This is a genomic window from Pelomonas aquatica, assembly GCF_026712205.1.
Taxonomy (GTDB): Bacteria; Pseudomonadota; Gammaproteobacteria; order Burkholderiales; family Burkholderiaceae_C; genus Pelomonas; species Pelomonas aquatica.
Genome location: NZ_JAPPUW010000005.1, coordinates 1 through 111,992, shown reverse-complemented (window position 1 = coordinate 111,992; position 111,992 = coordinate 1). Strand labels below are relative to the sequence as shown.

Below are 111,992 nucleotides of genomic sequence, written 5' to 3'. Positions count from 1 at the left end.
GTCCGACATGGAGCCGCCAGAGGTCAGCGTGGGCAGCGTGGCGTTGGCCACGAACGTGCTGCCGTTATAGACATAGCCGCTGCTCGTGGTGGTGGCCCACATCGGCACATAGCCGGTCTGGCTGAGGCCATACACGGTGATCTGGGCCGAGTTGGCCGCAAAGATGTACGGCAGGCCCTTCACCTCGGTATAGCCCACGTACAGGATGGGCGTCACCGCGGACGAGTTGTTGGCCGGGTTGATCGTGGACGCGGCCTTGGACATGGCGAGCGCATCGTTCTTCGCATTGCCGGTCAGCGTGCCCTTCCAGATGTCGCCTGCGGCGCTGCCGGCCCACAGCCTGTTGTACGCCGAGTCCACATAGACCGCGCTGCTGAGCACGAAGGGCAGCTGCCAGCTGCTCTGGTCGGACGCATTGGCCACGTTGACCTCGTACAGCGTGCTGATCGCCCCGCTGTTGACGATGAACACCGCATAGGTCTTGCCGTTGATGTAGACGAACTGCGGCGCCTGGTGCAACGGCACGGCGCCGGTGGCGCCGGCCTTGTCGCCGGGCGAACTGCCGGAACTCACATTGATGTCGTAGACTTGGCTGACCGGCACGCCGTTGCTGTTGAGCTTAAGGCTGTAGTGGACGGCGCCGGAGAGCGCGCTGCCCACCACATAGGAGCCCCAGTTGCCGCCGCCGTCGACCGCATCGACCACGCTGAAGTTGCCGTCCGCCTGGCCCAGCGTCTGGAAGGTGGAATAGTTCTGCAGTTGAGGTAGCACCTCGCGCGGCGTCCACCCCCACAGCAGCGCGCCGCTGCTCGCATTCAGCGCATACAGGAAGCCGTCATTGTTCGCGAACATCAGCAGCGGCGGTCGGGACGTGGCACTGGCCGCATAGGCGCCATAGCCCGGGGCGGTCGACAGCACGGCACTACCGACCGGACCGACGAACTTGCCGACGTTCTGCGTGCTGTAGGAGCCCAGGAACCAGTTGGACTTTCTGTCGCCCAGATAGCTGCAGCTCGGAAGGCTCGGGTTCGTGTACGACGGGTTGATCGTGTAGGCGACGATGGTGGCGACATCGGGCACGCAGGTATTGGTGCCGCTCCGGCTGAAGGCGGCCGTGTCGATATTGCCCAGCGTGGTGATGGTGTTGCTGGTGGTGGTCGACAGCAGCGCGGTGGTGCGGCCGGCCGCGGTCATCAGCGCCGCGCCGTCCCAGGAGGAGGTAGTCGCCGGGATGCCGTTCACGTCCACCGAGTAGGCCTTGGCATAGCCGGCGCGCGGGTAGGGGTCACTGGTCAGGCTGTACTCAAAGGCCGTGCCGCTCTTCACCGTGATGGGCGCGATCGGTGCCGCCACCGAGGACTGCTTGTAGATCAGGTCGACGATCGACAGGAAGGCGTTGTTCAGGCTGGTTGCGTCGGCGGCCGGATAGAAGTTGGTGGTGCCGCCGGCGATGGCCATCGCCGTCAGCGTCTGCGCCGCCACCGGATTGGCCGCGTTGTTGACGCCGGCACCCAGCCCGATGATGTAGGTCTTGATGCCGTTGTTGCGGAGTGCGTTGAGCGCGTTGATGGCGTCGGTCAGCGCCTGGTCGTTCGTGCTTGCCAAGCTGCCGTCAATGTTGAAGGTCGCGGAGACGCCGTAGCCATTGGGAGAAGGCGAGGCCGAGATGCTGCCCAAGGGCGGCCAGTTCTTGGCGGCCAGGTCTCGCGTGGGCAGGCCGTCGGTCAGCAGCACGACGGCCTGAGTGCATGACTTCGGGCTGAACCCGGTCAGATAGCTGTTGGCACCATTCAGCAGCCCGGCCATGGGCGACTGCACGGTCACTGCCTTCACTTCCGAGGATGCCGAATTGTTGGTTTCGGGAGCCAAGGCCGCATTGAAGCTTGTGACCGCGCTGTTCATCGGCACCGCGACCGCGCCAGTTGTCGAACTGTAGTTGCCAGCGTAGTAGCCGAAGCCACGCTGCGAGTACAGCACCTCGGCCGAATAGGGCACATAGCCGGCATTCGTCGGCCCGGTAGACGTGATGCCACCGGGATTGGGCAGCACCGAGCCATACGTCACCGTGATCGAACCGGAGTTGTAGTTGGCCAAGGTCTTGTTGGGCGGGAAAGGCGTGGCTGGATTGGTCCCACCGAAGTCCAGGAATAGCGCCGCCCGGGCGGCGTTATTTTCGTAGTACACATCATTGACCGTTGGCGCATCGCTTGATATCGCGATGTTCATGTATTGGTAGTTACCAATATTCACCGGGTTGTAGTGCCCGGCAATGGCGGTGCAATTGGTCTTCACGGTCGCACTGGCCGTGCTGTACTGGTAGCACGGGTTGGCCACCGTGCTGGACGATGCGGTATTCGTGAACGTGAAGCCCCCGTTGGGGCTCATCAAGTAAACCCAGGTCGTGTAGGCCGCAGCACCGGTGGCGCTGTAGGTGTAGAGCCCGAAGTTCAGGTAGTTGCCGTAGTTGTTCAGCGCTAGCTGGATCGCGGCCTTGGCCAGGTTCATGCGGCTGGGGCCGTTGTCGCACAGGTAGACACCGCAGACCACCGTATAGGGCGCCGAACCGCCCGACCCGGCATTCAGTGGCGGCGTGAAGCCTGCCGGGATGACGTAGTTCTGCGGCGAACTGGAGTTGTAGAGGCTGATGTTGCCGGCCGCCTGATTGCCGCTGCCGATCATGATGGCGCCGGAGGTGGTGCCGTCCATGGACTGCGAGTTCGTGATCGCCAGCAGCACCTGCGGGGCGTTGGTGGGGGCAGCGGCCCAGGCCACCGATAGCGGCAATGCCGACAACCCCGCCGCACACGACAGCGCGATGCCGCTGCGGCAGCGCAGGCTCAATGATTGGAGTTCTGATCGAATACGCATAGCTTGTACACCGTCTCGGTTGTCGCAGAGGTCACGCCCGAAGCCTCCACCGTGTGGATGTAGACGTCGTAGTAATACGCGGCGAAGCCCTGGTTGGGGCAGGCGTAGGGATCGGGCTGGCGGCCGGTGGTCTGCACCACCGCCAGCGCCGTGTAGGGCAGCGCGCTGCCATTGACCGTCACCGGCACCGAACCGCAACGGCTGGCCGCGACGGCCCCCAGGCAGCTGGCCCAGTAGCCATCGGGGATGCTGGTATTGGCAGGCACCACGCGGTACCAGGGCTGGCCGACACCCGACTGTTCCAGTTGCTGGTCGCCATAGACGTTGAAGATCATCTGCTCCAGGTTGCGCATCGCGACGTCGGCAACCTGCACGTTCTTCTGACGGGTGAGGTTGTTGCCGGCCATCACCGTGTCGTACAGGATGTTCCGGGACACATAGACGAAGCCCAGCAGCAGCACCACCAGGATGCACAGGGTCAGGATCAGGGTATCGCCGCGCTGGCGGCGCCGACTCACTTGGGCCATAGCGGACTCGCGCTCCTGACGGTCATCTCGGTCTCCTGAGCCAGGAAGCGGTTCGTGAGTTCCTGGGACGGGATGGTGTAGTTCGTATAACCGGCCTGGTTGAACTGGGTCGGCAGCGGAATGATGCCGGTCGAGTAGAGGGACCTGGCGTTGTTGAAATCCTTGTCCGGATACAGCGAGCGCTGCAGGATCAGCACGCGCACGGTCAGCACATTGCCCGCGTTGCCTGCCGCCAGCACCTGCGGCCAGGTCTGGTAGGCCGTCACGCCGGCAGTCGCCGAGCCCACGCCGAAGAGGACCTGGAACGACACCACGCCGGCTGCGATCTCCTGCCGGGTGTTCGGCACTTCCAGGTCGGTCAGTGCATTGATCTTGGCCCGCACCAGCGTGGGCCAGCGGTAGCTGTTGTCGACGAAATAGGCGTAGACGAATTGGTTGGTGGTCGCCGCCGCGCCCAGGTCAATCACCTTGGACGAGCGCAGCAGGGTGTCGCTGATCCCGCCGCTCAGGCCGATGCCGGCGTACTGGGTGGCAAAGCCGCTGTAGCCGGCCACCGGCATCAGGGCCCCAGTGCTGGTGATGAAGGCGCTGCCGTTGGCGACGACGGGCGCTGTCGTGATCGGAATGCGCAGACATGCCAACTGAGCATTGGGCGGTGTGCCCACGGAGACTTGCACCAAGCCGACATCGTTCGCGTTGAAGGGCGGCAGCGGGCTGGGCGAGAACGGCATCTGCGTCGTGGCGGTCGGCAGGAACGCGGTGTTGTCCATCGCGGGGGCGACTGGGTTGAGCACGGCGGAAAACTGCGTCGCATCGGCTGTGCCCCGCACGACCAGCACGTCGGACCGGTTGGTGCTGCCCGCGACCGGGTAGTTCAACGTGATGCCGGGTGTGGCGACGAAAGGCAGCGCCACGCCCGTGCCGCCGGCAACCGAGGACACCGGAAAGCTCGCGAAGTAGTTCGGCGCCGGCAGCGCGGTGTTGTAGTGCAGCACCGTGTAGCAGCTGCTGTTGCTGCCGCCGTGCAGGAAGCCGCCACCGCTGAGGTCGCGCGTGATCACGTCCATGGCCGCACGCGCCTCGTTGTCGCGCACGGCGGTGTCCGTGGTGCGGACGTTCTGCGAGGTCAGCTTCAGCTGCAGGTAAAGCACCGCCACGACCAGCACCAAGCCGATGGCCACCGAGACCATCAGCTCAACCAGCGTGAAGCCTCGTTCAGAGGCCGAACTGGTAGTAGAAAACCTGGCTGCGCGTGATCGCTGCGCCTGAAGTGTTGGGGTCGGCATTCTGGGCCCAGCTGATGGTCAACGTGACGGAGCAACCGGTTGTGGTGGAGCAGCTACTGCCGCTGGCGGCATCCGGCCCGGTCTGGATGGTGACGCTGCCATTGGGCAGCGCGAGGGGGGCCGTGACGAGGATCTGCGTCAGCCAGTTCTGCAGCGGCGCCGGCGCCGCGCTCACATTGGCCGAGGTGTAGGTGTTGGCCATCGTCGTCAGGACGGCCGGATTGGCCTGCACGACACCCCAGAAGCTGTTGCCCCAGGGCGCCATCCGCATCAGGTTCTGGCTCTGCGTCTGCGCCCCCACCAGCCGGCTGTAGACCGCGCTGAGGGCCAGCAGGCCCAGCGCAAAGACCAGCACGGTCACCATGATGTTGATCAGCGAAAAGCCACGTTGCGATGCCAAGGTCTTCATGCCGCACCCTCAGCTGCTGCCGGTCGTGATTGCCAGCGTGCCCGAGCCCAGCACCTGCATGGGCCACTGCTGGCCGGTCGAGGCGCTGAACGTGAAGTTGGCCGACGGTGCCACGAAGCCTTGGCTGTTGAACGTGAGGGTGACCGGCAGCGCCGTGCCGCTCTGCCCGGTGCATCCCATGCCCGGCGATGCCTGCTGCACCTGCGCCGTCGAATAGGACCGTGCGCTGTCGGCATTGCCGTCCACCGTGCCGGCCCAGCTGCAGTCCGCGTTCAGCGTCAGCGTGACCGTATGCGTACCGGTACCGGCCGTGTTGCGCAGCCAAGCGAAGTCCTGCGTGAACTTGGCAACGACGGTACGGGAACGCGAATTCGAGATCGTGCCGCCCAGATATGGCAACACCACCGCCGCCAGCAAGGCCACGACCGCAATCGTGACCGCCAGCTCGATGAGGGTGAAGCCGCGCGGCTGCTTCAATTGCAGCTCCCCGACTGGTTGCGTATCCAGCAGGTGGTGCTGCTCACCCATCCGGAAGGCACGTTGGGAGTGGCCCGACTGCCGTTCTGGTCCAGCGTGTAGACCAGGCCGGCCACGCTGGTGCCGGAGTTGCCCGAGGCCTGCACCAGGAAACTGGCCGCCGCGAGCGTGGGGCAGGTGTAGGTGAAATAGGTCGTGTTGGCTGGCGCCGCCGCCAGGCCGTTGCCGCAGGCACCCACATAACTGCGATTGTCCTGGTAGTACTGCTGCAGGCTGGTCCCCAACCCAGCCAACTGCCCCTGGGCCTCCACCATGCGCCCGCGCACCACGTACTGGCTGTATTGGGGGATGGCCACGGCAGCGATGATGGCCACGATGACCGCGGCCACCATGACCTCGATCAACGTGAAACCATGGTGCTGCCGACCCTGGGAACGCCGGGTGATTTGTCTCATTCGCCTGCCCCTTTGGGATGCCTTGCGCACATTTTGCGCACGATCCGTCAGCATCGCCGCGACAAATTGCCCAAATCGGCGCACCACGTCGATCAGCGGCGGACCGCGGCGGACGGAAGGCCGCCCGATGTAAGGCGATGAAACAAAACCGCCGCCAAATCGACGGCGGTTCTCGCGAGGCGCCGCCTGATTAGCGCGGCAAGCGACTCACCCCCATCAGGTACTCATCCACCGCCCGCGCGGCCTGGCGGCCCTCGCGGATGGCCCAGACCACGAGGCTCTGGCCGCGGCGCATGTCGCCGGCGGCGAAGACCTTGTCGACATTGGTCTTGTAGGCATGGGCGCCTTCGGTTGCGGCCTTGCCGTTGCCGCGGGCATCCTTGTCGACGCCGAAGGCTTCAAGAACGGTCGCGACCGGCGACACGAAGCCCATGGCCAGGAAAGCGATGTCGGCCTTCAGGACCTGCTCGCTACCTTCGACTTCGGTCATCTTGCCGCCCTGCCATTGCAGGCGCACGGTCTTGACGCCGGTGAGCTTGCCCTTCTCGCCGATGAATTCCTTGGTGGCGATGGCGAACTCGCGCTCGCAGCCCTCTTCGTGGCTGGACGAGGTGCGCAGCTTGATCGGCCAGTAGGGCCAGGTCAGCGGGCGGTCCTCCACTTCGGGCGGCTGGGGCAGCAGCTCGAACTGGGTCACGCTCTTGGCGCCGTGGCGGTTGCTGGTGCCGACGCAGTCGCTGCCGGTATCGCCGCCGCCGATGACGATGACGTGCTTGCCGGCGGCCGTGATCTGGCCCTTGAGCTTGTCGCCCGCGTTGACCTTGTTCTGCTGCGGCAGGAACTCCATCGCGAAGTGCACGCCGGCGAGGTCGCGGCCGGGCACGGGCAGGTCGCGCGACTGCTCGGCACCACCGGTCAGCACGATGGCGTCGAACTGGCTCTTCAGCTCGTCGGCGCTGATGGTTTCCTTGGCCCAGTTCGTGACCTTGCTGCCCTCGGGCAGCGCAGCGACCATGACGCCGGTGCGGAACTCGACGCCCTCGGCCTTCATCTGCTCGACGCGGCGGTCGATGTGGGACTTCTCCATCTTGAAGTCCGGGATGCCGTAGCGCAGCAGGCCGCCAACGCGGTCGTTCTTTTCGAAGACGGTGACGCTGTGGCCGGCGCGTGCCAGCTGTTGCGCTGCCGCCAGGCCGGCGGGGCCGGAGCCGACGACGGCCACCGTCTTGCCCGTCTTGACCTTGGCCGGCTGGGCCGCGACCCAGCCCTCGGCCCAGGCGCGGTCGATGATGGCGTGCTCGATGGACTTGATGCCCACCGCGTCGTCATTGACGTTCAGCGTGCAGGCCGCCTCGCAGGGGGCGGGGCAGATGCGGCCGGTGAACTCGGGGAAGTTGTTGGTGCTGTGCAGCACGTGAATAGCGTGCTTCCAGTCTTCCGGCCGGCCCTTGTAGACGAGGTCGTTGAAGTCCGGAATGACGTTGTTGACCGGGCAGCCGTTGTTGCAGAACGGCGTGCCGCAGTCCATGCAGCGGGCGCCCTGCTGCTTGGCCTGGTCGACGTTCAGGCCGATGACGAATTCCTTGTAGTTCTTGACGCGAGCGCCGACGGGCTCGTAGCCCTCTTCCAGACGCTCGTACTCCATGAAGCCGGTGACTTTTCCCACGTTGGCTCTCCTCAGACTTTCGCGGCTTCAGGCGACTTGGCCTGAGCGATGGTGGTGGCGGCTTCCTTGGCGGCGTTGAGCTCGCCCAGCGCGCGGCGGTATTCGTTCGGGAAGACCTTGACGAACTTGGCGCGCGACTCGGCCCAGTGGTCGAGGATGTCGCGGGCGCGCTGACTGCCGGTCCAGCGGTGGTGGTCTTCCAGCAGCTTCTTCAGGATGGCTTCGTCGGTCTGCGGCTCGCGATCCACGCCGTCGACGGCCTTGGTCTTGTGCCAGATGGCCTTGTCGACCGTGGCCTCCTGCTCGTGCGCGGGCAGCAGCTTCTCCAGCGAGACCATGCTGGTGTTGCAGCGCTTGGCGAAGTGGCCGTCCTCGTCGTAGACGTAGGCGATGCCGCCGCTCATGCCGGCCGCGAAGTTGCGGCCGGTCTTGCCCAGCACGGCGACGGTGCCGCCGGTCATGTACTCGCAGCCATGGTCGCCCGTACCCTCGACGACGGCCGTCGCACCCGATAGGCGCACCGCGAAGCGCTCGCCGGCCACGCCGCGGAAGAAGGCCTCGCCGCGCGTCGCGCCGTACAGCGCGGTGTTGCCGACGATGATGTTCTTCGTGGCGTCGCCGCGGAAGTCGATGCTGGGGCGCACGACGACGCGGCCGCCGGACAGGCCCTTGCCGGTGTAGTCGTTGGCGTCACCGATCAGGTAGAAGCTGATGCCCTGGGCCAGGAAGGCACCGAAGCTCTGGCCGCCCGTGCCTTCCATCTGGATGAAGATGGTGTGGTCAGGCAGGCCCTCGGGCCGCTGGCGGATCAGTTCGCCGGACAGGCGCGCACCGACCGAGCGGCGCACGTTCGTCACTTCCTGCATGAACTGCACCTTCTCGCCCTTCTCGAAGGCGGGCAGGCACTTCTCGATGAGCTTCACATCGAGCGCGCGCTCCAGGCCATGGTCCTGCACGTCGCTGTGGATGCGGGACACGTCGGCCGGCACATTGGGGCGGTGGAAGATGCGGGCGAAGTCCAGGCCCTTGGCCTTCCAGTGGCTGATGGCCTTCTTGGTGTCCAGCCAGTCAGAGCGACCGATCAGTTCGTCGAACTTGCGCACGCCGAGCTGGGCCATGATCTGGCGCGCTTCTTCCGCGACGAAGAAGAAGTAGTTGACGACGTGCTCGGGGCGGCCGGTGAACTTCTTGCGCAGCACCGGGTCCTGCGTGGCCACGCCCACCGGGCAGGTGTTCAGGTGGCACTTGCGCATCATGATGCAGCCCTCGGCCACCAGCGGCGCGGTGGCGAAGCCGAACTCGTCAGCGCCCAGCAGCGCGCCGATGACGACGTCGCGGCCGGTCTTCATCTGGCCGTCGGCCTGCACGCGCACGCGGCCGCGCAGTCGGTTCAGCACCAGGGTCTGCTGGGCTTCGGACAGGCCCAGCTCCCAGGGCGTACCGCAGTGCTTGATGGACGACCAGGGCGAGGCGCCCGTGCCGCCGTCGTGGCCGGCGATGACGATGTGGTCGGCCTTGCACTTGGCCACGCCGGTGGCCACCGTGCCCACGCCGACTTCGGACACCAGCTTGACCGACACGTCCGCCTTGGGGTTGACGTTCTTCAGGTCGTGAATGAGCTGGGCGAGGTCCTCGATGGAATAGATGTCGTGGTGGGGCGGCGGGCTGATGAGGCCGACGCCCGGCACCGAGTGGCGCAGGAAGCCGATGTACTCGGACACCTTGCCGCCCGGCAGCTGGCCGCCTTCGCCGGGCTTGGCGCCCTGGGCCATCTTGATCTGGATCTGGTCGGCGCTGACCAGGTATTCGGTCGTCACACCGAAGCGGCCCGAGGCCACCTGCTTGATCTTGGAACGCAGGCTGTCGCCGTCCTTCAACTCGTAGTCCGCCTCCATGATCTTGTGGCCGAGCACGTCGCCGACCTTGCTGCCGCCAACGATCTTGATGCCCTTGAGCTCGTTGCGGTAGCGGGCCGGGTCTTCGCCGCCCTCACCCGTGTTGCTCTTTCCGCCGATGCGGTTCATGGCCACGGCCAGCGTCGCGTGGGCCTCGGTGGAGATGGAGCCCAGCGACATCGCACCGGTGGCGAAGCGCTTCACGATTTCGGCCGCCGATTCGACCTCGTCCAGCGGCACGGCCTTGGACGGGTCGAACTTGAACTCGAACAGGCCGCGCAGCGTCATGTGGCGCTTGCTCTGGTCGTTGATGATCTGCGCGTAGTCCTTGTAGGTCTCGAACTTGCCACTGCGCGACGCGTGCTGCAGCTTGGCGATGGCGTCCGGCGTCCACATATGCTCTTCGCCGCGGCTGCGCCAGGCGTATTCGCCGCCGGCGTCCAACATGCTCTCCAGCAGCGGGTCGTCGCCGAAGGCGGCCTCGTGCATGCGGATGGCTTCTTCCGCCACCTCGAACACGCCGATGCCGCCGACCTGGGTGGCCGTGCCGCGGAAATACTTCTCGACGAAGTCCGCCTTCAGGCCGATGGCCTCGAAAATCTGCGCGCCGCAGTAGGACATATAGGTCGAGATGCCCATCTTGGACATGATCTTCGAGAGACCCTTGCCCACGGCCTTGATGTAGTTGTAGCGGGCCTGCTCGGCGCTCAGCTTGGCCGGCAGCTCGTCGCTCATCGCCTCCAGCGTTTCCAGCGCCAGATAGGGGTGGACGGCCTCGGCGCCATAACCGGCCAGCACGGCGAAGTGATGCACCTCGCGGGCCGTGCCGGTCTCGACGACCAGACCGGCCGTCGTACGCAGGCCCTCGCGCACCAGGTGGTGGTGGACGGCGGACAGGGCCAGCAGCGCCGGGATGGCGATGCGGTCGGCGCTGAGGTGGCGGTCCGTGATGATGAGGATGTTGTGGCCGGTCTTGATGGCGTCGACGGCCGAGGCGCACAGCGAGGCCAGCTGGGCCTCGACACCGGCGCGGCCCCAGTCGCGCGGATAGGTGATGTCCAGCTCGCTGGGCTTGAACTTGCCGTGGGTGGGCGCCTCGATGCCGCGCAGCCGGGCCATGTCGTCGAAGTCCAGGATGGGCTGGCTGACCTCGAGGCGCATCGGCGGGTTGATCGCGTTGATGTCCAGCAGGTTCGGCTTGGGGCCGATGAAGCTGTTCAGCGACATCACGATGTTTTCGCGGATCGGGTCGATCGGCGGGTTCGTGACCTGGGCGAAGAGCTGCTTGAAGTAGTTGTAGAGCGGCTTGTTCTTGCTCGACAGCACCGCCAGCGGCGAGTCGTTGCCCATGGAGCCGATGCCTTCTTCGCCGTTGGCGGCCATCGGCGCCAGCAGGAACTTGATGTCCTCCTGCGTCGTGCCGAAGGCCTGCTGGCGGTCCAGCAGCGTGGTCGCGAAGCCGGGGCGGCCGGCCTCAGGCACGGCGATGTCGTCCAGCTTGACGCGGACGTTCTCGATCCACTGGCGGTAGGGGCGCGCGTTGGCGAACTGGTTCTTCAGTTCCTCGTCGTCGACGATGCGCCCCTGCTCCAGGTCGATCAGGAACATCTTGCCGGGCTGCAGGCGCCACTTCTTGACGATCCTGGCTTCGGGAATCGGCAGCACGCCCGACTCGGAGGCCATGACGACGAGGTCGTCGTCGGTGATGCAGTAGCGGGCCGGGCGCAGGCCGTTGCGGTCGAGCGCGGCGCAGACCTGGCGGCCGTCCGTGAAGGCCATGGCGGCGGGGCCGTCCCAGGGCTCCATCATCGCGGCGTGGTATTCGTAGAAGGCGCGGCGGCGCTCGTCCATGCCTTCGTGCTGCTCCCAGGCCTCCGGGATCATCATCATGGCGGCGTGCGCCAGCGGATAGCCGGCCATCGTCAGCAGCTCGATGGCGTTGTCGAAGGTGGCCGTGTCGGACTGGTGCTCGAAGCTGATCGGGTAGAGCTTCTTCAGGTCGTCGCCCAGCACGGGCGACTTCATGACGCCTTCGCGGGCGCGCATCCAGTTGAAGTTGCCCTTGACCGTGTTGATCTCGCCGTTGTGGCAGACCATGCGGTAGGGGTGGGCCAGCGGCCACTCGGGGAAGGTGTTGGTGGAGAAGCGCTGGTGCACCAGCGCAATGGCCGAGGTGACGCGCGGGTCGGCCAGGTCCAGGTAGTACTTGCCGACCTGGTCGGCCAGCAGCAGGCCCTTGTAGATGACCGTGCGGCAGCTCATGCTAGGCACGTAGTATTCGCGGCTGTGCGTGAGCTTCAAGGCCTGGATGGCGCTGGAGGCCGTCTTGCGGATGACGTAGAGCTTCCGCTCCAGCGCGTCGGGCACGATGATGTCCGGGCCGCGGCCGATGAAGATCTGGCGGATCACCGGCTCCTTCTCGCGCACCGTGGGCGACATCGGCATGTCGCGGTCCACCGGCACGTCGCGCCAGCCGATCAGCACCTGGCCTTCGGCCTTGATCGCGCGGGCCAGCTCCTGCTCGCAGGCCAGGCGGGAGGCGGCTTCCTTGGGCAGGAAGATCATGCCGACCCCGTATTCGCCGGGCGGCGGCAGGCTGATGCCCTGCTTGGCCATCTCCTCGCGGTAATACTCATCCGGGATCTGGATCAGGATGCCGGCACCGTCGCCCATCAGTTTGTCGGCACCGACGGCGCCGCGGTGATCCAGGTTCTCGAGAATCTTCAGGCCCTGCTGCACGATGTGGTGCGCCTTGTGACCCTTGATATGGGCCACGAAGCCCAGGCCGCAGGCGTCCTTCTCTTGGCTTGGCCGGTAGAGCCCATGCTCGGCCAGGTCTTGGATCTCGGACTGAATCTGCACGGCGTGGCTCATGGCGCCCTCCTGGAACACAACAGGGCGCGAGCGTACTGCAGCGCAACAAATGCGGCAACGTTAATAAAATGGGGTCAGAGACAATTTTATTTCAATCACTTATTCATGAGTTTTTAAATGGGGCCATAATCAAGGCTTGGCCGATGGGACGGATTGGACCGCCTCAACCTTGCGCGGCCGCCCGCGGGGCCGTCTGACGACGACGGCCTTATGGCCCGCGGTCAGCGGCTTCAGGAACGCTTCGCTGGCGATCGGACGCCCGCGCAAGGCAGCATCGGTAAAGCTGGCTCTTTCCGACTCGGGCACCCCTTGTCCGATGAACTCCCGATAGGCATGCTCGCGCTCGAAGGGGGTATTGCCCAGGGACCAATACATCTCGTGCTCGGTGATCAGCCCGCTGCGGGCCAGGCCGAGGTGATGCGCAGCGCTCGACCAAGGCCATTGCGCGGGCTCCACGCACAGCCCGGCGCGCACCGGATTCAATTCGATGTAGCGCATGCAGGCCAGCAGATGGCGCTCGCCCTCGATCAACCCTGCCCTGAAACGCCCCTCCCAGAGCGTGCCGCTGCGCCGATGGCGGGCGTTGAACCAGCCGACGTAGCGCCGGCCGAGCGACTGCATCATGCGGCTGAGATCGTCTGCGGCGGCCGGCGTCAGCAGCAGGTGCAGATGGTTGTCCATCAGCACATAGGCGTGGATGGCGACGCGATACTGGGCCGCGGCCTCGGCCAGCACCGCCAGCAATTGCTGGCGGTCAAGGTCGCTGAAGAAGATGGCCTGGCGGTTGTTGCCGCGGAGGATGACATGATGCGGCTGACCCGGCAGGATCAGGCGGGGAAGGCGGGCCATGGCGGGATCCTTGCGGGCGAGGCGCCCGAAACGGAGTCGTCAGCATAATCGACTCCGACCCCATTTTTAAAAAACTCAGAACAAGCTCTTGCCCGTCAGCCGGCGATGCTCGCGGATGGCGAACCGGTCGGTCATGCCGGCGATGTAGTCGGCGCAGGCGCGTTCGCGGTCCGGGCGGTCGGCGAAGTCCGCCGGCAGCTGCGTCGCATCGGCCGAGTAGGCGGCAAACAGATCGCGCAGCACTTCCTCGGCTCGCGCCCGTGTGGCCTGGACCTGGGGATGGCGATAGAGGTTGGCAAACAGGAATCGCTTCAAGGCCGCACTCGCCGTGCGCATGGCCGCGCTGAAGTGCACCAGCGGCTTTTCGCAACGGCGCACCGCATCGGCGTCGGCGGGCGAGGCCTCGGCCAACGCCGCGCGCGTGGCGTCGATGATGTCGTAGACCTGGGCCGACAGCATGCGGCGGATGGTCTCGAACAGCAGGCGCTTGCCGCCCAACGTTGGGTGATCCACCAGTGCCGAGCGCCAGTGTTCGCGCACCAGCTCCACCTCCAGCAGTTGCTCCAGCTCGATGAGCCCCGAGCGCACGCCATCGTCCACGTCGTGCGCGTTGTAGGCCACCTCGTCGGCAAGATTGCAGAGCTGCGCCTCCAGGCTGGGCTGTCCACCGTACAGGAAGCGCGCCGCGATGCCGCCCGGTTCGCCCGCTTCGATCAGCTCGGCATGCCGCTTCGAGCAATGCTTGAGGATGCCCTCGCGCGTCTCGAAGCAGAGGTTGAGGCCATCGAAGTCTGGGTAACGCTGTTCCAGGCTATCCACGACGCGCAGGGACTGCAGGTTATGTTCGAAGCCGCCGTGCCCGCGCATGCAGTCGTCCAGCACGTCCTGGCCCGCGTGGCCGAATGGCGTGTGGCCCAGGTCGTGAGCCAGCGCCACGGCTTCGACGAGGTCTTCGTCCAGCCCCAAGCTGCGTGCGATGGAGCGGCCCAGTTGCGCGACCTCCAGCGAGTGCGTCAGCCGGGTCCGGAACAGGTCGCCTTCGTGGTTCAGGAAGACCTGGGTCTTGTAGACCAGCCGACGGAAGGCCGTGCTGTGGATGATGCGGTCGCGGTCGCGCTGGAACTCGCTGCGCGTGGGCGCCGCCGGCTCGGACAGGCGCCGCCCGCGGCTGCGTGCCGGGTCGGCCGCACATGCCAGGCGCGTGCCGGCCATGTCAGGCCGCCCCGTGCGCGGCCAGCGTCTCGGCAATGAGGGCGTCGGGCACCGCATGCAAGCCTGCGCGCCCGAGTTCCTCGATGAGCACGAAACGGATCTCGCCCGCCTCCGCCTTCTTGTCGACGCGCATCAGCTGCAGATAGCGCTCGGCGCCCAGCTTGGGTGGCTGCACCGGCAGGTCGGCACGTTCGATCAGCGCACGCAACCGTGCCACAAAACCGGCCGGCATCAGCCCCAGTCGCTGGGACAGGTCAGCCGCCAGCACCATGCCGCAGGCCACGGCCTCTCCGTGCAGCCAGGCGCCATAGCCCAGGCCGGCCTCGATGGCGTGGCCAATGGTGTGGCCGAAATTCAGGATCGCCCGCAGGCCCTGCTCGCGCTCGTCCTGGCCGACGACTTCCGCCTTGATCTCGCAACTGCGCCGCACGGCATAGCCCAGCACGGCCTTGTCGCGCGCCAGCAGAGCGTCGAGGTTGTCCTCGATCCAGCAAAGAAAACCGGCGTCGGCAATCGGCCCGTACTTGATGACCTCGGCCAGGCCGGCTCGCAACTCGCGGTCCGGCAGGCTGTCCAGCGTGTCGAGGTCGGCAATGACGCGTTCCGGCTGATAGAAGGCGCCGAGCATGTTCTTGCCCAGCGGGTGGTTGATCGCCGTCTTGCCGCCGACTGAGGAATCGACCTGGGCCAGCAGCGTCGTCGGTACCTGAACGAAAGGCACGCCGCGCATATAGATGGCCGCTGCGAACCCCGTCATGTCGCCGATGACGCCGCCACCGAGCGCGAACAGCACGGTACGGCGGTCCATCGCCTCGCCCAGCAAGTGGTCGCAGATCCGGTTCAGGCTGGCCCAGTCCTTGTGCTGCTCGCCATCGGGCAGCACGACCAGGTCCACACGCGGATAGACCGAAAGCAGTTGGCTCCGCAGACGCTCGGCAAACAGCGGCGCAACGGTTTCGTTGCTGACGACGACGGCAGCGCCCGCCTTGGGCAGACCTTGCCAGCTCGATCGCTCATCCATCAGGCCGGAGCCGATGCGGATCTCGTAGTCGCGGTTGCCGGGGAGGAGGATGCGTACGGTGTCAGTGGCGGCCATGCGGTCAAGTGTAAGAGCCGCCCCCTTCGTCTGCCGTCAAGCCGCCATCGGCGCAGCCGCCTCAGAGCGGCTCGGCGCCGACGGTGGCCGCGACCCGCGAAGGGTCCAGCAGGCCCGCCAATTCCAGTTGCATCAGGGCCATGTTGACCAGCGCATGGACCGACGGCCTCGCGCTCTCGAGCACGTAGTGGGCACAGCGGCGGTACAGCGGGTCGCGCTGGTGGTACAGCTCTCGCAACCGCGCCAACGGGTCACGCACCTGCAGCAGCGGCCGGGTCGTGTCGTGACGCAACCTGCGGAACAGATCCTCGGGCGTCGTGCGCAGATAGAGCACGATCGAGCCGGCATGCAGCAACTCTCGGTTGCGCTCCCTCAACACGGCGCCGCCGCCGGTGGCCAGCACGCAGTCGCCGGGGCGCTTCAGCAACGCCTCGATGACCTCGGACTCGATGTCGCGGAAGGCCTCCTCGCCGTGCTGGTCGAAGAACTGCCGGATGCTGCCGCCGATACGCTGCTCGATCTCGTGGTCCGAATCGACAAAAGGCACGCCGATCTGGCGTGCCAATTGTTTGCCGACGGTGGACTTGCCACCGCCGGGCATGCCGACGAGGGCAATCACATTACTTGGTGCTCGTGCAATCTGCGGCGACACCATACGGACTAAGTGCAAATGCAGGAGCAACGGTTGCCGAACCCAGATCGGAAGCACGGACCGGCAACCAGTCGTAGGTGTAAAGATAGTTCTCGACCGGCGACGGCGTACCGCTACCCAGCAGCGCCCCAAGAGACTGCGACGGCAGGCTCACCGGCTGTCCCAGCGGGAAGTAGGCAGGTGGGCTCAGTACGCCCGCGGCCGTCACCGTGATCTTGTACTTGACCCAGCTCGCGACGTTCTGCGGGTACTCGAGCTGAAGCACGGCAACGCCATTCGCATCGGTTGTCGTGGAGCCGACCAAGGTGACCGACACATCGGATTTGCGAGGATCAAGCTGCTGATTGCCATTGACGTCTTCGCCCGAGTCGATGACGCCATTTCGATTCAGGTCTTCGTTGGGGCAGGTGGCCGTCAGCAAACCCATCGAGCCGTAGCCCGGCGACCGCTCCCAGACCTGGGTGACGAGATTGTACTTCCAGTACCCCTTGCCATAGCCACCAAGGTCAACGGATGGCGTGACCTGGACGCCGGCTTTCGGATTACCGGCGGAATCCACGACGAGCACCACGTACTTCTTCACATAGGTCAACGTCGAAGCACCCAACGCGATGGTGTTGTCGGTGCCAATGGAGATAGAAACCGGATTGGAGACGATGGTCAGCGTCGTCTTCAGCAACTGCCCTCCCGCCGTCGTGCAATTGGCGACAGTGTCCGTGGATGCGAAATCGGTCGTCTTCCAGCAAGCAAGGATGGTGACACCGTTGGTAGGGCTGCTGACCCCGCCCGACTTGTAGTTGGTCGACGCAGAACCCGAGGCGTCCGACAACACTGCGTTCGTACCGGAACCGATGGTGCCGGTCTGGTTGTCGCCCGTCACGCCGAAAAGCACACGCACGTTCGAGATGGGAGCATTGCTGCCGTCCCGGAAGAACGCGCTGACGGCAATCTGGTTGTTGGTTCGATCGGTGTTGACCGCGATGACGTTGGCGGACAAGTTCAACGTCGTGGAGACCGGCGTCGTCGCAGTCGGTACCGTCGTCGTGCCGCCGGGGATGGTGACCGACACAGAAGAAGGCACGCCTCCCGCCAGCGCGTTGATGGTCAGGGTCGCACCCGGTGTATTGGGCGCCGTGTAATTGAATGTGTAGTTGCCGTTCAAATCGGTTGTACCCGACTGCGCAGTGATACCGCTGCCCGACACTGCGATGGATACGCCGGCGAGCGCGTTCCCGTTGTTATCGGCCACCGTGTACTGCACCGTGCCCGCGCCGCCCGCGTTCACCACGGCAGGCACAGGGCTCGCCTGACTGAATTTGGTACCCGTCACCTCGAAGGCCGCGGTGCGAACGAGCGTACCGCTCGTCGCGGTCACCGTGATGGTCCGGTTCGTACGGTCCTGGCCAATGTTGACGGTGCCCGTCACCTGACCACTAGCATTGGTCTGGTTGGACGGCACGATGATCGATGCGCTGCTGTCCGACACGGCCAACTGCACAGGGATCCCCGAGAGCGCGTTCCGACTGGCATCCACCGCGGTCGCTGTGGCCACGACCGCGTTGCTGCCCGCGTTGAGGATGCTGGTGGCACTCAACGAGAGGTTCAGGTCGTTGGCTTGCGGGTTCGTCGGAGACGAGTTCTGGACGACGTTGAAAGTCACCACGCGCGAAACCGATCCCGACGTCACCGTGAGATTCACGGGCCGCACCGTACTGTCGGACCCCTGGGTGATGGTCGCCGTCAACGCGCCGGTCTTGGCATCGGTGGCGGTTCCGCTGGGCGTCACCACCGCATTCGCGTTGACACTGAAACTGACCGGGACGCTGCCGATCGCCGCGCGGTTGGCGTCGATCGACGTCACGGTAGCCGTGATCGAGTCGGTGCCCGAATTGGTCATCGTGGTCTTGTTCAACACGACGACGAGGTCGGCTGCAACAGCGCTGGCGGCCGTCGAGGGGCTGGATGCGCCACTGCCCGGCCCGACGACCGGGGTACCTGCCCCGCCGCCGCCGCCGCCACAGGCCGCCAGCGCGACCGTCAACGCACCGCTCAGCAGCACGCGCACCGTACGCCAGCTCCAAACATCAAACTTCGTCATTTCCATCGCTCCCATGCGTCGCCAACCCAGGGCGTCGGCACATCGTCAATTTACAGGCTTGCTTCAACGCACTGCCGTGCGCTCGCTGACGACCTTGGGCGTCAGGAAGATCAACAACTCGGTCTTGCTGGACGTGCGAACCGTGTTCTTGAACAGGTTGCCCAGCAAGGGCACGTCGCCAAGCAGCGGCACCTTGTTGACCGTCTCGCCCTCGTCCTGGGTGTAGATGCCACCGATGACGACGGTGCCGCCGTTCTCGACCAGCACCTGCGTCTGCGCATGCTTGGTGTTGATGGCGTAGCCCTGGGGCGTCAGCGTGCCGCGGCTGTCCTTGTTGACATCGACGTTCAGGATGACGCTGCCTTCGGGCGTGATCTGCGGCGTCACCTCAAGCTTGAGGTTGGCCTTGCGGAAGGCAATCGAGGTCGCGCCACTGGCGGTGGCCACCTGGTAGGGCAGTTCCTCGCCCTGCTCGATGACGGCCTTGACCTGGTCCGCCGTGATGATGCGCGGGCTGGACACGACCTTGCCCTTGCCATCGGACTCCAACGCCGACAGTTCCAGGTTCAGGAAGCGGTTGGCCGTTGCACTGAACAGCGACAACGCCACCTGCGCCGCCGTGCCGCCGCTGAAACTGTCGGACGAGACGTTGGCAGGCATATTGATGAACTGCGTGTTGTTGTAGTTCGCCGTGACGCCCTGGTTGGTCTGCGAGCCGACGCCGTTGTAGTTGCCGCCGATGGTCACGTAGTTGCCGCCACCGACGCTGTAGCCCGGGATGCCCCCCTGCTGGCCGCGCAGGTCGTTGGCTCCGAGCTTGACACCCAGCGCTCGACCGAACTTGTCGTTGGCCTCGACGATGCGGGCCTCGATCAGCACCTGGCGCACCGGCACGTCGATCTTCGCGATCATGGCCTGGATCTCTTCGAGCTTGCTCGGGATGTCCGACACGAAGAGCTGGTTGGTGCGCGACTCGGAAATCACGCTGCCGCGCGGCGACAAGATGCGCGTACCGGTACCCGAGCTGCTGCTGTTGCCGCCGCTGTTGCTGCTGCCATTGCTGCCGCTCCCGGCACCAATGCTCTGGCCGGCCAGGCCCTTGGCGATCTCCTCGGCCTTCACATAGTTGAGCTGGAAAGACTGGCTGCGCAGAGGTTCCAGTTGCGCGATGGCCGCCTTGGATTCGAGGTCCAGCTTTTCCTTGGCCGCCAGTTCGTCCTTGGGCGCGATCCACAGCACATTGCCGGATTTCTTCAGGCCCAGCCCCTTGGCCTGCATGATGATGTCCAGGGCCTGGTCCCAGGGGACATCCTTCAGGCGCAACGTGACGTTGCCCGTCACCGTGTCGCTGGTGACGACGTTGAAGTTGGTGAAGTCGGCAATGACCTGCAACAACGCCCGCACTTCGATGTTCTGGAAGTTCAGCGACAGCTTATCGCCGGCAAAGCCCGGCCCCTGCGTCAGCTTGTTGGGGTCGACCTTCTGCGGCCGCACTTCGAGCACGAACTGGTTGTCGCTCTGGTAGGCGCTGTGCTCCCAGTTGCCCTTGGGCTCGACGACCATGCGCACGCGGTCACCCGCCTGGGTCGTCGTGATCATCTGCACCGGCGTGCCGAAGTCGGTCACGTCGATCTTGCGGCGCAGGTTCTCCGGCAGGCTGGACCGCAGGAACTCCACGATCAGGCTGTGCCCCTGCTGCTGGATGTCGACGCCGACCTGATTGCTCGGCAGGTTGACGATGACGCGACCGGTGCCTTCGGCGCCACGACGGAAGTCGATGTCGCGCAGCGCCTGGGGCGCGCTATTCAGGCTCTGCGCGAAGTGCACGGGCTCGCCAGGGGCCTGGGCCTGCTGCACCCCGCTCGAACCCAGCGAGATCACCAGCGCATTGCCTTCCAGCTTGGCCTGGTAGTTCGAGGCCTGGCGCAGGTTCAGCACGACGCGGGCGCGGTCCCCGGCCTGGGCGATGTTGGCTGAGCGCAGATTGCCCTGGTTGAGCTCGATGGCGTTGCGCCCCAGGGCATTGCCCACGCCCGGGAGGTCGATCGCGACGCGCGGCGGCGATTGGATCGTGAACCCCGTGGGCACGGCGGCCAGCGGTTCGCTCAATTCGATGCGGACGATGTCCACACCCGCCTGCTGGCTCATGTTGATCGCCTGGATCTGGGGCTCGGCCCAGGCCGCAGACGCGCCCAACAGAGAGCAGGCGATTCCCAGCAACCAGCCACGGCCCATCGACTTGTTCTCCTGCAATGTCTTCATCGTCCCTTCTCCTGTAGCTGGAGGGTACTGGTGCGCTCGATCCACTCGCCCGCAGCGTCCTGGACGACTTCTCGCAACGTGATTTCGGTCTCGCTGATCTTGGTGATGCGGCCGAAGTTCTGGCCAAGGTAGTCCCCGGCCTTGACTTGGTAGAGCAGGCTGTCGACGCGCAGCAGCGCATAGCGCTGCTTGTCGCGCGTCAGGCTGCCGACCATGCTCATGTTGTCCAGCGGATAGGCCTCAAGCGGTTCCTTGCGACGGTTGATTTCGGCCGTCAACAGCGAGTTCGGCTGCGCCGCTTCCTGCTTGATCGCGACGCTGAGCTTCTGCGCACTGAAGGGATCCACGCTCGAACCGGCCTCATAGGGCTGGGGCAGGAACTTCTTGGGCGGCAGCAGCGGCGTGACGCTCGGCTTGGTTTCCTTGCGCTGCTGCTCCATCCATTGGCGCAGTTCTTCGATGTCGCTGCCGCAGCCGACCAGCATCAGCGCCACGAGGGGAATCAGCAGGCGCTTCATTTCTTGCCTCCGGCCTTGGCGGCGGCGGCAGCCTTCCTCTGGTCCGCCACCTCCGACGCGTCGAGATAGCGATAGGTGCGGGCCGTCGCTTCCATGCTGAGCGTGCCATTGGGGTCACGGGTGGCAGGCGCCACGACGACAAGGTTGTTCAGCGTCACGATGCGCGACAGGTTGGACACGTCAGCCGCGAAGGCGCCGATGTCGTGATAGCGACCCGACACCTTCACCGCGATCGGCAGCTCCGCGTAGTAATCCTTGACGAGCACCTGGCCCGGGCGGAAGAGCTCGAACTGCAGGCCGCGGCCGACGCCGGCGCTGCTGATGTCGGACAGCAGCGAGTCGATCTCGGCCTTGCCCGGCAGCTGCTTCTCGAGCTGGGTCACGTATTCCTCGACCTGGCTCTTCTGCTTGCGCAGTTCCGGCAGGTTGACTGCCTGGGCCAGCTTGGTCTTGTAGTCCTGGCGCAGCTGGGGCTCGCGGGCGACTTCCGCGTCCAGGCCGGCCTGGACGTCGGACAGCACGAACACATAGCCGGCAACGACGACGGCGATCATGACGACCAGCGAGGCCGCGAGCTTGGGGGCCAGGGGCCACTGGCCCGGCTCCTTGGGATTGAGTCCCTGGAACTGGCTGGTGACTCCGGCGAACCAGGCGTTCAGGTCGATCTTGGGCGTGGTGATGGCCATGGTCGATCAGGTCTTCTTCGGGCCGGAAGCTGCCGGCATGCCTGGCGTCGCCTCGCTCGGCGGCGCCTTGATCGAAACCTTCATCGAGAAATCCAGCAGACGACGCTGGTCCCGCGTGTTGGTGGTGACGTTGGCGAGCTTGACCTCGATGAGATCGGGCTTCTCCAGCCATTCGGAGCTGCGCGACACATTGCGCAGGAACTCGGACACGCGCTCGTTGGTCTGCGCAATGCCGCTGACGGTGACCAGCTTGTTGTCCTGGCGGATGGCGGTCAGGTAGATGCCCTCGGGCGCCAGCCGGGCCAGGTCGTTGAGCAGTTGCACCGGCGTGTTGCGGTCGGTCTGCAGGTCTTCGACGGCCTTCTGGCGCGACTTCAGCGACTCGATCTCGGCCTTCAGGTTGGCGATGTCCTTGATCTGCGACTCCAACTGCGTGACGGCGGACTGGATGTACTGGTTGTGCTCTCTCTGCTCCTGGGTCAGGAACTCCAGCAGCAGATAGGCCGCCACGACCAAGCCGGCACCAACCAACGCAGCCAGGCCGAGGCCGGCGAAGAAGGCCGCCTTGCGCCGCTTGCGCCGCTCCTCGCGGTAAGGCAGCAGGTTGATCAGGATCACTGGAAGAACCTCCGCATCGCGAGGCCACAGGCCGTCAGATAGGACGGCGCCTCACGCCGCAGCTTGGACTCGCGCACGGCGGCCCCGATGGTCATGTTCTCGAAGGGATTGACCACCATGCAGGCAAAGCCGGTCAGGTCGGTGACGCGCTCCTTGAGCCCCGGCAGCGTGGCCGTGCCGCCGGCCAGCATCACGTAATGCACCTTGTGATGCGGCGTGCTGGTGAAGAAGTACTGCAACGCCCGGCCGATCTCCTGCGACAGGCTGTCAACGAAGGGACCGAGCACGCTGGTGTCGTAGTCCTCCGGCAGGTCGCCGGCCAGCTTCTTCTGCTCGGCCTCCTCGAAGGAAAAGCCGTATTGGCGCGAGATCAGGCTGGTCAGCTGCGAGCCGCCGAAAGACTGGTCGCGGTCGTAAAGCAGTTCCTCGTCGCGCAGCACCTTGAGGCTGGTCGTGTCGGCACCGATCTCGAACAGCGCCACCAGCGCATCCTTGCCTTCGTTGGGCAGGGCCGCGACGAGCCGGCCCATTGCCATGCGCGACGCATGCGACTCGATGTCCAGCACAACGGGGCGCAGGCCGGCCGCCTCGGCCAGGCCCTGGCGGTCCTGCACGCGGTCCTTGCGCGACGCGGCGATCAGCACCTCCACGTCCCCCACCGACGTCGGGCTCGGGCCGATGACGCAGAAATCCAGGCTCACCTCGTCGAGCGAGAACGGGATGTATTGATTGGCCTCGGCCTCGACCTGTAGTTCGAGCTCTTCCTCGCGCAGGCCGGCGGGCAGCATGATCTTCTTCGTGATGACGGCCGACTGGGGCATGGCCAGCGCGGCGTCGCGGGTCTTGGAGCCGCTACGCGCGACAACGCGGCGCACGGCATCGGCCACCTCGTCGAACTTCTCGATTTGGCCGTCGGCGATCCAGCCCTTCTCGAAGGGCTCGCTGGCGAAACGCTCCAGCACGAATTCGCCACCATTGGTCTGGCTCAGTTCCACCAGCTTGACACTGGAGGAACTGATATCCAGGCCAATCAGGGGAGGGTGCTTGCGACCCAAAAGTGCGTCAAGTATTCCCATGCCCTTTGTCCCCGATACGCGAGCAACGTATCAGACTATTAATAAGTTACTTGAATGCTAGCAGCAAAGCCGTTGACGCCGAACGGAAATCCGGCGCGAGCTGGTAACGCCACGTTGCTAAACATACACGAATCAACTGACTTGCAAGCTCATGAAAAACACAGGGGAAGCGGTCGTTTGGCACACCGTTTACTCCCGCTCTTCGTATAGCCGCCGCGGCGATGGCGCTTCCTATAATCCGCCGCCTCCTCCCCACGCGCCTGCGGGCGCGCCTCGCCGGCACATGAACGACAAGCCCCGATCCGCTGCGCACAGCCCCTCCACCGCAGCCGCCGCCGGCAAGCCCTCCCCCACCTTCGGCAAGCGCCTGGCACGCTGGGCCCTGTGGGGCCTGGGGTTGCTGGCCGGTGGCGCCGCCGCCGTGGCCCTGCTGCTCGGTCTGGCACTGTCCCTGGCCTACCCCAATCTGCCGGACATCAGCGGCCTGACCGACTACCGCCCCAAGCTGCCCATGCGCGTGCTGTCCAGCGACGGCGTGCTGCTGGGCGAATTTGGCGAGGAGAGACGCAGCTACCTGCCGATCCAGCAGATCCCCAAGGTCATGCAGGAAGCCGTGCTGGCCATCGAGGACGCGCGCTTCTACCAGCACGGCGGCGTGGACTATCTGGGCGTCATCCGCGCCGGCCTGGCCAACGTCGGCGAGTCGCGCAGCCAGGGCGCGTCGACGATCACGATGCAGGTGGCGCGCAACTTCTACCTGTCCACCGAGAAGACCTTCACGCGCAAGATCTACGAAATCCTGCTGGCGCTGAAGATCGAGTCGGCGCTGTCCAAGGAGAAGATCCTCGAGATCTACATGAACCAGATCTTCCTGGGCCACCGGGCGCACGGCTTCGCGGCCGCCAGCGAGGTCTATTTCGGCAAGCCGCTGGACAAGCTCAGCGTCGCCGAGGCCGCGATGCTGGCCGGCCTGCCCAAGGCGCCGTCGGCCTACAACCCGATCAACAACCCCAAGCGCGCGACCATCCGCCAGCAATACATCATCGAGCGGATGTACGAGACCGGCTACATCACCGAGGAACAGCGCGACGAGGCCAAAGCCGAGAAGCTGCGCATCCGGCCGGTGAGCGAGTCCGTCTCGCATGCCGAGTTCGTCGCCGAGGCGGCGCGCCAGCTGATCTTCAGCCAGTACGGCGACGAGGCCTATTCGCGCGGCCTCAACGTCTATCTGACGCTGAACAGCGCCGAGCAGAACAGCGCCTACCGCGCGCTGCGCCGCGGCATCCTGGACTACGAGAAGCGCCAGGTCTACCGCGGCCCCGAGGCCTACGCCGACCTGCCCGGCGATGCCAAGGAACTGGACCCCCGCATCGCCGAGGCCCTGGCCGACCACCCCGCCAACGACGAGCTGCTGGCGGCCGTCGTGCTCGACGCCGACCCGAAGAAGGTCACCGCCGTGCTGCAGAGCGGCGAGAACATCACCATCACCGGCGACGGCCTCAAGCCCGCCACCTCGGGCCTGTCGGACAAGGGCAACCCCAAGACCCGCATCCGCCGCGGCGCCGTCATCCGCGTCGTCAAGGGCTCAAAGCAAAAGGACGGCGGCGAGTGGACCATCACGCAGTTGCCCGAGGTCGAGGGCGCCTTCGTGTCCCTGGACCCGCGCAGCGGCCAGGTGCATGCGATGGTGGGCGGCTTCGACTACAACAAGAACAAGTTCAACCACGTGACCCAGGCCTGGCGCCAGCCGGGCTCCAGCTTCAAGCCCTTCATCTACTCGGCCGCGCTGGAGAAGGGCTTCACGCCGGCCACCGTCGTCAACGACGCGCCGCTGTTCTTCGATGCCGGCGTGACCGGCAGCCAGCCCTGGGAGCCCAAGAACTACGACGGCAAGTTCGAGGGCCCGATGCCGCTGCGCACCGCGCTGGCCAAGTCCAAGAACATGGTGTCCATCCGCATCCTGCACTCCATCGGCGTGCGCTATGCGCAGGACTGGATCACGCGCTTCGGCTTCGAGGCCGAGAAGCATCCGGCCTATCTGACGATGGCGCTCGGCGCCGGCTCGGTGACGCCGATGCAGATGGCCCAGGCCTATTCGGTGTTCGCCAACGGCGGCTATCGCGTGAGCCCGCAGCTGATCGCGAAGATCACGGACAACAAGGGCAAGCTGCTCTACGAGGCCCTGCCGACGACGCTGGCCGACGGCGCCCGCGCCATCGAGCCGCGCAATGCCTTCATGATGAGCAGCCTGCTGCAGGAGGTCACGCGCAGCGGCACGGCGGCACGCGCCCAGGCCATGCTGAAGCGCCCCGACATCTACGGCAAGACCGGCACGACCAACGACTCCATGGACGCCTGGTTCGCCGGCTACCAGAAGGAGCTCGCCGCCGTCGTCTGGATCGGCTACGACCAGCCGCGCAAGCTCGGCGACCGAGAGACCGGCGGCGGCCTGAGCCTGCCGGTCTGGATCGAGTACATGCAGTACGCGCTGAAGAACAAGGCCGTCGACGAGGTGACGCCGCCCGAAGGCGTCGTCAACGTGAATGGCGAATGGTTCTACGAGGAGTATTCGGGCACGAGCGGCGTGCGCGAACTGTCCAACGAACCCAACGTGCCGGGCGCGGCCACGGAGGAAGAGAAGAAGTCGATCCTCGACCTCTTCAAACGCTGAAGCTCAGCGCCTGGCCGGCCTGCTCGCTGGCGCAGCGCGACAGCCGCGCGCAGAACTCCTGGCCCTCGCGGTCCACCCACTGCGCGCCATCCCACTTGAAGTGGTAGCCGCCGGCGCGCGCGGCCAGCCAGATCTCCTGCAGCGGCGGCTGGGTGTTCAGCACGATCTTGCTGCCGCCGGGCATGCTGAGCTCCAGCAGACCGCCCGTGCGGTGGGTGTCGATGTCGACCACGTCGTCTTCGAGCCAGGCATCGATCTGCGCCTCGATGCGGGCGAGCAGGGCATGGGCCTTAGCGTGGTAGTCGGCGTCGGACAGGGACATAAACTGGGCGGATGAAGAAGACTACCGTCAGTGTAGGGGGGCGCCTGATCGCCCTGGCGATCACCCTTACCGCCCTTGCGGGTTGTGGCCAGAAAGGCCCGCTGACCCTGCCCAAGCCGGCCGCCGCGGCCTCCGCGCCCGCCTCGGCGCCGCGCTGATCAGCCCGCCCTGCCCTCTTGCACCGCGTGGCAGGCCACGCGGACGCCCCGGATCTCCAGCAGCTCGGGGCGCTCGCGCCTACAGCGCTCGTCGGCCAAGGGGCAGCGCGGGTGGAAGCTGCAGCCGCTCGGCGGCTGCAGCGGGTTGGGCACCTCGCCCTGCACCGGCGTCCGGGCGCGGCCGGTCATGTGGATGTCGGGGATCGCATCCAGCAGCATGCGGGTGTAGGGGTGGCTGGGCCGGGCGAACAGCTCGGCCTTGCCGGCCATCTCGACGAGGCGGCCCAGGTACATGACGCCGACCCGGTCGGCCACATGGCGCACGACGGCGAGGTTGTGCGAGATGAAGAGATAGGTCAGCCCATGCTCGCGCTGCAGGTCCTTCATCAGGTTGAGAACCTGGGCCTGCACCGACACGTCCAACGCCGATGTGGGCTCGTCGCAGACCAGGAACTCGGGCCGGCTGGCCAGCGCCCGCGCGATGGAGATGCGCTGGCGCTGGCCGCCCGAGAACTGGTGCGGAAATTTCTCAGCATCCGCCGGGTTCAGGCCCACGGAAGCAAGCAATTCGCCGACGCGCTGCCTCGCCTCGGCGTCGCCCTTCACGAGGCCATGCTCGCGCAGCGGCTCGGCAACGATATCCAGCACCTTCCAGCGCGGGTTCAGCGACGCATAGGGGTCCTGGAAAATCATCTGCATGCGGCGGCGCAACTGCTGCTGCGTGCCGGCCGAGGCCCGCGCGACGTCCTCGCCATCGAAGCGCACCACGCCACGCGTCGCGCCATGCAGGCCGACGAGCAGGCGCGCGACGGTGCTCTTGCCGCAGCCGCTCTCGCCGACCAGGGCCAGCGTCTTGCCACGCTCGATCGCGAAGGACACGCCGTCCACCGCATGCACGAAGGCCCTGGGCTTGCGCTCGACCAGCCGGTTCAGCCAGGGCGGCGACACGTCGAACACCTTGGCGAGGTCCTGCACCTCGACGAGAGGGGCGCTCATCGCGCGGCCTCCAGCGTGATGGGCTTCCAGCAGGCCGCCTGGGTCGCCCCCGCCGCCGCCAGTTCGGGGCGCTGCGTGCGGCAGCGGTCGTCCGCATGCGGGCAGCGCGGGTTGAAGGCGCAGCCGCCCGGAATGGCCGTTAGCCGCGGCATCGCACCGTCGATCTGCAGCAGGCGCTCGCGATCCTCGTCCATGGCCGGGATGGCCCCCATCAGCCCCACCGTGTAGGGGTGGGCCGGCCGGTGGATCACGTCGGCCACCGGGCCGGTCTCGGCGATGCGGCCGGCATACATGACGACGACGCGGTCACAGGTCTCGGCGATGACGCCCATGTCGTGCGTGACCAGCATGACGGCGGCGCCCTGCTCCCGGCAGACCTGCTTCAGCAGCGCAATGATCTGCGCCTGGATGGAGACGTCGAGTGCCGTCGTCGGCTCGTCGGCCACGATGAGCTTGGGCTTGGCCGCCAGCGCCAGCGCGATGACGACCCGCTGGCGCATGCCACCGGAGAACTGGTGCGGGTAGTGGTCGACGCGCGCCTCGGGCGCCGGGATGCCGGTGGAGGCCAGCAACTCGATGGCCCGCACGCGCGCCTGGGCTGTTGTCAGGTCGAGGTGGGTCGTGATGGTTTCGACGAGCTGGCGGCCCACGGTGTAGAGCGGGTTCAGCGAGGTCAGCGGGTCCTGGAAGATGGCGCCGATCTCGCGGCCGCGCACGCGGCGCATCTGCTGGTAGGGCAGGTTGTCGATGCGCCGCCCCGCCAGCCGGATCTCGCCGGCAGCGATGCGGCCCGGCGGGTCGAGCAAGCCGATGATGGCCGCCCCGGTGAGCGACTTGCCGGCGCCGGACTCGCCGACGACACCGAGGATCTCGCCCGGCCCGATGGCCAACGAGATGTCGTCCAGCGCCAGCAGCCTGCCGTGGCGGGTCGGGAATTCCACCCGCAGGTGGCTGACTTCGAGCAGCGGCGCCGTCATCGCAGCCTCGGGTTCAGCGCGTCGCGCAGCCAGTCGCCGAGCAGGTTCACGCTGAGCGTGATCAGCACCAGCGTCAGGCTGGGCCAGGCGGTGATCCACCATTCGCCGGAGAACAGCGTGTCGTTGCCGTTGCGGATCAGCGTGCCCAGCGACGGGCTCGTGACCGGCACGCCGACGCCGAGGAAGGACAGCGTGGCCTCGGTGATGATGGCCGAGGCGATCTGGATCGTGGCCAGCACGAGGACCGGCCCGAGCACATTGGGCAGTACATGCCGGCCCATGATGCGCAGCGGCCCGACGCCGATGACGCGCGCCGCCTGCACATATTCCTTGTTGCGCTCGACCAGCGTCGAGCCGCGCACGGTGCGCGCGTACTGCACCCAGCCCGTCAGCGCGATGGCCAGCACCAGCACGACGAAGGCCAGCGCATCGGGCGCCTGCGGGAACAGGCTGCGGCCGACGCCGCTGATCATCAGCGCGACGAGGATGGACGGGAAGGACAGCATCACGTCGCAGACGCGCATGACGAAGGCGTCCACACGCCCGCCGACAAAGCCCGCCAGCAGGCCGAGGCCGACACCGATCAGCATGGACAGCAGTACCGACGCGATGCCCACCAGCAGCGAGATGCGCGTGCCATACATCAGCGCGGACAGGATGTCGCGGCCCTGGCCATCGGTGCCGAGCAGGTATTTGGCCTCGCCGCCTTCCACCCATGCCGGCGGCTTCAGCGAATCCATCAGTTCCAGCGTCGCGAGGTCGAAGGGCTTGTGCGGCGCGACGACATCGGCGAACAGCGCGCAGCACAGGCAGACCAGCGCGATGACGGCCGCCGCCATCGCCACCGGCGACGAGCGGAAGGAATGCCAGACATCGCCGTCGAAGAAACCGCGCAGCGCGGCGGCCGACGGCGTCGGATTGGGATTGGCGTCGGCTGCCATCGTCAATGAGCCCCGCCGTCGACGCGCAGGCGCGGGTCGACGACGAAATAGAGCAGATCCACGCCGAGGTTGATGACGACGAAGATCAGCGAGATCAGGCAGAGATAGGCCGCCATCACGGGGATGTCGGCGAACTGCACCGCCTGGATGAAGAGCAGGCCCATGCCGGGCCACTGGAAGACCTGCTCGGTGATGATGGCGAAGGCGATCAGCGAGCCGAGCTGCAGGCCCGTGATCGTGATGACCGGCACCAGCGTGTTCTTCAGCGCATGGCCGAAGTAGACGCTGCGGTCGCTCAGCCCGCGGGCCCGCGCGAAGCGGATGTAGTCCGTGCGCAGCACCTCCAGCATCTCCGCGCGCACGAGGCGCATGATCAGCGTCAGCTGGAAGGCCGACAGCGTGAAGGCCGGCAGGATCAGATGCAGCAGGCCGTCGCGCGTCAGCAGTCCCGAGGTCCACGCGCCGAAGGCGACAACCTCGCCGCGGCCGAAGCTCGGCAGCCACTTCAGCTCGACCGCGAAAACCCAGATCAGCACGATGCCGATGACGAAGTTGGGCAGGCTGACGCCGAAGAGGGTGCCCGTCATCAACAGCTGCGCACTGGCCTTGCCGCGCCGCAGCGCCGCATAGACCCCCAGCGGAATGCCCAGCCCGAGGGCGATCGCGCCGGCGACGACGGCAAGCTCCAGCGTCGCCGGGAAACGCTCGCCGATCAGCGTCGACACCTTGCGCCCCTGGCGCAGGCTGATGCCGAACTCGCCCTGCACCGCATTCACGACAAAGCGCGCGAACTGCACCGGGAAGGGTTGGTCCAGCCCCAGATCCCTGCGCAGCGCGGCGCGCTGCGCCTCGGTCGCGTCCTGGCCCAGCAGGTTGGTGACCGGATCGCCGACGTACTGGAACAGCATGAAGGCGATGAAGGCCACCGACAGCATGACGACAAGGGCCTGGGCCAGGCGGCGGAGGAGGAAAACCAGCATGTGAGGACTCGTCCGCGGCCGTGACCAGCCCCAACCGGCGAAGCGCGCATCATGGCTTCGCCCAACCTACAGGGCAAAAGGGAAAGCCCTAGACGGCCATCACTCCGCAGCCCCAATAAAAACGGGCCGCTCGCGCGGCCCGTCGGCAAGAGGCGAACAGCCCAGGATCAGAAGCGGTGACGCAGGCCGACCGTCACGCCGTCGCGGCTGGTCATGCCGTTACCGAAGGTGACATTCCCGCTCACATTGGTGTGATCGAACTCGAAATAAGCGTCCGTGCGCTTGGAGAAGGCGTAGTCGGCCACGAAGGCGAAGAAACTGGCCTTGTCCGTCGTCGAGGCGCTGGTCGACAGCCCCTTGGCCGCCAGCGCAGCAGCGAACGGCGCAGCCAGATTGTCCTGGCTGCCGTAATGCGTCTGCCGGGTCAGCCAGACGTTCGCACCGAGGTTCAGCTGGGGCGTCAGCTGGTAGGTGGCGCCGAACATCAGCATGTTGCGCGTCTTGATGTCGACCGAGGCCAGGTTGAAGACGTTGGCACCCAGCAAGCCTGAGGTATAGGCGCCACGGGTCTTCACGCCAATGTCGAAGGCTCCGTTGGTCGCGGCGGACGCCGCAAACGCTGGACCGCTGGACTGGTCGAGCAGATCGTAGAAGTTGTCGAACTTATTCTGCCCCCAGGACGCATTGACGTACAGCGGGCCGTCCGTGTAGGAAGCGCCGAAGACGGTGCCCTTGACCTTCTTGCCCGTCTGCTCGGTGGCCTGCAGATAGGCGCCGCCCACGGCCCAGGTACCGTCGTTGTAGCGCAGCATGGCGCCGATGGTCTTGTTCGGAGCGATGGCGGCGGCACCCGACTGGCCTTCCCCGGCGCTGACCTGGATCTCGCCGTAGACGTTGCCGACCTGGGCCAGGTACTTCACCATATTGTCCTGGCGGGCCGCCATGGACAGGCCCATCTCGGGCTTGTAGGCCTCGATATAGGGCGAGTAGCGGAACGACGCGAAGCTCGACGTGTAGAGATCGAACAGGATGTTGTACTGGCGGCCGAGGCGGATCTGGCCAAAGTCACTGGACTGCAGACCGACCCAGGACTGGCGCCAGAACTCGGCGGCAGCCACGGTGCCGGTGTCGGAATTGAAGCGGTGCTCCAGGTTGACCAGTGCCTTGAATCCCCCGCCCATGTCCTCGGTGACATTCACCCCCAGGCGGCTTTGCGACATGCCGCCAGGGATCAGTTGCTTGGTCGAGACGCCAGGATTGGCATTGCTCGTGTAGCGCACGGCCGAATCGACGATGCCGTACAGGGTCACGCTGGATTGGGCCCAGGCGGCCGAAGTGCTGGCGGCCAGGACAGCAACGGCCAGGGAAGCTTTTTTCATCAAGGTTGTCTCCTGCTAAGAATAATCAGCTGATTCATTCTCAGCGAAGCGCCTTGCCACACCGCGGCGCCTGTTGCTGAATTTCCACAGCAATTCCCCTGTCTCCTGCGGGACAAATGGAAAAGCCGCTCGAAGGCGGCTTGGCTGATGCGCAACGGCCCGAGGGCCGCGCGGGATCAGAAGCTGTGGCGGATACCGACGTCGAAGCCGCTGGACTTCTGGCCACCAGCCGTCGCAGCAGGAGCGCCGCCCAGCGTGTACTTGGCGCCGTCCTTGTTGTCGATCTGGGCGAAGGTCGTGTACAGCGAGGTGCGCTTCGACAGGCTGTAGATGTAGCCGATCGCGAACAGCTTCGCATCGCCGCCGACGATTGCCTGGGCAGCCGTGTTGGCGCTGGAGTTCGTGAACGAGGTCTGCAGCTGACCCTGGCCGAGGCTCCAGGTCAGGGCGGCGGTCACGGCCTTGATCTTGGCGTCACCGGCTTCGGTGGTCGTGTACATCAGAGCGGGCTTGATGCCGCTGAAGTCATACGAACCGGCGATGCTGGACACCTTGTACTTCGTGCCGGTGCCGTTGCTGGAGAAGGCCGCGGACACATGGACCGGACCCTCCTTGTAGCCCAGGCGGATGTCCTGCATCTTGTTGCTGCCGTCGCCTTCGCCGGCGGCGACATCGGCGGCGCCGTAGAAGCCACCCAGATCCTTGGGCGTCTCGTAGCTGACCATGTTGCTGGCGCGCGTGAACGTGCCACTCTGCGTACCGCTCAGCGTGCCGAGGGCGGTCTTGTCGGCGATGACCTTGGTCACGTCGCCGAGGCCGGTACCCGAGTACGGGTCGAAGTCTTCGATGTGCAGGCGGGTCGCCGTCTTGTAGCGGCCCAGGCGGATTTCACCGAATTCGCCCATCAGGCTGACGGTCGAACGGCGGCCCCAGAAGGCGTTGCTGCCGTTGACGGTGCTGCCACCAGCGCCGGTATCCGTGGCGACTTCAGACTCCAGCCAGAAGCCGGCCTTCAGGCCGCCGCCGAGGTCTTCAACGCCCTTGACGCCGAAACGGCTGGTGCTCAGGCCGCTGGAGTCCAGCTTCTTCAGCTTGAGGTCGCCAGTCTTGACGTACTTCATGTCAGCGTCGATGACGCCGAACAGGGTGACCGAGGATTGCGCGACGGCGGCACCGCCGGTCAGGCCGAGGACGGCCAGGGCAATCAGAGCTTTCTTCATTCGATACTCCTAGGTATTCATCCGAGTCGCCGGCCGCACAGGGCACAGCGACTTACCTCCTGTGAGGAAGTGGGCATATTCCACTACAGGTTTCGCCCCCTGGGGAATTTACGGATATGAAATTGTGTGTTGCCGTTGTTCAACCACAACGCCGCTCTGATGTCACGATTTCTTCATTGAAACATTGGCCAACTGAATGCAATCGCTCGCAAGCCCACCCCATCTCCACAGCCTGAGCCTGGGCGACCGTTGCCTGTGCGCGCTGGACGCCGGCCTGCGCACGGTCTTCACGACGGCGCGGGCCACCCGCCCGTCGCCTGCCGCGGGCCTGCCGGCGACGCAGTTGCCGCCAGCCGACACCCGCGAGGCCGGCGCACTGATGCGGGTCAACCACGTCGGCGAGATCTGCGCCCAGGCGCTCTACCAGTCGCAGGCGCTGTTCAGCCGCAGCGATGAGTTGCGGCAGCACTTCGAGAAGGCCGCGCAGGAAGAACTCGACCACCTGGCCTGGACCGCCGAACGCGTCGCCGAACTGGACACCCACACCAGCCATCTCGCACCGCTCTGGTGGGCCGGCGCCTTTGCCTGGGGCAGCCTGGCCGGGCTGGCCGGCGACAAATGGAGCCTGGGCTTCGTCGTCGAGACCGAGCGTCAGGTCGAGGCGCATCTGGCCTCCCACCTGGACCGCCTGCCCGCCGACGATGCGCCGTCACGCGCCATAGTCGACCAGATGAAACGCGAGGAAGCCGAACATGCCGACGCGGCACTGGCGGCCGGCGCGCTGCCTCTGCCCGCCCCGATCCGGGGCCTGATGCGCGCTGCGGCCAGGGTCATGACGACCGTGGCCCACCACGTTTGACCCGTCAGAGGTTGAGAGTTTTTCGGCCGCGCCCGAAAGGCGCGTCAAAACGCCCTCGAACTAGGCGCAAAGCACAGCCATAGCTCGGGCTATGGCGAGCATTTGCAACGACGAGCGGGGGTGTTTTGGCGTGCAAGGCGGGCATGGGTGAAAGACTCTCAACCTCTCAGGCCTCGGCGATCTCGAAGGAGGTGCTGATGGCCGAGGTCTTGGCCAGCATCGCCGTGGCCGAGCAATACTTTTCGTGCGACAGCGCGATGGCACGCTCGACGATCTCGGGCTTCAGCCCCTTGCCGCTGACGACGAAGTGGAAATGGATGGCCGTGAAGACCTTGGGGTCGCTGGTGGCGCGCTCGGCCTTCAGCACCACCTTGCAGCCGCGCACGTCGTGGCGGCCCCGCTTCAGGATCAGCACGACGTCATAGGCCGTGCAGCCGCCGGTGCCGGCCAGCACGGTTTCCATCGGGCGCGGCGCCAGGTTGCGCCCGCCACCGTCCGGCGCGCCGTCCATGGACAGCACGTGGCCGCTCCCCGTCTCGGCGACGAAGCTCATGCCGCTCGGCCCCTCGGCCCCCAACCAACTGACAGTGCATTCCATAGAGGTCTAGAGTCAAAGCTCCAATTCGTTCACAGAAAAAATATTGCGGCGCAGCATAACTCGGCGCTAAACTGCCAACCAAGCGAAAACGCTTTCGCACCGATTGTCTCCTCCACCGCCTCCATGGTGGATTCAACCCGAGCTTGCAAGAGCTCGGGTTTTTTTTGCTGGTCAGTTGGCAAGCGACCCGCTGCGCGAATCGCCTGGCGCTGACGCGCCCCGGGCCTGCAGCCCGTTGCCAACAGGCCCATCCGCGCCGCAAGCGACGCGACGCCGGTTGCGAAGGGTGCGTCTCTTATCATGCGGCGCCGCAACAAGACTGCATGGAGACCCGATGAGCGCCCCCTCGCGCCGCCGCCCGCCCGTGACCAAGGCCGCCGCCCAGGTGCCCGCGATGCTGCCGCCCGGCAGCAGCTATCTGCAGCGCATCCTGAACGCCCGGGTCTACGAAGTGGCCCGCGAAACCGAGCTCGCGGCCGCGCCCAAGCTGTCCAGGCGCCTCGCCAACAAGGTCTGGCTCAAGCGCGAGGACGAGCAGGCCGTCTTCAGTTTCAAGCTGCGTGGCGCCTACAACAAGATGGCCCATCTGACGGCTGAGCAGCGCGCCGCCGGCGTCATCTGCGCATCCGCCGGCAACCATGCCCAGGGCGTCGCGCTGTCGGCCAAAAAGCTCGGCTGCCGGGCCGTCATCGTGATGCCGGTGACGACGCCCCAGGTCAAGGTCGACGCGGTCAAGGGCCATGGCGGCGAGGTCGTGCTGTTCGGCGAGAGCTTCACCGACGCCTACGGCCATGCGCTGGAGCTGGAGCGCGAGCAGAGCCTGACCTTCGTCCACCCCTTCGACGACCCCGACGTCATCGCCGGCCAGGGCACGATCGCGATGGAGCTGCTGCGCCAGCACCCCGGCCCCATCGACGCGATCTTCGTCGCCATCGGCGGCGGCGGCCTGATCTCCGGCGTGGCCGCCTACGTGAAGGCGCTGCGCCCCGAGATCAAGATCATCGGCGTGCAGACCACCGACTCCGACGCCATGCTGCGTTCGGTCAGGGCCGGCAAGCGCGTGCAGCTCAACGACGTCGGCCTGTTCGCCGACGGCACCGCCGTCAAGCTGGTCGGCGAGGAGACCTTCCGCATCGCCCGCGAGCTGGTGGACGACTACATCGTCGTCGACACCGACGCCGTCTGCGCGGCCATCAAGGACGTCTTCGAGGACACGCGCTCCATCCTGGAGCCCTCGGGCGCGATGAGCGTCGCCGCCGTCAAGCAGTACGCGGCGACGACCGGCGCCAAGGGCCAGACGCTGATCGCCATCACCTGCGGCGCCAACATGAACTTCGACCGCCTGCGCTTCGTCGCCGAGCGGGCCGAGGTCGGCGAGCATCGCGAGGCCCTGTTCGCCGTCACCATCCCCGAGGCACGCGGCAGCTTCAAGCGCTTCTGCGAGCTGCTGGGCCCGCGCAGCGTGACCGAGTTCAACTACCGCATCGCGGACGCCAACGTCGCCCACATCTTCGTCGGCGTCGCGACCGCCAAGCCCGACGACGCCGCCAAGCTCGCGCGCAACTTCACGAAGGCCGGCTTCGAGACGCTGGACCTGACCACCGACGAACTCGCCAAGCAGCATGTGCGCCACATGGTCGGCGGCCGCAGCGAGCTGGCCCGCGACGAGCGCCTCTACCGCTTCGTCTTCCCCGAGCGGCCCGGCGCGCTGATGAAGTTCCTGTCCAGCATGCACCCGGACTGGAACATCAGCCTCTTCCACTACCGCAACCAGGGCGCGGACTACGGCCGCATCCTCGTCGGCATCCAGGTGCCGCGTGGCGACGCCGCCGCGCTGCGCGACTTCCTCGCCGGCCTGAACTACCCCTTCGAGGACGAAACCGCCAACCCGGCCTACCGCTTGTTCCTGGCTTGAGTTGAAATCCGGGGGTTTGCATCCGCCTGCGCCATGACCGTTGCCCAACAGTCGCTGATCTCCCCCACCGCCAGCCCCGAGCTTGAGAAGGCCCTGCGCGACCGCGTCGACCGCCGCTCGGCCATCGCTGGCGGCCTGGGCGAGCTGGAGCCGCTGGCCGTGCGCCTGGGCCTGGTGCAGAACAGCCTGACGCCGCGCTTCCGCGACCCCGTCCTGGCGCTGTTCGCGTCCGACCACGGCATCGTCGTCGACGGCGTCGGCACCCAGTGGGGCCGCGCGACCCGCGACCAGGTGCAGATGGCCCTGCACGCCCAGCTGCCGGTGTCGGTGTTCGCGCGCCTGCAGGGCCTGCACCTGACCGTCGTCGACTGCGGCGTGGCCGAGAACCTGCCTCCGCACGCGCGCCTGCTGGCCCGCAAGGTCGCCCACGGCACGCGCAACGCGCGCACCGCCCACGCGATGAGCCCGGAGCAGGCCCATGCCGGTGTGCGCGTCGGCATGGAGATCGCCGACAACCTGCCCGGCAATGTGCTGGCCTGCGCCGGCATGGGCCAGGGCTCGGCCGAATGCGCAGCCCTGATCCTGTCGCGGCTGGCCGACCAGCCGGTGCGCGACTTCGTCGTCTCCGGCCCGGCCATGCGCCAGGACGACCTCGTCCACCTGCTCGACGTGCTGCACGGCGCGCTGGCCCGCCACCGCGACGCCAGGGAACCGATGGACCTGCTGGCGGCCTTCGGCGGCCACGAGCTCGCCGTCATGGTCGGCGCCATGCTCGTCGCGGCCAGCAAGCGCAGCCTCATCATCGTCGACGGCATCGCCGCCTGCGCCGCGCTCAAGCTGGCCTCGCTGATCTGCACGCCGGTGACCGACTACGCAGTGTTCTGCCGCAGCCATGTGCACCGCGGCCTGGACGAGGCCCTGGCGCTGTTCCGCGCCTCGGCCCTGCTGGAGCTGGGCATGGACAGCGCCGACGGCACCGGTGCCGCGCTGGCCTGGCCCATGATCCGCTCGGCGGCGGCCCTGCTGACCGACCTGCACGAGGTCGCCGAGGCCCGCCTCACCGCACGGCACGAACACGGCGCCAACGTGCCGACGCCCGGCGCCTGAGGCGCCCCTGGATTACTGCTGCTCGGCGTGGTTGGCCGACGCGGCCAGCGGCATGCCGTAGACCGAAGGCGCCACGCCCGGCACCGGCGCCGGCGTGCGCCCCGGCGGCGGGCCCACGTTCATGCTGCCCGGCGGGTTGCCGCCCAGCACCACGGGCGAAGGCGCGGCCAGTGGCAGCGAACCCGTGGCCGGCGCGGCCGGCGGGCTGATCTGCAGCACCTGGCTGGGCGCCTGGCCGGCGCGGCCGAGGCTGGCGCTGCGCGCATCGACGCGCGCCAGCCGCAGCTCGCCGTCGACCACGGCGCCGACGCGCACCGTGCGCGCCACGCCGTCCACCTCGATCAGCGCGACGCCCTCGCCGGCCTCGGCCGCACGGGCATTCTTCGGCGCGACGACGCCCAGCAGGCGCAGCCGCGTCGACGGCGCCTCGGGCTCGGCAGCGGCCTCGGCCGCCGTCACGCCCAGCAGCCGCCCCAGGTCCACCTGGGCCGCACGCACCTCGCCGGCCGGCAGCACCGATTCCGGCATCGGCAGCGGCCGCGCGAACAGCTGCAGGCCCCAATAGGCCACCGAGCTGCCCAGCAGCAGCCACACCGTCAACGCCATCATTCGAGCAAGCATGGCCCATTATGATGGCCCGCTCACCGCAGCCCTGTGCTCCTCATGCCCGTCATGCGTCGTTCCTCCCTCGCCCGCGGCTTCACGCTGATCGAACTGCTGGTCGTGCTCGTCATCATCGGCATCCTGGCCGCCCTGGTGGTGCCCAGCGTGCTGGACCGCGCCGAGGACGCCCGCGTCACCGCGGCGCGCACCGACGTGAACAACCTGATGCAGGCCCTCAAGCTCTACAAGCTCGACAACCAGCGCTACCCCAGCGCCGAGCAGGGCCTGGACGCCCTGGTGCACAAGCCCACCGCCGGCACGCCGCCGCCGAACTGGAAGCCCTATCTCGACAAGCTGCCCAACGACCCCTGGGGCCATCCCTACCAGTACGCCAACCCCGGCGTGAAGGGCGAGGTCGATGTCTACAGCTTCGGCGCCGACGGCCGCGCCGGCGGCGAAGGCCGTGACGCCGACATCGGCTCCTGGCAGTGAGCCGCGCCGCGCCCGTCGGGCGTCCGGCGGCTTCACCCTGATCGAACTGCTCGTCGTGGTCGCGCTGATCGCCATCGTCAGCGCGACGGTCACGCTGTCGCTGCGCGACCCCGCCGAGCTGCAGCTGCAGCGCGAGGCCCAGCGCCTCGCGGCCCTGCTGGAGACGGCGCGCGCCGAAAGCCGCGCCTCCGGCCTGGCCGTGCGCTGGGTACCCAAAGGCCTGAAGAGCGGCGACGACTTCCGCTTCGAGGGCCTGCCGCGCACGCTGCGGCTGCCCACGCGCTGGCTGGGCGAACCGGTGGCCGTGCAGGTCGAGAACGCGACGGCCGCCAACCCCGGCGTCAGCCTTGGCCCCGAGCCCATCATCCCGGCCCAGCGGCTGCGGCTGCGGCTGGGCGAGCAGCTGCTCGTGCTCGGCACCGACGGCCTGTCGGCCTTCGACATCGTCGCGCCGCAATGAGCCCGCACGCCACCCGCGGCTTCACGCTGATCGAGGTGCTGGTGGCCCTCGTCATCGTCGCCATCGCGCTGGGCGCCGGCATCAAGGCCGCCGGCGCGCTGACCCACAACGCCGAGCGCCTGGCCGAGGTCAGCGCCGCGCAGTGGTGCGCCGAGAACCTGCTGACCGAGCTGCGCCTGACCCATCAGTTCCCCGACATCGGCGAATCGCCCTTCAGCTGCGAGCAGCTCGGCCGCAGCTACGACGGCAAACTCAAGGTCAGCCCGACGCCCAACCCCAACTTCCGCCGCGTCGACGCCGCCGTCGCCAACGACCAGGGCCAGCCCGTGCTGAGCCTGTCCACCATCATGGGCAAGCTCTGATGTGCCCCTCGCCCAGTCTTGCCCCGCTGAACGCGGGCAAGCCCAGTCGGTCTTGCAGACCGCGCAGCGGCTCGCGCCGCAGCTCTTCGGCAGGCACAGGCCGCCCACAGGGCGCCCTGTGTCCGGCCTCAGCCCCCGAGGGGACGGCGATGCTTGCGACATCGAGCCGCAAGCACATCGCCAGCGCGGGCCGGCTTGGGAGCGGCCCGGCGCTCGGCCCGCAAGACCGCGGCTTCACGCTCGTCGAGGTGCTGGTCGCCCTCGTCGTCATGGCGACGATGGCGGCCATGGCCTGGCGCGGCATCGACGCCCTCGTGAAGAGCCGCGAGATCGCCCAGCGGCGGCTGGCCCAGACCGCGCGGCTGCAGACCGTGCTGGCGCAGTGGGAGGCCGACCTGCGCGCGCTGCAGGACAGCCACAGCCCGGTGCGGCCGCTGGCCTTCGACGGCGGCAGCCTGCTGCTGACCCGCCAGGCCCCCGCCGGCCTGCAGCTCGTCGTCTGGCGCCTGCGCGAGGGCAGCCTGTGGCGCTGGGAAAGCCCGGCCCTGCGCACCGTGCAGGACCTGGAAGACCAGCGCCAGCGCGGCCTGCAGCAGCTGGACGCGCGCAACCCGGCGCTGCGCGCCTTCGACGGCGTCGCCGCCTGGCAGTTCTACTGCTACTGGGGCAATGCCTGGAGCAACTGCCAGTCCACCGGCACCGCGGCCAATGCCAACGCCGGCCCCGTCAACGCCAAGCAGACGGTGCAGGCGCTGCCCACCGGCCTGCGCGTCGCGATGCAGTTCGCCGAGGGCAGCGGCCTGGCCGGCACGCTGACGCGCGAACTCGAGGTCACCGTCCGATGACGCATCGCGCCCATCAACGCGGCGCGGCGCTGCTGACGGCCATGATCATCGTCACGCTGATCGCCAGCCTGGCGGCCGGCATGGTCTGGCAGCAGTACCGCGCGGTGCAGATCGAGGCCGCCGACCGCGCCCGCGCGCAGAGCAGCTGGATCCTGCAGGGCGCCCTCGACTGGGCGCGGCTGATCCTGCTGGAGGACGCCAAGCAGAACCGCAACAAGCCCGTCGACCACCTCGGCGAGCCCTGGGCCGTGCCGCTGGCCGAGTCACGGCTGTCCACCTTCCTGGCCGCCGACAACGGCGCCAGCGCCGACGACGGCCCCGAGGCCTTCCTGTCCGGCAACATCGAGGACGCGCAGTCCCGCTACAACCTGCGCCACCTGCTCGGCGGCCCCCAGGTGCCCGAACTGGAAAAGCGCGTGCTGGAGCGGCTGTGCAGCCAGATCAACGCGCCGCCGGGCACGGCCGGCGTCATCATCGCGGGCCTGCGCGCTGCCTTCCCGGCCGCGGCAAGCGGCGCCAGCGCGCCGGACACCAGCGACAGCGGCCCGCTGCGGCCGGCCGGCGTGGACGAGCTCGGCTGGCTGGGCCTGGACGCCGACACCATCGCGCGGCTGCAGCCCTATGTCGTGCTGCTGCCCAAGCCGACGGCGGTCAACCTGAACACCGCGCCGCGCGAGGTCATCGCGGCGCTGTTCGACGGCGTGGACCTGGCCTCGGCCGAGCGCGTCGTGCAGGGCCGCAAGGCCAGGCCGCTGCAGACCGTGGAAGAGGCCAAGGCCTACCTGCCCGCCAGCGTGCCGATCGACGCCGGCCGCGCGTCGGTGGACTCGTCCTTCTTCGTCGTCACCGGCCGGCTGCGCCTGGACGAGCGCCAGCTCGAACAGCGCTCGCTGATCGAACGCCAGGGCCTGAACATGGTCGTGCTGGCGCGCGAGCGCATCAACCAGCTGCTGGATCGGGACAAGCCCTGATCCTGAAACAGCAACAGATCTTCACCGCCAGCCCCTGATTCCGGCCGGTACCGTCATGGCCCACTCCTAGAATGCGCCGCGCCCACCCGACCCCATGAGTACGCTGCTGCTTCTCCTGCCTCCCCGACCGCGCCTGCGCGCGCCGGGCCAAGCCACACCCGCGGCCGATGCGCCGCGTGCGAACGCGGCGCGCGAGTACGACTACGCGCTGACCTCGGACGGCCGCCAGATCCTGCGCGAGGGCCGCGCCGACGCGGCCCGGCTGCCGGCGGCCGACACCGTCGTCGCCGTCGTGCCCGAGTCCGACATCAGCTGGCGCCGCGTCGAGCTGCCGCGCGCCGGCCGCCAGATGCGCGCGGCCCTGGCCGGCAAGCTGGAGGAGGCCCTGCTCGACGAGCCCGAGGCCCTGCACTTCGCGCTCGAACCCGACGCCTCCGGCGGCGACACCGCCTGGGTCGCCATCACGTCGCGGCCCTGGCTGGCCGACCACCTCGCCCAGCTCGACGCGGCCCAGGTCTTCGTCGACCGCGTCGCGCCGCTGGCCTGGCCGGAGGAGCCGGCCCGCGGCCACTTCTTCGAGTCGGGCGCCGACGGCATCGCGCTGCGCTGGAGCCATGCGGACGGCGTCGCGACGCTGCCGCTCGGCGGCGGCCTGGCGCGCCAGCTCTTCCCGCCCGGCCTCGTGCACGCGGCGCAATGGACGGCCACAGCCGGCGTCGCGACCGCGGCCGAGCGCTGGCTGGGCACCACCGTCGCCGTGCAGACGCCGGCCCAGCGCGCGCTGGCCGTCGTCGACAGCGCCTGGAACCTGCGCCAGTTCGACCTCGCACCGCGAGCCCGCGGCACGCGCGCGCTGCGCCTCGTCACGCGCGCGCTGATGCGCAAGCCCTGGCAGCCGGTGCGCCACGGCATCGTCGCGCTCGCGCTGGTGCAGCTGCTGGGCCTGAACCTGTGGGCCTGGCGGCAGAACGGCGAGGTCAAGGACAGGCGCGCCGCCGTCTCCGCCACGCTGACCGGCGCCTTCCCGCAGATCCACGACCCGCTGGACCCACCGGTGCAGATGCAGAAGAACCTCGACCTGCTGCGCGCCAGCGCCGGCAGCATCGGCGAGCTGGACCTCGAAGCCCTGCTGGCCGCCGCCGCGACCGCCTGGCCCGGCGACCGCCCGCCCACCGACGCGCTGGCCTTCGAGCCCGGCCGGCTGACGCTGTCGGCCCAGGGCTGGAGCCAGCCGCAGATCGACAACTTCCGCACCCAGCTGCAGAGCGAAGGCTGGCGGCTGGATGCCAGCGAGGGCAAGCTGACCGTCAGCCGCGCCGGCGTGCAGGGGCGCAGCTGATGGCCGCCTCCCGCCACCCCAACGGCGGCCACGCGCTCGCCGCCGGCATCCGGCAGGCCCGCGCCCAGGCGCTGGCGCACTGGAAGACGCTCGGCGACCGCGAGCGCCTGGCCCTGCAGGCCGTCGCCGCTCTGCTCGGCGCCCTGCTGGCCTGGAGCCTGCTGCTCGCACCGGCACTGCGCACGCTGAAGACCGCGCCCGCCGAGCTCGAGAAGCTCGACCTGCAGCTGCAGCAGATGCAGGCCCAGGCCCAGGAGGTCCGCGCGCTGCGCGCCGCGCCCGCCGTGCCACCGGCCCAGGCCCAGGCCGCGCTGACCGCCTCCGTCGAGCACCTCGGCCCGGCCGCGCGCCTGAACCTGACCGGCGGCCGTGCCGTCGTCACGCTCAACGGCGTGCCGCCCGAGGCGCTGCAGGCCTGGCTCGGCGAGCTGCGCTCGGCCGCCCGCGCCCGGCCGGTCGAGGCCCAGCTGACGCGCGGCCCCAAGGGCTATTCGGGCAGCCTGGTGCTGACCCTGGGAGGCGCCTGATGCGTTGGCCCCGCCGTTCCACCCCCGCCCCGCAGTCGACGCTGATGACCGACTCCGTGCTGGGCGGCCCCCCCGCCGCCGGCCGCGCCGTGCGCCACGGCACGCCGCGGCGCTGGAGCATCGCCGGCGCGCTGCTCGGCCTGGCCATCGCCCTCGTGCTGTTCGCGCCGGCCGGCTGGCTGGCGCGCGCGCTGGCCTCGGCCACCGATGGCCATCTGCTCATCGTCGACACGCGCGGCAGCGTCTGGGACGGCTCGGGCGTGCTCGTGCTGGCCGGCGGCGCCGGCAGCCGCGACGCGGCCGCCCTGCCCGGCCGGCTGCGCTGGAAGATGGGCGTCAAAGGCCTCGGCCTGCAGCTCGCGGCCCGGCAGGACTGCTGCATCAACGGCGAGCTGCTGGTCGGCATCAGGCCCGGCTTCGGCCGGCTGGAGCTCAGCGTCGACACGCGGGCCGACTGGCTCGCACGCCTGCCCGCCGGCCTGCTGGCGGGCCTGGGCACGCCCTGGAACACGTTGCAGCTCGGCGGCTCGCTGCGCCTGTCGGCACGCGAGCTGAGGCTGGAATCGGTGCAGGGCCGCTGGCGCCAGTTCGGCGAGCTGCAGCTCGACCTGCTCAACCTGTCCTCGCGCGTGTCCACCGTCGCGCCGCTGGGCAGCTACCGCCTCGGCATCGCGGCCGACCCGGGCAATGCCGGCGTCAGCAATGTGCGGCTGCAGACGCTGGAGGGCGCGCTGCAGCTCTCGGGCGCCGGCACGCTGAGCGGTGGCGGCGGCAAGAGCCGCTTCGTCGGCGAGGCCGGTGCCGCGCCGGGCCGCGAAGAGGCGCTCAACAACCTGCTGAACATCATCGGACGCCGCCAGGGGGCGCGCTCCGTCTTGACGATCGGATGATCATGAATCTCCCACGCACCGCCGTCGTCGCAGCGATCTCCGCGCTGCTGCTGGCCACGAGCGCCACGCAGGCCCAGCCCGACAGCGCCACCGTCCAGCGCGGCCGCGCCAAGGGCCCGGCCGTCAAGGCCAGTTCGCCCGTCACGCTGAACTTCGTCAACGCCGACATCGAGGCCGTGACCCGCGCCATCGGCGTCATGCTGGATCGCCAGATCATCATCGACCCGCGCGTGAAGGGCACGATCACGGTCTACAGCGAGCAGCCGGTGTCCGTGGCCGAGGCCTATCGCAACTACCTGGCCGCGCTGCGCGGCCTGGGCTTCACGGTGGTCGAGACCGCCGGCCTGCTCAAGGTGCTGCCCGAGCCCGACGCCAAGCTGCAGGCGGGCTCGGTAGCCGTCGAGACCAGCAGCGTGCGCGGCGACCAGATCCTGACGCAGATCTTCCGCATCCAGCACGAGAACGCGAACAACCTCGTCGCCGTGCTGCGTCCGCTGATCAGCCCCAACAACACCATCAACGCCAACCCGGGCAACAACAGCCTGGTCATCACCGACTACGCCGACAACCTGCAGCGCATCGCCAAGATCATCGCGGCCATGGACACGCCGGGCACCAGCGACATCGAGATCGTGCCGCTGAAGCATGCCGTCGCGGCCGACCTGGCGCCGCTGGTGCAGCGCCTGGCCGACGGCGGCGGCACGGCCGCCGCGGCCGTGCCCGGCCAGAGCAGCAGCGCCGTCAGCGTGCTGGTGGACCCGCGCTCCAACGGCCTGATCCTGCGCGCCAGCAACCCGGCCCGGCTGGCCGCCGTGCGCTCCATGGTCGACAAGCTCGACCAGCCCAGCAGCGACGGCGGCAACAACATCCGCGTCGTCTACCTGAAGAACGCCGACGCGGCCAAGCTCGCCGTCGTGCTGCGCGCGGCCTTCGGCGCGGCCGCGTCGGGCGGCAGCGGCAGCACGGGCGGCACCTCCGGCAGCAGCTTCAGCGGCACCGGCAACAACGCGCTCGCCGGCAACAGCCAGAGCCTGACCGGCGCCACCGGCAACACCGGCAGCCAGGGCGGCATGAACGCCACGGCGGCCACGTCGCCGCTGAGCCAGTCCGCGGGCCCCACCACCGGCGGCTTCGTGCAGGCCGATCCGGCGACCAACGCCCTCATCATCACGGCGCCCGAGCCGCTGTACCGCCAGGTGCGGGCCGTCATCGAGCAGCTCGACGCGCGCCGCGCCCAGGTCTATGTCGAGTCCATGATCGTCAAGATCGACAACAGCAAGGCCGGCCAGTTCGGCGTGCAGTGGCAGAACCTGATCGGCACGAAGGGCGATCAGGTGGTCGGCGTCAGCGGGACGAACTTCGGTACCGGCCTGAGCAACATCTTCAATGTGATCGCCGCCGGCTCCGGCAACCGGAGCACCATCGGTACGGCGCTGGGCACGAGCAGCCTGCCCACCGGCTTCAACCTCGGCCTGGTCGGCAAGATCAGCGGCACCTATTCCATCGGCGCGCTGGCCAATTTCTTCGAGAGCCAGAGCGGCGCCAACGTGCTGTCCACGCCCAATCTCGTCGCGCTGGACAACGAGGAGGCCCGCATCGTCATCGGCCAGAACGTGCCCTTCGTGACCGGCTCCTACGCCAGCACCGGCGCGACGACCGGCGGCACCGTCAACCCCTTCACGACGGTGGACCGCAAGGACGTCGGCCTGACGCTGAAGATCAAGAGCCAGATCGGCGAGGGCGGCACGGTGCGCATGGTGGTCTACCAGGAGAACTCCTCCGTCGTGCCCGGCAGCAGCGGCACCCAGGGCCCGACGCTGGACAAGAGCGCCATCGAGACCTCGGTCGTCGTCGACGACGGCGACATCATCGTGCTCGGCGGCCTGCTGAAGGACGAGTACACCGACGGCGACGACGGCGTGCCCGGCCTGTCCAGGATCCCGCTGCTGGGCAATCTGTTCAGCAGCAAGAACCGCAAGCGCGTGAAGACCAATCTGATGGTCTTCCTGCGCCCCGTCGTGCTGCGCACCGCCGAGGGCACCAGCCAGCTGAGCCTGGACCGCTACGAGAGCATCCGCGCCGCGCAGCAGAACGGCCAGCCGAGCAAGACCTATCTGCTGCCCGACACCGGCGCACCCGTGCTGCCCGAGCCCAAGGCGTCCGCGCCCAAGCAGTGATGGCCGCGACCCGCCACCCCCTGCCCTATGCCTTCGCGAAGGCGAACTGCGTGCTGCTGGAAGACGACGGCAATGCGCTGACGCTGTGGGCCGCGCCCGAGGTCGGCTGGGCCACGCTGTCCGAGGTGCAGCGCCTGTACGCGGTGGACCGGCTGGAGGCCGAACCCGCCGCGTCGCTGGCCGAGCGCATCCATGCGGCCTATGCCGGCAGCGAGAGTAGCGCGGCCGTCGTCGTCGGCGAGGTCGAGAGCGCGGTGGACCTGTCGCGCATGATGCAGGACCTGCCCGCCGTGGAAGACCTGCTCGAGGCCGCCAACGACGCGCCCATCATCCGCATGCTGAACGCGCTGCTGACCCAGGCGGCCAAGGACGGCGCGAGCGACATCCACATCGAGCCCTACGAGCGCAGCAGCTCGGTGCGCTTCCGCGTCGACGGCACGCTGCGCGAGGTCGTGCAGCCCAACCGCGCGCTGCACGCGGCGCTGATCTCGCGGCTGAAGATCATGGCCGAGCTCGACATCGCCGAGAAGCGCCTGCCGCAGGACGGCCGCATCTCGCTGCGCATCGGCGGCCGCGCCATCGACGTGCGCGTGTCCACGCTGCCCAGCGCCCACGGCGAGCGCGCCGTGCTGCGTCTGCTGGACAAGAGCGAATCCAAGTTCACCCTCGAAGGCCTGGGCATGGACGGCCACGTGCTGGCCGCCTTCAAGAAGCTGGTGCAGCAGCCCCACGGCATCGTGCTCGTGACCGGCCCGACCGGCTCGGGCAAGACCACCTCGCTCTATGCCTCGCTGCAGACCGTCGACACCAGCACGACCAATGTGCTGACCGTCGAGGACCCGATCGAATACGAGCTGCCGGGCATCGGCCAGACCCAGGTCAATGCCAAGATCGACCTGACCTTCGCGAAGGCGCTGCGCGCCATCCTGCGCCAGGATCCGGACGTCATCATGATCGGCGAGATCCGCGACTACGAGACCGCGCAGATCGCGATCCAGGCCTCGCTGACCGGCCACCTCGTGCTGGCCACGCTGCACACCAACGACGCGCCCAGCGCCGTCACGCGGCTGACCGACATGGGCGTCGAGCCCTTCCTGCTCAGCAGCTCGCTGCTCGGCGTGCTGGCCCAGCGCCTGGTGCGCCGGCTGTGCCCCGCCTGCAAGCGCCAGGACGCGGACGGCCACTGGCACCCCGTCGGCTGCGAGGCCTGCGGCCACACCGGCTACAAGGGCCGCACCGGCGTCTACGAGCTGATGGTGGCCGACGCGGCCGTGCGCAACCTCATCCACCAGCAGGCTGCCGAAGCGGAGCTGACGACGGCCGCACGCGCCGCCGGCCTGCGCTCGATGCGCGAGGACGGCGAGCGGCTGATCACGGCCGGCGTCACGTCGATGGAAGAAGTGCTGCGCGTCACCCGAGATTGAGGCCGACCTCGTGCCCGCCTACAAATACGAAGCCCTCAGCAACTCCGGCCGCCAGACCAGCGGCCTGATCGAGGCCGACAACCCGCGTGCCGCGCGCGCCGCCGTGCGCGCGCTGGGCCTCACGCCGCTGGCCATCGAGACCGTGCAGCAGCATGGCGCCCAGGAGGGCAGCCGCTTCGCGCGCCGCGTGTTCAGCGCCACGGCCCTGGCCGTCTGGACCCGCCAGCTCGCCGGCCTCGTCGGCTCGGGCCTGCCCATCGAGCGCGCGCTGACGGCGCTCGCCGACGAGAGCGAGGACGTGAAGCAGCGCGAGCTCATCAGCCAGCTCAAGGCCGAGGTCAACGCCGGTTCGGCCTTCGCACGCGCGCTGGCCTCGGCGCCGCGCGAGTTCGACGAGGTCTACCGCGGCGTCGTCGCGGCCGGCGAGCAGAGCGGCGCGCTCGGCCAGGTGCTGGAAAAACTCGCCGACGACCTGGAGGAACGCCAGGACCTGAAGGCCAAGCTCGTCGGCGCGATGGCCTACCCGGCCATCGTGTCGCTGATCTCGGTGTTCATCGTCATCTTCCTCGTCACCTACGTCGTGCCGCAGATCGCGACCGTGTTCACCAGCTCCAAGCGCGCGCTGCCGATGCTGACCGTCGCGATGCTGGCCATCAGCGACTTCGTGCGCGCCTGGGGCTGGGCGCTGCTGGGCGGCCTGGTGCTGGGCGGCCTGGCCTTGCGCCAGGCGCTGAAGGCGCCGGCCTTCCGGCTGCGCTTCGACGCCGGCGTCCTCGGCCTGCCACTGCTGGGGCGGCTGGCGCGCGGCTACAACGCGGCGCGCTTCGCCGGCACGCTGGCCATGCTGGCCGGCGCCGGCGTGCCCATCCTGAAGGCGCTGCAGGCCGCGGCGGAAACCCTCTCCAACCGCGCCATGCAGGCCGATGCGCTGGATGCCCTCGTGCAGGTGCGCGAAGGCGCGCCGCTGGGTTCGGCGCTGGCCGGCAAGAAGCGCTTCCCCGGCATCCTCGCGATGTTCGCCCGCCTGGGCGAGCAGACCGGCCAGCTGCCCGAGATGCTGGGCCGCGCCGCGCGCCAGCTCGGCACCGAGGTGCAGCGCCGCGCTATGGCCGCGGCCACGCTGCTGGAGCCCCTGCTCATCGTCGCGATGGGCGCCATCGTGCTGCTGATCGTGCTGGCGGTGCTGCTGCCGATCATCCAATTGAACACCTGGGTCAAATAGACCACCCCTACCGGCTTCGCCGGCTCCTCAAGGGGCTGAGCCCGGACACAAACAGTCCTGTGGACTGTTTGTGCCTGGCGAAGGCCAAGGCCTCTGGCCTTGGCAACTGCCAGTGGCCCGACAAAGCCGGTTCCACGGCAACCGCTGGAGGGGCGGCGGCGCTGCGCGCGCCTGACAATGCGGGGATGCCTGCCACGCTCTCCGGCCAACTCGTCGTCGCCATCTCCTCGCGCGCCCTCTTCGATTTCGAGGCCGAGAACCAGGTCTTCGAGGCCGAGGACGATCATGCCTATATGGCCCTGCAGCAGCAGCGCCTGGACGAGCCGGCGCCGCCCGGCGTGGCCTTCTCGCTCGTGAAGAAGCTGCTGGCCTTCAACGCCGGCGGCGTGCCGCGCGTCGAGGTGGTCGTGCTGTCGCGCAACGACCCGATCTCGGGCATGCGCGTGTTCCGCTCGGCGGCCCATTACGGCCTGTCCATCGAGCGCGGCGTGTTCACGCGCGGCGCGGCACCGTGGCGTTATCTGCGGCCGCTGTCGGCCCAGCTCTTCCTGTCCGCCAACGAGGCCGACGTGCGCTCGGCGCTGGCCGCCGGCGTGGCCGCGGCGCGCGTGATGCCGCTGTCCCGCCAGGCCTCGGCCGAACACCCCGGCGAGCTGCGCATCGCCTTCGACGGCGACGCCGTGCTGTTCTCGGACGAGGCCGAGCAGGTCTACCAGCGCGACGGCCTCGCGGCCTTCCGCGAGCACGAGAGCGAGCGCGCCCGCCAGCCGCTGCCGGCCGGCCCCTTCAAGCCGGTGCTGGAGGCCCTGCAGCGCCTGCAGCACGAGCCCGGCATGCGCATCCGCACGGCCCTGGTCACGGCACGCAGCGCGCCGGCCCACGAGCGCGCGATCCGCACGCTGATGGACTGGCGCATCGAGGTCGACGAGGCCATGTTCCTCGGCGGCCTGGCCAAGGGCGAGTTCCTGCGCGAGTTCGAGCCCGACTTCTTCTTCGACGACCAGGCCGGCCACGTCGAGAGCGCGGCCGCCCATGTGCCGGCCGGCCAGGTGGCCGCGGGCGTGGCGGCCGGCTGAGCCCTCTCAGGGCAGCAGGTTCAGCGCCAGGCTGCGCTCGGCCAGCCACAGCGTGGCCAGCGCCGCGATGGCGCTTGAGCCGCCCGGTACGATCCAGCGCCGGTAGGCCGCACGGGCCCTCAGCAGCAGGGCCAGCGGCAGCAGCAGCGCGACGACGGCGAGCTGGCCCAGCTCCACGCCGAGGTTGAAGCCCAGCAGCGGCAGCACGAGTTCGTGGCCGCGCAGGCCCAGGTCCTTCAGCGGCCCGGCAAAGCCCACGCCGTGCACGAGGCCGAAGACGGCCACCATGCTCCAGCGCGGCCCCGGCACGAAGGGGCGCAGGTTGTCCAGCGCGGCCAGCAGCACGGTCAGCGCGATCAGCGACTCGACCCAGCGCGACGGCGGGGCTATGACGCCGCCGGCGGCCAGGCCCAGCGTGATGGAGTGGGCGACCGTGAACGCCGTGACCAGCCTCAGCGTCTCGGCGAAGGCGCCGCGCGCGCCGGCCCGCGGCGCCCAGCCCGCGCCGTCGCGGCGCCAGACGGCCACCAGCAGCAGGGTGACGAGGAAGAGCACATGGTCCAGCCCGCTGGCGATGTGGGCCATGCCCTCGGCGACGAAGCCGGCGAAGCCGCGGCTCTCGGTGCCCAGCCGCTGCGGGCCGGCGCCGGGCACCAGCAGCAGCGGCTCGCCCGCCGCGCCGACGAGGCGGGCCAGGCCGCGGTGGCCGGCGTCTGTGGCGGCGAAGAGGCGGTAGTCGATCTGCAGTTCGTGCACGGCCGCCGCGCAGCGCCAGTGGCCGACGAGCACCGCGTGCGTGCCGTCGCTGTGTTCATCGAGCTGGGGCGGCGCGCGGTCCAGCGCGCGGCAGGCGGCGCCATCGGCCGTGAAGCGCAGGCCTTCGGCGGCCAGGCGCTCGATGTCGGGCCAGCGCGCACGCACCTCGCCCCAGCTCAGCTGGCCGTCGCCGTCGGCGTCCAGCGCGAGGTCGCGGTCGAGGTCGCGCAGCGCGATGTCCAGGCGTTGCTCGACCTCGGCGCCGTCCACGCGATAGCTCAGGTAGGCCTCGCTGGACTGGTGGGCCTGGGCCGCGGTGCAGAACAGCAGCAGCAACAGCCAACGGATCACGACGCAAAGCTCCTGTCGAGGGCGGTGAGGCGCACATCCTGCCAGCCCTTGTCGCGCAGCTGCCGTGCGAGCTGCGCCCGCGTCGCGTCGCCGTCGCGCCCGGCCGCCAGGGCTGCGCGCAGCAGCAGCAGCGCATCGGCCGGCTCGCGCTGCAGGGCCCAGTTGACACGGGCCAGGCGCAGGGCCTCGTGCGGCTGCGCCTGCACGTCGAGGGCGAAGCGGGCCTGCTCGCGCGCGTGGCGGCCGGGCTCGCGGCGGTCGGCGGCGGCGAGGCGCTCGCGCAGGCGCTCCATCAGCGTTGCCGGGCGGCCGAGCTGGCGCAGCGCGATGGCGCGGCGCAGCAGCAGCGCGTCGGCCTCGGCATCGGGGCTGCGCTCCAGCAGCGCCAGCGCCTCGGCGGCGCGGCCGCGCGCGAGCAGCCAGTCGGCCCAGGCGGCACGGGTGTAGACCGCGTCTTCGCCGGCCAGGGCCAGGCGGTAGAGGGCCGGCGCGGCGGCTTCGTCGCCCAGGCGCTCGGCCAGCTCCGCGCGCATCAGCGCCAGCCAGGGGTCGGGGGCCAGGCCGCGCCCGGCGCCCAGGCCGGCCAGCGTCCGCGCGGCGGCGGCGGCCTGGCCGGACAGGCTGGCCAGTTCGGCCAGGCAGGCCGCGGCGGGCCGGGCGGCCAGCGGCCGCAACTGCTCGCACAGCGCGCGGGCCTCGGGCAGTTCGGCGCGCAGCTGGTGCAGGGCCGCGGCGTCGAGCAGGGCCTGGGCGCGCTGCGCGTCGTCCAGCCCGCCGCGCGCGAGCAGGCCATGCAGTTCGGCCTGGGCCGCGTCGAACTCGTGGCGGGCCTGCAGCACATGGGCGCGCAGCAGCACGGCCTCGGGCGGCGCATCGGCACGCGGCCACCAGGGCGCGAGCGCGGCCTCGGCCACGCCGAGCTCGCGCGGGTCGCCATGCACGCGGGCGCGCTGCAGCGCGGCACGCGCGGCGGCGGCGGCCAGCGGCAGCTGGGCCGGGTCGCGCGCCAGGGCCGCGTGGCGCGCGCGCTCGGCGGCGTCGATGCGATAGGGCAGGCGCTGCACGATCTCGGCGTCGTCCCTGGGCACGAAGGGTTCGGCCGAGGCCGTCAGCGCGCCCGCCGCCAGCAGCAGGGCAAGGGGCAGGCGCGCCATGGTCACAGCGGCTGGGGCTCGTCGGTCTCGCTGACGGCCACGTCCGCGCTGGGCAGCGCGAGCGGCTCCACGCCGTCCTGGGCCGGCAGCGCGTTGAGGTAGCTCACCATCGCCGCGGCCGACGCGATGGCGCTGTCGGGCACGGCCGTGGCGGCGGCCGGCGTCTGCGCCGGCGCCATGCCGCCGTCGCCATAGCCGCCTCCGCCACAGGCCGCGAGCACCAGGCCGGCGGCCAGGGCCGCCGATGCCGAAAACAGGCTTCGCATGACGGCCTCCTTCACTTGGTGCCCGGGATGGGCGTGTTGAGATAGGGGAAGGCCGGCAGCAGCGGCACGACGGCCTGGTCGACGCCGTCGTGCAGCTTGAAGGCCGTGGCGCCCAGCGGCACGGCCGAGGGCTTGCAGGCCGCGCCGAAGCCGAGCTTGTCGGTATCGCCGTTGGCCATGCACAGGCCGCCCATCATCGCGACGAGGGAGATGTCGACCACGTCGTCCTTGGGTCGGCGGCCGTTGGGGAAGCCCGCGCTGTCGCTGCCGCCGGCGAGGATGTTGCCGACGATGCCGAGGCGGTTCTGCTGCGCGAAGGGCACGGGAGCGATCGCCGTGTTCAGCCGCAGCATCTCGGACGCGACGACGCCCGCTGGCTGGTTGACGCCCTTGATGCCGGTCAGGAAGGCCGTCACGAGGTCGTTGCGCGGGAAGTTGGTCGGCGCCGTGTTGGGCAGGGCCAGCGCGATCTCGAGCAGGGCGGGCAGCGTCGGGTTGGTCACGTAGTCGAGGAACTGCGCGTCGTCCTTGGGCTTGGAGGCGTTGTACTTGTCCTTGTCCTTCAGGCCGATGACGACCTCGTTGACGAGGGGCATGCCCAGGCGCGACACCTGCACCCAGGCGCCGCCGGGCTTCTCGCTCGCCTGATGGCCGCTGCCGGGCTTGGGGTTGATCAGCCGGCCCTGGCGCAGGCTGGCCGTCGTCCAGCCGCCGATGACGTCGCCGCCGCTCGGCGAGGACTTCAGGCAGTCCTTGTGGACCTCCAGCGCCAGCGTCGTGACGTTCTTGTCCGCGAGGGCGTTGGGCACCGCATTGATCTGGCTGGGGTCGGTGAGGACCGAGACGGGCGCGTTGACGAGGTCGAAGATGGTGCCGAGGTTGACCGCGAACGGGTCCTGGCGCTGGCCGACGAAGAGCTTGCCCGGCATGCCGCAGCCCGGGATGTTGACCGTGTAGATGTGCTTGGCCGCGTAGGCGGCGTAGTCGGCGATGGTCTTCTTGCCGATGTTGTCGACCGGCTTGTCGAAGGTCGTCGCGCCGTTGGCCGCGTTGCTGACCGGCTGCGCGGTGCCGACGCGGCGGTCGCCGCGCACGACGGTCAGCGTGTAGCTCTCGTTGACCTGCAGGTTGGCGTCCTTCACGTTGGACACCGCGCCGGACTGGATCAGCGGGATGTCGACCTGCTTGCCGCCGATCGTCAGCGCCGTCCCGGCGCCGTTGTTGGACAGCGTGTTCTTGAAGCGGAACTGGAAGCTCAGATGCTCCTTGGCATCGCCGACGTTGTCGATGTGGATCTCGTAGAGCGCGTTCGGGTCCATCGAGAAATAGTTCGGGCCGGCATAGCCGTCCTGCAGCGGCTGGTAGTTCGCGATCAGCGTCACATAGCCGTCGCGGCCGGCCTCGTAGCTGCGGAACATATAGAAGTCCGTCGCGTCGACCTTGGGCACGGTCGTGATGAAGGGGGCTTCGCGGTGGCTGGAAGCCTGGGCCGCGCAGGCCAGGCAGAGCAGCGCCACGCCCAGGGCGCTGCGCGTGAGTCGAACTTTCATGGGGGCATCCTGTGTGAGGCGATGCCGGCTTGGCATCTGAAGTGCTCTACGGCGCGCCCCCGCCCCCGGATTCAACCTAGAAACGGCAGTTGGGCGCGCCCGAGGGGCCGCCGAGGCGGGTTGCCGGCAAGGCGCGACGACGAAGTGGGCTCGTGCCCACGAGAAGGAGCAACGCAGCCGGCGGCCCGAAGCGGCGGTCCAGCGGGCGGGCAGCGCTGCCCAACGGCGTGGTGAACTTTGCGCAATGAGCAAGACATGGACGCACTGAGACTGCCGATGAATAGCGAGCGGTCAACTGCCGTTTCTAGGTTCAATCGATGTGACGAATCGCCCGCTTGTAGCCGGCTCACACAATCGCGCCACTTTCAGGAGAGCCGAATGCCCCGTTTCCGTCTTGCCGCCCTCGCCGCCGCACTGTGCGCCACCAGCGCCTGGGCCGGCAGCAGCGGCTTCTATCGCCAGCCCGCGCTGCGCGGCGACCAGGTCTATCTCGTCGCCGAGGGCGACCTCTGGCGCGTCGGCGCCCAGGGCGGCGAAGCCCGGCGCCTGACCACCCACCCGGGGCTGGAGAGCCAGCCCGTGGTGTCGCCCGACGGCCAATGGCTGGCCTTCACTGCGCAGTACGACGGCGGCACCGAGCTCTATCTGATGCCGGCCGGCGGCGGCGTGCCGAAGCGGCTGACCTGGGAAGGCAGCGGCATGAAGGCCTGGGGCTTCACGGCGGCCGGCGAAGTTGTCTATACAGGCCTGGACGGCCGCCCAGGCACCCAGCTGTTCGCCATCGACGCGGGCACCGGCCAGCGCCGCCAGCTGCCCGTGGGCCAGGCCAGCGACGGCGCGCTGAGCGCAGACGGCAGGACGCTGTACTTCACGCGCAGCGGCCTGCGCAGCGACAACGCCCGCCAGTACCGCGGCGGCGCCATCGCGCGGCTGTGGGCGCTGGACCTGGCCGGCAATGCCGAGGCCCGGCCGCTGCTGGCCGAGGGCAACAACGACCGCCGCCCCATGCCCTATGCCACGGCGGCCGGCGAGCGCGTCGCCTTCCTGTCCGACCGCGACGGCACGGTCAATGTCTGGAGCGTCAATGCCCAGGGCGGCGACCTGCGCCAGCACACCACGCACAGGGGCTGGGACATCCGCCACGCGTCCATCGACGGCAGCCGCGTCGTCTACGCGCTGGGCGCCGACCTCTGGCTCGTCGACCTGGCCCAGGCCGCCGCGCCGCGCAAGCTCGACATCGCCCTCGGCGGCGACTTCGACCAGCAGCGCGAGCGCTGGGTCAAGAAGCCGCAGGACTTCCTGACCGACACGGCCTTCGCGCCCAATGGCGAACGCGCGCTGCTCGCGGCGCGCGGCCATCTCGCGACGCAAGGCGTGCAGCAGCTGCGCCGCGCCGAACTGCCCCAGCCCGCCGACGGCCGCTGCCGCAAGGCCGAGTTCAGCGCCGACAGCAAGAGCGTGTTCGGCATCTGCGACTTCAGCGGCGAGACCGAGATCTGGCGCTTCGCGGCCAACGGCACGGGCCAGCCCGAGCGCATCACCAGCGGCGCCACGACGCAGCGCCGCAACCTGATGCCCTCGCCCGACGGCCGCTGGATCGCCCACACCGACAAGGAAGGTCGCATCTGGCTGACCGACCTGAAGGCCCCCGCCGCCACGGCAACGCGCGAGATCGCCCACGGCAGCGTCGGCGACCCGCCCCAACTGCTGGCCTGGAGCCCCGACGGCCAGGCCTTGGTCTGGGCCCGCCCGCTGCGCCAGGTCGACCGCAGCCAGCTGCAGCTCTACAGCGTGGCCGATGGCCGCACGCACACGCTGACCAGCGACCGCTACGACAGCGACGCCGCCGCCTTCAGCCCCGACGGGCACTGGCTCTACCTCGCGTCCAAGCGCAATTTCGCGACCACCGGCGGCAGCGCCCCCTGGGGCGACCGCAACACCGGCCCCTTCTTCGGCTTGCGCAGCAAGCTCTACGCGCTGGCCCTGCAGCCGGGCCTGCGCTCGCCGTTCGCGGCCAGGGATGAGCTGGAGACGCCCGCCGAGAAAAAGGCCGACGACAAGGCCGGCGCCGACGGCAAGAAGGCGCCCGAGAAGAAGCCCAATCCCGCCATCGCCTTCGATGGCCTCGCCGAGCGCCTGTTCGAGCTGCCGCTGCCGGCCGGCGACTTCCATGCGCTGCGCACGGACGGCAAGCGGCTGTGGTTCCTGGACCGCGACCTCGACGGCAAGAGCCAGCTCAAGTCCGTCGCCATCGACAACCAGGGTAGCCCGGCCGAAACCCTGGCCGGCGACGTGCGCGAATACGAGCTGAGCGCCGACGGCAGGAAGCTGATGCTGGTGCGCAACCAGGGCAGCGGCGCGGCGCCCGAGGTTCTCATCGTCGACGCGGCGCCCAAGCTGCCGGCCGAGCTGGCCAAGGCGCAGGTGCGCTGGAGCGACTGGCAGATCGCCACGCAGCCGCGCGCCGAGTGGAAGCAGATGTTCGCCGACGCCTGGCGCATGCACCGCGACCACTTCTACGACGTCAAGATGCACGGCGTCGACTGGCTGGCCGTGCGCGCCAAATACGAGCCGCTGGTGGAGCGCGTGACGGACCGCTACGAGCTGGCCGAGCTGATGGCCGAGATGGTCAGCGAGCTGGGCGCGCTGCACAGCCAGGTCGGCCCCGGCGACACGCGCAACGGGCCGGACGAACCCGGCCTGGCCGGCCTGGGCGGGCGCTTCTCGCGCGTGGCCGACGGCTGGCGCATCGACGCCATCTACGGCGCCGACCCCGAGCTGCCGTCCGAGGCCGCGCCGCTGGCCGCGCCCGGCCTGGGGCTGAAGGTGGGCGACGTCATCACGACGCTGAACGGCCGCCCCACGGCCGGCGCGCCCCATCTGCTGGAGCTGCTGCGCGGCCAGGCCGGCCGCCAGGTGCTGCTGGAGGTGAGACTGGCCGGCGGCAAGACGGTGCAGCGCATCGTCACGCCGGTGGCCCAGCCGCGCGAGAACCAGCTGCGCTACAACGACTGGCGCGTCGGCCGCGCCCGCGCCGTGGAGCAGGCCGGCCAGGGCCGCATCGGCTATGTGCATCTGCGCGCGATGGGGCCGGCCGACATCGCCGACTTCGTGCGCGAGTTCTACGCCGCCAGCGACCGCGACGGCCTCATCATCGACGTGCGCTACAACAACGGCGGCAACATCGACAGCTGGATCCTCGAGAAGCTGCTGCGCCGCGCCTGGGCCTTCTGGCAGCCGCGCTCGCCGGCCGGCGCGCCGGTCTACGCCAATATGCAGAACGTGTTCCGCGGCCACACGGTCGTGCTGATGAACGAGGACACCTACTCCGACGGCGAGACCTTCTCCGAGGGCTTCAAGCGCCTGAAGATCGGCCCCGTCATCGGCAGGCGCAGCTCGGGCGCGGGCGTGTGGCTGTCCGACGGCAACCGCCTGCTCGACAACGGCATCATGCGCGCCGCCGAGGACGGCCAGATCGACGCCGACGGCCGCTTCCTGATCGAAGGCATCGGCGTGTCGCCCGACATCGAGGTCGACAACCCGCCGCGCGCGAGCTTCATGGGCCAGGACGCGCAGCTGGACGCGGCGATCGCCGAGCTGAAGCGGCGCATCGCCGCACAGCCGGTGCCGCAGGTGAGGCCCGGGCCGTATCCGCGGCCGGTGCAGCCGCGCACGAAGGCCGAGTGAGCGACCGCCATGCGCCGGCTCGTCCGCTGCACGCTATGCCTCAGCGCGGCCTGCGGTGCCGGCCTGGCGCCGGTGGCGGCGCAGGGGGCCGGCTCGGGCGTCGGCGGCACCGTGACGCTGTGGCCCACGCAGCCCGGCCCGCAGCGTCGCGGCGAGGCGGGCACGGCCCCCTTTGCCGACGCCACCATCGAGCTGCGCGATGCGCGCGGCCGCCCGATCGCGACCTCCCGAACCGACGCGGCGGGGCGCTTCCGCATCCCGGCGCGACCGGGGCGCTCCGAGGTTCGTGTGCGGATCCACAACAGCCCCCTGCCGCGGTGTGACAGCGTGCAAGCCGTCGTGCAGGCGCAGCAGACCGTCGACGTCACGATCGCCTGCGATTCCGGGCTGCGGTGAACGCGCGCTCATGCCCTGCAAACAGGGGATGACATCGTTTCGACGGGTTTACAACCGATGTGCCTTTCGTTCACGATGTGCGCACCTGCCTGTCCGAGCCGGGCCTGCAGCCTCACCGTCGACCGCGCGCGACGCCGGCTCCATGAAGGTCGGTGATCGGCGTTGTCGTCGCAACCACACCAGGAGCACGCATGAGAAGAGCCGGATCAACACACGCCGCGTGGCTTGCATTGGCGCTGTCCTTCGTGGCCACCTCGTCCGCGCAGGCCGCCCCCAATGCCAACGGCGTCGAGGTGACGCATGCCGAGCACGCGACGCTGAAGTCGCTGCGCGGCTCGATGCCCAGGCCCGACGAGCTCAGCAAGAGCGGCCGCGAGCATGCGGCCAAGCCCCTGCCCTGGCTCGACGGACCCGGCACGCCCAGCGACGGCGCGCTGCAGTCGCAGACCATCCTGCCCGCCGCGACGACGCCCGGCCTGGGCTTCGACGGCATCGGCCAGGGCTTTACCGGCCCGCAGGGCAGTTTCACCGTGAATTCCGCGCCGCCCGACACCAACGGCGCGGCCGGCACGACGCAATACGTGCAGACGGTCAACACCGCGCTGGCCGTGTTCGACAAGGCCAGCGGCAATGTGCTGTACGGCCCGGTGCCGATCAACACGCTGTTCCAGCCGCTGGGCGGGCGCTGCGCGTCCGACAACGACGGCGACCCGGTCGTCGTGTTCGACAAGCTCGCGCAGCGCTGGGTCATCTCGCAGTTCGCGGTGACGACCACGCCCTACTACCAGTGCGTCGCGGTGTCGCAGACCGCCGACGCGACGGGCGCCTACAACCTCTACGCCTTCAGCTACGGCTCGGTGTTCCCGGACTACCCGAAGATGGGCGTGTGGCCCGATGCCTACTACATCAGCTTCAACATGTTCACCAGCACCTTCCAGGGTGCGAAGGCCTGCGCCTACGACCGCAGCGCCATGCTGGCCGGCAGGGCGGCCACGCAGCAGTGCTTCCAGCTCTCCACGAGCTATGGCGGCCTGCTGCCCGCCGACCTCGACGGCACGACCGCGCCGCCCGCGGGCTCGCCAGGCATCTTCATGGCGCGCGGCTCGAACTCGCTGTACCGCTGGCTGATGCAGGTCGACTGGGCCACGCCGGCCAACACGAGCTTCTCGGGCACGCCGGCGTCGCTGCCGGTCGCGTCCTACGCCGCCGCCTGCGGTGGCGGCACCTGCATCCCGCAGGCAGGCGTGTCGCAGAAGCTCGATTCGCTGGCCGATCGGCTGATGTTCCGTCTTGCCTACCGCAACTTCGGCAGCTACGACAGTGTGGTCGTCACCCATTCGGTGCAGGTGGGCGGCACGCGCAAGAGCGGCAATGCCGCCGTGCGCTGGTACGAGGTGCGCAACCCGCGTACCGCCACCGCCGTGTACCAGCAGGGCACCTTCAACCCGGACGGCACCTGGCGCTGGATGGGCTCGATCGCGCAGGACAAGCAGGGCAATATCGCGCTGGGCTACAGCGTGTCGAGCACGGCCATCCATCCGGGCATCCGCTATACGACGCGCGCGGCCAATGATCCGCTGGGCACGATGCAGGCGGAGACCTCGATCCTCGAGGGCGCTGGCTCGCAGACGGGCTCCAACCTGGCGCGCTGGGGCGACTACAGCGCGATGACGGTGGACCCGGTCGACGACTGCACCTTCTGGTACACCACCGAGTACCTGAAGAGCGACGGGGCCTTCAACTGGTCCACGCGCATCGCCTCGTTCAAGTTCCCGGGCTGCATCTGAATCCGGGCCGCGCACGCGAAAAAGGGAGGCTCGGCCTCCCTTCTGCTTTCTCTCGCCGCGCCGCTCAGCCCAGCACGACCCGCGCGAACTTGCGCTTGCCGACCTGCAGCACATGCTCGCCGGCGTCGAGCTTCAGGCCCTTGTCGGACAGCAGCTCGCCGGAACGGCGCACGCCGCCCTGCTCGATCATGCGCAGGCCCTCGCTGGTGGAGGCCACCAGGCCGGCCGCCTTCAGCACCTGGGCCAGCCCCAGCGGCGCGCCGCTGAGCTGCACCTCGGGGATGTCGTCCGGGATGCCACCCTTGGCACGGTTGTTGAAGTCGGCCTCGGCCGCATCGGCCGCCGCGGCGCTGTGAAAGCGCGCGGTGATCTCCTTGGCCAGTGCGACCTTGGCCTCCTTGGGGTTGCGCCCGCCTTCGACCTCGGCCTTCAGCTGGGCGATCTCGGCGATGGACCTGAAGGACAGCAGCTCGTACCACTTCCACATCTGCACGTCGCTGATCGACAGGATCTTAGCGAACATGGTGTTGGCCGGCTCCGTGATGCCGATGTAGTTGTTCTTGGACTTGGACATCTTCTCGACGCCGTCCAGGCCCTCCAGCAGCGGCATGGTCAGGATGCACTGCGGCTCCTGGCCGTATTCCTGCTGCAGGTGGCGGCCCATCAGCAGGTTGAACTTCTGGTCGGTGCCGCCCAGTTCCAGGTCGCTCTTCAGCGCCACCGAGTCGTAGCCCTGCATCAGCGGGTAGAGGAACTCGTGCACCGAGATCGGCGTCTGGCTCTGGAAGCGCTTCGTGAAGTCGTCGCGCTCCAGCATGCGGGCCACCGTGTACTTGCTGGCCAGTTGGATCATGCCGGCCGCGCCCAGCGGCTCGCTCCATTCGGAGTTGTAGCGGATCTCGGTGCGCGCCGGGTCCAGCACCAGCCGGGCCTGGGCGTAGTAGGTCTCGGCATTGGCCTGGATCTGTTCCTTGGTCAGCGGCGGGCGGGTGGCGTTGCGGCCTGAAGGGTCGCCGATCATGGAGGTGAAGTCGCCGATCAGGAAGATGACCTCGTGGCCCAGGTCCTGCAGCTGGCGCATCTTGTTCAGCACCACGGTGTGGCCGACGTGGATGTCGGGCGCCGTCGGGTCCAGGCCCAGCTTGATGCGCAGCGGCACGCCCGTCGCCGCCGAGCGGGCCAGCTTCTTCGTCCACTCGGCCTCCGGCAGCAGTTCGTTGACCCCGCGGCGGGTGACGGCCAGGGCCTCCAGAACGGCATCGGTGATCGGGAATTGGGCGGCGTCGGACATGGCGGCTCAGCACCCGGCGGCGGGCCGGACGCGATTGTTAAGTTGTTGATCCATCGGGGTAAACCGGCATGCCGGGTGGACAGGAGCCGTTAGAATTCACCCTTCGGATCGGGGGTGTTGCTTCAACACAACCGGCATGGATTTTAAGGGCAGCATGGTTTTGAACTCCGCGCTGCCCTTCGCATGGAACCGGCCTGGCCGGGATTGCCCCAGCGACAACCCCGGGATGCCCGCGCGTGACCGCAGTTCAGAAACGTCTGCATCAGCTTCAAACAGCGTTGAAAAGCGCTGAAGCCTTCGCCGCCAGGCATCCGCGCGCGCTGACTGCCTCCGTCGTCGGCATCCTCAGCGGCTTCGCCGTGACCGCCTTCGGCATCGCACCGCTGGCGCCCGACGCGGCCGAGCTGCCGCGCCGCACGCTGGTCGAAGCCCTGCCCACGCCCGACATCGCGGCCCAGCTCGACGAACTCTCCGCCCACGCCATCGGCCTGACCCGCGCCGAGGCCACCCGCTCCAGCGACACGCCCGACAGCCTGCTCAGGCGCGCCGGCGCCTTCGACCCGGCCGCCGCCGCCTTCCTGCGCACCGACCCGCTGGGTCGCCGCGTGCTGCAGGGCCGCGCCGGCAAGATGGTCCACCTGACGGCCGACGCCGCGGGCCAGGTGCAGAAGATCGTCGTGCGCTTCCCGGCCGAGAAGGTCGAGCAGCAGGGCACGCACTTCACGCGCCTGACGATCGAGCGCGACGGCGCGCATTTCAGCGCCCGCACCGAGACCGCGCCGCTGCAGACCCAGGTGGCCCTGGGCAGCGGCACGATCCGCAGCTCGCTGTTCGCCGCCACCGACGACGCCAACATCCCCGACGCCATCGCCTCGCAGATGGCCGACATGTTCTCCGGCGACATCGACTTCCACCGCGAGCTGCGCAAGGGCGACCGCTTCAGCATCGTCTACGAGACGCTGACGGCCGACGGCGAGCCCGTGACCTGGGACGGCGGCGTCGGCCGCCTCGTGGCTGGCGAGTTCACGAACAACGGCCGCACCTACAGCGCCGTCTGGTTCAAGGACCAGGCCACCGGCAAGAGCAGCTTCTACGGCTTCGACGGCCAGAGCAAGCGCCGCGCCTTCCTGGCCAGCCCGATGGAGTTCTCGCGCATCACCAGCGGCTTCGCGATGCGCTTCCACCCCATCCTGAACACCTGGCGCCAGCACAACGGCGTGGACTACGGCGCGCCCACCGGCACGGCCGTGCGCTCCGTGGGCGACGGCACGGTCGAAATGGCCGGCTGGCAGAGCGGCTTCGGCAATGTCGTCAAGATCCGCCACGGCGGCGACCGCGAGACCGTCTACGCCCACCTCAGCAAGATCGACGTGAAGAAGGGCCAGCGCATCGAGCAGGGCCAGCGCGTCGGCGCCGTCGGCATGACGGGCTGGGCCACCGGCCCGCATCTGCACTTCGAGTTCCACGCCGGCAGCCGGCTGATGGACCCGCGCACCATCGCGCGCGCCTCCGAGGCCGTCACGCTGCCCAACTACGCCAAGGCCCAGTTCCAGCAGATCGTCGCCAGCGTGAAGACCCAGCTGTCGGTCGCCGAGACGATGGATGGCGTCTCCGCCGCTGAGTAAACCGTCGGCCCTCTACATCGGGCTGATGTCGGGCACCTCGCTCGACGGCATCGATGGCGTGCTCTTCGACGCGGATGCGATGGCCGTCATCGGCCATGTGCACGCCCCCTTCGCCCCGGCGCTGCGCGACGAACTGCTGGCGCTGAACGCGCCCGGCGACAACGAACTGCACCGCGCCGCGCTGGCGGCCAATGCCGTCGCGCGCGGCTATGCCGACCTGGTCTCGCAGCTGCTGGAGGCCACGCGCACGCCGCGCGCGCAGGTACGCGCGCTGGGCGCCCACGGGCAGACGGTGCGCCACCGGCCCGGCGGCATCGAGGCCTACACGACCCAGCTGCTGAACGGCGCGCTGCTGGCCGAGCAGGCCGGCATGGCCGTGATCTGCGACCTGCGCAGCCGCGATGTCGCCGCCGGCGGCCAGGGCGCGCCGCTGGTGCCGGCCTTCCATCGCGCCGTGTTCGGCGCCGCGGGCCGCGACGTGGCCGTGCTGAACCTGGGCGGCATCGCCAACCTCAGCCTGCTCTTCGCCGACGGCCGCACGGGCGGCTTCGACTGCGGCCCGGCCAACTGCCTGATGGATGGCTGGATCGCCCGCCGCCGCGGCCTGGCCTACGACGCCGACGGCGCCTGGGCCGCAACCGGCCGCCTGCTGCCCGAACTGCTGGCCGCGCTGCTGGCCGAGCCCTGGTTCGCACTGCCGCCGCCCAAGAGCACGGGCCGCGACCTCTTCCATCAGCACTGGCTGGACGCGCGGCTCACGCCCGGCCTCGCGCCCGAGGACGTGCAGGCGACGCTGCTGGAGCTCAGCGCGCGCTGCGCGGCCGCCGCGCTCCGTGCGCAGATGCCCGGCGCGACAAGGCTGATCGCCTGCGGCGGCGGCGCGCTGAACGGCGCGCTGATGCGCCGCCTGGCCGCCCTGCTGCCCGGCGCCGCCGTGCAGACCAGCGCCGAACACGGCCTGCCAGTGGATCAGGTCGAGGCCGCCGCCTTTGCCTGGCTGGCGCATCGCTTCGTCGAGCGGCTGCCGGGCAACCTGCCCACCGTCACCGGCGCCGCGGGGCCGCGGCTGCTGGGTGCGCTCTACCCCGCCTAGGCTTCGCCGGCTTCCGCCTCGCCGTGGGCGGCGGCCGCGCGGCTGTCCCGCGCGTCGAGCTGCCAGAAGATGCCCGCCGAGGCCATCGTGATCAGGGCCATGCAGCCGAAGGTCGCGCGGAAGGCATCCAGCGTCTGCGCACCGCCGCTGCCGAAGACATCCGTGAAGGCCGCCAGCACCGCACCGGCCGCCGCGACGCCCATACCCATGGCCAGCATCTGCACCATGGACAGCAGGCTGTTGCCGCTGCTGGCCGTGTCGGGCCCGAGGTCCTTCAGCGTCAGCGTGTTCATCGCGGTGAACTGCATCGAGTTGACGGCGCCGAACACGGCCAGCTGCAGGATGCGCAGCGCCAGCGGCTGGCCGGGCGACGCGAACACGAAGCTCATCATCGTCAGGCCGACGAGGCCGGTGTTGACGACCAGCACGCGGCGGTAGCCGTGGCGGGTGATCAGGGGCGTCGTCATGCGCTTCATCGACATGCTGGCGATGGCCACGGGCAGCATCATCATGCCGGCCTGGGCGGGCGAATAGCCCATCGTCACCTGCAGCAGCAGCGGGATCAGGAAGGGCATGCAGGAGCTGCCCAGCCGCGAGAACAGATTGCCCAGCAGGCCGATGCGCAGCGAGCCGACGCGGAAGAGCTGCGGCGAGAACAGCGGGTCGGGCCGGCGCAGCGCATGCAGCCAGTAGGCCGTCAGGCTGGCCAGGCCGAAGATCATCAGCACCAGGACCGAAGCCTGGCGCAGGCCCAGGCCCGACAGGCCGTCCAGCGCCAGCGAGATCGCGACCATGCCGAAGGCCAGCAGCAGATAGCCGGCGGCGTCGAAGCGCGCGACGGCGGCCGGCGGCGGCGTGGGCATATGGCGCAGCGTGGCCAGCGCGCCGACGACGCCGACCGGCAGGTTGATCAGGAAGATCCAGTGCCAGGACGCGACCTCGACGAGCCAGCCGCCCAGCGTCGGCCCGATCAGCGGGCCGATCAGCCCGGGGATGGCGACGAAGCTCATCGCCTGCAGGAAGCGCTCGCGCGGGAAGGTCTTCAGCACGACGAGGCGGCCGACCGGCAGCAGCAGCGCGCCGCCCGCCCCCTGCACGACACGCGCGGCCACCAGCACGCTCAGGCTCGGCGACAGCGCGCACAGCAGCGAACCGATGGCGAAGAGCACGATGGCGCCGACATAGACCCGGCGCGTGCCGAAGCGGTCGGCCATCCAGCCCGACGCCGGGATCAGCATGGCCATCGTCAGCGAGTAGGCGACGATGACGGACTGCATGCGCAGCGGGCTCTCGCCCAGGCTGCGCGCCATCGCCGGCAGCGCCGTGTTGACGATGGTGGCGTCCAGCGTCTGCATGAAGAAGCCGACGGCCACCAGCCACAGCAGCACGCGCAGGGACTGCTCCTGCCGAGGGTCGGTCGGGGGCGAGGAGGCTGCCATGGCTCAGAAAGCAGAAAACCGCCCGGAGGCGGTCTTCAGTGCAAGTGCCAGTGCCAACTCAGGCCGAGAAGCTGGAGCCGCAGCCGCAGGTGGTCGTCGCGTTGGGGTTCTTGATGACGAACTGGGCGCCCTGCAGGTCTTCCTTGTAGTCGATCTCGGCGCCCATCAGGTACTGCAGGCTCATCGAATCGATCAGCAGCGTGACGCCGTTCTTCTGCATCTGCGTGTCGTCGTCGTTGACGGCCTCGTCGAAGGTGAAGCCGTACTGGAAGCCGGAGCAGCCGCCGCCCTGCACGAAGACGCGCAGCTTCAGCTCGGGGTTGCCCTCCTCGGCGACGAGGTCGCGCACCTTGTCGGCGGCGCTGTCGGTGAACACCAGCGGGGCGGGGATGTCGGTAGCGGGGGTTTCGAGAACGGCGCTCATCGAAGTTCCTGGAATCTGGGAGATGCCTGATTGTCGGCGGAAATGAAAAAGGCCGCACGATCGTGCGGCCTCTTTGAACGCGAAGCGTCGATCAGCGCTTGCTGAACTGCTTGCGGCGACGGGCGCCGTGCAGACCGACCTTCTTACGCTCGACTTCACGCGCGTCACGCGTGACGAAGCCGGCGCGGCTCAGTTCGGGCTTGAGCGTCGCGTCGTAGTCGATCAGCGCGCGGGTGATGCCCAGGCGCAGCGCGCCGGCCTGGCCGGACTCGCCGCCACCGTGCACGTTCACCTTGATGTCGAAGGCCTCGCCGTTGTTCGTCAGCAGCAGGGGCTGCTTGGCGATCATGATCGAGGTCTGACGACCGAAGTAGGCGTCGATGGCCTTGCCGTTGACGATGATCTGGCCCGTGCCCTTCTTGATGAAGACGCGAGCGACCGACGACTTGCGGCGGCCAGTGCCGTAGTTCCAATTTCCGATCATGGCCGTTCCTTAGATCTCGAGAGCCTTGGGCTGCTGAGCGGTGTGCGGGTGCGTGGGACCTGCATAGACCTTCAGCTTCTTGACCATGGCATAGCCGAGCGGGCCCTTGGGCAGCATGCCCTTGACGGCCTTCTCCAGCGCGCGGCCGGGGTGCTTGGCTTGCATGTCCTTGAACTTCGTGGCGTAGATGCCGCCAGGGAAGCCGCTGTGGCGGTAGTACACCTTGTCGGTGGCCTTGTTGCCGGTCACGCGGAGCTTGTCGGCATTGACGATGACAATGAAATCACCGGTGTCGACGTGAGGCGTGTAGATGGCCTTGTGCTTGCCGCGCAAACGGAGTGCCACTTCGCTGGCAACACGTCCGAGCACCTTGTCGGTGGCGTCAATCACAAACCACTCGTGCGTCACTTCGGCCGGCTTGGCGCTGAAGGTCTTCATGAGAGTAGCTTTCGCTGTGCCGACCCCTCAAAGAAGAAGCCGGCGATGGATGGCTGAAACTTCGGCCGGCCTCGGTGCTGTGTCTGTTGCACAACCTCTCGGACGGATTTTTCCCGCAGCCTTTTGACGGAAAAGCCCACGAGTGTACCAGCGCGATCGATGGCTTGGAAAGGCCCGGCGCGCTAATCTAGCCATCTCCAAGATTCAGCCATGCCCGGAACCCCTCCCGCCGCCCCCGAGCCCTCGCCCGCCGACCCGGCGGACTGGGACCACGAGCTGTCGGCCTTCGGCCCCGATCCGAAGACCGCGCCAACGCGGGCGCCCGCGGAGCCGGGCGGCGGCCCGCTGGCCAGCGCCCGCGCGGCGCTGGAGCGGCTGTCAACCTGGGTGCCCATCCACGCGCTGGCCCGGCGCCACCGCCGCCGCATCGTCGAGCACCTGCTCGCGCTGGAGCCTCACGACCGCTATCTGCGCTTCGGCTACCCGGCCTCGGACGAGCAGATCCACAAATACGCCCTCGGCATCGACTTCGGCCGCGACGAGGTGCTGGGCATCTTCAACCGCCGCCTGCAGCTCGTCGCGCTGGCCCATCTGGCCTACGAGCCACCGCCGCCGAGCCCGTCGCAGCGCACGATGGCCGAGTTCGGCGTGTCGGTGCTGCGGCAGTCGCGCGGCCGCGGCCTGGGCCGGCGGCTGTTCGACGCCGCCGCCCTGCACGCACGCAACCGCGGCGTCGACACTCTCTTCATCCACGCCCTCAGCGAGAACCGGCCCATGCTGCGCATCGCCGCCGCCGCGGGCGCCGTCGTCGAGCGCGACGGCGGCGAGTCGGCCGCCTGGCTGCGCCTGCCGCCGGACACCGTGGGCTCCCAGGTCGAACAGGCGCTGGACCGCCACCTCGGTGAGCTGGACTTCCAGTTCAAGCGCCAGGCCCAGGTGCTGAGCGGCATCGTCGACAGCGTCGCCGAGGTCAAGGCCCATTTCGACGCCTCGGACCGCGAAACCAAGGAATAAATGGCGGCGGGATGACGCGGCCGGCGACAGCGTCAAGCTCGCCCTCCCCCTCAGGCCGGGGGCATGGGGGCTAGCGAGTAATGTGTTTTAGGGACATTGAGCTACATTGCCCGACCATTGCGCCGCAAGAAACGTCGGCGTTGTCGCCAAACTCCGCCAAGGGACATGCCGTACGCCATCTATTGGATCGCCGCGCTGGCTGTTTGCGTGCTGGGCCTTGCCATCGGCTTGGTCTGGGCCTTGCGGCGGCCGGCTCACGCCAATAAAGGCCTGCCGGCGGAGTGGTCGCTCACGGCGCGGCCCGTGTTCACGGCCGACGAGCGGCGCGTCTTCCGGCTGCTGCGCGAGGCCCTGCCCCACCATATCGTGCTGTCCAAGCTGCCGCTGGTGCGCTTTTGCCAGCCGACCGAGGCCAAGGAAGTGCGCTACTGGTTCGACCTGCTCGGCGCCTCGCACGTGACCTTCGCCGTCTGCAGCCCCAACGGCCGCGTGCTGGCCGCCATCGACCTGGACGGCGAGCGGGGCGTCACGCCGCGCAGCCTGCAGATCAAGCATGCCGTGCTGTCGGCCTGCCGCGTGCGCCATCTGCGCTGCGCGGCGGACCACCTGCCCAGCGTCGCCGAGCTGCAGCTCCTCGTGCCCCAGGGCAGCAACCCGCGCGGGCCGCTGCCGGCGCCCGCCGCCAGCCCCGCCCTGCCGCGCCGCCGCGGCCTGGGCGAGGACGAATTCGGCAGCGACTGGGGCCAGTTCTCGCAGCCCTTGCCGCTGTGGCAGGACGCCAGCGTCTTCGGCGGCCATGACGCCTTCGGCGAGCCGCGCCCGCGCATGCCGGCCCAGACCCTGCGGCAGCCGATGCCGCAGCGCCGCACCGTGCAGCGCAGCCTCGACACGGCGCGCTACAACCCGCGCACCCTGCCCGTGCTGGACGATGCGGACGAAGAGGCCATGATGGACGACATCGTCGGCATCGTCGTCGACGCGCCGCGCTACGCGACCCAGCGCCCCCGCCGGGGCTGAGCCTTACCGGCGACACTCGCCGGATGCACCCCGCGACCCCTGACCTCAGCTTCGGCGACCTGACGCCGGAGTTCATGCTCGACGCCCTCGACGCCGCCGGCCTGCGCGCCGATGGCCGGATGCTGCAGCTCAACTCGTTCGAGAACCGCGTGCTGATGGTGCATCTGGAGGACGGCGGCGCGGCCGTGGCCAAGTTCTACCGACCGGCCCGCTGGAGCGACGCGCAGATCCTGGAGGAACACGGCTTTGCCGCCGAGCTGGCCGCGGCCGAGGTGCCGGTGGCCGCACCGTGGCTGCTGGGCGGCGGCTCCACCCTCTTCCACTACCAGGGCCAGCGCCTGGCCGTCACGCCGCGCCAGGGCGGGCGCGGGCCGGAGCTGGAAGACCCCGAGGTGCTGCGCTGGATCGGCCGGCTGCTGGCCCGGCTGCACGGCGTCGGGCGGCAAAAGCCCTTTGCCGAACGCCTCGCCTGGGCCAGCGCCGCGCCGGCCCGGGCGGCGCGCGACTGGCTGATGGCCAACGACGCCATCCCGCCCGAGATCGCGCCCGCCTGGGACGACGCCGCCCGGCGCTGCCTCGACGCCATCCAGGCCGCCTTCGACGGCCTGCCCGGCCTGCAGCTCACACGCCTGCACGGTGACTGCCACCCCGGCAACATCCTGTGGACGCCCGACCGCGGCCCGCATTTCGTCGACCTCGACGACGCCGTCACTGGCCCCGTCGTGCAGGATTTGTGGATGCTGCTGCCCGGCCAAACCGACGAAAGCGAGGCCGCCCGCCATCTGCTGAACGCCGTGCTCGACGGCTACGAGCAGATCGCCGAGTTCGACGACCGCGAGCTGCGCCTCATCGAGCCGCTGCGCACGATGCGCATGATCCACCACAGCGCCTGGCTGGCGCGCCGCTGGGGCGACCCGGCCTTCCCCATCGCCTTCCCGTGGTTCGGCACGCCCAACTACTGGCTGGACCAGGTGGCCAAGCTCAGGGAACAGCTGGAGGCGATGAAGCCCAGGACGGCGATGCCGACGCTCGCCCGGGACGAGGACGTGGTGGATTTCGACGGCGACGGATTTGCCTGAGCTGCCGCTCTCGGCTCAAAGATCCAGCACGTAGACGGTGGCGCTCGCACGCTCGGCGGCGCTGTGCCCCACCAGGCCGCGATCCCATTCCGGCCCCATGGCGCCCGTCGTGGCCGCCGCGCCCGCGGTCATGACCGCCACCTCCTCGGTGCCGGCATCGATCTCGGCCACCGGCTCGCGTTTGACCGTGAAGAAACGGGCGACCTGGACCGCGCCCGCCGAGATGACGACCAGATAGCGCGTGACCTGCCGCAGTTCCCGCGGCGAGTGCCGCGCCGGTACCTCGTGACCGAAGCCGTGGTTCATGCTGCCTCCTCGCCCGCATGGGCCGCAGGCCGCGACGACGGCCTGCGCAAGCCATTGTGCGCCGGCGCGCTGCCGGGCCGGGTTGCCCACCACAAAATACTGGATGCAATTACAGTATCGTGGTCTCATCCAGGCTCCGGCTTCTTCCCTCCGCACCGCCTCCACCCGGCCATGCAGCCCGCTTCCATTGCCACCACATCCATCGCGACGACCGCGCACGGCCGCCTGCCGCTGGACGACGCCCGCCTGCAGGGCCGGCTGTGGCGCGGCAGCAGCCTGGGCGCAGCCGCCGCCCCCACCCTGCCCAGCGGCTTCGCGGCGCTGGACGCCGAACTGCCCGGCGGCGGCTGGCCGCTGCAGGCCGCCACCGAGCTGCTGACGCCCCAGCCCGGCGTGCTGGAGTGGCGGCTGCTGGCCCCGGCCCTGAGCGGCTGGTGGGCCGGCCAGGCCGGGCCCGGCGCCCGCCCCGGCCGCCGCGCCCAGGCCGCCGCCGCGCCGGCCCTGCGCTCGCTGCTGCTCATCAACCCGCCGCACGCCCCCCACCTGCCCGGCCTGCAGGCGCTGGGCCTGCCGCCGGCGGCGCTGGTCTGGGTAGCGGCCGCCACGCCGGCCGAAGCGCTCTGGGCCGCCGAGCAGGCCGTCAAGTCGCGCGTGGCCGTGCTGGCCTGGCTGCCCGAAGCGCGGCCGGAGCAGGTCCGGCGCCTGCAGGTCAACGCCCTCGGCTCGGATGCCCCCCTCTTCCTGATCCGGCCGGAGCGCGCCGGCCAGCAGTCCTCGGCGGCGCCGCTGCGACTCGTCGTCAAGCCCGGCGAGGGCTGGCGCCTCGACGTGCACCTGCTCAAGCGCCGCGGCCCGGCGCACGCAGGCTGGCTGAAGCTGGCGGCCGTGCCGGGCGCCGTGGAGCCGCTGCTGACGGCGGCCAAGCGCAAGGGCCCGCCCGCGCCTGCGCCCACACCGGCCCGCCCCCCGACGGAGCGCCACGATGCGCTGGCTCGCCCTGTGCCGCAGGCCTGATGCGGCCGCCGGCGACAGCGACGCCCTGGCCTGGCTGGCGCTGAGCTTCACGCCGCGCGTCGCCCGGCTGGAGGAAGCGGTCGTGGCCGAGGTCTCGGCCAGCCTGCGGCTGTTCGGCGGCGCGCGCGCGCTGCGCCAGAAGCTGCAGGCCGCGGCGACGCAGGCCGGCTTGGCCCTGGGCGCCGCGGCCTGGGCGCCCACCGCGCTCGCCGCCCTGGCGCTGGCACGCTGCCCGCAGCACCCGCAACAAGGCCGCCTGGCCGAACGCCTCGACGCGCTGCCTCTCGCCGCGCTGAGCGCCGCCCAGGCCCATCACGCGATGCTGGCCCGGCTGGGCTGCCAGCGCCTGGGCGAACTGCGCCGGCTGCCCCGCCCCGCGCTGGCCAGGCGCTTCGGCCCCGGCCTGCTGGCGGCCCTGGACCAGGCCTACGGCGACCTGCCCGAGGCCCACGCCTGGCTGACGCTGCCCGAGCGCTTCGACGCCCGCCTGGAGCTGCCCTGGCGCGTCGAGCATGCGCCGGTGCTGCTGCATTTCGCCGAGCAGCTGCTGCGCCAGCTCTGCGCCTTCCTGGCTGCCCGTCATGCCGGCGTGCGCGCGCTGCGCCTGGCCTGGCAGCACGACGCGATGCGCGCGCGCGACGTCGCCGGCGGCGGCGAGCTGACCGTGGCCACGGCCGACACCACGCGCGACCTGCGCCGCCTGTCGCGCCTGCTGGCCGAGCACCTGGCCCGCACGACGCTGGCCGCGCCGGCCGGCGAGCTCCGCCTCAGCGCCGACAGCGTGCTGCCGCTGGAGGAAGGCAGCGCCGGCCTGCTGCCGGGGCCCGCCGACCCCCAGGAGCGCACGACGACGAACGCGCTGCTGGAACGCCTCTGCGTGCGCCTGGGCGCCGGCCGCGTGCGCGAAGGCCGGCTGCACGAAGACCACCGCCTGGACCACATGCAGCGCTGGCATCCCTGGCCCGCCCCGCCCGCGCCGGCCGCACGGCGCCCGCCCGGGCCCCAGCCCACCTGGCTCGTCGAGCCGCCGCAGCCGCTGCGCTGCGATGCGCAGGAACAGCCGGTCTTCGCCGGGCCGCTGGCGCGCATCAGCGGCCCGCACCGCATCGAGGCCGGCTGGTGGCAGGGCGGCGGCCTGCAGACCCGCGACTACTACGTGTACCGCAGCGCCACGCGCGGGCTGCTGTGGGTCTATCACGAGCGGCTGCCGGCCTCGGCGACGTCGGGATGGTTCCTGCACGGGGTGTTCGCGTGAGATTCGCGCCGCCTCCGCCCTATGCCGAGCTGCACTGCCTGTCGGCCTTCAGCTTCCTGCGCGGCGCCTCCGAGCCGGCCGAGCTGATGGAGCGCGCCGGCACGCTGGGCTACGAAGCACTCGCCATCACCGACGAATGCTCGCTGGCCGGCGTCGTGCGCGCGCACAAGCAGCTGCGGCTGATGCGCGAGGCCGCGGAACACGCCGCGAAGAAGGCCGCCGAAGACGCCGGCACCGAAGCCCAGCCCATCCCCGCGCTGCCCCGGCTGCTGATCGGCAGCGAGTTCCTCGTCCGCGACGACGCCGGGCAGCCGCGCTTCAAGCTCGTGCTGATCGCGCAGAACCTGCACGGCTACGGCAACCTCAGCCAGTTCATCACGCGGCTGCGCCGCGCCAGCCCGGTCAAGGGCGAATACACGCTGCACTGGCGCCAGATCGCGCCCGAGAAGCTCGCCGACTGCCTGGCCCTGCTCGTGCTGCCGCGCGACGCCAGCGACGCCGGGCTGGCGGCGCCCGCGCACTGGGCGCTGCGCCACTTCGCCGGCCGCGCCTGGATCGCCGCCGAGCTGCTGCGCGAGGCCGGCGACGCGGCCTGGCTGCAGCGCCTGCAGGCCCTGTCCGAAGACACCGCCCTGCCCCTGGTCGCCGCGGGCGACGTGCACTTCCATGTGCGCTCACGCAAGGCCCTGCAGGACGTCATGACCGCCACGCGCCTGGGGCGCCCCGTGGCCGAGTGCGGCTTCGACCTGCAGCCCAATGCCGAACGGCATCTGCGCAGCCGCCAGCGCATCGCGCAGATCTGCCCGGCCGGGCTGATGGCCGAGACGCTGAACGTCGCGGCGCGCTGCACGTTCAGGCTGGACGAGATCAGCTACCGCTACCCGAGCGAGGTCGTCCCCGCAGGGCTGACGGCCAACCGGCATCTGCGCATGCTGACCTACGAAGGTGCAGCCCGACGCTGGCCCGATGGGCTGGCGGACAAGTGGCGCGATCGCATCGAGCACGAACTCGAACTGATCGAAGACCTGCGCTACGAGCACTATTTCCTGACCGTGGCCGACACCGTGGCATTCGCGCGCAGCCAGCAGATCCTTTGCCAGGGCCGCGGCTCGGCGGCCAACAGCGTCGTCTGCTATTGCCTCGGCATTACCTCCGTCGACCCGCAGGAAAGCACGCTGCTGTTCGAGCGCTTCATCAGCCGCGAGCGCGGCGAACCGCCCGACATCGACGTCGACTTCGAGCATGAGCGGCGCGAGCTGGTCATCCAGCACCTCTACGCCAAATACGGCCGCGACCGCGCCGCGCTGACGGCCGTCGTCATCTGCTACCGGCCCAAGAGCGCCATCCGCGACGTCGGCAAGGCGCTGGGCTTCAGCGACGCGCAGCTGGCCCTCATGAGCAAGGACCACAGCGGCTGGCCCGGCCAGGTGCTGCCCGAGAACCACCGCGCCGCGCTGCTGCAGCAGCCGGGCCTGCTGGGCGTGCATGAGGACGACCCGCGCCTGCAGCAGCTCGTCACGCTGGGCCGCCAGCTCAACGGCCTGCCGCGGCATCTGAGCCAGCACGTCGGCGGCTTCGTGCTGACCGAAGGACCGCTGGAGCGCCTCGTGCCCATCGAGAACGCGACGATGCAGGGCCGCAGCGTCATCGAGTGGGACAAGGACGACATCGACGAGCTGAAGATGATGAAGGTCGACGTGCTGGCGCTGGGCATGCTGACGGCCATCAAGCGCTGCTTCGACCTGCTCCAGCCGATACGCGGCAAGGCCTACGAGCTGGCCACCATCCCGCAGGACGACACGCCCACCTACGACATGATCTGCGCGGCCGACACCATCGGCGTGTTCCAGATCGAGAGCCGCGCGCAGATGTCCATGCTGCCGCGGCTGCGGCCTCGCAATTACTACGACCTCGTCGTCGAGGTCGCCATCGTCCGCCCCGGGCCCATCGAGGGCGGCATGGTGCATCCCTATCTGCAGAACCGCGCGAAGAGCGAAAACGACATCGACTATCCCAAGGGCCTGAAGGACGCCCTGTGGCGCACCCGCGGCGTGCCCATCTTCCAGGAACAGGTCATGCAGATCGCAATGCTGGCGGCAGGCTTCACGGCCGGCGAAGCGGATGAACTGCGCCGGGCAATGGCCTCGTGGAAGCGCCCGGGCGTGCTGGAAAAATACTACGACAAGGTCGTGCTGGGCATGCGCAAAAACGGCTACGAAGACGAGTTTGCCGAACGCATCTTCCGGCAGATCAAGGGCTTCTCCTCCTACGGCTTCCCCGAGTCCCACGCCGCCAGCTTCGCGCTGCTGACCTATGTCAGCTCCTGGCTCAAATGCCACGAGCCGGCGGCCTTCCTGTGCGCGCTGCTGAACTCCCAGCCGCTGGGCTTCTACACGCCCAGCCAGCTGGTGCAGGACGCGCGCCGGCATCACGTCGAGGTGCGCGCCATCGACGTCAATCACAGCGACAAGGACAGCAGGCTGGAACTGCGCGGCGGCGAGCACCACCCCGCCGTCCGCCTGGGCCTGCGCCTCGTCAGCGGCCTGGGCGACGACGCGGCCGAGCGCATCGAGACGGCCCGCGCCCGCGGCGGCGAATTCGCCCACCCGCAGGACCTCGCGCTGCGCGCCCGCCTCACGCAGCAGGACATGCAGCAGCTCGCCGCCGCCGACGCCCTCACCAGCCTCGCCGGCCACCGCCGCCAGCAGGTCTGGCAGGCCTCGGCCCTGCACGCGATGCCGGCGCTATTGCAAGGAAGCCTGCTGCCCGAGGACGAGCTCGAACTGCCCGCCGCCGCCGAGGGCGAGGAAGTGCTGTGGGACTACGCCGCCACCGGCCTCACGCTGCGCCGCCACCCGCTCGCGCTGCTGCGCCCGCGCCTGGCCAAGCAGGGCCTGCTGAGCGCCCGGCAGCTCGACGGCCTCAGGAGCGGCAGACGCGCCAAGGCCTGCGGCATCGTCACCGGCCGCCAGAAGCCGCAGACCGCCAAGGGCACCCTCTTCGTCACGCTGGAAGACGAGACCGGCAATGTGCAGGTCATCGTCTGGAACAAGGTCTACGAAGCGCACCGCAGCACCATCCTCGGCGCACGGCTGCTGGCCGTGGAAGGCATCTGGCAACGCGGCGACGGCGACGTGCGGCATCTGCTGGCGCAGCAGTTCACCAATCTCAACCCGCTGCTGGGGAGATTGCCGACGGAGAGTCGGGATTTCAGGTGAGGGGCTGGCTATTGCCTTGAAGCCCGAAGGCGGGCATGTGAGGCTTTCGCCCCATCAGCGACATCCACGCCCTCGAATTCGCCGCCCTGAAGCCGTCGCTCAGACCCAGGCGGCACACCCGAAGAAGGCGGGCCCACGGCGTGCTGTGAGCGGCCCGGCATCTATCCGGCGGCAGTCATCGTCGTCCTGGTCGGCCGGATGGTGATTCGCGACGCGTGGCGCTCAGCCTTGCCAAGACCGCGGGACACGGAGGCGGGCCGCGAACGCCCCTATCGAGCGCGAATGGCCGAGCCCAGGAGTGCTGAAGCACCTCGAGGCGTTGGATCAGCGCTTGCCGGCGTTGAACTCCGTCGCCTTGTACAAGGCCTGCATCGTTTCACGACCCAGGCGGCCTTCCACGTCCTTGTGGGTCTGCACCATCACGGCGCGGATGGCGTCGCGCTCGGCCGGTGTGGGCTCGATCAGCGCGGCCTTGCCGGCCGCCTTGATCTTGTCGTAGGCGTTGCGATCTTCGGCCAGGGTCAGGCCGTTGGCGTAGGTGGTGGCATCGGCCATGGCGGACTCCAGCGTGCTCCGCAGGTCCTTGGGCAGGCCCTCCCAGAACTTGCGATTGACCACCACCGCATAGACCTGGTGCGAGTGATGCAGCAGCGTCACGTATTTCTGCACCTCGTACAGCTTCTGGGTGTAGACGTTGGACAGCGTCACGTCGGCCCCGTCCACCACGCCGGTTTGCAGCGCCTGGTAGACCTCGGAGAACGCGATGGTCTGAGGCATGACGCCCAGGGCCCGCATTTGCGCGTCGATCACCTTGGATGAGTTGATGCGGATCTTCAGGCCTTTGAAGTCCTCGGGCTTGCGCAGCGGCTTGTTGGCGGTGATGACGCGAAATCCGGCGTCCCAAAACGCCAGGCCGTGCACGCCCTTGACGTCCAGCTTCTTCAGCATCGCGGCACCGAAATCGCCGCCAACAGCCTTTAGGTAGCTGGCCTGGTCCGGCGTGACGAAGGGCAGGTCAAAGACCTCGAACTCCTTGACGCCGAACGGTCCGAACTTGGACACCGAGGGCGCCAGCATCTGCACCGAGCCCAGCTGCAGCGCCTCCAGCTCTTCCTTGTCCTTGTAGAGCTGGCTGTTGGGATAGACCTCCACCTTGACGCGTCCCTTGGTGCGTTCCTCGGCCAGCTTCTTGAAGCGCTCGGCCCCCTGGCCCTTGGGCGTGTCCACCGCGGCCACATGGCTGAACTTGATGACGATGGGCGCCGATTGGGCCTGGCTGAGGATGGGCGCGAGGGCGCAAGTCAGGCCAAGGGCCAGGCTGGCCTGCAGGAAGGTGCGACGTGTCACGGGAGGTCTCCGAATCGTTGTGAATGGGCGCGAGCGGCGGCTCAGCGGTGGGCGGCGTTCAAGCCGGTGGCGTCGATGATGGGCGCCGCCTCGGGCGAGGACAGAAAGCGGATCAGGGCCTGACCGGCCTGGGCATGAGCGGCACCCTGGACGACCGCGGCCGAGAACTCGGTCACCTCCTGCGCGGCCTCGGGCAACAGGCCGACCACGTCGATACCCTCGATGTGCTGCAACTCGCTGAGCTGCTGGAAGCCCAGCTCCGCCTCACCGCGCGCCACCACCTGGCCCACCGGTTCGGCGGGGATCATGCGTGCCCTGCCCTTCAAGGCCTCGGCCAGACCCAGTCGGGGGAACAACACCTGCGACAGGTAGACGCCGCTGGCGCTGTCGGAGTAGGCGATGGACTTGGCCGCGAGCAGCGCCTGCTTGAGCTGCTCCACCGTGGCGATGGCGGGTTGCGGCGCACCGTGGCGCACGGCCAGGGCGATGCGGGAGCTGGCCAGCAACGTGCGGGAGGCGCCATCAAGCTGACCCCTGGCCACGAGCCGGTCCAGGGCGCTGCCCACCATGATCACCACGTCGATGGGCTCCTGTCGCGCCAGCCGCTGGGGGATCGCGTTCTTCGTCTCGCCCATCGACGGCCCCCAGCCGCTGACCAGGGTGTGCCCGGTGGCCTTCTCGAACGCCGGCGCCAATGCCTTGTAGGCGGCAGCGAAGCCGCCGGAGCTGACGACACGCACCTCGTCGGCCCGGGCGACGGGGCCGGCCAGCATCAGGCAGGTGAGCAGGAAAAGGGCGAGTCGGTGCAGCAAGGGGTGGCTGCAGTGCGTGGAAATCATGGCTTGTCTCCTGTTGGTGGTCAGAAGTTGTGGCGCACACCGGCTTCAAGGGCCGTGGAGCTGCCGCCGGCGACCATCGCCGTGCCACCCGGGATTGAGAAGCTTGCCTTGCCGTCGTTGTTGATGCGAGCACCTTGGACATAAAGCGCCGACCGCCTGGACAGGTTGTAGATCGCACCGAGGCCGATCTGCGTCGCATCGTTGGCGTCAATCACCGTCGTGCCGACCTTGCCCTTCATATTGGCCCGCAGATAGGACGCCTTCAGGTCGACCTGGCCGAAGGTCGCCACGGTCGAAAGCAGGAGGATGGTTTCCTCGGACAGGGCCTGCTCATACTTGCGCAGAGCCGCGTTCATCCGCACCTGACCAACGGTCCCGTTCGCGGCGAACAGCGTGTCCTTGAACTTGCCGGACGCCGTGAGGTCATTGGAGGTGATCACCCGGCTGGCGTGCGCGCCGAAGCTGGCGCTCTGCCACCCGATGCGGCCACCGATCAGCTTGTCTTGGCCATTTGCCGCGGTTCCGCCTTCGCCGGCTGCCACCATCAGGCCGCCCTCAAGCCCACCGAGATCGGACGGCAGGAGGTATTCCACGGCGTTGCTGGATCGGACCGTCGTGTTCGGGCCTGTGCTGAATGCGCTCCGGATCGGCCCCTGCTGGGACGAGGACGAGAAATTGTTCGAACCGGCCACACCGACGTGCGCGAAGGGGTCGTGGCGCACCCAGAGGGTGTAGGTCGGCACATAGTCGCGGCCCAGGCGAAGCTCGCCGATGCCGCGGCTCGACAGCGACAACGTGGCGCGACGGTCGAAGAACTGCGTGCCGCCAGCGCTGGTGCCGGTGTCGGCGAGTACGCCGGACTCGAGCCAGAAGCCAGCGGACATGCCGCCACCAAGGTCCTCATCGCCGCGGAAGTACAGGCGACTCGTCTGGCTGGAGCCGCTCACCAGGGATTTGATCGAGCCGCCGCCTTCGTTGTGGACGTAGCGGACGGCGGAGTCGAGGACGCCGCCGACGACGACGCTGCTTTGCGCTACGGCAGCACCGGCCGCAAGGGACAACAGGGCTGCCGACAGGATGGGTGTTCGCTTCAAGGGTGTCTCCGATGTGTTCTGAAGGCGTGGGCGCCTGCTTGTGAAGTAATGGTGCGACTGGCACACTCATTTGTAAATTGCATTATTTGGATTAACTCTTCCATGAAGCGCATCAATCTGACGCTCGATGAAGTGCAGGCCTTCGTCGCCGTGGCGCATGCCGGCAGCTTCAAGGGGGCGGCTGACGCGCTGTTCCTCTCGCAGCCCGCCCTAAGCCGTCGTGTGGACAAGCTGGAGCAGGTCCTGGAGGTGCGGCTGTTGGAGCGCACCACACGCCGGGTGGCATTGACGCCGGAGGGTCGGGAGTTCCTGGCCCACGCCGAGCGCGGCCTGGCGGCCCTGCGCACCGGGGTCGATGAGGTGGAGCGGGAGGTGGCGCGCCGTGCCGCCAGCCTCACGGTGGCCTGCATCCCCACCGTGGCGAGTGCGTTGTTGCCGCGAGCCTTTGCCCGCTTGGCTGCCCAGCACCCCGAGCTGCGCTTGCACATGCTGGACGAGGGGGCGCCCGAGGTCTTGCGCGCGGTGCAGTCGGGCGAGGCCGAGCTGGGCCTGAGCTTCACCGGCGCTTCGCACCCGGAGATCGACTTCCAGCCGCTGTTGACCGAGGACTATGTACTGGCCCTGCGGACAGACCACCCTTTGGCGCGGCGCGCTGTCTTGAGCTGGCGCGACCTGCTGGCCGAGCCCATGGTGGCGGTGGCAGGTGACAGTGGCAACCGGGTGCTGATCGATCAGGCGTTGTCGCGCCTCAAGCAGCGGCCCGTGGTGCGGTTCGAAGCCAACCATGTGGCCGGCGCCTTGGGCTTGGTGGAGGCGGGGCTGGGTGTAGCGGTGGTGCCGCGGCTGGCGCTGTCCATGCGGCCCGGGGCGGCTCTGGCGGGGGTGCCGCTCAAGCAGCCGCGCATCGAGCGCACCCTGGGCCTGATCACCCGCCAGGGCAGGCGCTTGGGCGGACCGGCGCAAGCGCTGGTGAAGGCGCTGCGCAGCGAACTGGCGATGCGGCCAAGCGCTGCTTCAGCAGGCGGCGCCGGGTGAGCTGAGAGCCTGAACGAACTCGTCGTCGCGTCCCGGCGCGGCGACGTCAACCCTTACTTTTCCCCCATCGCGCCTCCAACCTGGCCCGGGCGCCCGGCTGCACATTCGCCCGCTTGAGCTCCCCGCCGTAATGCGCCAGCACCCTTCGGTCCATCAGCCGGAACCACAGCGGCGTTACATAGGCCACCAGGAGCAGGCCCGCGTAGCCAATCGGCAGCTGCGGCACCTCTTCGAAATGCCGCAGGGCCTGGTAGTGGCGCGCCGGGTGGGCGTGGTGGTCGCTGTGGCGCTGCAGATGGTGGAGGAAAAAGTTGGACACGCGGTGGTTGCTGTTCCATGAGTGCTCGGGCGCGCAGCGCTCATAGCGGCCGTCGGGCCCCTGCTGTCGCAGCAGGCCGTAGTGCTCCATGTAGTTCACCACCTCCAGCAGCTGCACGCCGTAGGCCGCCTGAACGAGCAGGAAGGGCAGCACCGCCCAGCCCAGCCACGCCACCAGTCCACCCCACAGCAGCACGGTCAGGCCCCAAGCCTGCAGGCATTCGTTGCGCCAATGCCAGGGGCCATGGCCACGACCCGCCAGGCGCCGGCCTTCGGGATGCCAGGCCGAACGCAGGCTGCCCCCCAGCGTGCGCGGCAGAAAGGCCCAGAAGCTTTCGCCCAGGCGCGCGCTGGCCGGGTCTCCCGGCGTGGCGACGCGGCGATGGTGGCCGCGGTTGTGCTCGACGAAGAAGTGGCCGTAGGCCACGGGCGCCAGCACCAGGCGCGACATCCATCGCTCCCACGCCGCGTGCTAGTGGCCCAGCTCATGCGCCGTGTTGATAGCCGCGCCGTTGATGCCGCCCACCGTGAGCACCAGGCCGATGAAGCCCGCCACGCCCAGCCCGCCTTGAGCCGCCAGCCAGGCGCCGTGCAGCGTCAACCCGAACTGCAGCGGCACGAAGAGCAGCAGCACGGCGAGATACCAGCGGTCGACCTCCAGCGCCGGCCCCTGGGCCTCGGGCGGGTTGCTGCGGTCGGCCTGCCAGACGTTCAGCCATGCCAGGCCCGGGAACCGGCCCGACAGCAGCCAGGCGTGGCGCCTGGCATCGCGCCAGCGTGCGGGCGTAGGAGCGGACAGGGCGGCCGCTTCTTCTAGAACTTGCCGGTGCCTTCAGCCACCATGCAACCCGCCGGCAGCTGCTGGGCCGTCAGCGGCGTCCGGCCCGCGCATTCCCAGCCCAGGCCGCCCTTCTCGTCGCGATGCGGCGTGAAGACGAGGGCGCCGCGCGGCGTCTGCACCGTGAGCACCATGCCTTCGGCGTCCAGGCTCAGGCGGCTGCCGTCGGCCGCCATCTCGGGCAGCCCCGCAGCGGCCAGGGACTCGGGGATCTGCCCGCTCTGCAGATACTGCTGCGCCAGCGCCTCGCGCGCGCCGTTCGAGGCCTGCACCGCCTGCACCAGCTTGGCCTTGATCGTGTAGGCCTGGTACTGCGGGATGGCCACCGCGGCCAGCACGCCGATCAGATAGACCATCAGCAGCAGCCCGAAGCCTCCGCCCAGCCGGCCGGCATAGGGCACGAAGGCGGCCAGCACATAGGCCAGCGGGTTGCGGCCCGGCAGTCGGTTGGCGCCCATCACGCGGGCGACGCGCTTGGTCAGCCAGGGGTAGCCCGAGGCCAGCTCGTGGAAGGACATCCAGAAGCCCGCGCCGTGGCGGGACTGGCGCGCGAAGACCTTCATGTCCATCTGCTGCCAGCGCTGCGGGCCGCTGGCCAGCGCCGCGAGGGCCCGCGCGGCCGACTCGCCGGAGCTGCTGCAGGCCAGGCCGTGCAGGTCGCAGCTCGTCTCCTTGGCCCGCGCATAGGCCCCGCCGATCAGCGGCAGCCACAGCACCGGCATGCGCAGCAGGCCGCCGACGGCATGGCCGCGCCGCAGATGGCCGAGCTCATGGCCGACATAGAAGCGCACGCCGTCGGGGTGAGCCTGCATCGCGTCGACGACGCCCGACAGCAGCACGACGAAACGGTGGCCCAGGAACTGGGCCGCGAAGGCATTCAGCATGCCGCCGCCCTGCAGCACATAGGCCTCGGGCTGCTTGTCCAGGCCGAGCTTCTCGCAGCAGCTCACGAATTGCCCATGCAGGTCCGGGAACTGCTCGGCCCCCAGCTGCACGCCATTGCCGCGCACATGGGCCACCAGGGCCGACTGCGCAAACACATAGGCCACGAAACCGAACAGCAGCACGATCAGCATGACGCCGAAGGTGCCGACGATCAGGCCCAGCCAGACCAGCACGCCCAGCACCAGCAACACCGCGCCCAGCGTGCGCTCACGCGAGCAGACCCATTCCTTCATCATCTTCTCTCCCTGTCTTGTAAAGCTCTATGAAGCGGACCGCGCAGTCTGCCGACCCGGCCCCACCGCGAACAGCGTGAAAACCCATGCACGGCGCCCACTTGGCAGCACCGGCGCGCGGGTCGGGATTCTTGATGACCTCAGGCACCGCCAGCCCTGCGGGTGTAAGTTGTGCCCGTCCCCGGCCGACCGACAGGTCAGCCCCACCGCCCTGAGAGCCTCATGCTGATCCGAACCTCCGCCCTTCACGACCCGCTGCCCAGCGAGATCACGCCGCGCTCGGCCTATCTGAACCGCCCGACACGGCGCGAGGCCCTGGCCGCGCTGAGCCTCGCGGCCGCATCGCCGCTGGCCCTGGCCCAGCCCGCAGCACCCGGCGGCGGCAAGCTGCCCAGGCTACCCGGCGCGCGCTCGGCCGTGGCCGGCGCCTTCGTGATGGACAGGCCCACCAGCTACGCCGACGCGACCTCGTACAACAACTTCTACGAGTTCGGCACCGACAAGGCCGACCCCACCGAGCATGCCCACACGCTGAAGACGCGCCCCTGGACGGTCAGCATCGAGGGCGAATGCGGCAGGCCCGGCCGCTTCGACATCGAGGCCCTGCTGAAGCTCGCGCCGATGGAGGAGCGCCTGTACCGGCTGCGCTGCGTCGAAGGCTGGAGCATGGTGATCCCGTGGACGGGCTATTCGCTGGCCGAACTGCTCAAGCAGGCCCAGCCCACGTCCAAGGCCAAATACGTCGAGTTCACCAGCCTGGCCGACAGGTCGCAGATGCCCGGCGTGCGCTCGGGCGTGCTGGACTGGCCCTATGTCGAGGGCCTGCGCATCGACGAGGCCATGCACCCGCTGGCGATGCTGGTGTTCGGCATGTACGGCGAAATGCTGCCCAACCAGAACGGCGCACCGCTGCGCCTGGCCCTGCCGTGGAAGTACGGCTTCAAGTCGGCAAAGAGCATCGTCAAGATCCGCTTCGTCGAGAAGGAGCCCATGTCCAGCTGGACCAAGGCGGCGCAGCAGGAGTACGGCTTCTACTCCAACGTGAACCCCAGCGTGCCCCACCCGCGCTGGAGCCAGGCGGCCGAGCGCCGCATCGGCGAGGACGGCCTGTTCTCGAAGAAGCGCCCCACGCTGATGTTCAACGGCTACGAGGCCCAGGTCGGGCAGCTCTATGCCGGCATGGACCTGAAGCGCTTCTACTGACGATGAAGCTGCTGCTCTCGACAGCTCCCCAGGCCAGCGCCAGCCTGCCCGCACCCTCCGGGGGCCGGACGGCGCGAGGCCTCGTCCAGGCGGCATTACTCAGCCGTGCCGCCAAGCCGCTGCTGTTCATCGCCTGCCTGCTGCCGCTGGCCTGGCTGGTCTACGGTGCCTTCGCCAACCAGCTCGGCGCCAACCCCGCCGAGGCGCTGATCCGCCGCCTGGGCGACTGGACGCTGCGCGGCCTCATGATCGCGCTGGCCATCACGCCGCTGCGCGAGCTGAGCGGCCTGGCCGCACTGGCGCGCTTTCGGCGCATGCTGGGCCTGTTCACGTTCAGCTACGCCAGCCTGCACCTGCTGGCCTACGGCTGGCTGGACATGGGGCTGGACTTCGGCGACATCGGCCGCGACATCGCCAAGCGGCCCTTCATCCTGATGGGCTTCACGGCCTGGCTGCTGCTGCTGCCGCTGGCGGCCACCAGCTTCAACAGGGCCATCCGGCTTCTCGGCGCGAAGCGCTGGCAGGCCCTGCACAAGGCGGTCTATGCGATCTCCGTCATCGCGCTGATGCACTTCATCTGGATGCGCGCCGGCAAGCACAACTTCGCCGAGCCGGCCGTCTACGGCGTGATCCTTGCCGCGCTGCTGGGGTGGCGGGTCTACCGGCGCTTGCGGGGGAAAAAGCCCCGGCTGGGATAATCGGCGGCTTTGCTTCGGCCGCGCCCATGCCCGACTCCACCTCCATCGACGTTGCCATCCTCGGCGGCGGCCCCGCGGGCTGCAGCGCCGCTTCGTGGCTCGCGCAGCTGGGGCTGTCGGTGCTGCTGGTCGAGCGCGAGCCGCAGCTGTGCGCCGCGCTGCGCGGACTGGACTTCCGCCAGGACTGGGTGCTGGGCCAGCCCGCCGCCGCGCTGGCCGACCTGGCCCTGCACTACGCCCGCCAGATCGAATCCACGGCCGGCGTTGCGCTGCGCCTGGGCACACGGGCGGAGTCGGCCCGCCACGCGGCCGGCGCCTGGACGCTGCAGCTGGCCACCGGCGAGCATGTGCAGGCGCGCGCCCTGCTCGTGGCCACCGGCCTGCGGCTGCTGCGGCCGGCGCGCTACTTCGCCGTGCCCCACCCGCGCGTGCTGGACGCCACCTCGCTGACCGCCCGCCGCGACATGCTGCCGCCCGGCCGCGCGCTGCTGCTGGGCGCCGGCGACAACGCGGCCGAGAACGCCCTCTTCCTGGCCGACCGCGGCTTCGACGTGACGCTGTGGGCCCGCGGCAGCTGGCGCGCCCAGGCCCACCTCGCGTCGCGCGCCGAGGCGCATCCGCGCATCCGGCTGCGCCTGTCCACGCCGCTGCCCGACGCGCTGCGGCCCGGCGACAGCGGCGTGAGCGTCGGCGACGAGCGCTTCGACATGGTCGCCGCGCTGCTGGGCTTCGAGCCCGAGCCCTCGGCCTTCGCGCTGCTCAGCGAGCACGACCGCCCGCACGCCTTCGTGGCCGGCGACGCCAGCGGCCGCTGGCACCCCTGCGTGCAGACGGCGCTGGCCGACGGCGTGCAGGCCGCCAAGCTCATCGAGCAGGCCCTGCGCCCCGAGGCGGCCATGGCCGCGCCGCAACGCTTCAACAACCGCCAGGTCATCCATCTGCAGGGCCTGCGCTTCGACGCGAATCTGGGCATCCTCGATTTCGAGCGCAGCGGCCCGCAGCCCATCCAGGTCGATGCCGAGGTCAACCTCGGTGCCCTACCCATCGTCGCGCGCGACGCCGACATCGGCCGCGTGCTGGACTACCGCCGCATCCGCGCCGCCATCATCGACGAGTGCACCGTCGAGCACACCGACCTCGTCGAGGCGCTGGTGGGCAAGCTCAGCAACCGCCTGATGAGCCTCACCGGCGTCGTCGGCGTGCGCGTGAAGCTGACCAAGCTTGAAATCTTCCCGGACTGCGAAGTCGCAGTCAGCTCCGAAACCGGGCAATGGTGACCACCCCCTACACGCTTCGCGTGCCCCCTCAAGGGGGCGCTGCCAGTGGCCCGGCAAAGCCGGTTCCACGGCAGCCGCTGGATGAATCGGCGGCGCGCTGCGCCAGCCTCCCCAATTGACTTCAACGACTGCCATGAATACAGACGTCATCGACCACGATCAGGCTGCCGCCGAAGCCCTCGCCGCCGAGAAAAAGGCCGCCTTTGAGATCAACAAGCTGTCCAAGCGCCTGCACCGCCAGGTCGGCCAGGCCATCACCGACTTCAACATGATCGAAGACGGCGACAAGGTCATGGTCTGCCTGTCCGGCGGCAAGGACAGCTACGCGATGCTGGACATCCTGCTCAACCTGCAGCAGCGCGCGCCCATCAAGTTCAGCCTCGTCGCCGTCAACCTCGACCAGAAGCAGCCCGGCTTCCCCGAGGACGTGCTGCCCAACTACCTGCGTTCGCGCGGCGTGGACTTCCACATCGAGAGCCAGGACACCTATTCCATCGTCAAGAAGCTCATCCCCGAGGGCAAGACGACCTGCAGCCTGTGCTCGCGCCTGCGCCGCGGCATCCTCTACCGCGTGGCCGGCGAGCTGGGCGCCACCAAGATCGCGCTGGGCCACCACCGCGACGACATCGTCACGACGCTGTTCCTGAACATGTTCTTCGGCAGCCGCATCAAGGGCATGCCGCCCAAGCTCGTCAGCGACGACGGCAGGAACGTCGTCATCCGCCCGCTGGCCTACGTGAAGGAGCCCGACCTCGTGCGCTGGGCCGAGCACCGCGAGTTCCCCATCATCCCGTGCAACCTCTGCGGCAGCCAGGAGAACCTGCAGCGCGTGCAGGTCAAGGCCATGATCAACGAATGGGAGAAGCGCTACCCGGGCCGCATCGACAACATCTTCACGGCCATGGGCAGCATCGTGCCCTCGCACATGATGGACAAGAAGCTCTTCCCCTTCGAGACCATCCAGGCCACCGGCGTCGCCGACGCGGGCGGGGACATCGCCTTCGACGACGATGAATCTTGCGCAACGCCGTCCCCCGCGAGTTCGGTGATCACGCTGCAACGCTGATTTACACGGGGGCAACGTCGGCGGGCCAGAATGGCGGCATGTCATTCCATGGAGGTGCCGCCATGAACCGCCGCCTGATCCTCTCCACCGCCACGGCGCTGGCCGTCGCCGCGCTCGCCGCCTGCACCGGGCCCTATATGGTCTCCGCCGACGTATCCAGTTATGGCAACTGGCCGGCCGAGCGCAAGCCCGGCAGCTACGCCTTCGAGCGCCTGCCCTCCCAGCAGCACAACGAGGAAGCCAGCAAGCGCGAGATCACGCTCGAAGACGCCGCCAGGGCCGCGCTCGAGAAGGCCGGCTTCAAGCCCGCGGCCGATGCCAGGAGCGCCGACGTGCTGGTCACGCTGGGCGCCCGCGTCACCGCCTACGACCCCGTGCCCTGGGACGACCCGCTGTGGTGGCGCTGGCGCGGCCGGCTGCTCTCGCCGCGCTACGGCTATGGCGGCTGGGGCGGCTGGGGCTGGCGCAACGACCCCTTCTTCGACCGCCGCTACGACCGCGCCGTGGCCGTGCTGATGCGCGACCGCGCCAGCGGCGAAGCGCTGTTCGAGGCGCATGCCAGCAACGAGGGCATCACCGCGGGTGGCGAGTCCATGATCGGCGCGCTGTTCGAGGCCGCGCTGGCCGACTTCCCCAAGGTGGACCCGAAGTCCCACCGCGTCAGCGTACAGGTCGCCCGCTAGGCAGCTTTTCAAGGCCGGCGTCACACGGCCTGCCCATAATCGCGACTTCGTCAAAACGTAGTCGCAAGGCAGGCATGGCGCTCAACATCGTGATCATGGCGGCGGGCAAGGGCACCCGCATGAAGTCCGCAACGCCCAAGGTGTTGCACAAGCTCGCCGGGCGCTCGCTGCTGGCCCATGTGCTGAAGAGCTGCGAGCCGCTGCACGCCGCCGCCCGCATCGTCATCACCGGCCACGGCGCCGAGTTGGTCGAGGCGGCCGTTGCCGCAGACATCGGAACCGCGGCGCAAGCCGCGGGTGGCATCGGCTTCGTGCGCCAGATGCCCCAGCTCGGCACCGGCCACGCCATCCAGCAGGCCGTGCCGGCCCTCGTCGGCGAAGGCACGACGCTGATCCTCAATGGCGACGTGCCGCTGATCGAGACGGCCACGGCCAAGGCCCTGATCGACGCCTGCGCCGGCCACGCGCTGGTGCTGCTGACGGTCGACCTCTTCGACCCCAGCGGCTACGGCCGCATCCTGCGCGACCCCGACGACGACGGCGTGCTGGCCATCGTCGAGCACAAGGACGCCACGCCCGAGCAGCGCCTCATCCACGAGGGCTACAGCGGCATGATGGCCGCGCCCACGGCCGCGCTGAAGCGCTGGGTCGGCCAGCTGAGCAACAACAACGCCCAGGGCGAGTATTACCTGACCGACATCGTCGCGATGGCCGTCGCCGAGGGCCTGCCAGTGCTGGGCATCAAGGCCTCGAGCGAGACCGAGGTGCTGGGCGTCAACGACCCGGTGCAGCTCGCGCAGCTGGAGCGCGCCTTCCAGGCCGCCCAGGCCGAGGACCTGATGCACGCCGGCATGCGCCTGGCCGACCCGGCCCGCTTCGACCTGCGCGGCACGCTGACCCACGGCCAGGACGTCGAGATCGACGTGAACTGCGTCTTCGAGGGCGAAGTCGAGCTGGGCGACGGTGTGCGCATCGGCGCCAACTGCGTGATCCGCAACGCGAAGATCGCGGCCGGCGCGCGCATCCACGAGTTCAGCCACATCGACGGCGAGAAGCCCGGCGGCGCCAGCGTCGGCGCGGGCGCGCTGATCGGCCCCTTCGCCCGCCTGCGCCCCGGCGCCCAGCTCGGCGCGGATGTCCACATCGGCAACTTCGTCGAGGTCAAGAACTCGACGCTCGCAAAAGGCGCCAAGGCCAACCACCTCGCCTACCTCGGCGACGCGACGGTGGGCGAGCGCGTCAACTACGGCGCCGGCGCCATCACGGCCAACTACGACGGCGCCAACAAGCACCGCACGACCATCGGCGACGACGTCCATGTCGGCTCCAACTGCGTGCTGGTCGCGCCGGTCACGCTCGGCAAAGGTGCCACCATCGGTGGCGGGTCGACGATCACCAAGGACGTCAACCCCGGCGACCTCGCCGTGGCGCGCGGCAAACAGGTCGCGCTGACGGGCTGGATCCGCCCGGCCAAGAAGCGTTGAATTGCCCCCCTCGCGTGACTTAGTTCCGGCGTTTGCACCGCAACGCCCGGGATGAGGGGACCGCCACCCGGCCGGCCCGCCGTTAGGATGCCCCTGCCCCCAGAACCGTTGACCCCATGGCCCACGAACTCGACTTTGCCGCGCTCTCGCTCGACGACGCCGTCCCGGCCGACCTCGGCGCCTACGAGGTCGCCCAGGCGCAGCAGCAGCGCGAAGAGGCCGCGGCCCGCAACCACGCGCTGGAACTGAAGGCCCAGGCCTGCGACAACGCCGCCGAAGCCTGCTGGTACCTGGCCCGCAGCCTCGGCGCCGCGCGCGACCTGCCCCAGGACGGCGAAGCCAGCCTGGAACTGCTGTTCCAGCTGATCGGTGCCCTCGCCGACCTGCCCGCCGACGTCGCCAGCGCGCCGCTGCCCGAGGTCGTCGGCGGCCGCGACGACGGCATCTCCGAGCTCTGCCTGCAACTGGAGGCCGCCCGCGACGTGACCGAGGAGGCACTGATCGGCGCCGAGCTGGCGCCGGCCCGCACCCAGTTCTGCCACTGAGTGCCGCGCCGGCCTTGACAAGGGCGCCCGTCGGGCGCCCTTGTCGTTTCAGGGTGCGCCGTCCGGGGCAGCTTGGCCGCGGGCGGCAGGGATTTGTGCGGATTGTGTGGCCGCCGGGCGGCGCCCACAGTGCGGCCACCCCAACCCCCGGGAGACTCCCGATGAAAGCGCTCAAGATCCTGCTGATCGCCGTCGTCGCGCTGATCGTGCTGCTGTGCGCGGGCGGCCTGCTGCTGTCGCCCAAGTTCACGGTCAGCCGCACGACCACCATCGAAGCCGCGCCCGACAAGGTCTATGCGCTGATCGCCGACCCGCGCGGCTGGAAGCAGTGGAGCGCCTGGAACCGGCGCGACCCGGCCATGGCCATCGAGTACAGCGGCGCGGCCTCGGGTGCCGGCGCCGTCTGGGCCTGGAAGAGCAAGAGCCAGGGCGACGGCCGCATGAGCTTCACGACCGCCGAGGCGCCCAGGCGCCTGGGCTACGAGCTCTTCTTCCCGGACTTCGGCACCACGTCGACCGGCGAGTTCCGCCTCGACCCCAACGGCGGCGGCACCCAGGTCACCTGGACGATGGACGGCGACATGGGCCGCAACCCGATCTACCGCTGGATGGGCCTGTTCATGAACAAGATGGTCGGGCCGGACTTCGACGCCGGTCTGGCCCACCTGAAGGCCCTCGCCGAAAAAGGCTGATCGTCTCAGCCGGGCTCGGACACCAGCGCCAAGGCAAGCGCCGCTTCGGTGACCGCACGCCCCAGCGGCGTGGCCGGGTCGGGCCGGCGCAGCCGCGGCACCGGACCGCTCAGGTCCAGGCTGCCGACCACCGCGCCCTGGTGCAGCATCTCGTAGCCCACCGCCGCTGTCTGCGGCTGGGCGCGGCCCTCGTACAGATGGGTCGAACGCAGCCCCACGGTCAGCTCGCCGCGGCGGTAGGCGCCTTCACGGCTGAGCTTGCCGCGCCGCATCTGGCCCTCGCCGATCTGCAGCATCGCCGCCGGCCCGCTGCCCCATCGGCAGCTCAGCACCCAGGGCTTGCTGTCGGTCAGGCGGCCGTTGGCGCTGGTCTCGGGTGTCCAGGCCTCGCAGACGGTCGAGCTTTCGCCCGCCGGGCCGGCCCAGCTGAAGCGCAGCGCCGTCTGCAGCTTGGCGGGTAGGGGCTCGAACAACGCGAGGCGCTCCGCCCCGCGCTCATAGTGCACACGCTGGCCGTTCAGTGAGAACTCGCCCTGGCGCCCCCAGGCCGGCCTGCCAAACTTTTCCTCCGCCACGCCGGCCACCGACGGCGGCTGGGCCATGCGCTCCTCTCGCATCGCACGCGAGGCCTCGCGCACCGTGGCGCAGCCGGCGGCCAGCAGCGCGAACAGCGTCATCGCGATGGCGGTGGATTTCGGCATGGCGGGCCTCGGCAGTGGCTGGGAGACGCACTCTAGCGGCGCGGCCCGCCGGGCTCCGAGGGAATTGCAAGCGCCGGCGACGGGCGGCGCGCGGGCCAACAGACTGTTACCTCCACGGCACGCCGCCGCCCGCTGCAGTGCGATCCGGCCATGCCGCCGGCGAGGCGGGTTCGCGCGCGGTTCGTGCTGAAATCGCCGCTCCTCAGGAGGCCCTCATGAAACGAGTCACCGGCATCGGCGGCATCTTCTTCAAGTCGCCCGACCCCAAGGCGCTGACCGAGTGGTACCGCGTGCACCTCGGCCTGGAGGTGCAGGCCTGGGGCGGCGCCAAGCTCCCGGGCAGCACCGGCCCGACGATGTGGACGCCCTTCAAGGCCGACACCGGCTACTTCGCGCCGAGCGACGCGCCCTTCATGGTGAACTTCCGTGTCGCCGACCTGCACGGCCTGATCGCCGCGCTGCGCAGCGAGGGCTGCCGGGTCGTCGGCGAGCCGCAGGACTCGGAGTACGGCAGCTTCGGCTGGGTGCTGGACCTCGACGGCAACAAGGTCGAGCTCTGGGAGCCGCCCGCAGCCTAGGGCTTGTCGCTCGCGGACGCGGCCGAAGCCGCCGGGTCCACGGCCGGCAGGCCGATCCGGGCGATGGCGAGGTCGCCCGCGAACTCCTCGTAGAACCAGTCGCCGTCGCGCTGCACCAGGCCTTCGCCGGGCGGCGCCAGCGGCGCGCTGGGCTGGCCGCGCAGCGCCACGGCCATCGTCGCGGCCCAGACCGGCAGGGCCAGGCCGCCGCCGCTCTCGCGCTCGCCGAGGGACTTGGGCTGCGGGTAGCCGATCCAGACCGCACCGGCACGCGTGGCCTGGAAGCCGCAGAACCAGGCGTCCACCGCGTCATTGGTCGTGCCCGTCTTGCCGTAGAGGTCCCAGCGGCCGAGCATCGCGCTGGCGCGCGCGCCGGTGCCCTCGCGCGTGACGGCGGCCAGCAGCTGCGAGGTCATGAAGGCATTGCGCGCGCTGACGGCCGCCCTGGGCTTGGGCGGGTCGGCCTTCCACAGCACGATGCCCTGGGCGTCCTGCACATGGTCGACGAGCCAGGCCGTCGGAAGCTGGCCGGCGTTGGCGAAGGCCGCATAGCCCTGGGCCATCTGCAGCGGCGTGACGGAGCCGGTGCCCAGGGCCAGCGTCAGGTTCAGCGGCTGCTTGGCCTCGTCGAAGCCGAAGCGCGCGGCCCAGGCGCGGGCGCGCTGCGGGCCGATGGCCTGCACGAGGCGGATGGTGACCATGTTCTTGGACTTGGCCAGCGCCTGGCGCAGCGTCAGCGCCTCCTCGTACTGGCCGTCGTAGTTGCGCGGCGCCCAGTCGCCCTGCTCGAAGGGCTGGTCGCTGACCCGCGTGCCGGCCCAGGCGCCCTGGTCGATCAGCGCCGAGTAGACGAAGGGCTTGAAGGCCGAGCCCGGCTGGCGGTAGGCCTGGGTGGCCGAGTTGAACTGGTTGCGCGCGAAGTCGAAGCCGCCCACCAGTGCGCGGATCGCGCCGCTGGCCGGGTCCAGCGTGACGACGGCGCCCTCGGCCTGCGGCACCTGGCTCAGCGCCCAGTTGCCCTTGCCGGACTCCAGCACGCGCAGCACCGCGCCGCGCCTGGCGTTCTGCAGCGAGCGCAGCGCGGCGCCCTTGAGCGTGATCTCCTGGCCGTCGGCCAGCACCAGCCCGGCCGCGGTCTTGGTCGCTTCGAGCAGCACGGCCGTCTTCAGCTCGCCGAGGTCGGGGTGGGCCTCGAAGGCGGCGTCCAACGCGTCGTCGAGCTCGTCGCCGCCGTCGGGCAGGTTCAGCGTCGCCTCCGGGCCGCGCCAGGGCTGGCGGCGCTCCAGCTCGAACAGCGCGTGGCGCAGCGCCTCCTGGGCCGCCGCCTGCTCGGCATAGCGCAGCGTCGTGGTGACCGTCAGGCCGCGCGTGTAGGCCTCCTCGCCGTAGCGCGTGACCATCTCGGCGCGCACCTGCTCGGCCGCGTGGTCGGCCACGCCGGCCAGGCGCCTGGGCCGGCGCACGTCCAGCGGCCTGTCGTGCGCGGCCCGGGCCTGCTCGGCGCTGATCAGCCCCACTGCCTGCAGCCGCCCGAGCACGACATGCTGGCGGCGCGTGGCGCGCTCGGGGTAGAGCACGGGGTTGAGCTTGTTGGGGTCCTTGGGCAGGCCGACGAGCATGGCGATCTCGCCGACGTCCAGCCTGTCCAGCGGCTTGCCGAAGTAGCGCTCGGCCGCGGCGCCGAAGCCATAGGCCTTGTTGCCCAGCGCGATCTGGTTCATGTAGATCTCGAGGATCTGCTCCTTGCCGAGGTTGTTCTCGATCTTGATCGCCAGCAGCGCCTCCTGGGCCTTGCGCCACAGCGTCTGGCGGTTGCTCAGGTAGATGTTGCGGGCCAGCTGCTGCGTGATCGTGGACGCGCCCTGCAGCCGCGTCGGGTGCAGCAGGTTGTGGCCGAAGGCGCGCAGGATGCCGCCGAAGTCGATGCCCGAGTGCTTGTAGAAGTCGCTGTCCTCGACGGCCAGCAGCGCGTCCTGCAGCGGCTTCGGGATGTCCTTCAACGGCACGAAGCGGCGCCGCTCGGCGCCGAACTCGCCGATCAGCTGGCCGTCCTCGCTGAGCACGCGCAGCGGCCGGTGGGGCTGGTAGTCGGTCAGCGCATCGAGCTCGGGCAGCTGGGCCCAGACGAAGGTCGCGACGATGGCGCCGAGCAGCAGCGCCAGCAGCGGCGCGGCGACGAGGGCGCCCAGCCAGGGGCGTTGGACGAGGAGCTTCAGCATGGCGCGCATCGTAGGCGGAGTGCGCCGACAGCTCAGCGCAAGCCGCGCGCTACGCCTTGAGGATGCCCCGGCCCGCGCCCCCAAGCCTAGGGGCGCCCCGGCGCGGTGATGCTGTCTAAGCTGCGGGGCACCGCCTTCGCCCAAGGAGCCCGCCATGCGGATGACCTGCACCTGCCACATCGTGCCCAAGGACGTGCTCGAACGTCTGGCCGGCGACAAGAAGCTCGCCACCGAGCTGCGTCAGGCCGCGCGCGACAGCGCCCGCATGAGCGACGGCCTGCGCGCCTTGCGCAGCCAGGCCGCCGCGCTGACGCAGCTGGCCCACGAGACCGGCTCCCACCTCGTGCAGCTGGCCGCCGCGCCCAAGATCACCGTCTACGACTGCAAGCACACCCAGACGCTGCCGGGCGCGCCGGTGGCCAGCCCCGGCGCGTCCAAGGACGCGACCGCCAAGCGCTGCTTCGCCGAGACCACCGACGTCGCCAAGTTCTACAAGACCGTGTTCGGCCGCAACTCCATCGACGACGCCGGCATGACGATGATGTCCAGCATCCACTTCGGCCGGAACTACAACAACGCGATGTGGAACGGCTCGCAGATGCTCTACGGCGACGGCGACGGCAAGCTCTTCACCGACTTCACCGGCGGCAACGACGTCATCGGCCACGAGCTCACCCACGGCGTCACCCAGCACAGCCTGCAGCTGGCCTACGCGGGCGACGCCGGCGGCCTCAACGAAAGCCTGTCGGACTGCTTCGGCTCGATGTTCCGGCAGTGGGAGGCCAACCAGGACGTCAACGCGGCCGACTGGCTGATCGGCGCCGACATCATGGGCCCGGTCGCCAAGGCCAAGGGCTACAAGGCGCTACGCAATATGGCCCAGCCCGACGACAAGGCGGCCCTGGCGGCCCAGCCCACTCAGTATTCGCAGGTCACGCCCGGCATGGACCCGCACTACAGCAGCGGGCCGCCCAACCTCGCCTTCTGCACCGCCTGCAAGACCCTGGGCGGCAAGAGCTGGGAGAAGATCGGCCAGGTCTGGTACGCCGCGCTGACAACTTCCGGTGCCCAGCCCAACATGACCATGCCGCAGTTCGCCGCCCGCACCCGCCAGCTCGCCGCGCAGAACTACGGCGCCCAGCCGGCCGTGGCCGCGGCCGTCGACGCGGGCTGGAAGAAGGTCGGCCTGTGAGGCCCCATGCAGGCTGAGGACCGCCTCGACGTCGAGCGCCTGGGCGGCCTGGCCGGCATGGGCGGGCCGGGCGGGCATATCCGCAGCACCGGCCAGTTGCTCGGCCGTGATTTGCGGGCGGCCGACCGCGAACACCTGGCCGCGCTGTTCGCCGGTGCGGCGCCACCCGCCGAGCCGCGCGGCGCGGCCGACGGCTTCCGCTACCGGCTGGCCCTGCACCGGCCGGGCGCCGCCGCACCCACGGTCATCGAGGTGCCCGAGGCCGCCGTGCCGGCCAGCGTGCGCGACTGCGTCAACGATGAATTGATCTGAGCCTCAGACGGCGCGCTCCGCGGCCGCGATCAGCCGGCTCACGCGCGACACCGACAACCCGAGCTGGCCGGCCAGCTCGGTCATCGCGACGCCGCCCTGGGTATGCGCCAGCCACAGCGCCTGCTCGCGGATGCCGCTGGCGCGCCTGAGCCACTCGGCCCAGCTTGCGCGCACGCTGCGCCGCGGCGCCGTGGCGAGCGCGCGCATGCGCGCGGCGAAGGCCGCGTCGCCGAGGAAGATCTGCTCGCGCAGCCGCCCCGGCCAGAGCTCGAAGCCCGGCTCCGACGCGACGAGGCGCGCATAGCGCTCGCCGGCCTGGCGGCGCAGCGCCGCCGTGCTGGCCCGGCGGCCCAGCAGGTGGGCATGCAGGCCGTCGACCTCCAGCCATTCGGGCGCCGCCTCCAGCCCGGCCAGCGCCCGGAAGCTCGACCCCGGCCAATCCGCCGCGCTGCGCGCCAGGCCCTCGCGCACCGGGTCGAGGTCGACATAGCGGCAAGCGTCCAGCAGATGCCGCTCGCGGTCGACCAGCACGGCGTGGAAGCGGCCCTGGAACAGCGGCCCGCCGAAGGCCCAGCGGCGCTGGTGGTGCTGGGTGTAGACGCCGTTCACATGCCGCATCAGCTGCGACAGGTTGGCGCGGCGCGTGAACAGCAGCAGCCAGTAATGCTCGGGCAGCAGCGCATAGGCCAGCGCCTGGGCGTCGAAACGGTGCAGGGCCTGGGCCAGCAGCGCGCGCATCTCGGCGTGGTCCGCCTCGTCGACAAAGGCGGCTCGCCTGCCCTCGAACGGGCAGTGGGCGCCGATCAGGTAGACCGCGCCAGCGATCTCGAGGCGAGCAGGCCGGGCCATGTGCCACCTTAAGTCGCACCGCCCGGAATGGCAAGATGGCGGCTTGACGGCCCCCTCTCACGCCATGAAGACCCACCAGATCGAAATCCAGAAGCTCAAGGCCGCCACCAACAACCTGCACGGCCAGATCGTGTTCAAGGTCGATGCGCTCGTGGCCAGCCGCGAGCCCATCGAAGGCATCGAGCCCAGCAGCCTGCTCGTCATGACCGAGCAGAACGCCCGCGTGCTGATGGCCTTGCTGAAGGCCCAGATCGCCGAATTCGACGCCAAGAAACCCAAGAGCCGCCACGGCCGCCACGGCTGAATCCAGGAATCCCATGCAGTACCCCCACTACAACCCCGAATCCGACAACCGCCCGCTGTCCGACGAGGAGCTCGACGACCTCGATGAGCTGCTGGCCGCCCTGCCGGCCGACGCGGCCATGAACATCGAGGCGCTGGACGGCTACCTCGCCGGCCTGCTGCTGACGCCCGGCCGCCCGCTCGCCGAACTGCCCGGCGAGGCCTGGCTGCCCTTCGTCTGGGGCGGCGACGGCGACCCCGACCCCGCGCCCTTCGCCAGCGGCAAGCAGCGCAAGAAGGTGGTCATGGGCGTGCTGCGGCATCTGCAGTCCATCGCCACCGCCTGGGCGCAGCGGCCGCAGGCCTGGGAGCCCATCTTCAGCTTCGCCGACGGCGAGGACGAGGACACCGAGTACGCCGATGCCGAGGACTGGGCCGCCGGCTTCCTGACGGCCGTGGCCCTGGCGCCCGACGCCTGGACGCCATGGTTCGACGGCGGCGAGACGGCGCCGCTGCTGGCCCCCATTGCCGCGCTAGGCAGCCCCGACGGCGCGCTGGCCGAAGGCTCCGCGGAAGACCGCGACGCGGCCAGTCGGCAGATTCCTGACGCCATGCTGGCGCTGTGGAAGATTCGTCAATCCGGCCGATGCCCCCCTCAAATCGGCTGACCGCTGTGCAGCGGTTTGGGCCACACTCGAAGCATGCTCCACGACCTGATCGCCGCCGCCGGCCTCGGCCTCTGCATCGCGCTGGCGATCCACATGGCCCTGCCCTACCGGGCCCGGGCCGGCGTGGACTCGCGGCTGCGCCGCCTGGGCGGCTGGCTGCAGCTGCAGATGAACCGCCTGACCGGCTGGCGCCGCCGCCAGCGCCAGACCCGCGCCGCGGCGCTGGAGGCCGAGCGCGTCATCCGCCGCGCCCGCGAGGCGGCGCTGCGCGAGCAGGGGCCACGGCCCGAGGGTGAGTGGGACGGCAACGTCTACCGCCCCAAGAGCTTCGAGAAGCCCCGGAAGCCCCACTAAAGAGCGTCAGTCGGTGGCCTGTTGCAGCCGCCACATCTCCGCGTAACGCCCGTCCCGGGCCAGCAACTCGTCGTGCCGGCCGCGCTCGACGATGCGCCCCTGCTCCAGCACGATGATCTCGTGCGCGTCGACCACCGTCGACAGCCGGTGCGCGATGACGAGCACGGTCTTGTCCTGGCCGACGGACTCCAGCTCGGCCTGGATGGCGCGCTCGTTGGTCGAGTCCAGCGCCGAGGTCGCCTCGTCGAAGATCAGCAGCGGCGGGTTCTTCAGCAGCGTGCGCGCGATGGCCACGCGCTGCTTCTCGCCGCCCGACAGCTTCAGCCCGCGCTCGCCGACCATGGTCTCGTAGCCGCCCGGCGTGGCCGCGATGAAGGCGTGGATGTGGGCCGCGCGCGCGGCGGCCTCGACCTCGGGCTGGCCGGCCCCGGGGCGGCCGTAGGCGATGTTGTAGGCCACGGTGTCGTTGAACAGCACCGTGTCCTGCGGCACGATGCCGATGGCCCGGCGCAGGCTGCCCTGCGTGACCGCGCGGATGTCCTGGCCGTCGATGCGGATGGCGCCGCCGTCGATGTCGTAGAAGCGGTAGAGCAGCCGCGCCAAGGTGCTCTTGCCCGAACCGCTGGGGCCGACGACGGCGACCTTGCGGCCGGCCGGGATCTCGAAGCTGACGCCGTGCAGGATGGGCCGCGCCGGGTCGTAGGCGAAGCGCACGTCGTCGAACACGACATGCGCGCCCTGCACCTGCAGCGGCGCCGCGCCGGGCGCATCGGCCACCTCACGCTCGCGGTCGAGCAGGCGGAACATCTTCTCGATGTCGGTCAGGCTCTGCTTGATCTCGCGGTAGATCACGCCGAGGAAGTTCAGCGGGATGTAGAGCTGGATCATGAAGGCGTTGACCATGACGAGGTCGCCCAGGCTCATGCGGCCGGCGACGACGCCCTGCGTGGCCCGCCACAGCATCAGCACCAGGGCCGCCGCGATGATGAGCTGCTGGCCGGTGTTCAGCAGCGACAGCGTGGTCTGGCTCTTCAGCTGGACGCGGCGCAGCCTCTCCAGGCTCTCGTCGTAGCGGCGCGCCTCGAAGTCCTCGTTGTTGAAATACTTCACCGTCTCGTAGTTCAGCAGCGAGTCGATGGCCTTGCTGTGGGCCACCGAGTCCAGCTCGTTCAGCGTGCGGCGGAACTTGGTGCGCCACTCGGTGACGACGACCGTGAATGCGATGTAGACGACCAGCGCCGCGACGGTGATGCCGGCGAACCAGGCATCGAACTTCACGCCCAGCAGCGTCAGCACCAGCGCCACCTCGATCAGCGTCGGCACGATGCTATAGAGCGAGTAGCTGATGAGGGAGTGCACGGCCCGCGTGCCGCGCTCGATGTCACGCGTCATGCCGCCAGTCTGGCGCTCCAGATGGAAGCGCAGCGACAGGTCGTGCAGGTGGCGGAACACCTGCAGCGAGATGCTGCGCGCCGTGCCCTCGGTGGCCTTGGCGAAGATCAGCTCGCGCAGCTCGGTGAACAGCGACGTCGACAGCCGCAGCCCGCCATAGGCCAGCAGCAGGCCCAGCGGCACGACGAGCAGGGCCTGCGGCGCGCCGGGCTTCAGGTCGAGAGCGTCGATCAGGTGCTTGAGCAGGATGGGCACGCCCACGTTGCACAGCTTGGCGCCCACCATGAAGGCCAGGGCCAGCGCGACGCGCCAGCGGTAGCGCCACAGATAGGGCAGCAGGCGGCCGACGGTGCCCCAGTCGCCGCGCGGCGCGGGGGCGGTGCCGGGCAGCGGCAGGGATGATGCTGAAGTGGAGGAACGCAACGCGGCAGGCCCGAAAATGGAGTTCAACGACGGATTGTCACAAGTGACCACCATGACCCAGGATTCAAGCCCCCCTCAACCCCAGGCCGGCCAGCGCGAGCTCGTGCTGCGCGTGATGCCCATGCCCGCCGACTCCAACGCCAACGGCGACATCTTCGGCGGCTGGATCATGGCCCAGGTGGACATCGCCGGCTCCATCCTGCCGGCGCGCATCTCGCGCGGGCGCGTGGCCACGGTGGCCGTCAACGAATTCATCTTCAAGCAACCGGTCTCCATCGGCGACCTGCTGAGCTTCTATGCCACGGTGACCCGCGTCGGCCGCACGTCCATCACGGTGCATGTCGAGGTGATGGCCGAGCGCGACCCCGAGAACCCGCACATCGTCAAGGTGACCGAGGCCAACCTGACCTATGTGGCCATCGACCTGCAGGGCAAGCCCAGGCCGCTGGCGATCTGATCCGCCAACGCCTCGGCCCACAGGGCATAGCCCGCCGGGCTGGGGTGGAAGCCGTCCTCAGCCATCAGTGCCGCCGCATTGCTCTGCATTTCCTCGGGCAGATGCAACACGCGGCGCGATGCCTGGCCGGCCACGGACGACGTCAGGGCCGCATTGAAGCGCGCCGCCTGGCGGCCGAAGAACCAGCGCAGCGGCTGGGGCAGCAGCGGGAATTGCTGCATCGGCGGCGCTGCGCAGTGCACGCTCAGGCGCACGCCGGCGCGCTCGGTGGCCAGGGCGTGGATGCGCTCCAGCGCCGCCAGTGCCTGCAACGGCGCGACCCGGTCGACGACGTCGTTGACGCCCAGGGCCGTGACCAGCACGTCGGCCGGCGCGAGCTCGGTGGCGGCCAGCGCCGCGAGCGCCTGCTCGCTGCTGTGGCCGCTGGTCGCGACGAGCTGCCAGCCCACCGGTCGGCCCAGCCGCGCGGCCAGCGCCTGCGCGAGGCGGCCGGCCAGGGCCTCGTCCTGGTGCGCGGCGCCCACGCCGGCGGCCGAGGAGTCGCCGACGATCAGCAGGCGCAGCGCCGAGCCCTCGGCCGTGCGCGGACCGGCCGCCTCGGGCAGGCGCAGCGCGGTCGCACGCACGCGCCGCCCCTGCCAGAGCAGCAGCGGCCCCAGCAGGAGCTCGGGCGTCACTGGAACTTGGAGAAGTCCGGCGCGCGCTTCTGGAAGAAGGCCTGGAAGGCCTCCATCGCCTCAGGCGCGCGCAGCCGGGCGCCGAAGACCTCGGCCTCACGCGTGATGGCCGCCTTGACGGCCTCGCGCTGCGGGCCGCGGATCAACTGCTTGCTGTCGCGCACGGCGCCCGGGGCCAGCGTGTTGAAGCGCTCGGCGATGCGGCGCGCGTGGTTCAGCACCTCGCTGCCCGGCAGCACGCGGTTGGCGATGCCGCATTCCACGGCCTGCTCGCCGGTGAAGGGGTCGCCCAGCAGCAGCTTCTCGGCCGCGCGACGGTTGCCGACGAGCTGGGGCAGCACGACGCTGGACGCGAACTCGGGCACCAGGCCCAGGGCCACGAAGGGCATGGCCAGGCGGGCGTCGTCGGCAACGAAGACGAAGTCGCAGTGCAGCAGCATGGTCGTGCCGATGCCGATGGCCGCACCGGTCACGGCCGCGACGACGGGCTTGCCGCAGTCCGCCAGCGCATGCATGAACTGGAAGGCCGGCGCGTCCTCGCCACGCGGCGGGCCGGCCATGAAGTCTTCCAGGTCGTTGCCCGACGTGAAGATGCCGGGCTGGCCGGTGATGAGCACCGCACGCACCGCGGGGTCGGCATCGGCGGCGCGCAGCGCCTCGGCCATGCTCAGGTACATCGCCTGGGTGATGGCGTTCTTCTTCTCGGGGCGGGCGATCTCGAGGGTCGCGACGCCGTTGAGCGTGTAGCTCTTGATGGTCATCGGGGTCTCCGGTTCAGGCCGTGGCGGTCTTCGACTGGAACTGGGTCCAGTGGTTGGCCAGGTGCATCAGATGGGCTCGCTCGTACTGCGGCTTGGTCAGCTCGCCGTAGGCGAAGTGGGGCCGCAGTGTGCCCTGGAAACTGGCGAAGGCCTCCATCGCGTCCAGCAGGCGCTGCACCGAGGTCTTCAGCGTCTGCGATGCATCGAGCGCGGGCGCGCCGGGGATGGGCTCGTCCAGGCTGTGGCTCATCGCGCCGCGCGCATTGAAGACGGCGAAGGCCGCCGAGCCGATGCTGGAGCGGAACCAGGCGCCCTTGAGCGCCGGGAAGCCCTGCATCGAGAACTCGACGCTCTGAGCCAGATGCTGCAGCACCTGGCTCAGGTTCCAGGGGCTGCCCTGCACGACCTTCTCCGTGAACAGCAGCTCCAGCACGGCCTGCTGGCCGGCCTTCCAGCTCGTGAAGGTCTGCAGCTCGCCGGAACAACCAGCGAGAGGCGCCGCGAGCAATACCGAGGAGGCCTGGAGCACGCGACGCCGTTTCATGAGGGTCAAAGCCTTTCGAAGATGCCCGCCGCGCCTTGACCGGCACCGACGCACATCGTCACCATGCCATATTTCCCGCCGGTGCGGCGCAGGCCGTGGATGACCGAGGCCGCGCGGATGGCACCGGTGGCGCCCAGCGGGTGGCCCAGCGCGATCGCGCCACCGTTCGGGTTGACCTTGGCACGGTCCAGTTCGAAGCCCTTGCTGTCCAGGTCGTTCAGCACGGCCAGCGACTGCGCGGCGAAGGCTTCGTTCAGCTCGACCCAGTCCAGGTCCTTGGCGCTGATGCCGGCGGCCTTCAGCGCGGCGGGGATGGCTTCGATGGGGCCGATGCCCATGATCTCGGGCGGCACGCCGCGCACGGCGAAGGACACGAAGCGGGCCAGCGGCGTCAGGTTGTAGCGCTTCAGCGCGGCTTCGCTGACGATCAGCAGGCCGCCCGAGCCGTCGGACGTCTGCGAGCTGTTGCCGGCCGTCACGCTGCCCTTGGCGGCGAACACGGGCTTGAGCCTGGCCAGGCCTTCGAGCGAGGTGTCGGGGCGGGCGCCTTCGTCGAGCTTGACGGTGCGGGTCTTGACGTTGACCGTGCCGTCGGCCAGGTTGGGCGTGCGCTCGACGACGTCGAAGGGCGTCATCTCGGCGTCGAACCAGCCGGCCTGCATGGCGGCCACGGCGCGGCGGTGCGATTCCACCGAGAACGCGTCCTGCGCCTCGCGGCTGATCTTCCACTGCGCGGCGACCTTCTCGGCCGTCAGGCCCATGCCGTAGGCGATGCCGATGTTCTCGTCCTTCTCGAAGATCAGCGGCGACAGGCTGGGCTTGTTGCCGCCCATCGGGATCATGGACATGGACTCGACGCCGCCGGCGAACATCACGTCGGCCTCGCCGACACGGATGCGGTCCGCGGCCATCTGCACGGCGGTGATGCCGGACGCGCAGTAGCGGTTGATCGTCACGCCGCCGATGGTGGGGCCCAGGCCGGCCAGCACCGAGGCCACGCGGGCGATGTTCATACCCTGCTCGCCTTCGGGGAAGGAGCAGCCGACGATGGCGTCTTCAATCGCGGCCGGGTCCAGGCCCGGAGCCTGCGCCAGCACGGCCTGCATGACCTTGACGAGCATCTCGTCGGGGCGCGTGTTCTTGAAGTAGCCGCGGCCGCTCTTGCCGATGGGCAGACGGGTGGCGGAGACGATGTAGGCGTCTTGGACTTGCTTGCTCATGACTTTTCCTTTCAAGCCTGGGGCTTCTCTTTGGGCACCCAGGCCCAGACAAATTCACACTCGATCGGCTCGATGCCGGCTTCGTCGATCACAGTGACGGCAACGCGCACTTCGCCCTTGGTCTCGCTCGCCATGCTGGCACGCTGGGCCTCGGTCAGATGCGCGCGGGCGACGAGGCCGCCGGTGGCGCGCTTGCGGAAGTTCACCTGCAGCGACTTGCACAGCGGCAGGCAGTCGTCGCGCACATTCATGCCCACCACCATGCCGGTGGCCGTTTCGGCCAGCAGCGACATCGCGGCCGCATGCACGCCCTTGATGTGGTTCTGCACGGGGCGGCGGTTGGCCACGCGGATCTCGCTGCGCTCAGGGGTGAGCGCGACGAAGTCCAGCGCCGCCGTGCCGGTGAAGGGCACGGCGCGGCGCAGCGCGAAGTTGCGCGCGGCGCCCCGCAGCGGGCCGGGCAGGCCGTCCAGCTTTGCGAGGGTGCGTTGAAGCCGGTTCACGACGATGGACCTTAGTTGCGAACGGGCTTGCCGGTCTGCAGCATGCCCATGATGCGTTCCTGGGTCTTGGGGTTGTCGAGCAGCGCGCAGAAGTGCTTGCGCTCCAGCGCCATCAGGTATTCCTCGGTGACGAGGGAACCCGCCTCGACCTCGCCGCCGCAGACCACGTCGGCGATCGCCGCGGCCAGGTGGTAGTCGTGGGCGCTGACGAAGCCGCCGTCGCGCATGTTGGCGACCTGGCCCTTGATCGTCGCGATGCCGCTGCGGCCTGCGACCGGGAACAGCGCCTTGTGCGGCGGGCGGTAGCCGGCCTCGAACATGCCGATGGCGGTGGCCGTCGCGACGTACAGCAGCTCGTCCTTGTGCGGCACGATGATGTCGCTGTCGAGCAGGAAGCCGTTCTTCTTCGCCTCGTGAGCCGAGGTCGCGACCTTGGCCGTGGCCGCGGTCAGGAAGCCGTCCTTCAGGAAGCTCAGGATGTCGGCGCCGGCGTTGCCGGCCGCGGCCATCTCGGCGGCGCGGCGGGCGATATAGGTCAGGCCGCCGCCGCCAGGCACCAGGCCCACGCCGACTTCGACCAGGCCCACATAGCTCTCGACATGCGCGACGCGGCGCGCGCAATGCACGGCCAGCTCGGCGCCACCGCCCAGGGCCAGGCCGCGCATCGCGGCGACGACCGGCACGCTGGCATAACGCAGGCGCAGCATCATGTCCTGCAGCTTCTTCTCTTCCGGCGCGATGCCCTTGCTGCCCATCTTCATGAAGACGGGCATCAGGCTCTCGAGGTTGGCGCCGGCCGAGAACACGTCGTCCGGGCTCCAGATCACCAGGCCCTGGTAGTCGGCCTCGGCGATCTCGACGGCCTTGAGCAGTCCCTCGGTGACGGCCGGGCTGATCAGGTGCAGCTTGGCGGTGATGGAGGCGATGACGACCTTGCCGTCCAGCGTCCAGACGCGCACTTCGTCGTTCCTGAACAGCTCGGTGCCCGACTTCAGCGGGTCGGCCGCGCCGGTGCCCAGCAGCGATTCGCGGAAGGCCTGGCGGGCGTAGACCGGCAGCTCGCTGCGCGGCTTGAACTTGCCCTCGGCGGCGCTCCACGAGCCTTGCGGCGTGTGCACGCCACCGGCCTCGGCGACGGGGCCTTCGGTGACCCATGCCGGCAGCGGCGCGCTGGACAGGGTCTTGCCGTCGGCGATGTCGGCCGCGATCCACTCGGCGACCTGCTTCCAGCCGGCGGCCTGCCACAGCTCGAACGGCCCCTGCTGGCTGCCGAAGCCCCAGCGCATCGCGAAGTCGATCTCGCGGGCCGTGTCGGCCACGGTGTCCAGATGCACGGCGGCGTAGTGGAAGCCGTCGCGCAGGATGGCCCACAGGAACTGGGCCTGCGGGTTGGTCGATTCGCGCAGCAGCTTCAGGCGGTCGGCCGGGGCCTTCTTCAGCATGCGGGCGACGATCTCGTCGGCCTTCTTGCCGCCGGCGACGTAGTCACCGGTCGCGAAGTCCAGGCGCTGGATGTCCTTGCCGACCTTCTTGTAGAAGCCGGCGCCGGTCTTCTGGCCCAGCGCGCCCTTCTCGATCAGGCCGGCCAGCACCTTGGGCGTGGCGTAGGTCGAGTAGAACGGGTCGTCCTTCAGGTTGTCCTGCATCGTCTTGACGACGTGGGCCATGGTGTCCAGGCCCACGACGTCGGCGGTGCGGAAGGTGCCCGACGACGCACGGCCCAGTTTTTTGCCGGTCAGGTCGTCGACGACGTCCACGCTCAGGCCGAACTTCTCGGCCTCGATCATCGTGGCCATCATGCCGGCGATGCCGACGCGGTTGGCGACGAAGTTGGGCGTGTCGTGGGCGCGCACGACGCTCTTGCCCAGCGACGTGGTCACGAAGGCTTCGAGCTGGTCGAGGATTTCGGGCTGCGTGGTCGGCGTGTTGATCAGCTCGACCAGCGCCATATAGCGCGGCGGGTTGAAGAAGTGGATGCCGCAGAAGCGCGGCTTGATCGCCTCGGGCAGCACTTCGGAGAGCTTGGTGATCGACAGGCCCGAGGTGTTCGAGGCCACGATGGCGTGCGGGGCGACGAAGGGCGCGATCTTGGTGTAGAGGTCGAGCTTCCAGTCCATGCGCTCGGCGATGGCCTCGATGATGAGGTCGCAGCCGCGCAGCACTTCGAGGTGCTCTTCGTAGTTGGCCTGCTGGATCAGCGCAGCCTCGGCGCCGTCGCCCAGCGGTGCGGGCTTGAGCTTCTTCAGGCCGTCGACGGCCTTGCTCACGATGCCGTTCTTGGCGCCTTCCTTGGCGGGCAGGTCGAACAGCACGACCGGCACCTTGCAGTTGACGAGGTGGGCCGCGATCTGCGCGCCCATCACGCCGGCGCCGAGCACGGCGACCTTGCGGACTTGGAATCGACTCATGGGGTGTATCTCCTAAGGGTGTTCAATTCACTCGACGCGAACCCAGGTCTGGGTGCGGCCGAACAGGGGGGCGCCGATGTAGCCGCGCACCTCCAGCTTCTTGCCGCCCTCCACGGGCTTCAGGCGCGTGCGGTAGGTCTGGCCATCATTGGGGTCAAGGATCTCTCCGCCGCCCCAGACCCCATCACCCTGGGCCTTGATGCCGCGGATGATCTGCAGGCCGACGACGGGCTTGTCCTTGCGGTCGTCGCTGCACTTGTCGCATTTGCCGTCGGCGGGGTCCTTGGGATCCAGCAGCTTCTCGATGCTGCCGACGATGGTGCCCGCCTGTTCGCTGATGCGGACCAGCGACTTCGCGGTTTTGCCGTCGTCGTCAATGGTCTTCCACAGGCCCACGGGTGTGGTCTGCGCGAACGCAAACGCGGGCAACAGCAGGGCAGCAGCGAACAGGGATTTCATCGGGCGTGTCCTTGGTCAGAGCGGGCGGGTCAGAAGAGCGCCTCTTCCATGGCCATCAGCGGCGCCAGGCCTGCGCGGCAGCTGCGGATCAGCGACGCCGTCTCGGGCAGCAGCTTCGCGAAATAGAAGCGCGCCGTCGCCAGCTTGGCCGTGTAGAAGGGGTCGCCGCCGTCCTGCTTGGCCAGCGCGATCTTGGCGGCCTGGGCGAAGAAATAGGCGAAGGTCATGTGGCCGACCACGCGCAGGTAGTCCACCGCGGCGGCGCCGACTTCGTCGGGGTTGCCGAAGGCCTTCATGCCGATTTCCTGCGTCAGCTTGTTGACCTTGTCGCCCAAGTCGGCGAGCGGGTTCACGAACTCCTGCATGGCCTCATTGGTGCCTTCCTCCTCGATGAAGGCGGCGATCTTCTTGCCGAACTTCTTCAGCGTGGCGCCGTTGTTGCCCAGCACCTTGCGGCCCAGCAGGTCCAGCGACTGGATGGTGTTGGTGCCCTCGTAGATCATGTTGATGCGTGCGTCGCGCACGAACTGCTCCATGCCCCACTCGTGGATGAAGCCGTGGCCGCCGAAAACCTGCATGCAGTGCGACGTGGCCAGCCAGCCGTTGTCGGTGATGAAGGCCTTGATGATGGGCGTCAGCAGCGCGACTTCGGCGTCGGCGTCCTTGCGCTCGTCCTCGTCATCGCTCTTCAGCGCCTTGTCGAGCTGCAGCACCGTGTAGGCCTGCAGCATGCGGCCGCCCTCGGCGAAGGCGCGGGCCGTCAGCAGCATCTTGCGCACGTCGGGGTGGACGATGATGGGGTCGGCCGGCTTGTCCGGCGCCTTGGGGCCGCTCAGCGCGCGCATCTGGATGCGGTCCTTCGCATAGGCCACGGCGTTCTGGTAGGCCACCTCGGTCAGGCCGAGGGACTGGTTGCCGACGCCCAGGCGCGCCGCGTTCATCATGACGAACATCGCGGCCAGGCCCTTGTTGGGCTCGCCGACCAGCGTGCCGGTGGCGCCTTCCAGCACGATCTGCGCGGTGGCGTTGCCGTGGATGCCCATCTTGTGCTCCAAGCCGGCGCAGAAGATGCCGTTGCGGCTGCCGAGGCTGCCGTCGGCGTTCACGTTGAACTTCGGGCAGATGAACAGCGAGATGCCCTTGGAGCCCTGCGGCGCGTCCGGCAGGCGGGCCAGCACCAGGTGGACGATGTTCTCGGCCATGTCGTGCTCGCCGGCCGAGATGAAGATCTTGGCGCCGGTGATCTTGTACGTGCCGTCGGCCTGGGGCTCGGCCTTGGTGCGCAGCAGGCCGAGGTCCGTGCCGCAGTGCGGTTCGGTCAGGCACATCGTGCCGGTCCACTCGCCGCTGGTCAGCTTGGGCAGATAGGTGGCCTTCTGCTCGGGCGTGCCGTGGGCGTGCAGGGCCTCGTAGGCGCCGTGGCTCAGGCCGGGGTACATCGTCCAGGCCTGGTTGGCCGAGTTCAGCATCTCATAGAAGAACTGGTTCACCAGGTGGGGCAGGCCCTGGCCGCCGAAGTTCGGGTCGCAGCTCAGCGCCGGCCAGCCGCCCTCGACGTACTGCTGGTAGGCCTCCTTGAAGCCCTTGGGCGCGGTCACCTCGTGGGTGGCCTTGTCGAGCGTGCAGCCTTCGGCGTCGCCGCTGAGGTTGATGGGGGCGATGACCTCGGCAGCGAACTTGCCGCCTTCCTCGAGCACCGCGTTGATCGTGTCGGCGTCGATGTCCTCGTGGCCGGGCAGCATCTTCAGCTCGTCGACGACGTTCAGCAGCTCGTGCATGACGAACTGCATGTCACGCATGGGCGGGGTGTACTGGGGCATCGGGGACTCCTGGAACAGTCTTGGGTGGGGTGAATCGGGTCAGCGCCGGGTGGCGCCGATCTTGGGAGGCTTGCGCGCGCCGTCGACCTGCAGACCAGCCGGCGTCGCATAGAACTGGATGGTCCGGTCGAAACCGAGGCCGGCCCGCGCGAGCGCGCCGGGGCTGCGCATGAAGCGCGCGTCGTGGTGCAGGGACAGGATCAGACCGTGCAGCTCGAAGACGATCTGGTCGACGTCCGCGCCGGCCTGCAGATGGCCCTCGTCGAGGGCCAGCACGATGGCCTTGTGCAGGGCCGCATGCCAGGCCTTGACCATGCCGACCAGCGCGTCGCGCACGGGGCCCGGCCGGTCGTCGAACTCGACGGCGCCGCTGATGTAGATGCAGCCCGAGTCCACCTCGACCGACACGCGGCGCACCCAGCGCTCGAACATCGCGCGCAGCCGCGGCAGGCCGCGCGGCTCGCGGATGGCGGTGAAGAAGACTTCCTCTTCGAACTTGGCGTGATACTCGGTCACGACGGCGATCTGCAATTCCTCGCGCGAGCCGAAGTGGGCGAAGACGCCCGACTTGCTCATGCCCGTCACGTCCGCCAGCGCGCCGATGGACAGGCCCTCCAGCCCCATATGCGACGCCAGGCCCAGCGCCGCCTCGAGGATGGCGGCGCGGGTCTGCTGGCCCTTCTGCAGCGAGCGCGCGACGCGCACGGGCTTGACCACGCGCAGCGAGGCAGCTTTCTTGGCGGAAACGGGCAGCGAGGACACGGCGCGAAACGGTGAGAGAGGGCAAGGAATAAAACGAACGATCGTTCTATTTTGCAGTTCGCTCGTGTGACGGCGCCAGCTTCACCGAGCGATTTCTAGGGTGATGCGCCTAATACTGCCGACCGACCTAGGGATGACCCCTAGACCTCGGCCGTCACGGTGGCACGCTTGAGCGCTGGCCCGGTTCTCGCTAGGCTTCGGGCACAGCAACGACGGTGAACTGCCCGTGGATGTGCTCCAGCTCGATGTCTCCGGCCGACCCCAGGCCTGGATCACGACCCGCGAGGCCGCGGTCATCTACGCCTGTGACGGCGTCGCCTGGACGCTGGGCGACCCCTGCCAGGTGCTGCGCGGCGGCTGGCAGCGCGTCAGCGGGCGGCAGTCGCGCATCGAGGTGCACCCCATCATCGCCGTGCGCGGCGCAATGCCCAGCCGGGCCTGGCGCCAGGCGCCCGCGCTGACCAACGGCAAGCTCTTCGTGCGCGACCGCTTCATCTGCGCCTACTGCGGCCACCGCGCCCTGCCCGAGGACCTGACGCGCGAGCACATCCAGCCCACGTCGCGCGGCGGCCAGGACAGCTGGATGAACTGCATCACCGCCTGCCGCCCCTGCAACGGCCGCAAGGGCAGCCGCCTGCCCGAAGAGGCCCATATGAGCCTGCTCTACCTGCCCTATGTGCCCAGCCTGCACGAAGACATGATCCTGCGCGGCCGCCGCATCCTGGCCGACCAGATGGAGTTCCTGCTCGCCAGCGTGCCGCGCTCCAGCCGCCTGCACGGGTAAAGAGTTGTAGAGGCCCGGGGGGCGGTCAACGGCGAGACAATCGCACCCGTTGGGCTGCTGTCGTGCCCTAGGAGTCATCCATGTCCAAACTCATCACTTCCCTCTCCGTGGCGGCCGCGCTGGTGCTGTCGGCCTGCTCGACGACCAGCCCCGACGTCATCCAGCGCGGCGACGCGCAACGCCTGTCCCAGGTCCAGGACGCCACCGTGCTGAACGTGCGCCCCGTCACCGTGGACGGCTCGCAGAGCGGCATCGGCGGCGTGGCCGGCGGCGTCACCGGCGCCATTGCCGGCAGCACGGTCGGCGGCCGGCGCGAGGGCCAGGTGGTCGGCGTGCTGGGTGCCGTGGCCGGCGCCGTCATCGGCAATGCCATCGAGCGCTCCACCACGCGCGAAGAAGCGCTGGAAATCATCGTCCAGCTGCGCAACGGCGAGCGCCGCTCCGTCATCCAGGCCAAGGGTGCCGAGACCTTCAACAACGGCGACACCGTCATCCTCGTGACGACCGGCGGCAAGACCCGCGTGACGCGCGCGCCAGCCGTCGCGCCGGCGGCCTCGGCCAGCAACGGCTGAGGCAGGCGTCGAAGGCCACCCGGCATGCCGGCCGGATGGCATGACGGCAGGCGCCGCACCGGACAATGGCGGGCTCTGGCCCGCCATTTCTGCTTCCACACCCGATGAACGAGACCGACGAACCCCTGTACGAGCCCCGCCTGTGGCGCGACCACGGCTGGACCGCCCAGGTCATCAAGAACGAAGACGACGAGGGCTGGGCCGTCGCGATGTTCAAGGACGGCGAGAGCGAACCGGCGCTGGTCGGACCCTGGACCATGGGCCGCGACAAGAAGAACCCCAAGCCGCTGGACTCGAACGCCTTCAACACGCTGGTGAAGACGGCCTCCGAGGTGATCCGCCGCCACGAACAGCAGCTGCACGCCCAGCTCAACAAGACGCTCTATGTCGCACGCGACGGCGCCTGGCTGAAGCTCACGCTGGAGATCGTGCCCGCCGAGGACGATCCCTATGCCTGGCTGCGCGCCTTCGACGCGGCCGGCGAGCCGCTGGCCCAGGTCAAGGTGGCGGCCGGCTTCAGGTTCACGCAGTCCGCCGCCGAGGCCTGGGTCGATGCCGGCTTCGAGCGCCCGGCGGGCGCGGACTGAGAACCTGTTCAAGGCCTCCCCATGGTGCCCGCAAGGCATCCCCGGGCCGCAATCAAGGCGCACGCCGCCGGCCAGGCTCATGCCTGGCCAAGGTGGGCAACGCAGAGTGCGGCCCGGGGATGCCTTGCCCTTCGGGTTGCCCCGCAAAAACAGCGTCTGCGGCGTTGCAAATCCTCGCCGGGCACCCAGCCCGTCTCCGGTTTGCGCCTTGCAGCCCCTGCTTTTGCGGGGCAACGGGCGCCATGGGGAGACCTTGAACAGGTTCTGACAATTCCAGGTCCGATTGCGGCCAGACGCCACGCAACGCCCCCTGAAGAATCGCGTGCATCCCACCACGGAGCACGCCATGTCCTTTCGCATCACCGGGCTGTCCGCCCAGTCCTTCGCCCATCTCTTCGGCCTCGGCGACGCCGAGCTCGCCCGCGAGGGCGCCATCCGCCTGCCGACCCGGCCCGGCGATGCCCATCCCGACCGCATCGAGCTCAGCGACGCCCTGCCGGGCGAGACGGTGCTGCTCGTCAACCACGAGCACCAGCCGGCCCACACGCCCTACCGCTCGCGCCACGCCGTCTTCGTCCGCGAGCGTGCCGGTGCGCCCTTCGACGCCGTCGACGAGGTGCCCGCCGCGCTGCGCCGGCGCCTGCTGTCGCTGCGCGCCTTCGACGCCGCCGGCATGATGGTCGACGCCGACATCGTCGACGGCACGGCCATCGAGGGCCTCATCGAGCGTCTGCTCGCCCGGCCCGAGGTCGACTACATCCACGCCCACTTCGCGCGCCGCGGCTGCTATGCGGCGCTGATCCGGCGCGCCTGAATCAGGCCCCGCCCCTCATCGCCTGCCAGTCGCCGCGCAGCAGCGACAGCGCATGGCAGTCCACATACTCGCCGCCGACGAAGATGATGCCGCGCTGGATGCCCTCGTGCTTGAAGCCGCATTTCTCGGCCACGCGCCGCGACGCATGGTTGTGCACGGACATGCCACAGGACAGCCGGTTCACCGGCCAGTTCTCGAACAGGTAGTCCACCAGCAGCGCGGCGGCCTCGCTGGCCAGGCCCTGGCCGCGCATCGCGATGTCGGCCATGGTCCAGCCGATCTCGCGCGCCGTCGTGTAGCGGGCCGCGGCGAAGTGCACCACGTCGCCGATGACGCTGCCGTCGACGAGATGGCAGATCAGCAGCCGCTCGGCGTCCTCGCCGGAGAAGCCGTTGTCCTTCCAGCGCTGCTCCACCGTGTGCGGCGTCATCATGCGCGTGCCCATGAAGGGGCCGCGGATCTGCGGGTCGCCGGTGGTGCGCTTCAGCCAGGGCAGGTCTTCCTCGGTCACATGGCGCAGGCCGACGCGCTGTCCTCTGAGCATGGGCTCGTCCTCTCATCGAGTAGGGTGAGGGGTCGCCCCCTCAGCCCTCTCACACCACCGGACGTGCGGGTCCGCATCCGGCGGTTCAAGTAAAACGCTGGAGTTGCTGGTGGGTATCCACCAGCGAGACCAGC

103 protein-coding genes and 2 pseudogenes (1 of these 105 running past the window's edge) are annotated in these 111,992 nt (G+C 69.3%); 49 read left to right on the top strand and 56 right to left on the bottom strand.

What is annotated here, in order from left to right:
• The 18 genes from NYP07_RS06795 to NYP07_RS06705 all read right to left on the bottom strand — a co-directional run.
• On the bottom strand, window positions 1-2,841 hold the 5' portion of the coding sequence (locus tag NYP07_RS06795; RefSeq protein WP_268148746.1) for a pilus assembly protein. Its footprint begins 312 nt before the window's first position; only the first 2,841 of its 3,153 coding nucleotides appear in the window; the start codon lies at window positions 2,839-2,841; the stop codon falls past the left edge of the window.
• Window positions 2,838-3,395, bottom strand: coding sequence for a pilus assembly PilX family protein (locus NYP07_RS06790; RefSeq protein ID WP_268148744.1), 558 nt, complete (start codon window positions 3,393-3,395; stop codon window positions 2,838-2,840). Before NYP07_RS06790 ends, NYP07_RS06795 begins: the two co-directional genes overlap by 4 nt.
• On the bottom strand, window positions 3,383-4,681 hold the full coding sequence (locus tag NYP07_RS06785) for a PilW family protein (protein WP_268148742.1): 1,299 nt from the start codon (window positions 4,679-4,681) through the stop codon (window positions 3,383-3,385). Before NYP07_RS06785 ends, NYP07_RS06790 begins: the two co-directional genes overlap by 13 nt.
• Entirely contained in the window at window positions 4,611-5,090 is a 480-nt protein-coding gene (locus NYP07_RS06780) for a PilV family protein (RefSeq protein ID WP_268148740.1), read from the bottom strand. The genes NYP07_RS06785 and NYP07_RS06780 overlap by 71 nt, the downstream gene beginning before the upstream one ends.
• A gap of 9 nt (window positions 5,091-5,099) precedes the next feature.
• Window positions 5,100-5,618: a pilus assembly FimT family protein gene (locus NYP07_RS06775; RefSeq protein ID WP_268148738.1), complete on the bottom strand. Its 519-nt coding sequence runs from the start codon at window positions 5,616-5,618 to the stop codon at window positions 5,100-5,102.
• Window positions 5,564-6,022 carry a type IV pilin protein gene (locus NYP07_RS06770; RefSeq protein WP_276597005.1) on the bottom strand — a complete coding sequence of 153 codons (459 nt, stop codon included), beginning with the start codon at window positions 6,020-6,022 and terminating at the stop codon, window positions 5,564-5,566. The genes NYP07_RS06775 and NYP07_RS06770 overlap by 55 nt, the downstream gene beginning before the upstream one ends.
• 190 nt (window positions 6,023-6,212) lie before the next feature.
• Entirely contained in the window at window positions 6,213-7,688 is a 1,476-nt protein-coding gene (locus NYP07_RS06760) for a glutamate synthase subunit beta (protein ID WP_268148736.1), read from the bottom strand.
• A gap of 11 nt (window positions 7,689-7,699) precedes the next feature.
• Window positions 7,700-12,457, bottom strand: coding sequence for a glutamate synthase-related protein (locus NYP07_RS06755; protein WP_268148734.1), 4,758 nt, complete (start codon window positions 12,455-12,457; stop codon window positions 7,700-7,702).
• 129 nt (window positions 12,458-12,586) lie between these two features.
• A complete protein-coding gene (locus tag NYP07_RS06750; RefSeq protein WP_268148732.1) occupies window positions 12,587-13,306 on the bottom strand; it encodes an REP-associated tyrosine transposase in 720 nt (239 codons plus the stop codon).
• A gap of 75 nt (window positions 13,307-13,381) precedes the next feature.
• Entirely contained in the window at window positions 13,382-14,518 is a 1,137-nt protein-coding gene (locus NYP07_RS06745) for a deoxyguanosinetriphosphate triphosphohydrolase (protein ID WP_268148731.1), read from the bottom strand.
• A gap of 1 nt (window position 14,519) precedes the next feature.
• On the bottom strand, window positions 14,520-15,614 hold the full coding sequence (gene aroB / locus NYP07_RS06740) for a 3-dehydroquinate synthase (protein WP_268148729.1): 1,095 nt from the start codon (window positions 15,612-15,614) through the stop codon (window positions 14,520-14,522).
• Window positions 15,615-15,675: 61 nt separating this feature from the next.
• Window positions 15,676-16,269, bottom strand: a complete 594-nt coding sequence (locus NYP07_RS06735; RefSeq protein WP_378990369.1) for a shikimate kinase — start codon at window positions 16,267-16,269, stop codon at window positions 15,676-15,678.
• Window positions 16,235-18,370 (bottom strand): beta strand repeat-containing protein, encoded by a 2,136-nt coding sequence (locus NYP07_RS06730; protein WP_268148726.1) that lies wholly within the window; start codon window positions 18,368-18,370, stop codon window positions 16,235-16,237. The genes NYP07_RS06735 and NYP07_RS06730 overlap by 35 nt, the downstream gene beginning before the upstream one ends.
• Window positions 18,371-18,427: 57 nt before the next feature.
• Window positions 18,428-20,626: a type IV pilus secretin PilQ gene (locus NYP07_RS06725; RefSeq protein WP_378990371.1), complete on the bottom strand. Its 2,199-nt coding sequence runs from the start codon at window positions 20,624-20,626 to the stop codon at window positions 18,428-18,430.
• Window positions 20,623-21,144 (bottom strand): pilus assembly protein PilP, encoded by a 522-nt coding sequence (locus NYP07_RS06720; protein WP_268148725.1) that lies wholly within the window; start codon window positions 21,142-21,144, stop codon window positions 20,623-20,625. Before NYP07_RS06720 ends, NYP07_RS06725 begins: the two co-directional genes overlap by 4 nt.
• The gene (locus NYP07_RS06715) at window positions 21,141-21,830 is read right to left on the bottom strand and encodes a type IV pilus inner membrane component PilO (protein ID WP_268148724.1); all 690 of its coding nucleotides are present in this window, start codon (window positions 21,828-21,830) and stop codon (window positions 21,141-21,143) included. The genes NYP07_RS06720 and NYP07_RS06715 overlap by 4 nt, the downstream gene beginning before the upstream one ends.
• A 6-nt stretch (window positions 21,831-21,836) precedes the next feature.
• Window positions 21,837-22,448: a PilN domain-containing protein gene (locus NYP07_RS06710; RefSeq protein ID WP_268148722.1), complete on the bottom strand. Its 612-nt coding sequence runs from the start codon at window positions 22,446-22,448 to the stop codon at window positions 21,837-21,839.
• Window positions 22,445-23,524, bottom strand: a complete 1,080-nt coding sequence (locus NYP07_RS06705; RefSeq protein WP_268148720.1) for a pilus assembly protein PilM — start codon at window positions 23,522-23,524, stop codon at window positions 22,445-22,447. The genes NYP07_RS06710 and NYP07_RS06705 overlap by 4 nt, the downstream gene beginning before the upstream one ends.
• Before the next feature lie 283 nt (window positions 23,525-23,807).
• Here NYP07_RS06705 and NYP07_RS06700 point away from each other — a divergent pair, with 283 nt between their 5' ends.
• Window positions 23,808-26,195 carry a penicillin-binding protein 1A gene (locus NYP07_RS06700; RefSeq protein ID WP_268148718.1) on the top strand — a complete coding sequence of 796 codons (2,388 nt, stop codon included), beginning with the start codon at window positions 23,808-23,810 and terminating at the stop codon, window positions 26,193-26,195.
• Here NYP07_RS06700 and cyaY read toward each other — a convergent pair.
• On the bottom strand, window positions 26,185-26,517 hold the full coding sequence (gene cyaY / locus NYP07_RS06695; protein WP_268148716.1) for an iron donor protein CyaY: 333 nt from the start codon (window positions 26,515-26,517) through the stop codon (window positions 26,185-26,187). The genes NYP07_RS06700 and cyaY overlap by 11 nt on opposite strands.
• An 11-nt stretch (window positions 26,518-26,528) precedes the next feature.
• On the opposite strand from cyaY, the gene lptM reads away from it, so the two are divergent.
• Window positions 26,529-26,675, top strand: coding sequence for an LPS translocon maturation chaperone LptM (gene lptM, locus NYP07_RS06690; RefSeq protein WP_268148714.1), 147 nt, complete (start codon window positions 26,529-26,531; stop codon window positions 26,673-26,675).
• On the opposite strand, the gene NYP07_RS06685 is transcribed toward lptM, so the two are convergent.
• The 6 genes from NYP07_RS06685 to NYP07_RS06660 all read right to left on the bottom strand — a co-directional run bounded on the left by NYP07_RS06685 (window position 26,676) and on the right by NYP07_RS06660 (window position 33,168).
• Window positions 26,676-27,671, bottom strand: coding sequence for an ABC transporter ATP-binding protein (locus NYP07_RS06685; RefSeq protein ID WP_268148712.1), 996 nt, complete (start codon window positions 27,669-27,671; stop codon window positions 26,676-26,678). It lies immediately after the preceding gene.
• The gene (locus NYP07_RS06680) at window positions 27,668-28,648 is read right to left on the bottom strand and encodes an ABC transporter ATP-binding protein (RefSeq protein ID WP_268148710.1); all 981 of its coding nucleotides are present in this window, start codon (window positions 28,646-28,648) and stop codon (window positions 27,668-27,670) included. The genes NYP07_RS06685 and NYP07_RS06680 overlap by 4 nt, the downstream gene beginning before the upstream one ends.
• Complete coding sequence (locus NYP07_RS06675; protein WP_268148708.1) at window positions 28,645-29,589, bottom strand: ABC transporter permease; 945 nt, start codon at window positions 29,587-29,589, stop codon at window positions 28,645-28,647. Before NYP07_RS06675 ends, NYP07_RS06680 begins: the two co-directional genes overlap by 4 nt.
• A 2-nt stretch (window positions 29,590-29,591) precedes the next feature.
• The gene (locus tag NYP07_RS06670; RefSeq protein ID WP_268148706.1) at window positions 29,592-30,569 is read right to left on the bottom strand and encodes an ABC transporter permease; all 978 of its coding nucleotides are present in this window, start codon (window positions 30,567-30,569) and stop codon (window positions 29,592-29,594) included.
• Between the two features lie 167 nt (window positions 30,570-30,736).
• Window positions 30,737-31,948 carry a porin gene (locus tag NYP07_RS06665; RefSeq protein ID WP_268148704.1) on the bottom strand — a complete coding sequence of 404 codons (1,212 nt, stop codon included), beginning with the start codon at window positions 31,946-31,948 and terminating at the stop codon, window positions 30,737-30,739.
• Window positions 31,949-32,124: 176 nt separating this feature from the next.
• Entirely contained in the window at window positions 32,125-33,168 is a 1,044-nt protein-coding gene (locus NYP07_RS06660) for a porin (protein WP_268148702.1), read from the bottom strand.
• 196 nt (window positions 33,169-33,364) lie between these two features.
• Between NYP07_RS06660 and coq7 the strand changes: the two genes are divergently transcribed.
• Entirely contained in the window at window positions 33,365-34,027 is a 663-nt protein-coding gene (coq7, locus tag NYP07_RS06655) for a 2-polyprenyl-3-methyl-6-methoxy-1,4-benzoquinone monooxygenase (protein WP_268148700.1), read from the top strand.
• Window positions 34,028-34,193: 166 nt separating this feature from the next.
• On the opposite strand, the gene NYP07_RS06650 is transcribed toward coq7, so the two are convergent.
• Window positions 34,194-34,625, bottom strand: a complete 432-nt coding sequence (locus NYP07_RS06650) for an OsmC family protein (protein WP_268148698.1) — start codon at window positions 34,623-34,625, stop codon at window positions 34,194-34,196.
• Window positions 34,626-35,019: 394 nt separating this feature from the next.
• On the opposite strand from NYP07_RS06650, the gene ilvA reads away from it, so the two are divergent.
• Both ilvA and NYP07_RS06640 read left to right on the top strand, forming a co-directional pair.
• Window positions 35,020-36,540 carry a threonine ammonia-lyase, biosynthetic gene (gene ilvA / locus NYP07_RS06645; RefSeq protein WP_268149013.1) on the top strand — a complete coding sequence of 507 codons (1,521 nt, stop codon included), beginning with the start codon at window positions 35,020-35,022 and terminating at the stop codon, window positions 36,538-36,540.
• A gap of 33 nt (window positions 36,541-36,573) precedes the next feature.
• The gene (locus tag NYP07_RS06640; protein ID WP_268148696.1) at window positions 36,574-37,647 is read left to right on the top strand and encodes a nicotinate-nucleotide--dimethylbenzimidazole phosphoribosyltransferase; all 1,074 of its coding nucleotides are present in this window, start codon (window positions 36,574-36,576) and stop codon (window positions 37,645-37,647) included.
• A gap of 12 nt (window positions 37,648-37,659) precedes the next feature.
• Here the strand turns inward: NYP07_RS06640 and NYP07_RS06635 are convergent, their stop codons facing one another.
• On the bottom strand, window positions 37,660-38,268 hold the full coding sequence (locus NYP07_RS06635) for a type II secretion system protein N (protein ID WP_268148694.1): 609 nt from the start codon (window positions 38,266-38,268) through the stop codon (window positions 37,660-37,662).
• A gap of 51 nt (window positions 38,269-38,319) precedes the next feature.
• Between NYP07_RS06635 and gspG the strand changes: the two genes are divergently transcribed.
• The 12 genes from gspG to NYP07_RS06575 all read left to right on the top strand — a co-directional run bounded on the left by gspG (window position 38,320) and on the right by NYP07_RS06575 (window position 50,035).
• Complete coding sequence (gene gspG, locus NYP07_RS06630; protein ID WP_378990377.1) at window positions 38,320-38,742, top strand: type II secretion system major pseudopilin GspG; 423 nt, start codon at window positions 38,320-38,322, stop codon at window positions 38,740-38,742.
• Complete coding sequence (locus NYP07_RS06625; protein ID WP_268148690.1) at window positions 38,669-39,202, top strand: pilus assembly FimT family protein; 534 nt, start codon at window positions 38,669-38,671, stop codon at window positions 39,200-39,202. The genes gspG and NYP07_RS06625 overlap by 74 nt, the downstream gene beginning before the upstream one ends.
• The gene (gene gspI / locus NYP07_RS06620; protein WP_268148688.1) at window positions 39,199-39,564 is read left to right on the top strand and encodes a type II secretion system minor pseudopilin GspI; all 366 of its coding nucleotides are present in this window, start codon (window positions 39,199-39,201) and stop codon (window positions 39,562-39,564) included. Before NYP07_RS06625 ends, gspI begins: the two co-directional genes overlap by 4 nt.
• 149 nt (window positions 39,565-39,713) lie before the next feature.
• Window positions 39,714-40,409 carry a prepilin-type N-terminal cleavage/methylation domain-containing protein gene (locus tag NYP07_RS06615; protein WP_268148687.1) on the top strand — a complete coding sequence of 232 codons (696 nt, stop codon included), beginning with the start codon at window positions 39,714-39,716 and terminating at the stop codon, window positions 40,407-40,409.
• Window positions 40,406-41,380 (top strand): type II secretion system minor pseudopilin GspK, encoded by a 975-nt coding sequence (gene gspK, locus NYP07_RS06610; protein WP_268148685.1) that lies wholly within the window; start codon window positions 40,406-40,408, stop codon window positions 41,378-41,380. Before NYP07_RS06615 ends, gspK begins: the two co-directional genes overlap by 4 nt.
• A 94-nt stretch (window positions 41,381-41,474) precedes the next feature.
• Complete coding sequence (gene gspL / locus NYP07_RS06605; RefSeq protein ID WP_268148683.1) at window positions 41,475-42,719, top strand: type II secretion system protein GspL; 1,245 nt, start codon at window positions 41,475-41,477, stop codon at window positions 42,717-42,719.
• Complete coding sequence (gspM, locus tag NYP07_RS06600) at window positions 42,719-43,246, top strand: type II secretion system protein GspM (RefSeq protein ID WP_268148681.1); 528 nt, start codon at window positions 42,719-42,721, stop codon at window positions 43,244-43,246. Before gspL ends, gspM begins: the two co-directional genes overlap by 1 nt.
• Entirely contained in the window at window positions 43,246-44,136 is an 891-nt protein-coding gene (gene gspN, locus NYP07_RS06595; protein WP_268148679.1) for a type II secretion system protein N, read from the top strand. Before gspM ends, gspN begins: the two co-directional genes overlap by 1 nt.
• A 2-nt stretch (window positions 44,137-44,138) precedes the next feature.
• Window positions 44,139-46,313 carry a type II secretion system secretin GspD gene (gene gspD, locus NYP07_RS06590; RefSeq protein ID WP_268148677.1) on the top strand — a complete coding sequence of 725 codons (2,175 nt, stop codon included), beginning with the start codon at window positions 44,139-44,141 and terminating at the stop codon, window positions 46,311-46,313.
• Window positions 46,313-47,737: a type II secretion system ATPase GspE gene (gene gspE / locus NYP07_RS06585; protein ID WP_268148675.1), complete on the top strand. Its 1,425-nt coding sequence runs from the start codon at window positions 46,313-46,315 to the stop codon at window positions 47,735-47,737. The genes gspD and gspE overlap by 1 nt, the downstream gene beginning before the upstream one ends.
• 10 nt (window positions 47,738-47,747) lie before the next feature.
• Complete coding sequence (gene gspF, locus NYP07_RS06580; protein WP_268148673.1) at window positions 47,748-48,959, top strand: type II secretion system inner membrane protein GspF; 1,212 nt, start codon at window positions 47,748-47,750, stop codon at window positions 48,957-48,959.
• A 185-nt stretch (window positions 48,960-49,144) separates the two neighbouring features.
• On the top strand, window positions 49,145-50,035 hold the full coding sequence (locus NYP07_RS06575; protein WP_268148671.1) for a 5'-nucleotidase: 891 nt from the start codon (window positions 49,145-49,147) through the stop codon (window positions 50,033-50,035).
• 6 nt (window positions 50,036-50,041) lie between these two features.
• Here NYP07_RS06575 and NYP07_RS06570 read toward each other — a convergent pair whose 3' ends face one another.
• Genes NYP07_RS06570 through NYP07_RS06555 form a run of 4 tightly spaced genes read right to left on the bottom strand, consistent with a single transcriptional unit; the run spans window position 50,042 to window position 54,112 of the window.
• Entirely contained in the window at window positions 50,042-51,142 is a 1,101-nt protein-coding gene (locus NYP07_RS06570; RefSeq protein ID WP_268148669.1) for a HupE/UreJ family protein, read from the bottom strand.
• Window positions 51,139-52,296, bottom strand: a complete 1,158-nt coding sequence (locus NYP07_RS06565; protein ID WP_268148667.1) for a hypothetical protein — start codon at window positions 52,294-52,296, stop codon at window positions 51,139-51,141. The genes NYP07_RS06570 and NYP07_RS06565 overlap by 4 nt, the downstream gene beginning before the upstream one ends.
• 2 nt (window positions 52,297-52,298) lie before the next feature.
• Window positions 52,299-52,562, bottom strand: a complete 264-nt coding sequence (locus NYP07_RS06560) for a hypothetical protein (RefSeq protein WP_268148665.1) — start codon at window positions 52,560-52,562, stop codon at window positions 52,299-52,301.
• 11 nt (window positions 52,563-52,573) lie between these two features.
• A complete protein-coding gene (locus tag NYP07_RS06555; protein ID WP_268148663.1) occupies window positions 52,574-54,112 on the bottom strand; it encodes a DUF4331 domain-containing protein in 1,539 nt (512 codons plus the stop codon).
• Between the two features lie 378 nt (window positions 54,113-54,490).
• Between NYP07_RS06555 and NYP07_RS06550 the strand changes: the two genes are divergently transcribed.
• From NYP07_RS06550 to NYP07_RS06540, 3 genes are all read left to right on the top strand, one after another.
• Complete coding sequence (locus NYP07_RS06550) at window positions 54,491-57,799, top strand: S41 family peptidase (protein WP_268148661.1); 3,309 nt, start codon at window positions 54,491-54,493, stop codon at window positions 57,797-57,799.
• Window positions 57,800-57,808: 9 nt separating this feature from the next.
• A complete protein-coding gene (locus NYP07_RS06545; RefSeq protein ID WP_268148659.1) occupies window positions 57,809-58,195 on the top strand; it encodes a carboxypeptidase-like regulatory domain-containing protein in 387 nt (128 codons plus the stop codon).
• A gap of 191 nt (window positions 58,196-58,386) precedes the next feature.
• Window positions 58,387-59,982, top strand: coding sequence for a hypothetical protein (locus tag NYP07_RS06540; protein WP_268148657.1), 1,596 nt, complete (start codon window positions 58,387-58,389; stop codon window positions 59,980-59,982).
• Between the two features lie 64 nt (window positions 59,983-60,046).
• Here the strand turns inward: NYP07_RS06540 and tyrS are convergent, their stop codons facing one another.
• A complete protein-coding gene (gene tyrS / locus NYP07_RS06535; RefSeq protein ID WP_268148655.1) occupies window positions 60,047-61,273 on the bottom strand; it encodes a tyrosine--tRNA ligase in 1,227 nt (408 codons plus the stop codon).
• Window positions 61,274-61,551: 278 nt separating this feature from the next.
• On the opposite strand from tyrS, the gene NYP07_RS06530 reads away from it, so the two are divergent.
• The gene (locus NYP07_RS06530; protein WP_268148653.1) at window positions 61,552-62,898 is read left to right on the top strand and encodes a M23 family metallopeptidase; all 1,347 of its coding nucleotides are present in this window, start codon (window positions 61,552-61,554) and stop codon (window positions 62,896-62,898) included.
• Complete coding sequence (locus NYP07_RS06525; protein ID WP_268148651.1) at window positions 62,876-63,991, top strand: anhydro-N-acetylmuramic acid kinase; 1,116 nt, start codon at window positions 62,876-62,878, stop codon at window positions 63,989-63,991. Before NYP07_RS06530 ends, NYP07_RS06525 begins: the two co-directional genes overlap by 23 nt.
• Here the strand turns inward: NYP07_RS06525 and mdtD are convergent.
• From mdtD to rplM, 4 genes are all read right to left on the bottom strand, one after another.
• Complete coding sequence (gene mdtD, locus NYP07_RS06520; RefSeq protein ID WP_268148649.1) at window positions 63,988-65,430, bottom strand: multidrug transporter subunit MdtD; 1,443 nt, start codon at window positions 65,428-65,430, stop codon at window positions 63,988-63,990. The two genes, NYP07_RS06525 and mdtD, sit on opposite strands and share 4 nt — an antisense overlap.
• Before the next feature lie 58 nt (window positions 65,431-65,488).
• Window positions 65,489-65,854 (bottom strand): iron-sulfur cluster insertion protein ErpA, encoded by a 366-nt coding sequence (erpA, locus tag NYP07_RS06515; RefSeq protein WP_268148647.1) that lies wholly within the window; start codon window positions 65,852-65,854, stop codon window positions 65,489-65,491.
• A 91-nt stretch (window positions 65,855-65,945) separates the two neighbouring features.
• The gene (rpsI, locus tag NYP07_RS06510; RefSeq protein ID WP_268148645.1) at window positions 65,946-66,338 is read right to left on the bottom strand and encodes a 30S ribosomal protein S9; all 393 of its coding nucleotides are present in this window, start codon (window positions 66,336-66,338) and stop codon (window positions 65,946-65,948) included.
• 9 nt (window positions 66,339-66,347) lie between these two features.
• Window positions 66,348-66,776 carry a 50S ribosomal protein L13 gene (rplM, locus tag NYP07_RS06505; protein ID WP_088482271.1) on the bottom strand — a complete coding sequence of 143 codons (429 nt, stop codon included), beginning with the start codon at window positions 66,774-66,776 and terminating at the stop codon, window positions 66,348-66,350.
• Window positions 66,777-66,986: 210 nt separating this feature from the next.
• On the opposite strand from rplM, the gene NYP07_RS06500 reads away from it, so the two are divergent.
• The 3 genes from NYP07_RS06500 (at window position 66,987) to NYP07_RS06490 (ending at window position 69,886) form a co-directional block, all read left to right on the top strand.
• The gene (locus NYP07_RS06500) at window positions 66,987-67,790 is read left to right on the top strand and encodes a GNAT family N-acetyltransferase (protein ID WP_268148640.1); all 804 of its coding nucleotides are present in this window, start codon (window positions 66,987-66,989) and stop codon (window positions 67,788-67,790) included.
• Window positions 67,791-67,955: 165 nt separating this feature from the next.
• Window positions 67,956-68,807 (top strand): DUF2726 domain-containing protein, encoded by an 852-nt coding sequence (locus NYP07_RS06495; protein WP_268148638.1) that lies wholly within the window; start codon window positions 67,956-67,958, stop codon window positions 68,805-68,807.
• A 23-nt stretch (window positions 68,808-68,830) separates the two neighbouring features.
• Window positions 68,831-69,886: a serine/threonine protein kinase gene (locus NYP07_RS06490; protein WP_268148636.1), complete on the top strand. Its 1,056-nt coding sequence runs from the start codon at window positions 68,831-68,833 to the stop codon at window positions 69,884-69,886.
• A 15-nt stretch (window positions 69,887-69,901) separates the two neighbouring features.
• On the opposite strand, the gene NYP07_RS06485 is transcribed toward NYP07_RS06490, so the two are convergent.
• Window positions 69,902-70,192, bottom strand: coding sequence for a hypothetical protein (locus tag NYP07_RS06485; protein WP_268148634.1), 291 nt, complete (start codon window positions 70,190-70,192; stop codon window positions 69,902-69,904).
• Between the two features lie 171 nt (window positions 70,193-70,363).
• On the opposite strand from NYP07_RS06485, the gene NYP07_RS06480 reads away from it, so the two are divergent.
• The 3 genes from NYP07_RS06480 to NYP07_RS06470 are packed head-to-tail and all read left to right on the top strand — an operon-like array spanning window position 70,364 to window position 75,679.
• Window positions 70,364-71,206: a recombinase RecA gene (locus NYP07_RS06480; RefSeq protein WP_268148632.1), complete on the top strand. Its 843-nt coding sequence runs from the start codon at window positions 70,364-70,366 to the stop codon at window positions 71,204-71,206.
• Window positions 71,175-72,461 (top strand): DNA polymerase Y subunit UmuC family protein, encoded by a 1,287-nt coding sequence (locus tag NYP07_RS06475; RefSeq protein ID WP_268148630.1) that lies wholly within the window; start codon window positions 71,175-71,177, stop codon window positions 72,459-72,461. Before NYP07_RS06480 ends, NYP07_RS06475 begins: the two co-directional genes overlap by 32 nt.
• Window positions 72,434-75,679 carry an error-prone DNA polymerase gene (locus NYP07_RS06470; RefSeq protein WP_420852382.1) on the top strand — a complete coding sequence of 1,082 codons (3,246 nt, stop codon included), beginning with the start codon at window positions 72,434-72,436 and terminating at the stop codon, window positions 75,677-75,679. Before NYP07_RS06475 ends, NYP07_RS06470 begins: the two co-directional genes overlap by 28 nt.
• 324 nt (window positions 75,680-76,003) lie before the next feature.
• On the opposite strand, the gene NYP07_RS06465 is transcribed toward NYP07_RS06470, so the two are convergent.
• From NYP07_RS06465 to NYP07_RS06455, 3 genes are read right to left on the bottom strand one after another with little or no spacing between them, the layout of a single operon-like run.
• Window positions 76,004-77,026 (bottom strand): DctP family TRAP transporter solute-binding subunit, encoded by a 1,023-nt coding sequence (locus NYP07_RS06465; protein WP_378990386.1) that lies wholly within the window; start codon window positions 77,024-77,026, stop codon window positions 76,004-76,006.
• Window positions 77,027-77,067: 41 nt separating this feature from the next.
• Window positions 77,068-77,865, bottom strand: coding sequence for a substrate-binding domain-containing protein (locus NYP07_RS06460; RefSeq protein WP_268148626.1), 798 nt, complete (start codon window positions 77,863-77,865; stop codon window positions 77,068-77,070).
• 20 nt (window positions 77,866-77,885) lie between these two features.
• Complete coding sequence (locus NYP07_RS06455; protein ID WP_268148624.1) at window positions 77,886-78,959, bottom strand: porin; 1,074 nt, start codon at window positions 78,957-78,959, stop codon at window positions 77,886-77,888.
• Window positions 78,960-79,061: 102 nt separating this feature from the next.
• Between NYP07_RS06455 and NYP07_RS06450 the strand changes: the two genes are divergently transcribed.
• A complete protein-coding gene (locus tag NYP07_RS06450) occupies window positions 79,062-79,994 on the top strand; it encodes a LysR family transcriptional regulator (RefSeq protein ID WP_268148622.1) in 933 nt (310 codons plus the stop codon).
• Between the two features lie 46 nt (window positions 79,995-80,040).
• Here the strand turns inward: NYP07_RS06450 and NYP07_RS06445 are convergent.
• Together NYP07_RS06445 and NYP07_RS06435 are read right to left on the bottom strand one after the other, a co-directional pair.
• A pseudogene (locus NYP07_RS06445) lies at window positions 80,041-81,111 on the bottom strand (alkane 1-monooxygenase).
• Between the two features lie 14 nt (window positions 81,112-81,125).
• A complete protein-coding gene (locus tag NYP07_RS06435) occupies window positions 81,126-82,328 on the bottom strand; it encodes a M48 family metalloprotease (RefSeq protein ID WP_268148616.1) in 1,203 nt (400 codons plus the stop codon).
• A gap of 222 nt (window positions 82,329-82,550) precedes the next feature.
• On the opposite strand from NYP07_RS06435, the gene msrP reads away from it, so the two are divergent.
• The 9 genes and pseudogenes from msrP to NYP07_RS06390 all read left to right on the top strand — a co-directional run bounded on the left by msrP (window position 82,551) and on the right by NYP07_RS06390 (window position 89,976).
• Window positions 82,551-83,531, top strand: a complete 981-nt coding sequence (gene msrP, locus NYP07_RS06430; protein WP_268148614.1) for a protein-methionine-sulfoxide reductase catalytic subunit MsrP — start codon at window positions 82,551-82,553, stop codon at window positions 83,529-83,531.
• 2 nt (window positions 83,532-83,533) lie between these two features.
• On the top strand, window positions 83,534-84,229 hold the full coding sequence (locus tag NYP07_RS06425; protein WP_268148612.1) for a protein-methionine-sulfoxide reductase heme-binding subunit MsrQ: 696 nt from the start codon (window positions 83,534-83,536) through the stop codon (window positions 84,227-84,229).
• 26 nt (window positions 84,230-84,255) lie between these two features.
• Window positions 84,256-84,870, top strand: a pseudogene (locus tag NYP07_RS06420) (FAD-dependent oxidoreductase); the annotation flags it as partial.
• A gap of 255 nt (window positions 84,871-85,125) precedes the next feature.
• Entirely contained in the window at window positions 85,126-85,506 is a 381-nt protein-coding gene (locus NYP07_RS06415) for a dihydroneopterin aldolase (protein ID WP_268149009.1), read from the top strand.
• Between the two features lie 133 nt (window positions 85,507-85,639).
• Window positions 85,640-86,572: a tRNA 2-thiocytidine(32) synthetase TtcA gene (gene ttcA, locus NYP07_RS06410; RefSeq protein ID WP_268148610.1), complete on the top strand. Its 933-nt coding sequence runs from the start codon at window positions 85,640-85,642 to the stop codon at window positions 86,570-86,572.
• 62 nt (window positions 86,573-86,634) lie between these two features.
• Entirely contained in the window at window positions 86,635-87,255 is a 621-nt protein-coding gene (locus tag NYP07_RS06405) for a DUF4136 domain-containing protein (RefSeq protein ID WP_268148608.1), read from the top strand.
• Between the two features lie 74 nt (window positions 87,256-87,329).
• Window positions 87,330-88,739 (top strand): bifunctional UDP-N-acetylglucosamine diphosphorylase/glucosamine-1-phosphate N-acetyltransferase GlmU, encoded by a 1,410-nt coding sequence (gene glmU, locus NYP07_RS06400; RefSeq protein WP_268148606.1) that lies wholly within the window; start codon window positions 87,330-87,332, stop codon window positions 88,737-88,739.
• Between the two features lie 116 nt (window positions 88,740-88,855).
• Window positions 88,856-89,284 (top strand): hypothetical protein, encoded by a 429-nt coding sequence (locus tag NYP07_RS06395; protein ID WP_268148604.1) that lies wholly within the window; start codon window positions 88,856-88,858, stop codon window positions 89,282-89,284.
• Between the two features lie 161 nt (window positions 89,285-89,445).
• A complete protein-coding gene (locus NYP07_RS06390; protein WP_268148602.1) occupies window positions 89,446-89,976 on the top strand; it encodes an SRPBCC family protein in 531 nt (176 codons plus the stop codon).
• A 5-nt stretch (window positions 89,977-89,981) separates the two neighbouring features.
• Here the strand turns inward: NYP07_RS06390 and NYP07_RS06385 are convergent, their stop codons facing one another.
• Entirely contained in the window at window positions 89,982-90,677 is a 696-nt protein-coding gene (locus tag NYP07_RS06385; protein ID WP_268148600.1) for a hypothetical protein, read from the bottom strand.
• Between the two features lie 215 nt (window positions 90,678-90,892).
• On the opposite strand from NYP07_RS06385, the gene NYP07_RS06380 reads away from it, so the two are divergent.
• The gene (locus NYP07_RS06380) at window positions 90,893-91,255 is read left to right on the top strand and encodes a VOC family protein (RefSeq protein ID WP_268148598.1); all 363 of its coding nucleotides are present in this window, start codon (window positions 90,893-90,895) and stop codon (window positions 91,253-91,255) included.
• Here the strand turns inward: NYP07_RS06380 and NYP07_RS06375 are convergent.
• The gene (locus NYP07_RS06375; RefSeq protein WP_268148596.1) at window positions 91,252-93,474 is read right to left on the bottom strand and encodes a penicillin-binding protein 1A; all 2,223 of its coding nucleotides are present in this window, start codon (window positions 93,472-93,474) and stop codon (window positions 91,252-91,254) included. The two genes, NYP07_RS06380 and NYP07_RS06375, sit on opposite strands and share 4 nt — an antisense overlap.
• A gap of 154 nt (window positions 93,475-93,628) precedes the next feature.
• Between NYP07_RS06375 and NYP07_RS06370 the strand changes: the two genes are divergently transcribed.
• Window positions 93,629-94,666 (top strand): M4 family metallopeptidase, encoded by a 1,038-nt coding sequence (locus NYP07_RS06370; protein ID WP_268148594.1) that lies wholly within the window; start codon window positions 93,629-93,631, stop codon window positions 94,664-94,666.
• 6 nt (window positions 94,667-94,672) lie between these two features.
• On the top strand, window positions 94,673-94,978 hold the full coding sequence (locus NYP07_RS06365) for a protealysin inhibitor emfourin (protein WP_268148592.1): 306 nt from the start codon (window positions 94,673-94,675) through the stop codon (window positions 94,976-94,978).
• A 3-nt stretch (window positions 94,979-94,981) separates the two neighbouring features.
• On the opposite strand, the gene NYP07_RS06360 is transcribed toward NYP07_RS06365, so the two are convergent.
• Window positions 94,982-95,827 (bottom strand): transposase, encoded by an 846-nt coding sequence (locus NYP07_RS06360; RefSeq protein ID WP_268148590.1) that lies wholly within the window; start codon window positions 95,825-95,827, stop codon window positions 94,982-94,984.
• 64 nt (window positions 95,828-95,891) lie between these two features.
• On the opposite strand from NYP07_RS06360, the gene NYP07_RS06355 reads away from it, so the two are divergent.
• Genes NYP07_RS06355 through NYP07_RS06345 form a run of 3 tightly spaced genes read left to right on the top strand, consistent with a single transcriptional unit; the run spans window position 95,892 to window position 97,131 of the window.
• Entirely contained in the window at window positions 95,892-96,131 is a 240-nt protein-coding gene (locus NYP07_RS06355) for a hypothetical protein (RefSeq protein WP_268148588.1), read from the top strand.
• 13 nt (window positions 96,132-96,144) lie between these two features.
• Window positions 96,145-96,777: a UPF0149 family protein gene (locus NYP07_RS06350; protein ID WP_268148586.1), complete on the top strand. Its 633-nt coding sequence runs from the start codon at window positions 96,145-96,147 to the stop codon at window positions 96,775-96,777.
• 33 nt (window positions 96,778-96,810) lie between these two features.
• On the top strand, window positions 96,811-97,131 hold the full coding sequence (locus NYP07_RS06345) for a hypothetical protein (RefSeq protein WP_268148584.1): 321 nt from the start codon (window positions 96,811-96,813) through the stop codon (window positions 97,129-97,131).
• A 6-nt stretch (window positions 97,132-97,137) separates the two neighbouring features.
• Here NYP07_RS06345 and NYP07_RS06340 read toward each other — a convergent pair whose 3' ends face one another.
• A complete protein-coding gene (locus NYP07_RS06340) occupies window positions 97,138-98,946 on the bottom strand; it encodes an ABCB family ABC transporter ATP-binding protein/permease (protein WP_378990403.1) in 1,809 nt (602 codons plus the stop codon).
• 52 nt (window positions 98,947-98,998) lie between these two features.
• On the opposite strand from NYP07_RS06340, the gene NYP07_RS06335 reads away from it, so the two are divergent.
• Window positions 98,999-99,403 carry an acyl-CoA thioesterase gene (locus tag NYP07_RS06335; RefSeq protein WP_268148582.1) on the top strand — a complete coding sequence of 135 codons (405 nt, stop codon included), beginning with the start codon at window positions 98,999-99,001 and terminating at the stop codon, window positions 99,401-99,403.
• Here the strand turns inward: NYP07_RS06335 and NYP07_RS06330 are convergent.
• From NYP07_RS06330 to NYP07_RS06290, 9 genes are read right to left on the bottom strand one after another with little or no spacing between them, the layout of a single operon-like run.
• Window positions 99,355-100,080: an SGNH/GDSL hydrolase family protein gene (locus NYP07_RS06330; RefSeq protein ID WP_268148580.1), complete on the bottom strand. Its 726-nt coding sequence runs from the start codon at window positions 100,078-100,080 to the stop codon at window positions 99,355-99,357. The two genes, NYP07_RS06335 and NYP07_RS06330, sit on opposite strands and share 49 nt — an antisense overlap.
• A complete protein-coding gene (locus NYP07_RS06325) occupies window positions 100,077-100,841 on the bottom strand; it encodes an enoyl-CoA hydratase (protein ID WP_268148579.1) in 765 nt (254 codons plus the stop codon). The genes NYP07_RS06330 and NYP07_RS06325 overlap by 4 nt, the downstream gene beginning before the upstream one ends.
• 13 nt (window positions 100,842-100,854) lie before the next feature.
• Entirely contained in the window at window positions 100,855-101,385 is a 531-nt protein-coding gene (locus tag NYP07_RS06320; RefSeq protein WP_268148577.1) for a DUF1569 domain-containing protein, read from the bottom strand.
• Window positions 101,386-101,390: 5 nt separating this feature from the next.
• Window positions 101,391-102,605 (bottom strand): acetyl-CoA C-acyltransferase, encoded by a 1,215-nt coding sequence (locus NYP07_RS06315; RefSeq protein ID WP_268148575.1) that lies wholly within the window; start codon window positions 102,603-102,605, stop codon window positions 101,391-101,393.
• Window positions 102,606-102,616: 11 nt separating this feature from the next.
• Window positions 102,617-103,108, bottom strand: a complete 492-nt coding sequence (locus NYP07_RS06310; protein ID WP_268148573.1) for a DUF4442 domain-containing protein — start codon at window positions 103,106-103,108, stop codon at window positions 102,617-102,619.
• An 11-nt stretch (window positions 103,109-103,119) separates the two neighbouring features.
• Window positions 103,120-105,516, bottom strand: coding sequence for a 3-hydroxyacyl-CoA dehydrogenase/enoyl-CoA hydratase family protein (locus tag NYP07_RS06305; RefSeq protein ID WP_268148571.1), 2,397 nt, complete (start codon window positions 105,514-105,516; stop codon window positions 103,120-103,122).
• Between the two features lie 27 nt (window positions 105,517-105,543).
• Window positions 105,544-105,975, bottom strand: a complete 432-nt coding sequence (locus tag NYP07_RS06300) for a DUF2147 domain-containing protein (protein WP_268148569.1) — start codon at window positions 105,973-105,975, stop codon at window positions 105,544-105,546.
• Window positions 105,976-106,004: 29 nt separating this feature from the next.
• Window positions 106,005-107,795, bottom strand: a complete 1,791-nt coding sequence (locus tag NYP07_RS06295) for an acyl-CoA dehydrogenase C-terminal domain-containing protein (protein ID WP_268148567.1) — start codon at window positions 107,793-107,795, stop codon at window positions 106,005-106,007.
• Between the two features lie 39 nt (window positions 107,796-107,834).
• Window positions 107,835-108,548 (bottom strand): TetR/AcrR family transcriptional regulator, encoded by a 714-nt coding sequence (locus tag NYP07_RS06290; RefSeq protein WP_268149005.1) that lies wholly within the window; start codon window positions 108,546-108,548, stop codon window positions 107,835-107,837.
• A 235-nt stretch (window positions 108,549-108,783) separates the two neighbouring features.
• On the opposite strand from NYP07_RS06290, the gene NYP07_RS06285 reads away from it, so the two are divergent.
• The 4 genes from NYP07_RS06285 to NYP07_RS06270 all read left to right on the top strand — a co-directional run bounded on the left by NYP07_RS06285 (window position 108,784) and on the right by NYP07_RS06270 (window position 111,314).
• On the top strand, window positions 108,784-109,341 hold the full coding sequence (locus NYP07_RS06285; RefSeq protein WP_268148565.1) for an HNH endonuclease: 558 nt from the start codon (window positions 108,784-108,786) through the stop codon (window positions 109,339-109,341).
• Between the two features lie 80 nt (window positions 109,342-109,421).
• On the top strand, window positions 109,422-109,913 hold the full coding sequence (locus NYP07_RS06280; RefSeq protein WP_268148563.1) for an outer membrane lipoprotein: 492 nt from the start codon (window positions 109,422-109,424) through the stop codon (window positions 109,911-109,913).
• A 104-nt stretch (window positions 109,914-110,017) separates the two neighbouring features.
• On the top strand, window positions 110,018-110,500 hold the full coding sequence (locus NYP07_RS06275; protein ID WP_268148561.1) for a hypothetical protein: 483 nt from the start codon (window positions 110,018-110,020) through the stop codon (window positions 110,498-110,500).
• Between the two features lie 346 nt (window positions 110,501-110,846).
• Window positions 110,847-111,314: a DUF1203 domain-containing protein gene (locus tag NYP07_RS06270; RefSeq protein WP_268148559.1), complete on the top strand. Its 468-nt coding sequence runs from the start codon at window positions 110,847-110,849 to the stop codon at window positions 111,312-111,314.
• A 1-nt stretch (window position 111,315) separates the two neighbouring features.
• Here the strand turns inward: NYP07_RS06270 and NYP07_RS06265 are convergent, their stop codons facing one another.
• The gene (locus NYP07_RS06265) at window positions 111,316-111,858 is read right to left on the bottom strand and encodes a GNAT family N-acetyltransferase (RefSeq protein ID WP_268148557.1); all 543 of its coding nucleotides are present in this window, start codon (window positions 111,856-111,858) and stop codon (window positions 111,316-111,318) included.
• Window positions 111,859-111,992: the final 134 nt, after the last annotated feature.

Bases quoted from the DNA above. Each gene is read 5' to 3' on its own strand.
- NYP07_RS06470 (WP_420852382.1), top strand. From the start codon at position 72,434: ATGGTTCCTGCACGGGGTGTTCGCGTGAGATTCGCGCCGCCTCCGCCC.
- tyrS (WP_268148655.1), bottom strand. From the start codon at position 61,273: ATGTCCGACGCCGCCCAATTCCCGATCACCGATGCCGTTCTGGAGGCC.
- NYP07_RS06790 (WP_268148744.1), bottom strand. From the start codon at position 3,395: ATGGCCCAAGTGAGTCGGCGCCGCCAGCGCGGCGATACCCTGATCCTG.
- NYP07_RS06545 (WP_268148659.1), top strand. From the start codon at position 57,809: ATGCGCCGGCTCGTCCGCTGCACGCTATGCCTCAGCGCGGCCTGCGGT.
- NYP07_RS06555 (WP_268148663.1), bottom strand. From the start codon at position 54,112: ATGAAAGTTCGACTCACGCGCAGCGCCCTGGGCGTGGCGCTGCTCTGC.
- aroB (WP_268148729.1), bottom strand. From the start codon at position 15,614: ATGGCCGCCACTGACACCGTACGCATCCTCCTCCCCGGCAACCGCGAC.
- NYP07_RS06390 (WP_268148602.1), top strand. From the start codon at position 89,446: ATGAAAGCGCTCAAGATCCTGCTGATCGCCGTCGTCGCGCTGATCGTG.
- coq7 (WP_268148700.1), top strand. From the start codon at position 33,365: ATGCAATCGCTCGCAAGCCCACCCCATCTCCACAGCCTGAGCCTGGGC.
- NYP07_RS06365 (WP_268148592.1), top strand. From the start codon at position 94,673: ATGCAGGCTGAGGACCGCCTCGACGTCGAGCGCCTGGGCGGCCTGGCC.
- NYP07_RS06325 (WP_268148579.1), bottom strand. From the start codon at position 100,841: ATGACCATCAAGAGCTACACGCTCAACGGCGTCGCGACCCTCGAGATC.
- NYP07_RS06560 (WP_268148665.1), bottom strand. From the start codon at position 52,562: ATGCGAAGCCTGTTTTCGGCATCGGCGGCCCTGGCCGCCGGCCTGGTG.
- NYP07_RS06265 (WP_268148557.1), bottom strand. From the start codon at position 111,858: ATGCTCAGAGGACAGCGCGTCGGCCTGCGCCATGTGACCGAGGAAGAC.
- NYP07_RS06435 (WP_268148616.1), bottom strand. From the start codon at position 82,328: ATGAAGGAATGGGTCTGCTCGCGTGAGCGCACGCTGGGCGCGGTGTTG.
- gspN (WP_268148679.1), top strand. From the start codon at position 43,246: ATGCGTTGGCCCCGCCGTTCCACCCCCGCCCCGCAGTCGACGCTGATG.
- NYP07_RS06575 (WP_268148671.1), top strand. From the start codon at position 49,145: ATGCCTGCCACGCTCTCCGGCCAACTCGTCGTCGCCATCTCCTCGCGC.
- NYP07_RS06350 (WP_268148586.1), top strand. From the start codon at position 96,145: ATGCAGTACCCCCACTACAACCCCGAATCCGACAACCGCCCGCTGTCC.
- NYP07_RS06750 (WP_268148732.1), bottom strand. From the start codon at position 13,306: ATGGCCCGCCTTCCCCGCCTGATCCTGCCGGGTCAGCCGCATCATGTC.
- NYP07_RS06770 (WP_276597005.1), bottom strand. From the start codon at position 6,022: ATGAGACAAATCACCCGGCGTTCCCAGGGTCGGCAGCACCATGGTTTC.
- NYP07_RS06615 (WP_268148687.1), top strand. From the start codon at position 39,714: ATGCTTGCGACATCGAGCCGCAAGCACATCGCCAGCGCGGGCCGGCTT.
- NYP07_RS06385 (WP_268148600.1), bottom strand. From the start codon at position 90,677: ATGCCGAAATCCACCGCCATCGCGATGACGCTGTTCGCGCTGCTGGCC.
- NYP07_RS06475 (WP_268148630.1), top strand. From the start codon at position 71,175: ATGCGCTGGCTCGCCCTGTGCCGCAGGCCTGATGCGGCCGCCGGCGAC.
- NYP07_RS06355 (WP_268148588.1), top strand. From the start codon at position 95,892: ATGAAGACCCACCAGATCGAAATCCAGAAGCTCAAGGCCGCCACCAAC.
- NYP07_RS06305 (WP_268148571.1), bottom strand. From the start codon at position 105,516: ATGAGTCGATTCCAAGTCCGCAAGGTCGCCGTGCTCGGCGCCGGCGTG.
- NYP07_RS06295 (WP_268148567.1), bottom strand. From the start codon at position 107,795: ATGCCCCAGTACACCCCGCCCATGCGTGACATGCAGTTCGTCATGCAC.
- rplM (WP_088482271.1), bottom strand. From the start codon at position 66,776: ATGAAGACCTTCAGCGCCAAGCCGGCCGAAGTGACGCACGAGTGGTTT.
- gspK (WP_268148685.1), top strand. From the start codon at position 40,406: ATGACGCATCGCGCCCATCAACGCGGCGCGGCGCTGCTGACGGCCATG.
- NYP07_RS06785 (WP_268148742.1), bottom strand. From the start codon at position 4,681: ATGCCGACCCCAACACTTCAGGCGCAGCGATCACGCGCAGCCAGGTTT.
- msrP (WP_268148614.1), top strand. From the start codon at position 82,551: ATGCTGATCCGAACCTCCGCCCTTCACGACCCGCTGCCCAGCGAGATC.
- NYP07_RS06540 (WP_268148657.1), top strand. From the start codon at position 58,387: ATGAGAAGAGCCGGATCAACACACGCCGCGTGGCTTGCATTGGCGCTG.
- mdtD (WP_268148649.1), bottom strand. From the start codon at position 65,430: ATGGCAGCCTCCTCGCCCCCGACCGACCCTCGGCAGGAGCAGTCCCTG.
- gspM (WP_268148681.1), top strand. From the start codon at position 42,719: ATGGCCGCCTCCCGCCACCCCAACGGCGGCCACGCGCTCGCCGCCGGC.
- NYP07_RS06675 (WP_268148708.1), bottom strand. From the start codon at position 29,589: ATGGCAGCCGACGCCAATCCCAATCCGACGCCGTCGGCCGCCGCGCTG.
- NYP07_RS06495 (WP_268148638.1), top strand. From the start codon at position 67,956: ATGCCGTACGCCATCTATTGGATCGCCGCGCTGGCTGTTTGCGTGCTG.
- gspL (WP_268148683.1), top strand. From the start codon at position 41,475: ATGAGTACGCTGCTGCTTCTCCTGCCTCCCCGACCGCGCCTGCGCGCG.
- NYP07_RS06320 (WP_268148577.1), bottom strand. From the start codon at position 101,385: ATGAAACGGCGTCGCGTGCTCCAGGCCTCCTCGGTATTGCTCGCGGCG.
- NYP07_RS06665 (WP_268148704.1), bottom strand. From the start codon at position 31,948: ATGAAAAAAGCTTCCCTGGCCGTTGCTGTCCTGGCCGCCAGCACTTCG.
- NYP07_RS06485 (WP_268148634.1), bottom strand. From the start codon at position 70,192: ATGAACCACGGCTTCGGTCACGAGGTACCGGCGCGGCACTCGCCGCGG.
- cyaY (WP_268148716.1), bottom strand. From the start codon at position 26,517: ATGTCCCTGTCCGACGCCGACTACCACGCTAAGGCCCATGCCCTGCTC.
- NYP07_RS06300 (WP_268148569.1), bottom strand. From the start codon at position 105,975: ATGAAATCCCTGTTCGCTGCTGCCCTGCTGTTGCCCGCGTTTGCGTTC.
- NYP07_RS06460 (WP_268148626.1), bottom strand. From the start codon at position 77,865: ATGATTTCCACGCACTGCAGCCACCCCTTGCTGCACCGACTCGCCCTT.
- NYP07_RS06380 (WP_268148598.1), top strand. From the start codon at position 90,893: ATGAAACGAGTCACCGGCATCGGCGGCATCTTCTTCAAGTCGCCCGAC.
- NYP07_RS06720 (WP_268148725.1), bottom strand. From the start codon at position 21,144: ATGAAGCGCCTGCTGATTCCCCTCGTGGCGCTGATGCTGGTCGGCTGC.
- NYP07_RS06490 (WP_268148636.1), top strand. From the start codon at position 68,831: ATGCACCCCGCGACCCCTGACCTCAGCTTCGGCGACCTGACGCCGGAG.
- ttcA (WP_268148610.1), top strand. From the start codon at position 85,640: ATGAATACAGACGTCATCGACCACGATCAGGCTGCCGCCGAAGCCCTC.
- NYP07_RS06650 (WP_268148698.1), bottom strand. From the start codon at position 34,625: ATGGAATGCACTGTCAGTTGGTTGGGGGCCGAGGGGCCGAGCGGCATG.
- NYP07_RS06270 (WP_268148559.1), top strand. From the start codon at position 110,847: ATGTCCTTTCGCATCACCGGGCTGTCCGCCCAGTCCTTCGCCCATCTC.
- NYP07_RS06685 (WP_268148712.1), bottom strand. From the start codon at position 27,671: ATGAGCGCCCCTCTCGTCGAGGTGCAGGACCTCGCCAAGGTGTTCGAC.
- NYP07_RS06500 (WP_268148640.1), top strand. From the start codon at position 66,987: ATGCCCGGAACCCCTCCCGCCGCCCCCGAGCCCTCGCCCGCCGACCCG.
- NYP07_RS06415 (WP_268149009.1), top strand. From the start codon at position 85,126: ATGGCCGCGCCGCAACGCTTCAACAACCGCCAGGTCATCCATCTGCAG.
- NYP07_RS06425 (WP_268148612.1), top strand. From the start codon at position 83,534: ATGAAGCTGCTGCTCTCGACAGCTCCCCAGGCCAGCGCCAGCCTGCCC.
- glmU (WP_268148606.1), top strand. From the start codon at position 87,330: ATGGCGCTCAACATCGTGATCATGGCGGCGGGCAAGGGCACCCGCATG.
- NYP07_RS06405 (WP_268148608.1), top strand. From the start codon at position 86,635: ATGAACCGCCGCCTGATCCTCTCCACCGCCACGGCGCTGGCCGTCGCC.
- NYP07_RS06550 (WP_268148661.1), top strand. From the start codon at position 54,491: ATGCCCCGTTTCCGTCTTGCCGCCCTCGCCGCCGCACTGTGCGCCACC.
- erpA (WP_268148647.1), bottom strand. From the start codon at position 65,854: ATGAGCGCCGTTCTCGAAACCCCCGCTACCGACATCCCCGCCCCGCTG.
- NYP07_RS06745 (WP_268148731.1), bottom strand. From the start codon at position 14,518: ATGGCCGGCACGCGCCTGGCATGTGCGGCCGACCCGGCACGCAGCCGC.
- NYP07_RS06335 (WP_268148582.1), top strand. From the start codon at position 98,999: ATGACCCAGGATTCAAGCCCCCCTCAACCCCAGGCCGGCCAGCGCGAG.
- lptM (WP_268148714.1), top strand. From the start codon at position 26,529: ATGAAGAAGACTACCGTCAGTGTAGGGGGGCGCCTGATCGCCCTGGCG.
- NYP07_RS06565 (WP_268148667.1), bottom strand. From the start codon at position 52,296: ATGGCGCGCCTGCCCCTTGCCCTGCTGCTGGCGGCGGGCGCGCTGACG.
- NYP07_RS06280 (WP_268148563.1), top strand. From the start codon at position 109,422: ATGTCCAAACTCATCACTTCCCTCTCCGTGGCGGCCGCGCTGGTGCTG.
- NYP07_RS06735 (WP_378990369.1), bottom strand. From the start codon at position 16,269: ATGGTGTCGCCGCAGATTGCACGAGCACCAAGTAATGTGATTGCCCTC.
- NYP07_RS06725 (WP_378990371.1), bottom strand. From the start codon at position 20,626: ATGAAGACATTGCAGGAGAACAAGTCGATGGGCCGTGGCTGGTTGCTG.
- NYP07_RS06705 (WP_268148720.1), bottom strand. From the start codon at position 23,524: ATGGGAATACTTGACGCACTTTTGGGTCGCAAGCACCCTCCCCTGATT.
- NYP07_RS06730 (WP_268148726.1), bottom strand. From the start codon at position 18,370: ATGGAAATGACGAAGTTTGATGTTTGGAGCTGGCGTACGGTGCGCGTG.
- NYP07_RS06345 (WP_268148584.1), top strand. From the start codon at position 96,811: ATGCTCCACGACCTGATCGCCGCCGCCGGCCTCGGCCTCTGCATCGCG.
- NYP07_RS06525 (WP_268148651.1), top strand. From the start codon at position 62,876: ATGGCGTCTCCGCCGCTGAGTAAACCGTCGGCCCTCTACATCGGGCTG.
- NYP07_RS06625 (WP_268148690.1), top strand. From the start codon at position 38,669: ATGTCTACAGCTTCGGCGCCGACGGCCGCGCCGGCGGCGAAGGCCGTG.
- NYP07_RS06715 (WP_268148724.1), bottom strand. From the start codon at position 21,830: ATGGCCATCACCACGCCCAAGATCGACCTGAACGCCTGGTTCGCCGGA.
- NYP07_RS06375 (WP_268148596.1), bottom strand. From the start codon at position 93,474: ATGCTGAAGCTCCTCGTCCAACGCCCCTGGCTGGGCGCCCTCGTCGCC.
- rpsI (WP_268148645.1), bottom strand. From the start codon at position 66,338: ATGATCGGAAATTGGAACTACGGCACTGGCCGCCGCAAGTCGTCGGTC.
- gspG (WP_378990377.1), top strand. From the start codon at position 38,320: ATGCGTCGTTCCTCCCTCGCCCGCGGCTTCACGCTGATCGAACTGCTG.
- gspI (WP_268148688.1), top strand. From the start codon at position 39,199: ATGAGCCCGCACGCCACCCGCGGCTTCACGCTGATCGAGGTGCTGGTG.
- NYP07_RS06370 (WP_268148594.1), top strand. From the start codon at position 93,629: ATGCGGATGACCTGCACCTGCCACATCGTGCCCAAGGACGTGCTCGAA.
- NYP07_RS06670 (WP_268148706.1), bottom strand. From the start codon at position 30,569: ATGCTGGTTTTCCTCCTCCGCCGCCTGGCCCAGGCCCTTGTCGTCATG.
- ilvA (WP_268149013.1), top strand. From the start codon at position 35,020: ATGCTGCCGCCCGGCAGCAGCTATCTGCAGCGCATCCTGAACGCCCGG.
- NYP07_RS06700 (WP_268148718.1), top strand. From the start codon at position 23,808: ATGAACGACAAGCCCCGATCCGCTGCGCACAGCCCCTCCACCGCAGCC.
- NYP07_RS06635 (WP_268148694.1), bottom strand. From the start codon at position 38,268: ATGCTTGCTCGAATGATGGCGTTGACGGTGTGGCTGCTGCTGGGCAGC.
- NYP07_RS06640 (WP_268148696.1), top strand. From the start codon at position 36,574: ATGACCGTTGCCCAACAGTCGCTGATCTCCCCCACCGCCAGCCCCGAG.
- NYP07_RS06680 (WP_268148710.1), bottom strand. From the start codon at position 28,648: ATGACGGCGCCGCTGCTCGAAGTCAGCCACCTGCGGGTGGAATTCCCG.
- NYP07_RS06450 (WP_268148622.1), top strand. From the start codon at position 79,062: ATGAAGCGCATCAATCTGACGCTCGATGAAGTGCAGGCCTTCGTCGCC.
- NYP07_RS06775 (WP_268148738.1), bottom strand. From the start codon at position 5,618: ATGGGTGAGCAGCACCACCTGCTGGATACGCAACCAGTCGGGGAGCTG.
- NYP07_RS06755 (WP_268148734.1), bottom strand. From the start codon at position 12,457: ATGAGCCACGCCGTGCAGATTCAGTCCGAGATCCAAGACCTGGCCGAG.
- NYP07_RS06780 (WP_268148740.1), bottom strand. From the start codon at position 5,090: ATGAAGACCTTGGCATCGCAACGTGGCTTTTCGCTGATCAACATCATG.
- NYP07_RS06395 (WP_268148604.1), top strand. From the start codon at position 88,856: ATGGCCCACGAACTCGACTTTGCCGCGCTCTCGCTCGACGACGCCGTC.
- NYP07_RS06660 (WP_268148702.1), bottom strand. From the start codon at position 33,168: ATGAAGAAAGCTCTGATTGCCCTGGCCGTCCTCGGCCTGACCGGCGGT.
- gspD (WP_268148677.1), top strand. From the start codon at position 44,139: ATGAATCTCCCACGCACCGCCGTCGTCGCAGCGATCTCCGCGCTGCTG.
- gspE (WP_268148675.1), top strand. From the start codon at position 46,313: ATGGCCGCGACCCGCCACCCCCTGCCCTATGCCTTCGCGAAGGCGAAC.
- NYP07_RS06275 (WP_268148561.1), top strand. From the start codon at position 110,018: ATGAACGAGACCGACGAACCCCTGTACGAGCCCCGCCTGTGGCGCGAC.
- NYP07_RS06360 (WP_268148590.1), bottom strand. From the start codon at position 95,827: ATGGCCCGGCCTGCTCGCCTCGAGATCGCTGGCGCGGTCTACCTGATC.
- NYP07_RS06315 (WP_268148575.1), bottom strand. From the start codon at position 102,605: ATGAGCAAGCAAGTCCAAGACGCCTACATCGTCTCCGCCACCCGTCTG.
- NYP07_RS06480 (WP_268148632.1), top strand. From the start codon at position 70,364: ATGCAGCCCGCTTCCATTGCCACCACATCCATCGCGACGACCGCGCAC.